This window comes from Corallococcus sp. M7, assembly GCF_054512695.1.
Genome location: NZ_CM137252.1, coordinates 1826927 through 1940093 on the forward strand (window position 1 = coordinate 1826927; position 113167 = coordinate 1940093).

General features: G+C 69.9%; 95 protein-coding genes (2 of these 95 cut by a window edge). 39 read left to right on the top strand and 56 right to left on the bottom strand.

What is annotated here, in order from left to right; all coding sequences use genetic code 11:
- Nucleotides 1-449: the start of a vWA domain-containing protein gene (locus tag ACX114_RS07660; protein WP_459296179.1), read on the bottom strand. It extends 1318 nt beyond the left edge of the window; 449 of the gene's 1767 nt are visible here — the first part of the coding sequence; the start codon lies at nt 447-449; its stop codon lies beyond the left edge, outside the window.
- Nucleotides 450-935: 486 nt separating this feature from the next.
- Between ACX114_RS07660 and ACX114_RS07665 the strand changes: the two genes are divergently transcribed.
- Complete coding sequence (locus ACX114_RS07665) at nt 936-1607, top strand: RNA polymerase sigma factor (RefSeq protein ID WP_459296181.1); 672 nt, start codon at nt 936-938, stop codon at nt 1605-1607.
- Between the two features lie 46 nt (nt 1608-1653).
- The gene (locus ACX114_RS07670) at nt 1654-2844 is read left to right on the top strand and encodes an anti-sigma factor (RefSeq protein WP_459296183.1); all 1191 of its coding nucleotides are present in this window, start codon (nt 1654-1656) and stop codon (nt 2842-2844) included.
- Between the two features lie 56 nt (nt 2845-2900).
- Here the strand turns inward: ACX114_RS07670 and ACX114_RS07675 are convergent, their stop codons facing one another.
- The 4 genes from ACX114_RS07675 to ACX114_RS07690 all read right to left on the bottom strand — a co-directional run bounded on the left by ACX114_RS07675 (nt 2901) and on the right by ACX114_RS07690 (nt 6201).
- Nucleotides 2901-4409, bottom strand: coding sequence for an AraC family transcriptional regulator (locus ACX114_RS07675; RefSeq protein WP_459296185.1), 1509 nt, complete (start codon nt 4407-4409; stop codon nt 2901-2903).
- Between the two features lie 11 nt (nt 4410-4420).
- The gene (locus ACX114_RS07680) at nt 4421-4966 is read right to left on the bottom strand and encodes a zf-HC2 domain-containing protein (protein ID WP_459296187.1); all 546 of its coding nucleotides are present in this window, start codon (nt 4964-4966) and stop codon (nt 4421-4423) included.
- Nucleotides 4963-5601, bottom strand: coding sequence for an RNA polymerase sigma factor (locus ACX114_RS07685; RefSeq protein ID WP_459296189.1), 639 nt, complete (start codon nt 5599-5601; stop codon nt 4963-4965). The genes ACX114_RS07680 and ACX114_RS07685 overlap by 4 nt, the downstream gene beginning before the upstream one ends.
- Before the next feature lie 129 nt (nt 5602-5730).
- Entirely contained in the window at nt 5731-6201 is a 471-nt protein-coding gene (locus ACX114_RS07690; RefSeq protein ID WP_459296191.1) for a PaaI family thioesterase, read from the bottom strand.
- A gap of 141 nt (nt 6202-6342) precedes the next feature.
- Here ACX114_RS07690 and ACX114_RS07695 point away from each other — a divergent pair, with 141 nt between their 5' ends.
- The 5 genes from ACX114_RS07695 (at nt 6343) to ACX114_RS07715 (ending at nt 13139) form a co-directional block, all read left to right on the top strand.
- Nucleotides 6343-8667, top strand: a complete 2325-nt coding sequence (locus ACX114_RS07695) for an ATP-dependent helicase (protein ID WP_459296193.1) — start codon at nt 6343-6345, stop codon at nt 8665-8667.
- 257 nt (nt 8668-8924) lie between these two features.
- Nucleotides 8925-10475, top strand: coding sequence for a DUF1592 domain-containing protein (locus tag ACX114_RS07700; protein ID WP_459296195.1), 1551 nt, complete (start codon nt 8925-8927; stop codon nt 10473-10475).
- On the top strand, nt 10472-11143 hold the full coding sequence (locus ACX114_RS07705) for a DUF1552 domain-containing protein (protein WP_459296197.1): 672 nt from the start codon (nt 10472-10474) through the stop codon (nt 11141-11143). Before ACX114_RS07700 ends, ACX114_RS07705 begins: the two co-directional genes overlap by 4 nt.
- Nucleotides 11035-11898, top strand: a complete 864-nt coding sequence (locus ACX114_RS07710) for a DUF1552 domain-containing protein (protein WP_459296199.1) — start codon at nt 11035-11037, stop codon at nt 11896-11898. The genes ACX114_RS07705 and ACX114_RS07710 overlap by 109 nt, the downstream gene beginning before the upstream one ends.
- A 62-nt stretch (nt 11899-11960) precedes the next feature.
- Nucleotides 11961-13139, top strand: coding sequence for a lytic polysaccharide monooxygenase auxiliary activity family 9 protein (locus ACX114_RS07715; RefSeq protein ID WP_459296201.1), 1179 nt, complete (start codon nt 11961-11963; stop codon nt 13137-13139).
- Nucleotides 13140-13152: 13 nt separating this feature from the next.
- Here the strand turns inward: ACX114_RS07715 and ACX114_RS07720 are convergent, their stop codons facing one another.
- From ACX114_RS07720 to ACX114_RS07745, 6 genes are all read right to left on the bottom strand, one after another.
- A complete protein-coding gene (locus ACX114_RS07720; protein ID WP_459296203.1) occupies nt 13153-15948 on the bottom strand; it encodes a carboxypeptidase regulatory-like domain-containing protein in 2796 nt (931 codons plus the stop codon).
- 204 nt (nt 15949-16152) lie between these two features.
- Nucleotides 16153-19392, bottom strand: a complete 3240-nt coding sequence (locus tag ACX114_RS07725) for a carboxypeptidase regulatory-like domain-containing protein (protein ID WP_459296205.1) — start codon at nt 19390-19392, stop codon at nt 16153-16155.
- Between the two features lie 49 nt (nt 19393-19441).
- Nucleotides 19442-21730 (bottom strand): carboxypeptidase regulatory-like domain-containing protein, encoded by a 2289-nt coding sequence (locus ACX114_RS07730; RefSeq protein ID WP_459296207.1) that lies wholly within the window; start codon nt 21728-21730, stop codon nt 19442-19444.
- 460 nt (nt 21731-22190) lie between these two features.
- Nucleotides 22191-24899, bottom strand: a complete 2709-nt coding sequence (locus ACX114_RS07735; protein ID WP_459296209.1) for a carboxypeptidase regulatory-like domain-containing protein — start codon at nt 24897-24899, stop codon at nt 22191-22193.
- A 24-nt stretch (nt 24900-24923) separates the two neighbouring features.
- On the bottom strand, nt 24924-25310 hold the full coding sequence (locus ACX114_RS07740; RefSeq protein WP_459296211.1) for a hypothetical protein: 387 nt from the start codon (nt 25308-25310) through the stop codon (nt 24924-24926).
- Nucleotides 25307-26134, bottom strand: coding sequence for a TIGR02587 family membrane protein (locus ACX114_RS07745; RefSeq protein WP_459296213.1), 828 nt, complete (start codon nt 26132-26134; stop codon nt 25307-25309). Before ACX114_RS07745 ends, ACX114_RS07740 begins: the two co-directional genes overlap by 4 nt.
- Nucleotides 26135-26297: 163 nt before the next feature.
- Between ACX114_RS07745 and purU the strand changes: the two genes are divergently transcribed.
- Nucleotides 26298-27161: a formyltetrahydrofolate deformylase gene (gene purU, locus ACX114_RS07750; protein WP_459296214.1), complete on the top strand. Its 864-nt coding sequence runs from the start codon at nt 26298-26300 to the stop codon at nt 27159-27161.
- Nucleotide 27162: 1 nt separating this feature from the next.
- On the opposite strand, the gene ACX114_RS07755 is transcribed toward purU, so the two are convergent.
- The 4 genes from ACX114_RS07755 to ACX114_RS07770 are packed head-to-tail and all read right to left on the bottom strand — an operon-like array spanning nt 27163 to nt 30906.
- On the bottom strand, nt 27163-28350 hold the full coding sequence (locus tag ACX114_RS07755; protein WP_459296216.1) for a DUF7305 domain-containing protein: 1188 nt from the start codon (nt 28348-28350) through the stop codon (nt 27163-27165).
- Nucleotides 28351-28391: 41 nt separating this feature from the next.
- The gene (locus ACX114_RS07760; RefSeq protein ID WP_459296218.1) at nt 28392-29192 is read right to left on the bottom strand and encodes a tetratricopeptide repeat protein; all 801 of its coding nucleotides are present in this window, start codon (nt 29190-29192) and stop codon (nt 28392-28394) included.
- Complete coding sequence (locus tag ACX114_RS07765) at nt 29189-29779, bottom strand: RNA polymerase sigma factor (protein ID WP_459296220.1); 591 nt, start codon at nt 29777-29779, stop codon at nt 29189-29191. The genes ACX114_RS07760 and ACX114_RS07765 overlap by 4 nt, the downstream gene beginning before the upstream one ends.
- A gap of 44 nt (nt 29780-29823) precedes the next feature.
- Nucleotides 29824-30906 (bottom strand): hypothetical protein, encoded by a 1083-nt coding sequence (locus ACX114_RS07770; RefSeq protein ID WP_459296222.1) that lies wholly within the window; start codon nt 30904-30906, stop codon nt 29824-29826.
- A 226-nt stretch (nt 30907-31132) separates the two neighbouring features.
- On the opposite strand from ACX114_RS07770, the gene ACX114_RS07775 reads away from it, so the two are divergent.
- The gene (locus ACX114_RS07775; RefSeq protein ID WP_459296224.1) at nt 31133-32395 is read left to right on the top strand and encodes an MFS transporter; all 1263 of its coding nucleotides are present in this window, start codon (nt 31133-31135) and stop codon (nt 32393-32395) included.
- Nucleotides 32396-32398: 3 nt separating this feature from the next.
- Here ACX114_RS07775 and ACX114_RS07780 read toward each other — a convergent pair whose 3' ends face one another.
- Nucleotides 32399-33445, bottom strand: a complete 1047-nt coding sequence (locus tag ACX114_RS07780; protein WP_459296226.1) for an outer membrane protein assembly factor BamB family protein — start codon at nt 33443-33445, stop codon at nt 32399-32401.
- Between the two features lie 101 nt (nt 33446-33546).
- On the opposite strand from ACX114_RS07780, the gene add reads away from it, so the two are divergent.
- Nucleotides 33547-34812 (top strand): adenosine deaminase, encoded by a 1266-nt coding sequence (gene add, locus ACX114_RS07785; RefSeq protein ID WP_459296228.1) that lies wholly within the window; start codon nt 33547-33549, stop codon nt 34810-34812.
- A complete protein-coding gene (locus tag ACX114_RS07790; protein WP_459296230.1) occupies nt 34722-35177 on the top strand; it encodes a hypothetical protein in 456 nt (151 codons plus the stop codon). Before add ends, ACX114_RS07790 begins: the two co-directional genes overlap by 91 nt.
- A gap of 71 nt (nt 35178-35248) precedes the next feature.
- Here the strand turns inward: ACX114_RS07790 and glgC are convergent, their stop codons facing one another.
- Nucleotides 35249-36478, bottom strand: coding sequence for a glucose-1-phosphate adenylyltransferase (gene glgC, locus ACX114_RS07795; protein ID WP_206798883.1), 1230 nt, complete (start codon nt 36476-36478; stop codon nt 35249-35251).
- Between the two features lie 207 nt (nt 36479-36685).
- Between glgC and ACX114_RS07800 the strand changes: the two genes are divergently transcribed.
- Entirely contained in the window at nt 36686-37567 is an 882-nt protein-coding gene (locus ACX114_RS07800) for a diguanylate cyclase (protein WP_459296233.1), read from the top strand.
- A 5-nt stretch (nt 37568-37572) separates the two neighbouring features.
- On the top strand, nt 37573-37749 hold the full coding sequence (locus ACX114_RS07805) for a hypothetical protein (RefSeq protein ID WP_459296235.1): 177 nt from the start codon (nt 37573-37575) through the stop codon (nt 37747-37749).
- Between the two features lie 28 nt (nt 37750-37777).
- Here the strand turns inward: ACX114_RS07805 and ACX114_RS07810 are convergent, their stop codons facing one another.
- The 5 genes from ACX114_RS07810 to ACX114_RS07830 form a co-directional block, all read right to left on the bottom strand.
- Nucleotides 37778-38806 carry an NAD-dependent epimerase/dehydratase family protein gene (locus ACX114_RS07810; protein ID WP_459296237.1) on the bottom strand — a complete coding sequence of 343 codons (1029 nt, stop codon included), beginning with the start codon at nt 38804-38806 and terminating at the stop codon, nt 37778-37780.
- Nucleotides 38803-43212, bottom strand: a complete 4410-nt coding sequence (locus ACX114_RS07815) for an AMP-binding protein (protein ID WP_459296239.1) — start codon at nt 43210-43212, stop codon at nt 38803-38805. Before ACX114_RS07815 ends, ACX114_RS07810 begins: the two co-directional genes overlap by 4 nt.
- 17 nt (nt 43213-43229) lie before the next feature.
- On the bottom strand, nt 43230-44840 hold the full coding sequence (gene larAH / locus ACX114_RS07820; RefSeq protein WP_459296241.1) for an NPN-dependent hydroxyacid isomerase, LarAH14/15/16 family: 1611 nt from the start codon (nt 44838-44840) through the stop codon (nt 43230-43232).
- A gap of 32 nt (nt 44841-44872) precedes the next feature.
- Nucleotides 44873-45538, bottom strand: coding sequence for an HAD family hydrolase (locus ACX114_RS07825; RefSeq protein WP_459300081.1), 666 nt, complete (start codon nt 45536-45538; stop codon nt 44873-44875).
- A 103-nt stretch (nt 45539-45641) separates the two neighbouring features.
- Nucleotides 45642-46634 carry an NAD-dependent epimerase/dehydratase family protein gene (locus ACX114_RS07830; protein ID WP_459296243.1) on the bottom strand — a complete coding sequence of 331 codons (993 nt, stop codon included), beginning with the start codon at nt 46632-46634 and terminating at the stop codon, nt 45642-45644.
- A 380-nt stretch (nt 46635-47014) separates the two neighbouring features.
- On the opposite strand from ACX114_RS07830, the gene ACX114_RS07835 reads away from it, so the two are divergent.
- The 6 genes from ACX114_RS07835 to hemH all read left to right on the top strand — a co-directional run bounded on the left by ACX114_RS07835 (nt 47015) and on the right by hemH (nt 55316).
- Nucleotides 47015-47347, top strand: coding sequence for an SWIB/MDM2 domain-containing protein (locus ACX114_RS07835; RefSeq protein WP_014394388.1), 333 nt, complete (start codon nt 47015-47017; stop codon nt 47345-47347).
- Between the two features lie 187 nt (nt 47348-47534).
- The gene (gene treY / locus ACX114_RS07840; RefSeq protein ID WP_459296246.1) at nt 47535-50642 is read left to right on the top strand and encodes a malto-oligosyltrehalose synthase; all 3108 of its coding nucleotides are present in this window, start codon (nt 47535-47537) and stop codon (nt 50640-50642) included.
- On the top strand, nt 50639-52783 hold the full coding sequence (gene glgX / locus ACX114_RS07845; RefSeq protein WP_459296248.1) for a glycogen debranching protein GlgX: 2145 nt from the start codon (nt 50639-50641) through the stop codon (nt 52781-52783). Before treY ends, glgX begins: the two co-directional genes overlap by 4 nt.
- A 36-nt stretch (nt 52784-52819) precedes the next feature.
- Nucleotides 52820-53797: a TerC family protein gene (locus ACX114_RS07850; protein WP_459296250.1), complete on the top strand. Its 978-nt coding sequence runs from the start codon at nt 52820-52822 to the stop codon at nt 53795-53797.
- Nucleotides 53798-53854: 57 nt separating this feature from the next.
- Complete coding sequence (apaG, locus tag ACX114_RS07855) at nt 53855-54238, top strand: Co2+/Mg2+ efflux protein ApaG (protein ID WP_459296252.1); 384 nt, start codon at nt 53855-53857, stop codon at nt 54236-54238.
- A 10-nt stretch (nt 54239-54248) separates the two neighbouring features.
- Nucleotides 54249-55316 (top strand): ferrochelatase, encoded by a 1068-nt coding sequence (gene hemH, locus ACX114_RS07860; RefSeq protein ID WP_459296254.1) that lies wholly within the window; start codon nt 54249-54251, stop codon nt 55314-55316.
- On the opposite strand, the gene ACX114_RS07865 is transcribed toward hemH, so the two are convergent.
- Together ACX114_RS07865 and ACX114_RS07870 are read right to left on the bottom strand one after the other, a co-directional pair.
- Nucleotides 55291-56388, bottom strand: a complete 1098-nt coding sequence (locus ACX114_RS07865; protein WP_459296256.1) for a hypothetical protein — start codon at nt 56386-56388, stop codon at nt 55291-55293. The genes hemH and ACX114_RS07865 overlap by 26 nt on opposite strands.
- Nucleotides 56389-56482: 94 nt before the next feature.
- Nucleotides 56483-58549, bottom strand: coding sequence for a hypothetical protein (locus ACX114_RS07870; protein WP_459296258.1), 2067 nt, complete (start codon nt 58547-58549; stop codon nt 56483-56485).
- A gap of 374 nt (nt 58550-58923) precedes the next feature.
- Between ACX114_RS07870 and ACX114_RS07875 the strand changes: the two genes are divergently transcribed.
- Nucleotides 58924-59517 (top strand): hypothetical protein, encoded by a 594-nt coding sequence (locus ACX114_RS07875; RefSeq protein WP_459296260.1) that lies wholly within the window; start codon nt 58924-58926, stop codon nt 59515-59517.
- A gap of 23 nt (nt 59518-59540) precedes the next feature.
- On the opposite strand, the gene ACX114_RS07880 is transcribed toward ACX114_RS07875, so the two are convergent.
- The gene (locus ACX114_RS07880) at nt 59541-60506 is read right to left on the bottom strand and encodes an L-threonylcarbamoyladenylate synthase (RefSeq protein ID WP_459296262.1); all 966 of its coding nucleotides are present in this window, start codon (nt 60504-60506) and stop codon (nt 59541-59543) included.
- A gap of 32 nt (nt 60507-60538) precedes the next feature.
- On the opposite strand from ACX114_RS07880, the gene ACX114_RS07885 reads away from it, so the two are divergent.
- The 5 genes from ACX114_RS07885 (at nt 60539) to ACX114_RS07905 (ending at nt 66593) form a co-directional block, all read left to right on the top strand.
- Nucleotides 60539-61954 carry a TIGR01777 family oxidoreductase gene (locus ACX114_RS07885; protein WP_459296264.1) on the top strand — a complete coding sequence of 472 codons (1416 nt, stop codon included), beginning with the start codon at nt 60539-60541 and terminating at the stop codon, nt 61952-61954.
- Between the two features lie 70 nt (nt 61955-62024).
- Nucleotides 62025-62951, top strand: a complete 927-nt coding sequence (locus ACX114_RS07890) for an ABC transporter ATP-binding protein (RefSeq protein WP_459296266.1) — start codon at nt 62025-62027, stop codon at nt 62949-62951.
- A complete protein-coding gene (locus ACX114_RS07895; RefSeq protein WP_459296268.1) occupies nt 62948-63670 on the top strand; it encodes an ABC transporter permease in 723 nt (240 codons plus the stop codon). Before ACX114_RS07890 ends, ACX114_RS07895 begins: the two co-directional genes overlap by 4 nt.
- Nucleotides 63667-65538, top strand: a complete 1872-nt coding sequence (locus ACX114_RS07900) for a Gldg family protein (protein ID WP_459296270.1) — start codon at nt 63667-63669, stop codon at nt 65536-65538. The genes ACX114_RS07895 and ACX114_RS07900 overlap by 4 nt, the downstream gene beginning before the upstream one ends.
- A complete protein-coding gene (locus ACX114_RS07905) occupies nt 65535-66593 on the top strand; it encodes a hypothetical protein (protein WP_459296272.1) in 1059 nt (352 codons plus the stop codon). The genes ACX114_RS07900 and ACX114_RS07905 overlap by 4 nt, the downstream gene beginning before the upstream one ends.
- Nucleotides 66594-66597: 4 nt before the next feature.
- Here the strand turns inward: ACX114_RS07905 and ACX114_RS07910 are convergent, their stop codons facing one another.
- The 3 genes from ACX114_RS07910 to ACX114_RS07920 are packed head-to-tail and all read right to left on the bottom strand — an operon-like array spanning nt 66598 to nt 69449.
- Complete coding sequence (locus ACX114_RS07910) at nt 66598-67356, bottom strand: GvpL/GvpF family gas vesicle protein (protein WP_459296274.1); 759 nt, start codon at nt 67354-67356, stop codon at nt 66598-66600.
- Between the two features lie 30 nt (nt 67357-67386).
- The gene (locus tag ACX114_RS07915) at nt 67387-67797 is read right to left on the bottom strand and encodes a response regulator (RefSeq protein WP_206798857.1); all 411 of its coding nucleotides are present in this window, start codon (nt 67795-67797) and stop codon (nt 67387-67389) included.
- Nucleotides 67794-69449 (bottom strand): PAS domain-containing sensor histidine kinase, encoded by a 1656-nt coding sequence (locus tag ACX114_RS07920; RefSeq protein WP_459300083.1) that lies wholly within the window; start codon nt 69447-69449, stop codon nt 67794-67796. Before ACX114_RS07920 ends, ACX114_RS07915 begins: the two co-directional genes overlap by 4 nt.
- A 910-nt stretch (nt 69450-70359) precedes the next feature.
- Between ACX114_RS07920 and ACX114_RS07925 the strand changes: the two genes are divergently transcribed.
- The 5 genes from ACX114_RS07925 (at nt 70360) to ACX114_RS07945 (ending at nt 74900) form a co-directional block, all read left to right on the top strand.
- A complete protein-coding gene (locus tag ACX114_RS07925) occupies nt 70360-71874 on the top strand; it encodes an FAD-dependent oxidoreductase (protein ID WP_459296276.1) in 1515 nt (504 codons plus the stop codon).
- Nucleotides 71875-71956: 82 nt separating this feature from the next.
- The gene (locus ACX114_RS07930) at nt 71957-72445 is read left to right on the top strand and encodes a hemerythrin domain-containing protein (protein ID WP_459300085.1); all 489 of its coding nucleotides are present in this window, start codon (nt 71957-71959) and stop codon (nt 72443-72445) included.
- A 63-nt stretch (nt 72446-72508) separates the two neighbouring features.
- Nucleotides 72509-73195: a DNA-3-methyladenine glycosylase family protein gene (locus tag ACX114_RS07935; RefSeq protein ID WP_459300087.1), complete on the top strand. Its 687-nt coding sequence runs from the start codon at nt 72509-72511 to the stop codon at nt 73193-73195.
- 83 nt (nt 73196-73278) lie between these two features.
- Nucleotides 73279-74430: a zinc-dependent alcohol dehydrogenase gene (locus ACX114_RS07940; protein ID WP_459296278.1), complete on the top strand. Its 1152-nt coding sequence runs from the start codon at nt 73279-73281 to the stop codon at nt 74428-74430.
- 32 nt (nt 74431-74462) lie between these two features.
- Nucleotides 74463-74900, top strand: a complete 438-nt coding sequence (locus ACX114_RS07945; protein ID WP_459296280.1) for a hypothetical protein — start codon at nt 74463-74465, stop codon at nt 74898-74900.
- Nucleotides 74901-74910: 10 nt separating this feature from the next.
- Here ACX114_RS07945 and ACX114_RS07950 read toward each other — a convergent pair whose 3' ends face one another.
- The 5 genes from ACX114_RS07950 to ACX114_RS07970 all read right to left on the bottom strand — a co-directional run bounded on the left by ACX114_RS07950 (nt 74911) and on the right by ACX114_RS07970 (nt 79347).
- Nucleotides 74911-75270: a GFA family protein gene (locus tag ACX114_RS07950; RefSeq protein ID WP_459296282.1), complete on the bottom strand. Its 360-nt coding sequence runs from the start codon at nt 75268-75270 to the stop codon at nt 74911-74913.
- A 145-nt stretch (nt 75271-75415) separates the two neighbouring features.
- The gene (locus tag ACX114_RS07955) at nt 75416-76168 is read right to left on the bottom strand and encodes a hypothetical protein (protein ID WP_459296284.1); all 753 of its coding nucleotides are present in this window, start codon (nt 76166-76168) and stop codon (nt 75416-75418) included.
- Between the two features lie 167 nt (nt 76169-76335).
- Complete coding sequence (locus ACX114_RS07960; protein ID WP_459296286.1) at nt 76336-77106, bottom strand: hypothetical protein; 771 nt, start codon at nt 77104-77106, stop codon at nt 76336-76338.
- A gap of 157 nt (nt 77107-77263) precedes the next feature.
- A complete protein-coding gene (locus ACX114_RS07965; protein ID WP_459296288.1) occupies nt 77264-78052 on the bottom strand; it encodes a hypothetical protein in 789 nt (262 codons plus the stop codon).
- Between the two features lie 44 nt (nt 78053-78096).
- Nucleotides 78097-79347, bottom strand: a complete 1251-nt coding sequence (locus ACX114_RS07970) for an MFS transporter (protein ID WP_459296290.1) — start codon at nt 79345-79347, stop codon at nt 78097-78099.
- A gap of 82 nt (nt 79348-79429) precedes the next feature.
- Here ACX114_RS07970 and ACX114_RS07975 point away from each other — a divergent pair, with 82 nt between their 5' ends.
- Nucleotides 79430-80122 (top strand): SIMPL domain-containing protein, encoded by a 693-nt coding sequence (locus ACX114_RS07975; RefSeq protein WP_459296292.1) that lies wholly within the window; start codon nt 79430-79432, stop codon nt 80120-80122.
- Between the two features lie 4 nt (nt 80123-80126).
- Here the strand turns inward: ACX114_RS07975 and ACX114_RS07980 are convergent, their stop codons facing one another.
- The 4 genes from ACX114_RS07980 to ACX114_RS07995 form a co-directional block, all read right to left on the bottom strand.
- Nucleotides 80127-81395: a pyridoxal phosphate-dependent aminotransferase gene (locus ACX114_RS07980; protein WP_459296294.1), complete on the bottom strand. Its 1269-nt coding sequence runs from the start codon at nt 81393-81395 to the stop codon at nt 80127-80129.
- Nucleotides 81396-81445: 50 nt separating this feature from the next.
- Nucleotides 81446-81928: a DNA starvation/stationary phase protection protein Dps gene (gene dps / locus ACX114_RS07985; protein ID WP_459296296.1), complete on the bottom strand. Its 483-nt coding sequence runs from the start codon at nt 81926-81928 to the stop codon at nt 81446-81448.
- Between the two features lie 114 nt (nt 81929-82042).
- A complete protein-coding gene (locus tag ACX114_RS07990; protein ID WP_459296298.1) occupies nt 82043-82570 on the bottom strand; it encodes a carboxymuconolactone decarboxylase family protein in 528 nt (175 codons plus the stop codon).
- 6 nt (nt 82571-82576) lie between these two features.
- The gene (locus tag ACX114_RS07995; RefSeq protein ID WP_014394422.1) at nt 82577-83131 is read right to left on the bottom strand and encodes a peroxiredoxin; all 555 of its coding nucleotides are present in this window, start codon (nt 83129-83131) and stop codon (nt 82577-82579) included.
- Between the two features lie 233 nt (nt 83132-83364).
- Between ACX114_RS07995 and ACX114_RS08000 the strand changes: the two genes are divergently transcribed.
- Complete coding sequence (locus ACX114_RS08000) at nt 83365-84957, top strand: sigma 54-interacting transcriptional regulator (RefSeq protein ID WP_459296300.1); 1593 nt, start codon at nt 83365-83367, stop codon at nt 84955-84957.
- Between the two features lie 7 nt (nt 84958-84964).
- Here ACX114_RS08000 and ACX114_RS08005 read toward each other — a convergent pair whose 3' ends face one another.
- The 8 genes from ACX114_RS08005 to ACX114_RS08040 form a co-directional block, all read right to left on the bottom strand.
- Entirely contained in the window at nt 84965-85555 is a 591-nt protein-coding gene (locus ACX114_RS08005) for a hypothetical protein (RefSeq protein ID WP_459296302.1), read from the bottom strand.
- 98 nt (nt 85556-85653) lie between these two features.
- Complete coding sequence (locus tag ACX114_RS08010; RefSeq protein ID WP_459296304.1) at nt 85654-87018, bottom strand: hypothetical protein; 1365 nt, start codon at nt 87016-87018, stop codon at nt 85654-85656.
- Complete coding sequence (locus tag ACX114_RS08015; protein ID WP_459296306.1) at nt 87015-87932, bottom strand: 5-oxoprolinase subunit C family protein; 918 nt, start codon at nt 87930-87932, stop codon at nt 87015-87017. Before ACX114_RS08015 ends, ACX114_RS08010 begins: the two co-directional genes overlap by 4 nt.
- Before the next feature lie 250 nt (nt 87933-88182).
- On the bottom strand, nt 88183-89472 hold the full coding sequence (locus ACX114_RS08020; protein WP_459296308.1) for a LamB/YcsF family protein: 1290 nt from the start codon (nt 89470-89472) through the stop codon (nt 88183-88185).
- Between the two features lie 26 nt (nt 89473-89498).
- On the bottom strand, nt 89499-90191 hold the full coding sequence (locus tag ACX114_RS08025; protein ID WP_459296310.1) for a histidine phosphatase family protein: 693 nt from the start codon (nt 90189-90191) through the stop codon (nt 89499-89501).
- A complete protein-coding gene (locus ACX114_RS08030) occupies nt 90191-91270 on the bottom strand; it encodes a phosphotransferase family protein (RefSeq protein WP_459296312.1) in 1080 nt (359 codons plus the stop codon). The genes ACX114_RS08025 and ACX114_RS08030 overlap by 1 nt, the downstream gene beginning before the upstream one ends.
- 2 nt (nt 91271-91272) lie before the next feature.
- Nucleotides 91273-92511, bottom strand: coding sequence for an acyl-CoA dehydrogenase family protein (locus ACX114_RS08035; RefSeq protein ID WP_459296314.1), 1239 nt, complete (start codon nt 92509-92511; stop codon nt 91273-91275).
- A gap of 87 nt (nt 92512-92598) precedes the next feature.
- Nucleotides 92599-93318 carry a TetR/AcrR family transcriptional regulator gene (locus ACX114_RS08040; RefSeq protein WP_459296316.1) on the bottom strand — a complete coding sequence of 240 codons (720 nt, stop codon included), beginning with the start codon at nt 93316-93318 and terminating at the stop codon, nt 92599-92601.
- A 133-nt stretch (nt 93319-93451) separates the two neighbouring features.
- Between ACX114_RS08040 and ACX114_RS08045 the strand changes: the two genes are divergently transcribed.
- On the top strand, nt 93452-94102 hold the full coding sequence (locus tag ACX114_RS08045; protein WP_459296318.1) for a hypothetical protein: 651 nt from the start codon (nt 93452-93454) through the stop codon (nt 94100-94102).
- A gap of 58 nt (nt 94103-94160) precedes the next feature.
- The gene (locus tag ACX114_RS08050) at nt 94161-95300 is read left to right on the top strand and encodes an aminotransferase class V-fold PLP-dependent enzyme (protein WP_459296320.1); all 1140 of its coding nucleotides are present in this window, start codon (nt 94161-94163) and stop codon (nt 95298-95300) included.
- A gap of 31 nt (nt 95301-95331) precedes the next feature.
- Here the strand turns inward: ACX114_RS08050 and cysK are convergent, their stop codons facing one another.
- Nucleotides 95332-96252, bottom strand: a complete 921-nt coding sequence (gene cysK, locus ACX114_RS08055) for a cysteine synthase A (RefSeq protein WP_459296322.1) — start codon at nt 96250-96252, stop codon at nt 95332-95334.
- Between the two features lie 46 nt (nt 96253-96298).
- A complete protein-coding gene (gene epsC, locus ACX114_RS08060) occupies nt 96299-97144 on the bottom strand; it encodes a serine O-acetyltransferase EpsC (protein WP_459296324.1) in 846 nt (281 codons plus the stop codon).
- 183 nt (nt 97145-97327) lie between these two features.
- On the opposite strand from epsC, the gene ACX114_RS08065 reads away from it, so the two are divergent.
- On the top strand, nt 97328-98176 hold the full coding sequence (locus ACX114_RS08065) for an Fpg/Nei family DNA glycosylase (RefSeq protein ID WP_459296326.1): 849 nt from the start codon (nt 97328-97330) through the stop codon (nt 98174-98176).
- Between the two features lie 38 nt (nt 98177-98214).
- Nucleotides 98215-99858 carry an AMP-binding protein gene (locus ACX114_RS08070; protein ID WP_459296328.1) on the top strand — a complete coding sequence of 548 codons (1644 nt, stop codon included), beginning with the start codon at nt 98215-98217 and terminating at the stop codon, nt 99856-99858.
- Here ACX114_RS08070 and ACX114_RS08075 read toward each other — a convergent pair.
- From ACX114_RS08075 to ACX114_RS08110, 8 genes are all read right to left on the bottom strand, one after another.
- Nucleotides 99845-100264: a TfoX/Sxy family protein gene (locus ACX114_RS08075; RefSeq protein ID WP_459296330.1), complete on the bottom strand. Its 420-nt coding sequence runs from the start codon at nt 100262-100264 to the stop codon at nt 99845-99847. The genes ACX114_RS08070 and ACX114_RS08075 overlap by 14 nt on opposite strands.
- Before the next feature lie 58 nt (nt 100265-100322).
- Nucleotides 100323-100892: an imm11 family protein gene (locus ACX114_RS08080; protein ID WP_459296332.1), complete on the bottom strand. Its 570-nt coding sequence runs from the start codon at nt 100890-100892 to the stop codon at nt 100323-100325.
- 9 nt (nt 100893-100901) lie between these two features.
- On the bottom strand, nt 100902-102239 hold the full coding sequence (locus ACX114_RS08085) for an AHH domain-containing protein (RefSeq protein ID WP_459300089.1): 1338 nt from the start codon (nt 102237-102239) through the stop codon (nt 100902-100904).
- Nucleotides 102239-104467, bottom strand: coding sequence for a S9 family peptidase (locus ACX114_RS08090; RefSeq protein WP_459296334.1), 2229 nt, complete (start codon nt 104465-104467; stop codon nt 102239-102241). The genes ACX114_RS08085 and ACX114_RS08090 overlap by 1 nt, the downstream gene beginning before the upstream one ends.
- Nucleotides 104468-104501: 34 nt before the next feature.
- Nucleotides 104502-105893 (bottom strand): aminotransferase-like domain-containing protein, encoded by a 1392-nt coding sequence (locus ACX114_RS08095; protein ID WP_459296336.1) that lies wholly within the window; start codon nt 105891-105893, stop codon nt 104502-104504.
- Nucleotides 105894-105962: 69 nt separating this feature from the next.
- Entirely contained in the window at nt 105963-106538 is a 576-nt protein-coding gene (locus ACX114_RS08100; protein WP_459296338.1) for an imm11 family protein, read from the bottom strand.
- A gap of 12 nt (nt 106539-106550) precedes the next feature.
- Nucleotides 106551-107882, bottom strand: a complete 1332-nt coding sequence (locus ACX114_RS08105; RefSeq protein ID WP_459296340.1) for an AHH domain-containing protein — start codon at nt 107880-107882, stop codon at nt 106551-106553.
- Nucleotides 107883-107889: 7 nt separating this feature from the next.
- Nucleotides 107890-109206 carry a putative sensor domain DACNV-containing protein gene (locus tag ACX114_RS08110; RefSeq protein WP_120590443.1) on the bottom strand — a complete coding sequence of 439 codons (1317 nt, stop codon included), beginning with the start codon at nt 109204-109206 and terminating at the stop codon, nt 107890-107892.
- A 187-nt stretch (nt 109207-109393) separates the two neighbouring features.
- Between ACX114_RS08110 and ACX114_RS08115 the strand changes: the two genes are divergently transcribed.
- Nucleotides 109394-110767, top strand: a complete 1374-nt coding sequence (locus ACX114_RS08115; RefSeq protein ID WP_459296342.1) for an amidohydrolase family protein — start codon at nt 109394-109396, stop codon at nt 110765-110767.
- A gap of 3 nt (nt 110768-110770) precedes the next feature.
- Here ACX114_RS08115 and ACX114_RS08120 read toward each other — a convergent pair whose 3' ends face one another.
- Entirely contained in the window at nt 110771-111073 is a 303-nt protein-coding gene (locus tag ACX114_RS08120; protein ID WP_459296344.1) for a hypothetical protein, read from the bottom strand.
- Nucleotides 111074-111265: 192 nt separating this feature from the next.
- Between ACX114_RS08120 and ACX114_RS08125 the strand changes: the two genes are divergently transcribed.
- Together ACX114_RS08125 and ACX114_RS08130 are read left to right on the top strand one after the other, a co-directional pair.
- A complete protein-coding gene (locus ACX114_RS08125; protein WP_459296346.1) occupies nt 111266-111739 on the top strand; it encodes a YqaA family protein in 474 nt (157 codons plus the stop codon).
- A gap of 178 nt (nt 111740-111917) precedes the next feature.
- Nucleotides 111918-113167, top strand: partial view of a lamin tail domain-containing protein gene (locus tag ACX114_RS08130; protein ID WP_459296348.1) — the 5' portion only. It continues 472 nt past the right edge of the window; 1250 of the gene's 1722 nt are visible here — the first part of the coding sequence; it begins with the start codon at nt 111918-111920; the stop codon falls past the right edge of the window.

Genomic DNA, 113167 nt, shown 5'->3' on the forward strand with positions numbered 1-113167 from the left:
CGGCGCACGTAGTGCAGCACCATGGCCTCGCCAATGGCGCGGTAGTCGTCGTCGTGGAAGGCGATGGTGCCCTGGCCGTCACGCACGGGCTGGCCCGCGTGCTCCTGCACCAGCATCAGCGCGCAGGTGGCCACCTTCAGGTCGCGCCAGTCCGTCTGCGTCAGCGCGTACGACGCGAAGTGCGCCATCAGCGTCGGGTTGAGGCGGTAGAGCTCCAACAGCTGGCCGTACAGCTTCACCGCGGCGGGCACGAACAGGCCGGGCGCCACCCTGCGGCCGCGCGTCAGGGCCTTCGCCTCCGCGTTGGCGAGGGCCACCCAGGTGCCGTTCACGTCCAGGCCGGGCCGGTGGTGCCACAGGTGGGCGGAGCCACCGAGCACCACGTCGAGCAGGCGCTCGGCCGGTCCTCGCTGCGTCTCCGGAAGGGTCGTCTGGGTGCGAGCGGTCATGGCGGTCGTCCCCCTTTCGGGACAGAGGCATGCCCGGAAGGGCTGCCTGGAGTTGGGAGGGAAAAAGTGAGCGCCCGAGTGAGGAAGCCGGAAGGCTGAATTAACGATTCAGTACCGGACCGCCGGCGGGCCCCCCGCCTTGCGAGCGGAGGGGTGGAGTTGAACCACTGCGTGTAGGGCCTCTTCGGCCGGGCGCTCGAAAGCGATGCGCCCCTGGACGCCCCCCTGGCCGGAATCCTGACGGCGCCATTTCCGGGCCTTTTTCCGGGACCTTACGGGCAGGCTCGTCCCTCTTTGGAGAAGACCCACCGCGTCATGGGCGGCCCTTGAAAAAAGCGCGTCAGGAAATGCCGGGCGCGGGTGTCGAGAGCCCTGTAACCAGTCGGAGGCTGTTCGCGGATGCAACGTGTTAATTTGCCGCGCCACATCCCCGTAACCCAACCTCCCGGGACGAGGACCTCCCGGGACAGCCTCCAGGGTCTTCCGGTGTACGAGCAGCTCACGGATGAGGAATTGTTCGCGGAGGTGACCCGGCGACGCGCCTCGGGCGAGGCCGTCGGGACTCCGCTGGGGGCCTTGTGCGCGCGATGGGCGCGCCCGGCCCGTTACGTCATCGGCAGGATTCAGGGCAGCTACGGACGCGGCTCGCCGGCGGACGCCGACGAGCTCTTCCAGGACGCGGTGGGGAAGTTCCTCGACCGGGACCTGGATCAGTTCCGGGGCGTGTCCGAGCAAATGCCGGGCAGGAGCGCGTCTCCCAAGACGTTCTTCCTGCGCATCGTCAAGCACGTCGCCATCGACTTCTACCGGCGGCACCGGGAGGAGCTCGCGCCCGCGCCGGCGTCGCCCGATGACGTCATGGAAGAGACCCCGTCCGAGGTGGCCCGGGCGGTGGAGGGCGCACGGCGTCGCGAGGAGCGCGCCGAGGCGCAGGAGTTGTACTGGGCCGCCTACGCCAGGCTCCAGCAGGAGCATCCAAAGGAGGCTTCCGCATGGGAGCTCTATCACCACGAGGACGTGGAGGATCACGAGGAATGCGCACGCCGTTTGAACATCAGCGTGGTGAACTCGTACAAGCGCGTCAGCCGCGCCCAGGCATACCTGCGTCTGTACCTGCTGGAGTTGCAGCGGGACGGACTGCCGGAGGAGCCGTCGTGACGTCTCGCGGGAGTCTGATGGCTTCCGCCTCGCCCGGGATGTCGCGATGAAGGGCGACGCGCTGTCCCGCTACCAGGCCCGGTACGCGCGCCTGGGCGCGGGCCCCCTCGCGGTGGGTGAGCTGTTGGAGGTGGTGGGGGATGTGCTGCGGCGCTCGGACCGGCTCGGCACCGACGGGGTGGAAGAGGCCTTGAAGGGCCTGGACCGCCCCGGAGTGGAAGCCTGGCTGGCCCAGCAGAAACCGCAGGCGCTCCAGCCGGTGCTCCTGCGTGCCGCCGAGGAGTCGATGGAGGTGGCGCTGGGCGAGGAGGGTGAGGAAGCGGAGCTGTGGCGCGCGTCCGCGCTGGAAGGACTGGCCGCCCGGGATCGGGCCGCCTCCGCCGCCCGCGCGCTCGTCACCTGGGAGATGTTGAAGGGCCCGTTGGACGGTGACGCGGCCGCTGCTCGCGAGCGCTTTCTCGGGGCGCTGGGCCACCTGGACTCCGCGCTGCGCTCCCGGGCGCGCTGGTTCATCCCGCTCAACACCGAGCGCCGCGCCGAGCGCGACCTGCTGGACCCCGTGGAGCGCCCCGGCGCCTGGTGGTTCTCCGCGAGGGCCGGCTGTGATGACCTGGTGGCGTCCTGGACGGGCCGCCCCATGAAGGATCCGGAGCACCTGAAGGACTGTGCCAGCTGCCGCGCGGACCGCGCGGACACGGCGGTGGTGGACGCCCCCCCGCGCCGCCACCTCACGGACGACGAGCTGTGGCGGCTGGATTCCGGCGAGATGGGCCGCGAGGAGCGCGAGCGCGTGGAGGCCCACACGGCCAGCTGCGGCGAGTGCGCCCAGGCCGTGCTGGCGCTGGAAGAGGGCGACGACGCCATCGACGAGGCGCTGGAGTTGGAAGAGGAAGGCGTGCAGGTCCCGCGCTCGGCGCGTGACTCCCGCGCGGACGTGGCGCGGCGCCCCAGCGCGGCCCGCCTGCCGGAGCACCGCGAGGTGCTGGAGGAGCGGCGCGACTTCCGCGTGGTGCTGGTGCGCGAGCGTCAGCGGGTGCGGCTGCTGGTGCAGCCCCTGGGCACGCGCGCCGTGACGGCCGCCGTGTTCCTGTCGCCCGGGCGTCCGTCGCTCAAGCCGACGCAGGGACCGGAGGGGCTGTCCTTCGACCTGTCCACGGCGGCGGCCACCGGCGCGCACGCGGCCCACCTGACGGTGCAGGCCGGGCAGGAGACGCTGGAGCGCGACTTCGCGTTCTAGGCGTCCCCCAGGGGAAGGAGGGGCTGGGCCCGTCCTTCCCTCGCCCGCCCTGCCTTTTAGCGGGCCTTCGTGGCGGGGCGGTTGCTTCCGGCGGAGTTGTCCGGCTGCCAGGAGCGCACCGGAGGGGCCGGCACCGGCGGCGTGAAGGGCGATGGGTCGCGGCGAAAGGTGTTGGCGAGGAAGGACACCACCAGCTGTGTGAGCGGCGGCCGGGTGGCGAGCGCGACGCCGCACACGTCGATGCGGTCCATCTCGTGCACGCCCTCCATCTGGCGGTAGACGTTGCAGCCCTGCTCCGCGTCGGCCTCCCGGTCGCGCAGCAGCTTCCGCTCGAAGACGCCCCAGCGCATGTACAGGATGTCCGGGCTGAGGCGGATGTCCACGGGGCCGGTGCCCCAGGTGCCCTGGATGCGGGTGGTGGGTCCGCCCGCGTGCACCCGCACCCGCAGCGGGTAGTTGCGGTAGGTGCCGTTCACCTCGATGCCGTGCTCGAAGAGTTCGTCGCCCACGGTGCCCTGCCACTGCTGGCCCTTGCCCTTCTTGAGCGGGTTCTCCGTCTGCACGGTCAGGGCGTCGAACCAGTAGTAGCCCACGCGGCCCAGCCGCTCGCCGCCGCTCCAGACGGGGGATGAGGCGGGAATCTCCTCCAGGCCCTGGGGGCCGGAGGGCAGGGGCTGCGGGCTGGTGAGCAGGTCCGTGGTCTTCACGGACGCGTCCACCGTCTCGAAGCGTACGCCGCCGAGCCACGCCTTGCCGGTGCCGCTCATGATGAGGCCCGCCATGATGGTGGTGGCCTCCTTCGGCACGTCCAGCACCACGTCGTGGCGCTGGCACCCGTGGGTGCCCACCAGGGCACGCGACTGCATGTTGTCGAAGGCGAGCGGATGCTTGGGGTCCGGGCCCTCCACGCGCATCCACAGGCCCGCCCAGCCCTTCACGTCCTGGTGGCGCACGGCCGCGGAGAAGCGCAGGCGCTTGCCCCGGAAGTCCTGCGCGCTGAAGGCCTGCATGAAGGTGCCGAAGCTGTCCGTGGACTGCGTGCGCGAGCGCAGGAAGGCGCTGCGCGTGCCCTCGCATGGAGCGGACTCGTCCACGCCGGCCTCGTAGTGCTGGGGCGCGCTCTCCGTGACGTACCAGCCCTGCGGCAGCTTCGTCCGCGTGGCGTCCGGCGCCGCGGGCATGCCGCCGGATGAGGCAGGCGCCGCCGCGCTTGATTGCTGCGTGGACGCGGCGGTCGTGACGGAAGCCACCTCCGCGCCGGACCCTGGCGAGGGAGCGCCGGTGGCGGGCGCCGGGCCCACCTTTGGCGCCGAGCCATCGAGCATGGCGGTCGCGGCGGTCTTCGCACCTGAGGGGGTCGGGCCCGTCTTCGGCGCAGCGCCATCGGGCATGGTTGTCGCGGCGGTCTTCGCGCCCGGGGGCGTCGGGTTTGCCTTCGGCGCCGTCGCCTCGGACGCGGCTGTCGCGGTGGACGTGAGCGCCGTCGCGACGGGCGGCGTCTGGGCCGCCGCGAGGGGCGCCCAGAGCGCGAGCAGCAGGCCAGGGATGCGGGTTCGGAACGCCATCACGGAAGTCCTCACAGGGCGGCCGGCCGCGAGCTCAGCGCCACCGCGTTCAGCCCGCTGGACGCGTCGTAGCGGGGGACCTCGCCCTGTCCACCGGGGTGATACACGAGCAGCCCGCGCGCGCTCGCGGACTTGAGGCAGTGCTCCTGTGTGGCCAGGTCCGGGCACGCGACCACGATGTCCCGGGGCGCCTCTTCCTCCTCCTGCGTGTCCTTCGCCGCGACGACCGGCGCCTCCACGGGCGTCACGGGCGGGGAGACGGGTTCCTCTCCGGGCCGCAGCAGCAGGAACACGGAGGCCGCCACCGCGACCAGCGCCGCGGCGACGGCGGCCGGGCGGTGCCAGCGCGCGGGGCGCACCACGACGCTTTCGCGCGGCGTGGCGGCGGCGACTTCGTACAACTGCTCCTCCAGCAGGGCCTCCTCCTGGAGCAGCCGCGCGCACGGCTCGCACGTGAGCGTGTGGGCCTCCAGCTCCGCGCAGGCTTCGGGCGGCAGCGCGCCCAGCAGGTATTGCTCCGTGCGGTCGCGGGTGAGGTGGGGCGTGGGCAGGCTCATGGTTGTTCCTCTTCGAGCGCGGTGCGCAGCTTCTTGCGGACCTCGCACAAAATCTGTCGCACGCGCTGGACGGACAGCCCGACGCGGGAGGCGACCTCTGCATGGGGAAGCCCCTGGCCGTCACAGGCCAGGAGGAAGACGTTGCGCGCGCCCGGTGACACCTGCTCCAGCGCGTCCCGGGCGCGGGCGAGCTGCTCCTCCGACACCAGGCGCTTCTCCGCGGACTGCGCGGGGTCCACCGGCTGCTGCCGCTCCGGCAGGTCCTCCACCGTGCCGTCCACGGACTCGCGCCGCGCGCGCCGGGCGTCATCCGCCGCGAGGAAGGCCGCCTGCGCGAGCGCGAGCGCCGGCAGCCGCAGCTCCGTGAGCAGGCCCCGCTGCTGCTGCTGGATGAGGCGCGCCCACGTCTCCTGCGTCAGTTCCTGGGCCCGGTCCACCCGGATGCCCCGCGCGAGCAGCGACACCACCACCCGGCGCTGGTGCCGGGCGATGAGCGCGTCCCACGCGGCCCGCTCCCCGGAGAGCGCGCGCCGGGACAGGGCCTCCTCGTCCGGCGCCGCCGGCCGCGCGGCCCTCTCTGTGTCCTGCCGCGACTGGAGGGTCGTCATCCCCAAGCCCTGTACGGCTGCATCCATGCCGTCTTCCCGTTGCGAGCCGCGCTCGTCCCCCGGAGGCCGTTCCTGCCCCGGGCTTCCAGGGAAACGCACCTCCAGGCGGGACATATCGACGGGAATGGGCAAGAGGGGAGGCGGGGTGGGGGAATGTCAGTTGGTGGCGGGGCTCTCGCCGGAGGCCCACGGCTGGTTGGAGACGCGCACGACGCCCTGGCAGCGGGCGCACACGCGGCCCTCGGCATCGATGATTTTCGCGGAGGCGAAGACGGTGGACGCCCCGCCGTTGTCGATGACGGCCTCCACGTGGAAGCGGTCTCCGGTGACCGGGCGCTCGAAGCTCATGGACAGCTGGACGGTGGCGCAGCGGCGGGTGGTGTCCCGGAGCGCCGGTGTGCAGCCGATGGCGATGTCGAAGAGGGCGGAGAGCACGCCGCCGTTGACGGCGGAGCCGCCCAGGTCGCCCCGGTGGTGCGGCTGCACCTCCGGGAGCTCCACCACCACCTTGCGTCCCTCGGGGAAGGACATCCGGGCGCCGAAGTGGCGCAGGGTGAGGCTCTGGGTAAACAGCTCCGCGTAGCGGTCGAGCTGGGCCTGGGTGGGGCGGGGCGGGGTGTCGGACATGGGCGGTGGGCCTTTTATATCGCACGCTCCTGCCCGTCCCGAGGGCGGACGGCCCGGCGGGCGACAGGGCTGGCGGAAGACCCGGCACCGGCGCGCGAAAGACGTTAGAAGACGGGGTTCTTCCCCCTGGTGGAACCCTCCGTGAACGCCCACGAAACCGCCCTCCTCGAAGACCTCAATCCGCCCCAGGCGGAAGCCGTGCTCCACGGCGACGGCCCCCTGCTCGTGCTGTCGGGCGCCGGCAGTGGCAAGACGCGCGTCATCACCCGCCGTGTGGCCCACCTGGTGAAGGTGCGCCGCGTCTTCCCGTGGCGCATCCTGGCCGTCACCTTCACCAACAAGGCCGCGCGCGAGATGCGCGAGCGCCTCACCCAGTTGCTGGGCGCGCAGGCCAACGACCTGGTGGTGAGCACGTTCCACTCGGCCGCGGCCATGATTCTGCGCCGCGAGGCGGAGGCCGTGGGCCTGACGCGGTCCTTCGTCATCTACGACGACGGCGACCAGCTCAACCTGGTGAAGCGCGCCATGCGCGACACGGGCGTGGAGCCGGTGATGCAGCCGCGCGAAATCCTGCACCGCATCGACCAGGAGAAGAACGCCGCGCGGCTGCCGGAGGACATGCGCGTGGAGCAGGAGGACGTGCGCGGGCAGATCGTCAAGCGCGTCTACGCGGGCTACCAGAAGCTGCTGCGCGCGGCGAACGCGGTGGACTTCGGGGACCTGCTGCTGCTGCTCGTGAAGCTCTTCCGCGACCGGCCGGACGTGCTGGAGCGCTACCGCACGCGCTTCACGCACGTGCTGGTGGACGAGTTCCAGGACACCAACCCCGTGCAGTACGCGTTCCTGCGGCAGATTGCCCCGCCGCCGTCCGCGAACCTGGTGGTGGTGGGCGATGACGACCAGTCCATCTACCGCTGGCGCGGAGCGGACGTGGACAACATCCTCCAGTTCCCCAAGCAGTACCCGGGCGCGAAGGTGGTGAAGCTGGAGCAGAACTACCGCTCCGACCAGAACATCCTCACCGCCGCGCACGAGGTCATCTCCAAGAACCCGCGCCGCATGGCGAAGAAGCTCTGGAGCGAGCGGCCCAAGGGGGAGAACCTGGAGCTGCTCCTGCACCGCGACGAGCGCGCGGAGGCGCAGGAGGTGGCCCGGCGCATCCTGGCCGTCCAGCGCGAGGGCTTCATCAAGTTCTCCAGCATGGCGGTGTTCTACCGGACCAACGCGCAGAGCCGCGTGCTGGAAGAGGCGCTGCGCCTGGCGCGCGTGCCGTACACGCTGGTGAGCGGACGCAGCTTCTACGACCGCGCGGAAGTGCGCGACGCGTCCGCGTACCTGCGGCTGATGGTGAACCCGCGCTCGGACGCGGACCTGTTGCGCGTGCTCAACGTGCCGGCGCGCGGCATCGGTGACACCACCGAGGAGCGGCTGACGGACTTCGCGAACGAGCAGGGCCTGAGCCTCTACGAGGCCCTGGGCGAGCGCCACCGCATCCCCAGCCTCAACGCCACCGCGCAGAAGCGGCTGGGCGGCTTCCACCAGCTGCTCCAGTCGCTGCACGCCTTCTCCCTCACGGCGAAGGACGCGGCGGGCGCGGTGGACCAGATGCTGAAGGAGACGAAGCTCGTGGAGACGCTCGTCGCGGAAGGCAGCGACGAGTCGCTCACCCGGGCGGAGAACCTGAAGGAGCTCCTGGGCGCGGCGCAGGAGTTCGACCTGAAGCGCGCGTCCGACATGGTGGCCTCCGCCCAGGCGGCCGAGGAGCGCGAGGAGGAGGCTCCCGAGGGCGTGGACTCCGCGCCGCTCACCGCGGACATCCCGGCGCTGCAGGCCTTCCTGGAGCAGATCAGCCTGGTGGGCGAAGCGGACGCGGAGGTCAGCGAGGGACGCGTGGCGCTGATGACGCTGCACGCGGCCAAGGGCCTGGAGTTCGACGCCGTGTTCCTCACCGGCCTGGAGGAGGGCGTCTTCCCGCACTCGCGCGCGCTCAAGAGCGACGACCCGGACGGCGGCGAGGAGATGGCCGAGGAACGCCGGCTCTGCTACGTGGGCTTCACCCGCGCGCGCAAGCGGCTCTTCGTGAGCCTGGCGCAGTGCCGCTCCCTCTTCGGCGAGCTCAAGTACAACCCGCCCAGCCGCTTCCTCGCGGACGTGCCGCAGGCGTTGTTCGGCTTCAAGGAGAACGACCTGCCGCCCCCGCCGCGCGCCGCCGCCATGCCGCAGCGCCGCCGCAACTGGGACGACGATGAGACGGGCCCGCGCGTGGACCGCAGCTATTCGCAGGCGTCGTCCGACATGGACGGCGTGGGCGGGGACGTGCGCGGCATGCGCGTGCGCCACGAACAGTTCGGCTCCGGCCGAATCGTCGCCGCGGAAGGGTCCGGCCCCAACGCCAAGGTCACCGTGGAGTTCGGCGGCAACGTGGGCCTCAAGCGCGTCATCGCGCGCTTCCTTATTCCCGGCTGATCCGGTGCCGGCGGCGGTTTCCAGTATTCGTGTGAAACGCCGCCTGGCCGGCCGGTGTACGGATTGACTTCCTGACGTATCCCCAGTGGGATGACCTCCAACGAACGGAGGCGCTTCCCCCCATGGCGCTACGTCAACGACGTTGGACTTCCGCGCTGCTCGCGGGAACCCTGAGTTTCCTGACTGCCTGCGAAGGCCAGATTTCTGACGCGGCGAATCCGCGCAATCCTGGCCCTGGCGGGACGAACAATCCCGGCGTGGAGCAGCCGGCGCGCTCGGTGCGCGTCGCCCGGCTGACGCACGCGCAGTGGCTGAGCACCGTGAAGGACCTGCTCAAGCTGGACGCGGCGCCCACGGCGCTGGCGCAGTCGTTCCGCGCGGATCCGTCCCAGAGCGGCTTCCTCTTCGACAACGACGCCCGCGCGCTGTCGGTGGACGAGGCGCTGTGGGGCGCGTACCAGCGCGCGGCGGCGGACCTGGCCGGGCAGGTGGCCACGGACGCGACGAAGCTGGGCAAGCTGCTGCCTGCGGGGAGCACCACGGATGAGGCTCGCGCGAAGGCGTTCGTGGAGTCCTTCGGCCTGCGCGCCCTGCGCCGCCCGCTGACCGTGGACGAGGTGGAGTCGTACCTCAAGCTGTACCGCGAGGGCCCCAAGGCCTACCCGACGATGGCCGCGTTCCAGGGCGGCCTGCGGCTGGTGCTGGAGGGCTTCCTCCAGTCGCCCCTGTTCCTCTACCGCGTGGAGCGCAGCACGCAGGCGGCGGACGGCAAGGTGCCGCTGGACGCGTTCGAGGTGGCGTCCCGCTTGAGCTACGCGCTCTGGAACTCCATGCCGGACGACGCGCTGTTCGCCGCCGCCCGTGAGGGCCTGCTGGCCAAGCGCGAGGGCGTGGCCACCGAGGCGCGCCGGATGATGGCGGACCCCCGGGCTCGCGGCGTGGTGGACGCCTACCACCAGGCCGTCTTCGACGTGCCCCGCTACGCGAGCATCCGGCCCAACACCACGCGCTTCCCCAACGTCACGACGAAGCTGGCGGAGTCCGCGGCGAAGGAGAACACGCTCTTCGTCCAGGACGTCGTCTTCGGGCGCAAGGGGCGCTTCGCGGACCTGCTCACGTCGCGCGACACCTTCGTCAACGACGAGCTGGCGCGCATCTACGGCCTCACCGGGACGTTCACCTCGGACTTCGTGCCGGTGACGCTGGACGGGGCGCAGCGCCGGGGCGTGCTCACGCAGGTGGGCTTCCTCGCGTCGCACGCGACGTCCATCGACCCGGACCCCATCCACCGTGGCGTGTTCCTGTCGGAGCACCTGCTGTGCCAGAAGATTGGCGCGCCGCCGGCCAACATCCCCGCGCTGCCCGCGCCCAACGGCCGCACCAACCGCGAGGTGGTGACGTCGCACACGGAGGCGCCCGGCACGGTGTGCGCGTCCTGCCACGCGACGCTCATCAACCCGCTGGGCTTCCCCTTCGAGAACTTCGACGCCGTGGGCGGCTACCGCACGACGGACAACGGGCACCCGGTGGATGCCTCGTCGACGCCGGGCATCGGCGGACAGAAGGTGTCGGTGAAGGACGCGCTGGACCTGGCGGACGCGCTCGCGACCACGCAGGCGGTGCATGAGTGCTACGCGCGCCACTGGATTGAGTTCCTGAGCGGACGCCCCGCGGTGGCGGAGGACGACGCGCTGGTGGCGCGGCTGGGCAAGCTGTCGCAGTCCGGTCAGCTGCCCATCGTGGACCTGGTCGTCGAGGTCGTGACGGGCGTGGGCTTCGTGACTCGCCACCCGGAGGAGCTGCCGTGAAACTGAGCCGTCGACGCGTGTTGCAGGGCCTGGGTGGCGTCATGCTGGGGCTGCCGGTGCTGGAGGGGCTGATGCCCCGCAAGGCCCAGGCGGCGGATGCGAACGCGCTGCCCTTCGCCATCTTCCTGCGCCAGGCGGATGGTGTCGCCGCCGCGCAGAGCACCTCTGAATTGGGCAACGAGCCGGAGCGCTTCTGGCCGGAGCCCTTGGGCAACCTCTCCACCACGACGCTCGCGGGCAAGTCGCTGGTGGAATTGGCGGACCACCGCGCGCGCCTGCTGGTGGTGCGCAACGTCAACATGAAGGACTACAACTACGGGGACGGCCACGCCCGTGGGGCGCTGCAGTGCCTCACCGCGCGCGGCCCCGCCGTGGAGGGCGCGGGCGGCGACTCCGAGGCATCCGGCGAGTCGCTGGACCACCGCATCGGCCGTGAGCTGAACCCGCAGAAGCGCGACTCGCTCTACCTCTACGCGGGGCAGGCCGGCGGGTGGCTGGGCGGCCCCTGCATCTCCCACCGGGGCAGCGCTTCACGGCGGCCGCGCTGCACGACCCGTGGGTGGCCTACCAGACCATGGTGGGCGGCCCCGGAGGCCTCTCGCCGGAGGCGCGCGAGCAGTTGCTGGTGCGCCAGAAGAGCCTCAACGACCTGGTGTCGGGCCAGCTGAAGGCGCTCCAGTCGCGGCCGGAGCTGAGCAGTACGGACCGGCAGCGCCTGGACCTGCACCTGTCCAACGTGCGCGACCTGGAGGTGGCGCTGAGCTGCCGCGCCCGCGCGGACGAGGAGCTGCGGCTCCAGCAGCAGGCGCCCGGCTACAACAGCACGGACGGCGACGAGGTGCTGGCCACGGTGCGGCTGCACATGGACATCGCGGTGCTGGCGGTGGCGTGCGGCACCACGCGCTCGGTGGCCATCCAGGTGGGCAACGGCAACGACAGCGCCACGCGCTACCGCGACCCCACGACCGGGCAGTTGATGGAGAACTTCCACTACATCTCCCACCGCCGCGCGTCGCACGACGCGTCGGGCGGCATCATCGCCGGGTCGGACGTGCTGCACTCGCGCGTGGACGCGCAGTTCGCGCAGACCTTCAACTACCTGTTGGACCAGCTGGCGGCGTACACCCTGCCGGACGGCAAGAAGCTGGTCGACCAGGGCGTGTCCGTCTGGTTCAACGACCTGGGCAACGGGCCGGCGCACTCGGCGCGCCACATCCCGTTCATCCTGGCGGGCAGCTGCAACGGCTACCTCAAGCAGGGCGTCGCGGTGACGGCGGCGGGCGGCAACAGCAGCCCCAACCTCAACAAGATGCTCAACACGATTGGTGCCGCGGTGGGCCTGAAGAACGCGGCCGGCGGGCCGCTGGATGACTTCGGCGACCCCACGCTGCCCAAGGGTCTGCTGACGGAGCTGCTGGCCTGAGCGGCCGTTGACCCGATTTGCCCGCGCCTTTCCTCCTTTGTTTTCGAACAGAGGAGGAAGGGATGTTCCCAGCAATCCGCAAGGCCTTCACCGCGTCGCTCGCTTTCGTCTCCCTGCTGTCCGCCGGTCCGGCGGCGGCGCACGGCTCCATGGAAGTGCCGTTGAGCCGCGTCTATGGATGTTTCAAGGAAGGGCCGGAGAGCCCCAAGTCCGCCGCGTGCAAGGCCGCGGTGCAGACCGGTGGGACGCAGGCGCTGTACGACTGGAACGGCGTCCGGCAGGGCGCCGCCAACGGGCGCCACCGCGAAATCATCCCGGACGGCAAGCTGTGCAGCGCCGCCAATGAGAGTCACAAGGGCCTGGACCTGGCGCGCACGGACTGGCCGTCCACGCTGATCACCCCGGACAGCAGCGGCCGCTTCGAGTTCGTCTTCCACGCCACCGCGGTGCACGCCACGGGCTACTTCCAGCTCTTCGTGACGAAGGAGGGCTACAACCCCTCGCTGCCGCTGAAGTGGTCGGACCTGGAGTCGACGCCGTTCTGCAACGTCACCAACGTGTCCGCGGTGAACAACCGCTACCGGCTCAACTGCCCATTCCCGGCGAGCCGCACGGGCTCGCACGTCATCTACGCCATCTGGCAGCGCGCGGACAGCCCGGAGGCCTTCTACGCCTGCACGGACGTGAAGTTCAGCAACACGCCGCCCCCGCCGGTGTCGTGGAAGGAGCTGGGCCAGGTGCAGGCGCGCGAGGACCTGCCCAAGTCGAGCAAGGTGACGTTCCGCCTCTTCGACAGCGCGGGCCGTGACGCCGAGTCGTATCCGCTCACGCTCGACGCGGCCACGCCCGCGGCCACGTGGATGTACCGGCTGGCGCAGCAGGTGAACGCGGGCTCCAGCCGCGTGCAGGTGGGCGTGCTCCAGACGACGGGCAGCGTGACTCCGGTGCAGGACGCGCTGGGCAACCGCGTGTACGCGAAGGAGACGGGCTACTCGTTCCAGGTGGACATCGAGAAGCCCTCCACCGGCGGCGGCAGTGACGGCGGCACCGGCGGGACGGCGCAGTACAAGTACCCGGCGGGCATCGACAGCTACACGGCGGGCACGCTGGTGGAGGGCACGGACGGGCTCGTCTACCGCTGCAAGCCCTTCCCGTACTCCGGCTGGTGCAAGGGCGTGGCGTCCTACTACGCGCCGGGCACGGGCATCGCGTGGCAGGACGCGTGGGAGCGCGCCAACTAGGCCTCGCGCCGCTTCACGGTGGGCTTGCCTCCACCGTGAAGGTCACCTCGCCCCGGGGGGGGATCAGCACCTTCCGGGGCGTGAAGCGGGGCCCTTCGTATGGATCGGCCGCGCGTGCATCCAGCAGGTACTCGCCGGGTTCGACGCCTCGGAGGACGAGGGTGCCCCCGGAGGCAGCGCCCTGATAGCGGGTCATGTGAACAGCGACGCCCACATCCTTCAGCGAGATGAGCGCGGGCAGGGGCGTACCGTTCGTGTCCCGGGCCAGGAGCCGCACCGTCGCGGCGCGGTCCAGGGCCACGGTGAGCGTGTCCATGCGGGCCGTCACCTCCTGCTCGAAGGGACGTGTGTTCCGGCTCCGGAGCGACAGGGTGAAGGGCGGAGGCGGCAGTTGCGACAGGGTGTAGACGCCGTCGCGAAAGGAGACGTCGCGGGGACGCGCCATCGCGCGGGCGATGTCGGAGTCTCCTGGCCGGGTGATGCCCACCCGGAAATACTCCAACTGGGAGAGGGCCTCACCCGTCTCCGCGTCGTGGACCGCGAGCCGCAGCGTCCAGCCGGGGTCGAGCGTCAGCACGCCCAGGTCCAGGTCCACGCCCTCCTTCAGCGTCACGGGGCGCTCCAGCGGCGTGAAGCCGGGGGCCTCCACGGTCAGGACCTCCGGGCCCGTATCGGAGAACGGAAACTCGAAGGCGCCGTCTGGCGACGCGTCGAACTTTTCGAGGGACGCAAGGCCCTTCACCGTGAACGAGGTGACGGCCTTGCCTCCCGGTTCCACGACGCGGCCCCGGATGCGTCCGTCGCGCTCCAGCACGAGTTGGAGGGGCGCTTCGCTGGAGTCCACCCACAGGTTGCCGTGCTCCGTATCGGGCTCGCCGCCCTGGGAGCGCGCGGGGCGGAAGGTGTAGCCCGGCAGCTGGGCCCACAGCGCGTAGCGAGGCGCCACGAGCCCGCGCAGGGTGAAGCGTCCGTCCGGGCCCGTGAGGAGGCCGGAAGGCCCATTGTCGTAGATGTATTGCCAATCGGCTGAAGCGCTCTCGGAGACGTCCGCGGTGATGACGACCTTCGCGAGCGGCTGGCCCTTCCCATCCACCGCGATGCCGGAGCGCTCGCGGCCTGCTTCCATGCGCAGGGACACGTCCTTGTGTTCGCGCGCCTGGAAGGTGATGGGCTGGGACACCGATGCGTTCATCAGGTCTCCCCGGACGACGGCGTCCAGGAGGTATGAGCCCGGGGCAATGCCTTGCAGGTGGAAGCGGCCCTGGTCGTCCGTCAGGGCCTGACGCGGCTCTTCGTAGGGCGCGTCCTCCTGCGCCTCCGTTCCCAACGTCACGGTGGCTCCCCGCAGCGGCAGCCCTTGGGGATCGGTGACGGTGCCAGACACGGAGGCACCCCGGTCCAGCACCACGACGACGTCCCGCGAGGGGATGCGCACCGCGATGGATTGACGCTGGAAGGACGGCTCCTCCACCGACAGCTTTCCTGTCCCCGCGCGCTTCACGTCCAGGATGAAGTGCCCGGTGGCGTCCGAGCGCCGGGCGCCGTCAGCGTCGATGTCGTCTCCGCCGAAGAAGTTGCCCGACAGCGACAGGAGGATGCCCTCGACTGGAGCGCCCGACGTGTCGACGACGCGGCCCTCCACGCTCTGCGCGCGCTTGAGGGTGAAGTCCAGGGGCGCCATGCCCTGCTGGAGCTTCTGGGCATGCTGCTCCACGTCCAGGTGATGGGGCGCGAGGATCCGGAAGGTATGCGGCCCGGGACGCGTGGGTCCCAACTGATAGCGGCCCCCTGCGTCCGTCACGGTGGTCGCCTCGGCGGCGAGGGGGCCGCCGTCCTCGCGGTAGGTCTCCACGCGCGCGTTCGGGATGGGGTGGCCCGCGTCGTCTCGCACCGTGCCCGTGACGAACACGCCGGGTTGGAGCCGCACCTCCAGGTCCTTCTGGGGCGGTGTCACGTTCAGCGTGGCGAACGCGCCTCCGGACTCCGCGGTGAGCTGGTGGAGGACCGCGGGCGCGGTGAAGCGGAAGCGTCCTTCGCCATCGGTCGTGGTGCGTTGGGTGGACGCCGTAGCGGTGTCGCCTTCCAGGTGCACCAGGATGCCCGGCACCGGCGCGCCCTCCGCGGAGAGGACCTGGCCCGTCAGGGCGAGCGCGGGCGCGAGCACCACGGGGTCCATGGCGGTGAGGGATTCGAGCTTCGGCTGGAACCACGGGGAGCGGCCCTCCGCGGTGACGAAGGCGGCGTAGTCACCCTGGGGCAGGGGGCCCGCGATGAAGCGGCCCTCTGCGTCGCTGACCGCGTCGAAGAAGCGCGTGTGCCAGCGGGAGACGAGCGTCACCCGCGCGTCGGGGATGGGCGTCTTCCGGTCCGTGTCCGTGACGGTTCCCTCGAAGAGGTTGCCCTGCTCCAGCGTCAGCGTCACGTCGTTCGAGCCCACCGCCACGCCTCCCTGTGACACCGCGCCCGTGTCGCCCAGGGCCCAGAGCGTGACGAGGCCCTCGGGCAGTCCCTCCAGCACGAAGTGGCCCTCCGCGTCCGTGGCCGCCTCCGCGAACACGAGGGCTTCGCCGTCACGGGTCTCCACGGACTCCCACTGCATGCGCTCGGCGTCGAAGCTGCACGCGTCGCTCTTGAAGGCTGGCGCCCGCGCGTCGTCCTGGCCCGTGGGGGAGGGACAGGGCCGCTCCGACAGCGTGACCCCGGACTCCACGCGGGAGGCGGACACGCGCACGCCCGCGGCCGGGCCGGAGGTTCCCAGCACGCGGCCCGTGATGCGCGCGGTGCCCGCGGGTCGCGGTGCCGTGGTCACCCGTGTCGCCCGGGCCGCTGGCTTCAATGCGGACGACGCCGTGTGCGCGGGCGTGTCCTTCACGGACGACGGCGATTCGGTGTCCCACAGGAGGAAGGCGAGGAGCGCGATGACCGCCAGCGCGCCTCCACCCAGCCAAGGCTTCCATCCCCCAGGTCTGCCATTCCCCATGTGCCGCAGGATAGCGGGACCCTGCGTCGTGCGTCAGCGCGCGAGAGGCATCCACACCGGCTTCACGTCGCGGGACAGCGTGCCTTCGGCGGGCACATCCAGCTCTTCGCGATGGATGCGGTCCTTGTCCCGGTTGCCCGCGATGACGGTGTAGTGGCCCGCGGGAACGCGGCGGAACGTGACGGACGTGCCGGTCCATTCCTCGCCGGGGTGCTGCTGGAGGCTCAGGTGTTCGAAGGCCCTGGCGCTGTCGGGCGCGGGCGCCTGGCCGGACAGCAGGAACGCGGTGTCGACGTCCTCCGGCAGCCGCAGCGTGACGGTGGCGCCGGTGCCCAGGGCGTCGAAGGTGAGGGTGACGTCGCCGCTGGGAGGAATCCGCACGGTGCGGGGCGGGAAGACGGTGTCGCGCGCCCCGTTCTCCATCCAGGCATTCACCGTGTAGAGCCCGGGAGGAATGGCCCGGAGGGTGAATGCTCCGGTGCTGGGATGGCGCTGAAGCGTCAGGCCATCCGAGCGCGTGAAGGTGAGTTGGGCGTCAACGGGTTGGCCCCGAGCGTCGCGGACGTGGCCCTTCACGCGGGCACCGGAATCGAGTGAGAGCGTGATGCTGTCCTCCGCTTCGCCCACCGTCACCCGCGTCGGCAGATGGAGCTGGGTGTCCACCTCGAGCGTGAACGCGGTGGTGGGCAGGTGCTCCAGCAGCAGCGAGCCATCCTTTCGTGGCACCGCTCCGGTGGCGGGCAGGTAGGGCGGTCCGTCCGCGACGCCTTCTCCATGGATCCGATAGCCGGTGGCGATGGTCGCCCACTGCCCGGAGTCACCGCGCACGCGTCCGTTGAAGGGCTCGCCCGTCGCGGCGTCGCGCAGGAGCACCCGCACCGTCCTGCCCTGCGTCAGCGTGAGCGTGCCCAGGTCCAGGTCGTTCTCTCCGTCCGGCGTGACGGTGCGATCCACCGTCGCGAAGCCCCTGGCGCGCACCACGAACCGCTGCGGGCCGGTGGCTTCGTACAGGGGCTGGTCGAAGCGGCCGTCCGGCTTCGTGTACCGGGTGCCGTTCACCTCGAACCCCTCCAGCGTCGCGCCGGCTTCCGCCACGACCTGGCCCCGCACGTGTGGAATGCGCCGCAGCACCAGCCGGACCTGCTCCGTGTCGCCTCGCACCACCACGGTCTTGTCCTCGCCCGGCGTGGTGCCCTGGGACAGGGAGGCGTCGATGACATGCCCCGGATGTCGCGTGCTGAGCACGTAGCGGACCGCGCTCAGCGAGCGCAGGGTGAAGCGGCCTTCGGCATCCGTGCGGACGCCATCGGGGGGCACGCCCATGTTGGAGGGCCCGCCACGGTAGCGGGGCCGATCCGCGTCCAGGAGCTCCGCGCGGACGGCGACACCGGACAGGGGAAGTCCCTGGGGGCTCACGACGACGCCTCGCAAGGTCCGGCCTTCTTCCAACCGCAGCGTGGCGGACGCCGCCGCTCCCGCCTGGACCTCCAGCGGTTGGGAGGCCTGCACGTCCACGGCCCGTTCCTTGACCGTCGCCTCCGCCACGTAGGCTCCGGGGGCCACGCCCTGGAGCGTGACGTGTCCGTGCGCGTTGGTGACCCCGCCATGGTCGGACTCGCCACGCGCGTCTCGCTTCCACAGCTTCACCTGGGCGTTGCGGACCGGCGCGCCCAATGCGCTCACGACGGTGACGGAGACGCTGACGCCCCGGCGCAGCACCAGCCGCGTGTCCCGTGACGGAAGCTCCACGGCGAAGCGCTGAGGAACGAAGGCCGCGTCGTCGACGTCCAGCCACACGGTGCCCGCCTCCGCCGCGTCCAGGACGAATCGTCCGGCTTCGTCCGTTCGAGCGTGGTCCAGGACGACGTCCTGGTCGGGATCCGACTCCGGCTCGGGATGGAGCCGGACCTCGCGGCCCGCGAGCGGTTGGCCTGCCTCATCCTCTACGACGCCCTCCACGGAGACGGCGCGCGGCAGCGTGAAGTCGAGCGTCTCCTGGACGTCGCCAAGCTCCTGGTGCTCGGGCTCCACGTCGACGTGGTGCGCGGCGCGGACCGCCACGAAATGAGGCAGCCGGAAGAGCGGGCCCAGCCGGTAGTGGCCGCGTGCATCCGTGACGGTCTGCCCACGCGGGGATGGTGCGTTCGCATCGTTGAGATCCGCCATGACCCGAGCGCCGGGAATCGGGCGTCCGCTCTCATCGCTGACGGTGCCCTGGAGGACCATGCCGGGCCCGAGCGTGAGGACGATGTCCTCGCGGGGCGCTGTCCTGAGATGGGCCAGCCCGTCATGCGCCGCCGTCTCCGCGAAGAGCTGGCCGGGAACGTCCTCGAAGGAGGGAAAGGAGAAGCGTCCCTGCGCATCCGTGAGGGCGGTGCGCGACTCGGGCGCGGCGCCAGGTGTGTACAGCCGGATGGTGACGCCGGGCGCGGGGGCTCCCTTCTCCGTCACCACCGTGCCCGCGTACCTCGCGGGGCGGTCGAGGATGAAGGTGTCCTCCTCCAGCGGATCCGCGTTCATGCGCAGGTTGGGGCCGCGGCCAGTGGCCGTGACGAGGATGCCGTAGTCGGCCGGAGGCACGGGCCCGATGCGGTAGTGCCCGTTCGCGCCGCTGGTCGCGGGGAAGAAGCGCGTGTGCTCGTGGGAGAAGACGGTGACGCGGGCACCCGCGATGGGCTCGGTTCCTGTCGGCCCGTCCAGGACGACGCCTTCGAAGAAGGAACCCTCTTCGAGCACGAGCACCACGCCCTGCTGGCCTGTCGTCACGTCCGGGCGCATCGCCACGTTCTGGCCGCTGAAGGCCTGGAGCGTGACCGTTCCGTTGGGGAGTCCATCCAGGACGAAGGTGCCGTCCTGCGCGCTGGTGGTCTCCGCGACGGTGGGGGCTTCTCCTTCGCGCTGGTCGACCTGATCCACCAGCTCATCGAAGGCTTCGTTCCAGCACTGCATCAGCCGGAGTGGAGGTGTGTTGTCGGAAGGAGGGCACGAGCGCTCCGACAGCGTGACCTCTGGCTCCACGCGGGACGCGGACACGCGCACGCCCGCGACGGGACCTTGCGCATCGCGCACCACGCCCGTGATGCGCGCGCTTCCATGAGATGGGGTGGAGGAGGGGCTTGCGCTGAAGCCGGTGGGGAACCCGGAGCCGGTGGCCGACTCGCGGGCCTCGGGCCCCGGAGCACGTCCGCGTTCATGCAGGATGAAGAAGCCCAGGAGCAGCAGGCCGGCAAGCACCACGACCGTGAATCCGGCGACCCGATTCCCCCTGCGCATGCGCTGCATCTCCTGAAGTGCGTGGGCGCAGGATATCCGCTTGCCTGATTCAGCGGTTCGGCGCGGGCATCCGCACGGTTACGGTTTCCTGCCGCGCATCCAGGACCACGTCGCTGTCGATCTCGCCCGGCTTCAAGCTGACGGTCATGACGATGGGCTCGAAGGGAAGTCCCTCCACATCCGCGCCCCCCTCCGTGTCGAGGTTTCCATAGAACGAACTGCGCTTTCTCAAGGTGCGCGGACGGGAGTCATTGTCACTCACGCCAATGTAGACACGTGCACCCACCAGGGGAGCATGCGTCGCCGCGTCCAGGATGATGAAGCGAGTCTTCCGGCTGCGATGCATCACCAGTGTTCCCAGGTCGATGTCCCTGCCGAGACTCACGACGAAGTCCCGCTTGAGCTCGATGAAGCCCTTGGCCCTGACTGTGATCTCTCCAGGGCCATAATTCGGGATGGAGACCTCGAAGGCGCCGTCAGGCGCAGTCGCCCCCACCCGGTGGGGCCATTCCCAGACCTCGCTGGGCAGGGGAATTCCCTCTTCGTTCACGACCTGGCCGCGCACGCGGGGGCGTTCCTGCAAGACCAGTTGAACGTCTTCCGCTCCCGCCATGACCACCAGCGCGGCCGGCTCGGATGTCCCGCCCCGGGAGCGAGAGGGCACGAAGGCATGGCTCTCCTTCCATGCGACGAGTTGGTAGGCCGGGCCCACCAGGTGATTGAGGACGAAGTGACCCCCGTGTCCGGAGAGAACACCTTGCTCGCGATCGGCATCACAGCTCAGGGAAGGGGTCGGCCATGCTGGATCCTCCTCCTGAACGAGGCAGGCCTGGATCCGGACACCGGCCAACGGCTGTCCGTCGGTGTCGACCGTCAGCCCCTTCACCGTGCGACCTTCCTCAAAGCGAAGCACCACGGTGGCCTGCGAGTGCGCTTCGAGATCGAGGGGCTGTGACACGGATTGCTCGATGCCAGGGGTTCGGAGCCGGGCCTCCACGACGTGGTGACCTGCCTTCAGCCCCGTCACGGAGAAGCGGCCTTCACCGTCCACTCTGAGGCGGCGGGGGTCTCCGCGCACAGGTGGGGTGTCCCAGAGCAGGACCTCCACGTGGGACAGGGGCGCCCCCTTCGCATCCACGACCTTGCCGGACAGGGATGCTCCTCGGCTGAGGACCACGCGAACTCCCGTCGACGGGAACTCCACAGGCTGCTCCACGGAGGCGAAGTCCTCGGATTCGGCGAGAAGGTAACCCGAGCCCCTGGCCGTGGTGTCCAGGATGAAGTGTCCGGCGTCGTCCGACCGGGCCTCCGTGTCTTCGAAGTCACGGGCCACGATGTCGTCAGGGAGGTTGGCGAGGATCAACCGGATGCCCGGAAGAGGCGTGCCTTGGGTGTCGACAACCCAGCCTTCGACCGAGCCCGTTCGCTGGAGGGCGAAGTTCCACGGTCCCCGATGCGGCGCGCGAAGGTCGACTTCTTCGGACCTGTCGCTGTATCGAGCGAGCCGCAATCTCAAGGACATGTGCGCATGGCGCAGCGGCCCCAGACGGTAGTGCCCTGCTGCATCAGAGCGGGTCTCCAGGGAGGATTGGACCTCCTCCGGCAGGTTTCCTCCCTGGAGGATCACACCCTCCAGGGGATGACCCCGCTCATCGCTCACCGTGCCCTCCATGAACGTCATGGGCTCCATCCGGATCACGGTCTTTGCCGGAGGTCTCACCGGGGCATCGCCGAAGGCGGTCTCATCCCGGGTCCAGGCCCAGACGGTGGACGGATTTCCGGTGACGTCCTCGAAAAGGAACCGGCCCTGCGCATCGCTTTGTGTGGATTGGGAGTCGTCCGTAAGGCCCGCGGAAAAGATGTGGACGGTGACACCGTTCGCGGGCCGTCCCTCCGGGGTGAGCACCAGGCCCTCAAGCTGGACCTGCTTCTGCACCACCAGGGTCACGTCCTCGTTGGTGTCGAGCCAGACCGGGGCGTGGAAGGCCGTCGTCCGCCACCCCTTCGCGCTCACGACCCTCAGGTACTGGCCTGTGGGCAGGGGGCCGATACGGAATCGACCCTGGGGATTCGTGAGCGCGTCGAAGAAGCGGGACTGTGACACAAGGACCGCTGTCACCCGCGCCCCGGCAATGGGAACCCGCGTGTCTTCGTCCACCACCGTACCGGAGAGGAAGATGCCCTCCTCCAGCGTCAGTGCCACGTCTGTGCTGCCCGCTGGCACCTCCGGCTGCATCGCCGTGCCCAGGTCGCCCAGGGCCCAGAGGGTGAAGACGCCGGCGGGCAGTCCCTCCAGGATGAAGGTGCCATCGTCCGCCGTCACCGTCTGCGCGAACACGGGAGCTTCGCCCTCGCGAGCCTCCACGAGCCGCGCGAGTTCGAAACCCCGTTCATGAAAGCAGCACTTCGTCAGCCACGTCTTCCCGGCACAGGAATGCTCACGGGACGGAGGCTCCGAAGGGCAGGCGCGTTGCGACAGGGACTCCGCGTCCACGCGCGAAGCTGACACGCGCACGCCCGCGACGGGACCTTGCGCATCGCGCACCACGCCCGTGATGCGCGCGCTTCCATGAGATGGGATGGAGGAGGGGCCCGCGCTGAAGCCAGTGGGGAACCCGGAGACGGTGGCCGACTCGCGGGCCTCGGGCCCCGGAGCACGTCCGCGTTCGCGCAGGATGAAGAAGCCCAAGAGCAGCAGGCCGGCAATCACCACGACCGTGAATCCGGCGACCCGGTTCCCCCTGCGCATGCGCTGCATCTCCTGAAGTGCGTGGGCGCAGGATAGCGGTTCGGCTGCGTCAGCGTTTCGGTTCGGGGAGCAGCACCGTGACGGCCTCCTGGACCGCATCCAGGGACACCGTTCGTTCTTCCTGCTCCGGCGCCCCCTCCACCCTGACGAAGAAGGTGGTGGCCTGGAAGAGCAGCCCCTCCAGCTCCACGCTCCCCTCCGCGTCGAGGGGAGCGAGATGGAAGAGAAGATCCGAGATGCTGACGAACGACTCATTCCACTCCGGAGTGATCCTGACGCGGATGCCAGCCAGCGGCGCGCGTGTCGCTTCATTCAAGACAATGAAGCGCACCGTGCGGCTCCGGGTCATCCGCAGCGTGCCCAGGTCGATATCCCCTTCAGGCTTCACGACGAACTTCCGCTTGAGATTGAAGAAGCCCTTCGCCCTCACCGTGAGCGTCCTGGAGCCATCTTCTGGCAGCGGGAGATTGAACGTCCCGTCCGGCACCGGCACCCAGTCACCCTGTTCCCGGACCTCGCAGGACAGCGGAGCCCCGTCATCGCTCACGACCTGCCCTCGCAGGCGGGGCCTTTGCTCCAGAACCAACCGGACGTCTCCCTGTCCCGGCGTGACCCGCAGGGCGGCGGTGTCAGGCGTTCCTCCCCGCGAACGCGACGGCGCGAAGGCATGACCCTCCTTCCAGGCGATGAGCTGGTAGGCCGGGGCTGTCAGGTGCTTGAAGACGAAGCGGCCATCCGGTCCGGAGAGGACGCCGCTCTCTCCCGTGACGGTGCAGTCGGGGGCCTGGGCCTGCCACGCGGGGATGTCTTCCAGTGGGAGGCAGGCCTGGACGCGCACGCCGGGCATCGGCCGTCCATCGCCGCCAACCGTCATCCCCTGCAGCGTGCGTCCCTCCTCGAAGCGCACGGCCACGGTGGCCTTCATCCGCTCCTCCAGGTCCACGGGCTGCGACACGGTGTGCTCGATGCCGGGTGTGCGCAGCCGGGCCTCCAGGACGTAGTGCCCTGCCTCCAGCCCTTCCAGGACGAAGGCGCCCTGTGCGTCCACGGGGGTGTCGTAGGGGTCTCCACTCAGTGGCTCGGTGCTCCAGAGCCGCACGTCCACGTTGGACAGGGGACGCCCGGCCGCATCCATGACCGTTCCGGAGATGGATGCGCCGCGGCTCATCACCACCCGGACCCCGGTCGATGGGACCTCCACGGGAAGCCGCTCGACGCGGAACCCCCGGGCCACGACGATGAGCTCGCTGGGACCTGGGTTCGAGCTGTCCACGGTGAAGTGGCCTGTCGCGTCCGACTCGGCGGCCGGCTCCATGAGGTCGCCCAGGTCCCGGACGCGTCCCGGGGTGTCGCGGGGCATGTCGAGCTTCAGCTGAGCCCCCGCCAGCGGCAGGCCTTGCGGGTCGACCACCTGGCCTTCGAGCAGCATGGCCCGCATGAGCGTGAAGTCCCACGGGCCCGGGTGGTCCGCGCCCAGGCGGATCCTCTCTCTCCAGTCGAGGTAGTGCTCCCGCTGCAACCGGAGGTCGACCAGGCGATCCATCAGGGGCCCCAGCCGATAGCGGCCTGCCTCATCCGTCAGCGCCTCTGGCTCCGGCTGATCACCCAACTGGTGGCCCTTCGCGCGCAGGCGCACGCCCGCGAGCGGCCTGTGCTGCCCGTCCCTCACGGTCCCTTCCATGAACCCGAAGCGCATCATCCGGAGGACCACCTTCCCGGGAGGTACTCCCGAGGCCTGTGCATAGGCGGTGTCCTCCGGGGTCCGGGTCCAGAGACTGTGCGGGATGGCGGGGACCTCCTCGAAGACGAACCGGCCCTGGTCATCGCTCCGGGTGGTGGTGGCGGTGGTGGCTCCCTCCTCGTCGGAGGGCTCCAGGTGGACATCCAGGCCGCTCGCGGGAAGGCCCTCGGGCGTCAGCACCACGCCTTCGAGGCGGTGCTGCCGTTGAAGCACCAGCGTCACGTCCACGTCCGCATCGAGCCAGATGTCCTCGCGGAAGGCCTTCGCCCCGCACCCCTGCGCGCTCGCGACCCGCAGGTAGCGGCCCGGGGGCAGGGGGCCGACGCGGAAGCGTCCCCGGGCGTCCGCGAGCGCATCGAAGAAGCGGAACCCGGCGTCGTGGATCAGGGTCACCCGCGCGCCGGGAAGGGGGGCCCGCGTGAGCGCCTCGACCACGGTGCCGGAGAAGAAGACGCCGTCCTCCAGCGTCAGCATCACGTCGTCCGTGCCGGCCGGGATGTCCGGCTGCACGGCCGCGCCCGTGTCACCCAGCGCCCAGAGGGTGACCGCGCCGGTGGGCAGGCCCTCGAGCACGAACGTCCCGTCGTCCGCCGTCACCGTCTGGGCGAGCACGGGCGCTTCACCCTCGCGTGCATCCACCAGGCGCGCGTATTCGGACGCCATCTCCTGGAAGCAGCAGTCCCCCTGTCGCATCCGCTGTGGGGAGTGGTCATGGCCTGGGGCCGCCCGCGGACACGGGCGCTCCGACAGCGTGTCCGCATCCACGCGAGACGCGGACACCTGCACGCCCGCGACGGGACCGCGCGCATCGCGCACGACGCCGGTGATGCGCAGCGAGCCTTGCGCGGGCATGGCCAGCGGTTGAGTGAAGCGCGTTCCCGAGTGGCCAGGACGTGCGTCGCGGATGCGTCCGTTCGAGGCAGGGGCGGGACCTGCTGGCTCCCGGAGGGACACCACGGCCACGCCCAACCCGAGGATGAGCACGGCGGCCCACCACCACGTCTTCCCAGCGCGCATGCGCCGCCAGGATACCAGCGGGCGTCAGGGCGTGGCGAAGCCCACCGCGTGCGCCTCCACGCCTTCCGGGGCCGGCTCCTGCCGGAACGCCACCCAGGCCTCGCGCTGGGAGTGGCGCGGCACGTACGCCAGCACGAACTCCACTTCTTCCTTGGGCTCGCGGCCGCCTCGCAGCGCCACGCGCACGTGGACCTCCTCCGCCGCCGTGTCGCCATGGTTCGTCACCATGACGGGCACCCGCCACTCCTTCGCGTTCGCGGCGGCCACCGGCGTGCCCACCTTCACCGTCAGGTCCGGCGGGCCGCTGCCCGTCGTCCAGGCGTCCACCGCCAGGTAGCCCATGACCAGCGCCACGAGCACGCAGCTCGACACGAAGACGACGCCCTCCAGCCAGTTCCATTTCGTCTTCATGATTGGATGAGCAATCTCCCCGCGGAAGCGCCGAGCGTCGACGCCAGTCCCAGCACCACCACCTGTGCCACGCTGACGCTCAGGCCATTGCCGGTGAACCGGCCGAAGAACCACAGCACCAGCGCGCTCGACAGCAGCGCGATGGCGTACGTGACGAACGTGCCCGCGAGCACGTCCCGGCGCATCCGGCGGCGCGTGAAGCGGTGCGCGCGGGTGAAGTCGCTCTGGAAGAGGACGAGCCCGCCGAGCAGCAGCGACAGCACCGAGATCCCCAGCAGGCACCAGGGCTGCGTCTCCACGGCGATCATCACGATCTCCTCCGTGGGCGCCACGTTGGCCGCGAACAGCACCGCGCCGCAGAACGAGATGACCAGTTGGCCGGGGACGTGGTCCGCGGACTCCAGCCGCTTCTTGTCCTCTTCTTCGTTCTCCTCGCGGTGCTGGCCGCCCAGCTGCGCGGTGCCCACGGACACGCCGATGGCCACCGTGCCGGCCTCCACCACCACCATGCCCACCGCCTCCTGCAGCGACGTGCCCCGGCCGATGCGGCCGATGAGCACGAGCACGGCCGTGGAGACGAGCAGCCCCAGCCCCAGCTCCTCCAGCGAGTCCGTGAAGACTTCGAACCAGTCCACGTCCCGGCGGAAGCCGCCGTAGCGGTTGTACCCGAGCAGCAGCACGTAGGTGGCCACCAGGTAGCCCAGCACGCTGCCCGGATGGGACGTGAAGCCCGCCCACCACACCTCCATCGTGTAGAGCAGCGGCAGGCTGAAGAGCAGGCCCCCCGCGATGCCCCGGCCGTATTCGCGCAGGGAGTCCGGCACCGGTCGGCGTTTGGGGGACGCGTTGGCTGAAGGACTGTCGGCCATCTCAGGCCAGAGTCTAGGTTCGCTTCCTGGAGAGGGAAGTGTCCCGCGCATGGCACCGGACACTCCGCCGCGTCCGGGGACGAGCCTTCAACCCGCGGGGCTATAATCGCCGCCGTCCATGACCGAGCGTCCCGCCCAATACATCCTCACGCTGTCGTGCCCGGATCAGCGCGGCATCGTCCACGCCGTCTCCGGCTGGCTCGCGGAGCACGGCTGCAACATCCTCGACAGCGCCCAGTACGGCGACCCGCAGACGCGGCTGTTCTTCATGCGCGTGCACTTCGCGGATGAAGAGGGGAAGGCGCAGCCCCCGGCGCTGCGCGAGGCCTTCGGGGCGCTCGCGGGGCGCTTCTCCATGGAGTGGCATCTGCACGACGCGTCGGAGAAGCCTCGCGTGTTGCTGATGGTCTCGAAGATTGGCCACTGCCTGAACGACCTGCTGTATCGCTACCGCAGCGGCATCCTGCCGGTGGAAATCCCCGCCATCGTGTCCAACCACCGGGACTTCTACCAACTGGCCGCGTCCCACGACATTCCGTTCCACCACCTGCCGGTGACGCCGGAGAACAAGGACCGGCAGGAGGCGCGCCTGCTGGAGCTGGTGCGCGAGCAGCGCGTGGACCTGGTGGTGCTCGCCCGGTACATGCAGATCCTCTCCGCGGGGACGTGCGATTCGCTGCGCGGGCGGCTCATCAACATCCACCACTCGTTCCTGCCCAGCTTCAAGGGCGCACGGCCGTACCAGCAGGCCTACGACCGGGGCGTGAAGCTGATTGGCGCGACGGCCCACTTCGTCACGGGCGACCTGGACGAGGGACCCATCATCGAGCAGGACGTGGAGCGCGTGGACCACACGCTGTCGCCGGAGGCGCTGACGGCCATCGGGCGCGACGTGGAGAGCGTGGTGCTGGGCCGCGCGGTGACGTGGTTCGTGCAGCACCGCATCCTGCTCAACGGCCACAAGACCGTCGTGTTCCGCTGAGCTATCCGGCGGGGCACGCGGCGCCCGCGCCGAGCACGTCCGCGTCGTGATGCACCTGCACCGCGCCGGACGCCTCCAGGTGGCGTACGAAGAGCGAGCCAAAAACTTCCGCGTTGCCGCTCAGGTTGAGCTGGGCCTGGGGCGCGTAGAGGTTGCCGGCGAGCGTGCTGCCCGCGGAGATGTCCAAAGCCTGCGAGCCCGCCACGTAGACGCGCACCCGCGAGGGCAGGGCGGCGGAGCCCAGCGTGAGGTTGCCGGACACGATGAAGCCCCCCGAGAGGAAGAGGTCCAGCTCACCGGGAGGCTGCACGTCCACGGTGAGCGCCTCCACCAGGTCCACGCCGCCGGGGATGAACAGCGCGGTGCGGCCCCGGATGCGCAGCGTGGCGTGGCCCGGCCCCGCGATGCGCGTGAGCAGGAAGCGGCCACAAGGCAGCTCCAGCACGCGCTCACCGGTGACATCCGTCAGCGTCGCCGGATCCAGGCCGATGGCCGCGTTGTCGTTGTCCACGGTGTGATGCGCGATGAGCGCGGCCGGGTCGAAGCGGGAACCCTCGTCGCAGTCGCAGGGGATGACCGGGGGCACGGGCTCACGGCGCAGCTCCGACGCCTGGGCCGGGCCCGGGGAGAACTCCGGAGGCACGGTGAGCACGCCGCCCACGGTGAGCGCGGCGAGCCCCACGTCCCCGTTCACCCGAGCGTCACCGGCCACGGTGGCGGAGGTGCCAGGGCCGGAGAGGGGGCCGTTGCTGTCCAGGCCGCCGCCCACCGTGAGAGGGCTGCTGAGCTGGACGCCGCCAACCTGGAGCAGGCCGCCCACCGAGACGCGGTCGTTCGCGGACAGGACTCCATTCACGCCCACGTCGCCGCCCGTGCCGCCGGGAGCGTAGGGCCCCGCGGAGCTTCGGAACGCATCCACGGTGAAGGGGGCGCTGAGGGACAGTCCCTCGCAGGAACACGCCGCGCGGCGGAACAGCGTCTGCGCCAACTGGCCACTGCACACCTGTGGTCCCGAGGCTGGGTTCCCCAGCAGGAGTGGAGGTCCACTGTCCGCGCAGTGCGCCGCCCATTCATCCGGAACGCCGGTCCCCGCGTCGGGCGATCGCAGCGTGGCCACCGGATCATCCACCGTGCACGCGGCACCCAGCAGCGCGCTCCAGGCCACGAACCCTGCGATGCGGAGCCTCATGGGCCTGTGCCCTTTGCGTGCCCGCCACGTAGGGCCGTGGCTCATGGCGGTGACAGTTCCCGGAGCCGCGCGCGCGACGCCGCGCTCAGTGGCGAGTCCGGATGCAGCGTGAGGAACTCACCCAGCGCCCGGGCCTCCGCCGCCGTGTCGCCCAGGGCGCGGTGGGCTTCCGCCACGCCGTGGCGCGCCTCCGGATCCAGCACGCCACCGGGTTGCAGCCGCACCGCGTCCTGGTACTGGCGCAGGGCGCCTCGCGCGTCACCCAGGTGCTCCAGCCGCAGCGACCCCGACGCCACGCGCGCGACGTACGCCGCCAGCGACGACGGCTCCGCGCGGATGACGCGCAGGTAGAGCCCTTCCGCGTCCTTCCACTTCCCCTCGGACCGGAGCGCGTTGGCCTGCCGCAGCAGGTCCTCCGGCTTCGACGATTCCTTCACCGTGATGCTCGGACGCAGCGGCCTTGGATGCTCGATGACGAAGGGCTCGGGCGGCGCGGGCGGGGGCAGGGGCACCGGCTCCAGCGTGGCCACCTGCGTCGGCTCCGGCACGGCCGGCGTCAGCACCTGCGGGGGCGGCTGCGCGGGTTTCGCGTAGCGCCACACGGCGGCGGCCGCGGCCCCGGTGAAGACGAGCGCCGCGCCCGCCATCAACCACACGGGAGGCCGCCTGCGTCTTCGCGGCGGCTCCGGCGCTTGCTGGAGCGCCGCGTCCAATGCCGCCTGGACGAGCGCGCCCGAACGCTGCCGGGACAGCCGCCGCGCGGGCCCACTGCCGTTGTCCAGGGGCCGCAGCAGGTCGTCCAGCGGCTCACCGTCACCGTCGTTGGGGGGGCGGGGGCTCATGACGACTCCCCCTCGGGTGCCTCGCCATCCGAGGCCAGCGCGCGCAGGGCGGTGCGTCCCAGGCGCAGCCGGCTGCGCACGGTCTCGAAGGGGACGCCCAGCTCTGTCGAAATCTCCTGCACGCTCAATTCCAGGACGTGGTGCAGCACCAGCGCGTGCCGCTGCTCCGTCGACAACCGGTCCAGTAACGTCACCAGGTGACGGCGGTACAGATATTCGTCCGCCGGCGCTTCGTCGGACGGCACCGCCAACAACTCCACCGGGTCCTCACTGTAGCGGGCCTCGCGCCCACGTGAACGCTTGAGCCACGCGAACGTGGTGCGCACCACCACCCGGTCCACCCAGCCGTGGAAACGCCCGTCGCCGCGATAGGTGGGCAGGCCCCGCACCAGCGCGATGAGCGACTCCTGGGCGATGTCCTCCACGTCCGAGTCCCCCCGCACCAGGTAGCGCACCAGGTTGCGCACGCGCGGCAGCAACTCCAGGAGCAGGGATTCGGTCGCGTCGCGCTGTCCCCGCATGGCCGCCATCAGCCGGGCGTCCTCGCCACGGGGCGCGACGGTCGCATGTGAGCCCGAGCTCCTCATGCCCACCAAGGAGAGGGGACGCCGCCAGATCGGGTCATCGGTGCTCACGGAAAAATCACCATCCCCACTCCCAGTCGGGGACGCACGGACGCACCGTCCTCCCGGAGCACGAAGGCGCCATCCACCGCGTACCCCAGCCGGGGCCGTCCCAGGAGCACCTCTCCCGACAGCGCCGCCTCCAGCGCCAACGCCGGCCCCAACCGCCACGCCACGCGCACCGCCGGCCCCACGACGAAGGCCGCGAGCATCCGGGACGGCGTGGGCTCCACCTCCGAGGCCCGGGCCTCCGTGCGCCGCCAGAAGCCCGCGACCCCGGCCCCCAGGCCCACTGTGCCCTCCCACGCGCCCGCCTTCACGAAGGGCACGTCCGCCCACACCAGCGCGGAGCCCTGCGTGAGGCGGATGTCCGCGTACGCGTCCTGAAGGTGCACCGGCAGCGCCGCCAGCACCTGCGCGCGAAGGCGCAGCACCCGGCCCGCCCATCCCGCCCCCACGGACAGCCCCTGCTGTCCCCCGGAGTGATACCCGTCCAGCGCCGCGTGCACGCCCACCTGGACGAAGGCCCCGTCCGCCGGAGCCACCGGAGCCTCAATCACCGGATCCGGCGCGGCGGGGGGAGGCGGCGCCACCACCACCGGAGGCGGGGGCGGGGGCGCGACCACTTCACCCAGCGGTTCACCCGCGTCCACCGCGCGCAGCGCCGAGCGCACCGCCAACGCCAGCGCCTCCGCGCCCACGGACCACGTCAGCGTCTCCGGCGCCCCTTCCACCCGCGCGCTCCGCACGAACAGGTGGCCCGTGCGCGGAGCCGCCACGGACACCCGCAGCTCCGCGCCAGCGCGCGTGAACCACAACACCGCGCGAGCGTCCTTCCGTGACGCCAGCCGCTCCGCCTCGCGCCACGCGCCATCGGAACTCGAGCCCATGGACGGACCTGACTCCGCCTCCAGCACCACCGGCAGGTCGCTGCTCTGCCCACGCACCCGCTCCAGCAGTGCGCGGTCTTCCGGCGTGGCCACGCGCACCACCGCCCGCCACGGCTCGGCCGCCCACGCGGGGCTCCACAGGCCCAGCACCAGGGCCAGCACCACCACGCGCTGCCTCGCCACGGCCTCCAACACGGACATGCAGTAAAACCTACCTTCCCGGAAATTCTTCGGGAAGCACCTCGCCGTGTGGATTGCCTGTCACGCAGGGGAGGGGACGGCGGGAGGGCGGAGGCACAGCGCGCCCGTCCTCCCGGACGCAGCGGATGGGCAGACTCGGAGGATGTCTGTGTTTGGCGGGGCGGCAGGTGCTGGAGGCACGGAGTCCTCCTTCCCGCCCGGGCCAGAAGCGGTAGTGTCGCGCGTCATGAACCGCCTCCGGGAACTGCGCTCGGTCCTGAACCTCACCGTCCTCGTGGCGGGCCTGGGCTACTTCGTGGACCTCTTCGACATCACGCTCTTCGGCGTGGTGCGCGTCGCGTCGCTGAAGGACCTGGGCCTCACGGACCCTTCGGACATCTTCCAGAAGGGCCTGGTCATCTACAACGCGCAGATGGCGGGGATGATGGTGGGCGGCCTCTTCTGGGGCCTGCTCGGGGACAAGCGGGGCCGGTTGTCCGTGATGTTCGGCTCCATCCTCCTGTACTCGGCGGCGAACCTGCTCAACCCCTTCGTCTGGGACGTGAACAGCTACGCCGCGTGCCGCTTCCTCGGAGGCCTGGGCCTGGCGGGCGAACTGGGCGCGGCCATCACGCTGGTCGCCGAGTCCCTGCCCAAGGAGAAGCGCGGCCTGGGCACCACCGTCGTCGCCACGCTGGGCATGCTGGGCATCGTCGTCGCGGCGCTCGTCGGGCAGCACCTGCACTGGAAGGCGGCCTACGTCACGGGCGGCGTGCTGGGCCTCCTGCTCCTCTTCGCGCGCTTCAAGGTGTCCGAGTCCGCCCTCTTCACCGAGAAGGCCGGCCCCTCGAAGGGGAACCCGCTCCTGCTCCTCACGGGCGGACGCTTCTCCAAGTACCTGGGCTGCATCCTCGTGGGCGTGCCCATCTACTTCACCACCGGCATCCTCTTCGTCTTCGCCCCGGAGCTGACGGCGGGCCTCCACGTGCAGGGCACGGTGACCGCCGGCGACGCCATCCTCTTTGGCAGCGTGGGCCTGACGCTGGGAGACCTGTCGTCCGGCTTGCTGAGCCAGTGGCTCCAGAGCCGCAAGCGCGCCGTGGGCTTCAGCCTGTGCGCCTGGTTCGCGCTGGTGCTCGTGTACGGGCTCATGCCGGGCCTCACCCCGACGCTCATCTACGCGCTGACCTTCCTCATTGGCCTGACCGTGGGCTACTGGGCGGTGCTCATCACCATGGCGGCCGAGCAGTTCGGCACCAACATCCGCGCCACCGTGGCCACGTCCGTGCCCAACTTCGTGCGCGGCTCCGCGGTGATCGCCGCCACCGCCTTCGGCCAGCTCAAGGGCTCCCTGGGCGTGGCGCACGCGGCGCTGGCCGTGGGCGCGGTGTGCTTCGTCCTGGCCCTCGTCGCCCTGTCTCGGCTGGCGGAGACCTTCCACCGCGACCTGGACTACGTGGAGTCCGCGAACCCCGCGAACGCGGACGCGCCCACCAGCTCCGGAGCCTGAAGCTCAGTGGGGCGGCGGCACCCGCAGGCGCCACGCCAGCACGCGGCCGTCCAACCCCAGCACGAACACCAGCGGCCCGCGCACCACCGGCCGCGTGCGCAGCGGCGTGTCCGCCCGCACCGTGAACGCGGGCGTCCAGCCCGGCGCCTTGAGCGCGACCAGCCGCCCCTCGTGGCCGGACGTGGGCACCAGCAGCAGGTCCTCCAGCCCCACCTGCACCCGGCCCACCAGCGGCGAGGGCAGCGCCACCCGCGCCACCTCCCGGCCCTCCGCGGTGGACAGCCCCACCAGCGAGGACGGGCCCGCGCCCACCCACAGCGCGCCCAGCGCCCGCGCGGGCGGCCCCGTCACCCCGTCCGCGAAGCGCTGCTCCCAGCGCGTGCCGCCATCCTTCACCGACAGCGCCAGCACCTGGCCCGGCCGCGTGGCCACGAACACCGTGTCGCGCTCCGAATCCAGCCCCACCACGTCCGTCACCGGCCGCGACCAGCGGGCCTCACCGCTCCGGGCGTCCAGCGCCCAGAGGCCGGAGCCCAGCGGCACCACCAGCACGTCCCCCACCAGCACCGGCGCCGCCCGGAGCCCCGGAGCCACGGATAGCTGTGGCTCCAAGGACTCCACCGGCGCGGACGCCTTGGGCGCCGGCCGCTTCCAGCGCTCCTGCCCGGAGTCCACCGCCAGGGCGCGCACCGCGCCGTCCGGCGCCACCAGGAAGACGGTGTGTCCCGCGTCGTCCGCCACGGGCGGGGTCAGCACGGGCGGCTCGCCTCCCAGGCGCCAGCGCTCCTTGCCGTCCGTCAGCGACAGACAGGCCACCTCGCCCACCACCGTCCCCACGACGACGCTCTCTCCGGCCAGGGCGGGGGCCACCGCCACCTCCCGGCCCAGTCGGGCGGTCCACACCGGCCGGCCCTCCCGGTCCAGGCGCACCACCTTGCCCGCCTCGTTGCCCAGGAGCACCCCGTCCTGGAGGGCCGTGAGCCCCGTTCGCGAGGACGCATCACTGGAGTACCGGAAGGCCGGTTCCACCGGCGAGCGCTGGCACGCCATGACAGCCAGCGTCAACGTCAGGCAGGTCACCAGGGGCAGGCGTGGACAGGCGGCGGACGGCATGGTTTGGGGGAGGATGACGCAAGCGAGGAACTTCGACCATGCCCACGATTCGTGACGACGAAACCCCCAACGCCACCGGCATCCCTTCATCCGCCCGGCGTACGGACATCACCCCGCCCCCCACGCTGGCGGTGACGGAGGAGCTGCTCCACGCGCTCCCCAAGACGGACCTGCACTGCCACCTGGACGGGTCCATGCGCCTGAAGACCATCCTGGAGCTGGCCGAGCAGCAGAAGATCAAGCTCATGGCCGACACCGAGGACGGCCTGGCCAAGGCCATCCACATGGGCCAGGTGTGCAAGAGCCTGGAGGAGTACCTCGTCGCGTTCGACGTGACGCTCTCCGTCCTCCAGACCGCGGAGTCCCTCTACCGCGCCGCCTACGAGCTGGCGGTGGACGCCGCCGCGGAGAACGTGCGCTGGCTGGAGGTGCGCTACTCGCCCGCGCTGCACCTGCAGAAGGGCCTGAAGATGACCACCGTCATCGACTCCGTGCTGGAGGGCCTGCGCGCCGCCAAGAAGGAGACGGGCATCAAGTGCGCCGTCATCGTCTGCGGCATCCGCCACATCAACCCGCAGACGTCCATGCGCCTGGCGGAGCTGTCCGTGGCGTACAAGAACCGCGGCGTCGTGGGCTTCGACCTGGCGGGCGCGGAGGCCAGCTTCCCCGCCAAGGACCACCTGGACGCCTTCCGCCTCATCCTCAAGAACAACGTCAACTGCACCGCGCACGCCGGTGAGGCCTACGGCCCGGAGTCCATCTCCCAGGCCATCCACTCGCTGGGCGCGCACCGCATCGGCCACGGCACCCGGCTGCGCGAGGACGGGGACCTGCTCAACTACGTCAACGACCACCGCATCCCCATGGAGGTCTGCCCGTCCTCCAACGTCCAGACGGGCGCGGTGTCCTCGCTGGAGTCCCACCCGCTCAAGTTCTACTTCGACTACGGCCTGCGGGTGACCATCAACACGGACAACCGCCTCATCACCGACACCACCGTGACGAAGGAGCTGTGGCTGGCCCACCGCAACCTGGGCCTGTCGCTGGAGGACCTCACCACCGTCATCGTGTCCGGCTTCAAGAGCGCCTTCCTCCCGTTCCGGGAGAAGCAGGACATGCTGCGGCAGGTGAACCAGGAGATCGCCACCACGCTCGCCGCCTTCGAGAAGCGCCCCGTCGCGGCCATGCGTCAGCCGGCCTCGAGCCTCCCGCCATGGACGAGACCCACGACATTCCCCCAGCGCCGGACTTCAACCCCTCGCGCGCGAAGGCCGCCCAGGACCTGTCCGTCCCCGCCATCCTGATGCTGGTGCTGGCGGGCCTCAGCTTCCTGTACTCGCTGGTGAGCATGTTGACGCCCGTGGACACGGAGAGGCTGGCCAGCTTCTTCGACAACCCGGACATGCCCCAGCAGTGGAAGGACGCCGTCATGTGGATGCTGACGCCGCTGGGCCGTGTCGTGACCACCGTGCCCGGGCTGGTGTTCAACGCGCTGGTGGCCTTCGGCGCCTGGAAGATGAAGAACCTCCAGAGCTACGGCTGGTCCATGGCGGCCGCCATCCTCTGCTGCATCCCGTGCTGCGGCCCGTGCTCCTGCCTGTCGCTCGTGCCGGGCATCTGGTCGCTCATCGTGCTCAACCGGCCGGACGTGAAGGCCGCGTTCCGCTGAAGCGAAAAAGAAAGCGGGCGCCCCGGAGCATTCCGGGAGCGCCCGCGGCTTGAAGGCACCTGGCGAAACGGTCAGGTGACCTTCATCCCCTTGGGGATGACGACGACGCCGCCGGACGTGACGTGGAAGCGGCGCTTGTCCTCCACCGGGTCGTAGCCAATGGTCATCCCGGGCGGGATCTCCACGTTCTTGTCGATGATGGCCCGCTTGATGCGGCAGCGCCGGCCGATGGTGACGTTCTCGAAGAGGATGGAGTCCTCCACCTCCGAATAGGAGTTCACCCGCACCTTCGGCGACAGCACGGAGCGGTGCACGTGGCCGCCGGAGATGATGCAGCCCTCCGCGATCAACGAATCCGTGGCGGTGCCCACGCGCTTGCTCTCCCGGTCCGCGAAGACGAACTTCGCCGGCGGGAAGTTGTTGGGCTGCGTGTGGATGGGCCAGCGGTCGTTGTAGAGGTTGAACGTCGGGTCCACCTCCACCAGGTCCATGTTGGACTGGTAGTACACGTCGATGTTCCCCACGTCCCGCCAGTAGCCGCGCTCCTTCTCCTCCTGGCCGGCCACCGTGTTCTGGGCGAAGTCGTACACGTACACGGGCTCGTGCTTGTAGAGCTCGCTGATGATGGACTTGCCGAAGTCGTGCGCGCTCTTCTCGTCCGCCGCGTCGCGCACCACCTCCTTCACCAGCGTGTCCGTGGTGAAGAGGTAGTTGCCCATGGAGGCCAGGCACATCTTCGGGTTGCCCGGCATGGGCGGCGGGTCCTTGGGCTTCTCCAGGAACTGGAGCATCCGCCCGTCCGGCCCCACGTCGATGATGCCGAACTCGCGCCCCTGCTCGATGGGGACGGGAATGGCCGCCACCGTGCACGCGGCCTTCCGCTCGATGTGGAAGTCCAGCATCTTGCGCGTGTCCATCCGGTACACGTGGTCCGCGCCGAAGACGAAGATGTGGTCCGGCTCCTCGTCCGTGATGATGTTGAGGTTCTGGTAGATGGCGTCCGCGCTGCCCTTGTACCAGTCCACGCCGGTGCGCATCTGCGCGGGCACCGCCTCCACGTAGTGACCCAGGAACGCCGTCATGCGCCACGCGCGAGACAGGTGGTTGTTGAGCGAGTCGCTCTTGTACTGGGTCAGCACCTTCATCCGGTACACGCCGGAGTTGGCGAAGTTGGAGAGGACGAAGTCGATGATGCGGTAGCGCCCACCGAACGGAACCGCGGGCTTCGCGCGCTCACGGGTCAGGGGCTCCAGGCGCGTGCCCGCGCCCCCCGCCAGAATCATGGCCAGCAGCTTTGACATAGGTGCCGGCCACGTTAGCCCCCGGCTGGTGGCCCACAATGGCCGTGCGGCCCCCGCGAGCCCTTCCGTTGAGTGCCCAACCGGGCGGGGCGGATGGGCGGAATGCGACCCTTCGGTTTCGCGCCATGTAGGAGGAGGGGCGCAACCCCGTGCGTCCTCTTGGCTTGCGTGGCTTCCCCGGACCTTGCGTGCTAGCGTGGCCAGGCGATGTCTGGCGACCAAACGCGAGTCACCAAGATCTCCAGCCTCACCCCGGGACCCGAGCGCGGCACTGAGTGCTGCCTCGTGCAGATCCACGGCCCTGAGCTGGGCAAGAAGTACGTCCTGGAAGAGACCGAGTTCACCATCGGTCGCGACCAGCACAACCACATCGTGGTGGACCTGGACAACGTGTCCCGCCGCCACGCGCGCATCTGGACCCGTCAGGGCAAGACGTTCGTGGAGGACCTCCAGTCCACGAACGGCACCTACCTGAACGACCGGGAAGTGCTCCAGGCGCAGCCCTTGCGCAGCGGAGACCTGGTGAAGGTGGGCGGCTCCATCTTCAAGTTCCTCGATGGCGACAACATCGAGACCCAGTACCACGAGACCATCTACACGCTGACCATCGCGGACGGTCTCACCGGCATCAACAACAAGCGCTACTTCCTGGAGTACCTGGAGCGGGAGATGGGCCGCTCGCACCGGTACCAGCGCACGCTGTCGTTGATGATGTTCGACATCGACCACTTCAAGCAGATCAACGACGTGCACGGCCACCTGGCCGGCGACTACGTGCTGCGTGAGATGGCCCAGTCCATCAAACGGCTGGTGCGCCGCGAGCAGTGCTTCGCGCGCTACGGCGGCGAGGAGTTCGCCATCGTCATGCCGGAGGACGGACCGGACAAGGCGCGCCTGTTCGCGGAGAAGATCCGCAAGCTGGTGGAGGACAAGCGCTTCATGTTCGAGGACAAGGACATCCCCGTCACCATCTCCATTGGCGTGGCGGAGGTGGCCTCGGAGATGTCGGAGCCGTCCCAGTTCATCAAGGTGGCGGACGCGAACCTCTACAAGGCCAAGAAGTCCGGCCGTAACCGCGTGGTGGGCTGAGGGCCATGGCGGGCGAAAGCGGCGGCCCGTCCTTCCTGGTCCGGCTCGTCCTCGTCCTGCTGGGCGTGGCCTTCCTGGGCGCCGCCTGGGTGTGGCACCAGAAGGACAAGGACCCGAACGCCGCCCGGCTCGTGGAGCGCGTGAGCGGCGGCCGGGTGCACGGCGGCGCGGCGAATCCTTGAGGACCCGCCGCGCGGCCTCACTTCCACGTCAGGTGCCTTCGCGCGACTCGGCCAGCCGGCCGCGGGTGCCGGGCAGGTTCCCGGGCGGCATCTTCCCGTAGATGTACTGCACGGTGTCGAGCAGCGTCTCGTGGACGTCGCGCGCCTTGAAGCCCAGCTCGCGCTCGGCCTTGGCGGGCTCCAGATAGAAGAAGTGCTCGCCAATCTCGACCTCCTGCGGGTCGAGCTTGGACACGGTGCCGCGCAGCTTCGCGAACTGCTCCAGCAGCTTGCCGCCCCAGATGTTCACCTCGCGCGGCAGCTTCATGCGCGGGGCGGGCACGCCGGTGAGGCGCTGGAGCCGGTCGAAGAAGTCCGGCATGGCCATGTTCACGCCCATCAGGTGGCGGCCGTAGACCTCGCCCCGGGTGAGCGCCTGCGCGAAGGCCTCCGCCGCGTCGCGCGCGTCCACGAAGGAGATGCCGCCGCCGGGCATGGACGGAATCTCCCGGTTGAGGAACTTCACCACCGTCCAGGTGGAGGACAGGCGGTCATCCCCGGGCCCCATCAGCAGGCTGGGGTTGAGCACCACCAGCGGGATGGAGTGCTTGCGGCAGTACTCCAGCGCCAGCTTCTCTTCGTAGATTTTGGACAGGTAGTAGGGCCAGTTGGCCACGGTGGTGATGGGGTAGTCATCCTCCTCCGTGCCCACGCGGTCCTCCTTCGACACCGCGATGGTGCCGGAGGTGGAGCCCAGGATGACGCGCTTGATGCCCGCTTCGCGCACGTCGCGCAAAAGCTCGCGCGTGCAGTCCACGTGCAGCTCGTACATCCGCCGCGCGTCCTTGCTCTGGAAGGAGACGAGCCCCGCCAGGTGGTAGACGGCGTCCACGCCCTCCAGCGCGCGGCGCACGGCGTCCCGGTCCTTCAGGTCGCCCTGTTGCACTTCCGTCTTCGCGAACGCGGGGCCTGACGGCTTTGAGCGCGCGATGAGGCGCACGTCGTGGCCCGCGGCCACCAGCTTGGGCACCAGGTGCGTGCCCAAAAATCCCGTGCCTCCGGTGACGAGCAGCTTCACGCGTCCTTCCCTTCCGGCAGGGCCCGGGCGGGCGGGGTGAAGTCCCGGTCCGCGCCCACCTGCTCCAGGTCCAGCACCTTGCCCGCCCTCAGCGCGCGCACCGCCTCCTCCGCGATGTGCGTCACGTAGCGGTAGCCCTCCGAGCGCGCCATGCCCTGCGCCCGGGCCTTCAGCGACGCGTACTCCAGCGCCGGACCCACGTGGACCTCCAGCTCCTTCGTCTTCGGGAACATGGAGCCCTTGGGCAGCGCTTCGTACGCGCCGTGGATGTACAGCGGCAGCACGTCCACCCCGTAGGTGAGCGACAGGTAGCCCAGCGTCGGCTTGAACTCCATCAGCTCGCCCGTCTTGGAGCGCGTGCCCTCCGGGAAGATGAGGACGTTGAAGCCCTGCCGGAGCGCCTCGCCCGCCACCCGCAGCGACTCACGCAGGCTGCCCTGCCGGTCGATGGGGATGAGGTTGGTGAAGTTCTCGAACCACGCGCGTTTGAGCGGCGTGTCGAAGAAGTAGTCGCGCGCGGCCAGCGACACCAGCCGCTCGCCCTGGTCACCCAGCACCACGCGCACCAGGCCCGCGTCCAGGTGGCTGGCGTGGTTGGCGATGACGAGGAAGTTGCGGTTCTGCGGGATGAACGTCTTGCCCGTCACCTTCACGTCGAAGACGCCGCCGTAGAGCACCTTCTGCCCGAAGGACAGGAGCTGCCGGCCCAGCGCGGACACCGACTCCGGCACCGGAATCTCGGCTTCTTCCGCGCGCTCGGCTTCCTTCTTGATGTCGCGCGCCCGCGTCTCCGCCGAAGGCCGGCGTCCGGAGGCCACCACCAGCTTGCGCAGGTCCTCCACCGTCTGCACCTGCGTCAGGTCTTCAATGGCGGGCAGCGGCACGCCCGCGCCCTCCAGCGCCACGGACATCTCCGTGAGCATCAGCGAGTCGAAGCCCAGGTCGCCAATGAGCTGCGCGTCCGGCCGCACGTCCGACGCCGGGCGGTGGCAGACCTCCGCGATGAGCGGGTAGAGCCAGTCCGACACGCCGCCCGTGGTGGGCGCCGCCTGCGCCTTCTCCTTCACGCGGCCCGCGCTGGCCGCCACGCGGTCCAGCCGCTGGAGCTCCTCCACCACGCGCTTGCGCTTCACCTTGCGGGTGGACGTGCGCGGCAGTTCGCCGTCCCAGAAGCGCAGCACCTTCACGCGCCGGTAGAAGGGCATGCCCGCGCTCACCTTGCGGAAGTGCTCCTCCAACTCGTGGCGGACCTCTTCACGCGGGCGGTCCTTGAAGTCCGGCACGCACAGGCACGCCACCTTCTCGCCGCCGGCTTCGTCCGGCAGGCCGACGATGGACAGCTCCTTGATGTGCGCGTGCTCCTGGTACAGCTCCTCCAGCTCGTCCGGGTAGACGTTCTTGCCGTTGGCGTCGACGATGACGTCCTTGGCGCGGCCCATGAGGTACAGGCGGCCCTCGTCGTCCATGCGGCCCAGGTCGCCGGTGTGCAGCCAGCCGTCCTTCACCACGGCCTCGGTGGCCTCGCGGTCCCCGAAGTAGCCCGCCATCACGTTCGGGCCCTTGGCCAGCACCTCGCCAATGCCGTCGTTGTCCGGGTTCAGGACCTTGAACTCGATGCCCGGCAGCGCCTTGCCCACCGTGCCCTTGATGCGCTTGTTGGTGGCCTCGGACACCGCCAGCACCGGCGCGGCCTCCGTGAGGCCGTAGCCCTCGCGCATGGTGAAGCCCAGCTCGTGGAAGGCCTGGTGCACCTCCTCCGACAGCGCGGAGCCGCCGGACACCAGCACCTTCACCCGGCCGCCGAACTTGCGGTGCACCGGCCAGAACAGCAGCTTGCCCAGGTTGAGCGAGCTGCGGTTGCGCAGCTCCCCGTTGGCCGCCATCAGCGCCTTGAGCGCCTGCTCCACCAGCGGCGGCTGCGCGGCCATCTCCTGCGTGATTTTCCGGTGCAAGAGCTGCCAGAGCGCGGGCACGCCAATCATCGCCGTCACGCGGCCCGTCTCGAAGACGTCGCCCAGCCGGTCCGACGTGAGCTCGTCGATGTACGTGATCTCCGCGCCGCGCATGAACGGCGTGAGGAAGCCGGCGGAGAACTCGAAGGTGTGGTGCAGGGGCAGCACGGACAGCACGCCGTCGCCCACGCCCACGTCGAACGCGCCCGCCAGCTTCGCCACCAGCGCCGCGAAGTTGCGGTGGGTGAGCATCACGCCCTTGGGCGTGCCGGTGGTGCCGGAGGTGAAGATGACGCTCGCCACGTCGTCCGCGGCGGCGGACTTCTTCACCGGGCCAATGCGGTCCGGGTACGCCGGGTCACCCGTCATGGCCTCCGCGAGGCTCGCCACGCCCACGCCCTCACCCAGCGCCGCGAAGAGGCCGGGGAAGTCCTCCGCGGCCTGCTCGGACACGAGGCACTGCTTCGCGGCCGCGCGCTTCGCGATGTTGACCACCTCCGCTTCGGTGAGCGAGGGGTCCACCGGCACGGCGGTGCCGCCGGCGCGCAGGATGCCGAAGTAGCTGATGGCCCACTCCGGCCGGTTCTCCGACACCAGCAGGACGCGGTCGCCGCGCTTGATGCCCTGGGCCATGAGGTAGCTGCCCACTCGGGCCGCGTAGCGGTGCACCTCCCCGAAGGTGAAGCGCTCCTCCTTCTCCCCCGCAGCCATGCGGAACGCCACCCGGTGGCGGTACGCGTGCACGGTGGCCTCGAACAGCTCCAGCAGGTCGCGGTGCGCGGGGATGGCGGTGCGCTTCTCGCGCTCCTCGTCCAGGCCTGGGAACACCCACTTCTCCAGGCCGGGCAGGTGCGTGCCCAGGAAGTACTCGCGCCAGTCGATGCGGTCCGGCGCCCAGTCGATCTTCGCGCGGTCCGCCGGCACCATGCGCTCGTAGACGGAGCGCGTGTTGTCGCAGCGGAAGACGTAGCGGTTCTCCCAGAGGAAGGGGAGGAACAGGTCGATGAGGCCGCCCAGGCTGCCCGCCTGGGACTCCACCTCGTCCAGCGCGATGCGGGCCTTGTCCATCATCGCCTGCACGCGGGGCGCGCCCCACGCGGGCCGGACCTCTTCCATGGCCTTCTTCAGGAACTTCGCGCCCTTCGCCAGCATGGGCGCGCTGAGCAGCTGGAACTCCTGCTTGCTCACCGGCTGCGGCTCGATGCGCGAGCGCAGCGAGTTGACCAGGGAGTTGCCCGTCTCGCGGTTGCGGTAGTAGCGGCGGCGGTACAGGCCCACCAGCTCCACGGAGCGGCTGGCGAGGAACGGGTTCACGTCACCGGACGCCAGGTTGTAGACGCGGCGCTCCTCCACCTGCATCGCGTGCGCGGTGATGCCCAGCGTGGCGCCGGCCACCTGGTCCACCGGGATGATGTCCAGGATGGCGTGGTCACCCGCGGGGATGCCGCGCTGGCCCTTGATGCCCGCGTACGCCAGCGGCGCGGAGGTGGTGAAGCCCTCGTTCCAGCCGGGGAAGGGGAAGTGCGCCGCGCTCTCCACGATGGAGGGCCGCACGATGGAGTAGCGAAGCCCCGGCGTACTGGCCATCACCTGTTCGCCCAGGTGCTTGGCGTACGTGTACGTGTTGGGCCAGCCCCAGTGCTGCGCGCGCTCCATGCCCGCGCGGACCAGCTCGCCGGACAGCCACAGCTTGCGCTCGCGGCCCACGGCCAGGCGCAGCGTCTTCTCGTCGGTGGCGTCGCGGCCTTCCTCCTCCAGGCGGTCCAGCGCCTTCTGCCGGAAGAGGGAGGTGAGCGCCTTGTCATCCGCCTGTTCGCGCAGGCGGGCGACGATCTTCTCCGCGTCCTGAAGCTCCTGCTCCAGGCTGAAGTCGCGCCCGTCCATCTCCTCGTGCTTGGGGAAGTAGCCCAGCACCGGCTCGTCCTCGAAGACGAGCCCGCTGCGGTTGCCCACCACGAACGCGGTGGACATGTGGATGAGCGGCACGGACCAGCGCAGCGCCAGCGCCACCGCGTTCTTCACGCCGTGGGTGTTGACGTTGAGGCCCACCTCCAGCGACGGGTTGAAGGAGACCAGGCCCGCGCAGTTGACGATGGCGTGCACCTGCCCGGTGAGCGCCGCGACCTGCGCCTCCTCCAGGCCCACCAGGGGGTCGGTGATGTCGCCATCCAGGATGGTGCACTTCTGCTGGATGAACGCCATGGCGCCTTCGTCGCCCAGGCGGTCGCGCAGCGGCTGGAAGGGCTCGCTGGGCGCCACCTTGTCGAAGAAGCGGCGCTCCGCGGACGCGGCGCTGCCCTTGCGCACGATGACGTAGACCCGGTCCAGCACGTCGCCGTAGTGGGCCAGCAACATCGACAGCGTCACCTTGCCCACGAAGCCGGTGGTGCCGACGAAGACGATGCGCTTGCCGGTGAAGACCTGGGTGACGTCCAGCGGGGGAAGCGTGGCCATGTCCGTGTGCGACCCTTTCACTTCACGTCCACCATCACCGTGGGCGCGATGCGCAGCAGGCTGATGGACGCCGAGCGCCCCATGAAGCCGCGCGCTTCTTCAATCGCCTCGGAGAGGGTGTCGGTGCGGTCCCAGCCGAGCAGGGCCGGGACGTGGTTGTTCTCCGCGCCCGCGACGATGACCTTGCCTACGTGCTGGCGGCCATTCTCGCCCCAGTACCACATGTAGAAGGGGTGCACGCCGTGGTAGGCGTTGCCCTTGCGGTACAGGTGCACGTAGCTGGGGTTCTCCGCGAACTCCTTCTCGTACTTGTGCTCCAGCTTCATGGAGTCCCGCGTCTCCGGCAGCAGCCGGTGGAAGAACTCGATGTAGCTGGGGTGCTGCACGGGGTCGAACTCGTCGTAGGCCGGGTGCAGGAGGATGAGCACGCCCCCCTTCTTCACCAGCGGCACGCCCCGGTTGAGGTTGTAGAAGTAGCCCAGCCCCATCACCTGCACGAGCAGCGGGTTGAGGATGGAGTTGACGCTGTAGGGGCTGACGAACGGGATGGGGAAGATGACGATGTCGCTCTGCCCCTCCACCGGCACCACGTACTGCTTCCAGCTCTGCTCCAGCGTCTTGGCGTGCGTGGGCTCCGTGGTCCCCGCGAACACGCCCGTCACGTCATAGGGCGCGGGGATGGCGTTGAGCACCTTGCGCGCCGCCGCGCGGGGCAGCTTGGACAGCGTGAAGCGCAGGGCCTGGAACTTCAGCCGGTCCGCCTCCGTGTAGTCCTCTTCCTTCTTCGCCAGGAAGTCCGTGGGCGCGCCGAACATGCGGTTGTTCAGCGTGGTCTCGATGTGGAAGACCTTCAGCGTCTTGTCGATGACCGTGCCGATGCGCGAGTTCTTCGTGTAGAGCGCGCTCGCCTTCGGCTCCATGTAGGAGTCCGACTCGCGGATGGTCTTCGGGTTGTGGTGGTGCCGCAGCGACGCGTAGTTCGTCACCCCCGTGCCCATGGACTTGTGCCCGCCGTTCATGGGCACGAAGTTGATGTTCACGTAGACGATGAGGTCGCTCTCCGCGACGCGGCGGTTCACCGCCACCACTTCATTGTGGCTGGTGCGCTCCAGCTCCGTGATGCCGTCCGGGTCTTCCGCGTCGTGGTTGTAGTAGCGGTCCGGGTAGTAGGCGTCGAAGATCTTCTCGCCCACCATGCGCTTCATCTCGCCTTCGGTCATCCGGCGGTGCAGCGCGTTGGCGATGACCAGGTGCACGTCATCCACGCCACTGTCCGCGCACAGCTCCAGCACCACCTCCAGGATGGACTGGCGCACGTCCGGGGTGACCATGGGCGGCAGCGGGACGCTGATGTCGTCGATGACGCACGTCAGCCGCATGCCGGGCTTGAGCAGCGCGTGCAGCGGGTCCATGCCCTCCGGGTGGTTGATGGCCCAGCGGATGGCGGCCTTCACGTTGGGCACGCCCTCCAGCGGGGGGCGGGGGAAGATGACCCGGGTGCCCACGGGCAGGTCTTCCTGGAGGAAGCCCTCACCGTAGAAGAGCGCCCGCGGGGGGCTGCCCTTCTCCGTGATGACCACCTGGCTTTCCTCGTCGTACAGCTTCTGGAGCGTCTTGAGCGGGCGCATGGATGAAGGGGGGCGGCGAAAGGGGTGGGGGACTACTTCAGGTCCAGGATGGGCCAGTTGTACGCGCGCGCGAGCGAGCGCAGCCGCAGGTCCGGGTTCACCGCGGTGGGCCGTCCCACCACGGCGAGCATGGCGTAGTCGGAGGCGCTGTCCGAGTAGCCATGGCACTGGTTGAGGGCCAGGCCCTCGCGCTCGCAGTAGGCGCGGATGGCGTTGGCCTTGTTGGCGCCTTCGATGATGGGCGGAATCACCTTGCCGGTGGCCTTGCCGCCCACGAACTGCATCTTGTTGGCGATGACGTCATCGCAGCCCAGGTGCCGGGCCAGCGGGCGCATGGTGAAGTCCAGCGCTCCGGTGACGAGCACGATGCGGCAGCCGGCACGACGCGCCTCGTCGATGAGGTCCTGTGTCTGCTCGTACAAGGCGGGCTTGAGGACGTCCTCGAACATGTCCTCCGCGATGGTGACGAGCCGGTCCTCGCTGAGGCCCGAGTAGTACCGGTAGAAGAACTCGTTGAAGGCCTTGCGGTTGACGGCATCCAGGATGCCGAACACCGGCAACCCCAGGGCGGTGCTCAGGGTGCGGCCCGCGATGCCCCGGAGCGAGCCCCGGTTCATCGCGTAATAGGCATAGACGTGGACGATGTTCGTCCGGACCAGCGTCCCGTCGACGTCGAAGAAGGCTGCTTTGGCGGGCACTTTGGGGGGCATGGGCGGTCGGGCTTCCTCCCATCCTGGAGGGGGTGTGGTCAACGAAAGCGGAAGGGCCGGGGTGGGGGGCCGGCCCTTTGGGCGCATGGGTCTATAACCAGCCCTGCGCGCGATACCATTCACCACTGCGAGTGATGGACTCCGCCAGCCCACGGCGCGGCCGGAAGCCCAGCAGGCGCTCGGCCTTGGCCCCGGAGCAGGTCCAGGCCGGGGCCAGCAGCTGCCGCGCCAGCTTCCGGTTCAGGGGGAGCTTGCGGCCGGTCAGCCGGGTCACCCCGTCCGCCGCGGTGGCCAGGGCGGTCAGCACCGCCGGGGACAGCCGCCAGGTGCGCGTCTGGAAGCCCAGGGCCTTCGCCCCCAGGTCCTGCATCTCCTCCAGGGTGAGCCGCTCCGGGCCCGCGCAGAAGAACGCCTCCCCCAGGGCCTCCGGCTTCTCCGCCAGGACGAGCAGCAGGTCCACCACGTCCTCCACGTCCACCAGGGACAGGGGGCGGGGGCCTCCGGACAGCTCCAGCCGGATGCCCTTCTTCCCCAGCTTGAAGAAGGTCAGGTTTTCCCGGTCTCCGGGCCCCAGGATGCGGGGCGGGCGGATCACCGTCACCGGCAGCCGGTCCTGGAAGGAGAACGCGATGCGCTCACCCTCCGCCTTGCTCTCGCCGTACCACTCATGCGGATGGAAGGCGTCCTCCTCCACATGGGGGCGCTCCGGGGTGGAGGGGCCGTGGGAGGCCAGGGAGCCGCACATCACCAGGCGGGGCCGGGGCTGGGGCAGGGCGGCCATGGCCTCGCAGATGAGGCGGGTGCCCTCCGCGTTGACGCGCATGAACTCGTCGCGCAGCGCGGCGCGGCGGATGCCGGCCAGGTGGAAGACGACGTCCACGCCCTTCACCGCGTTGGCCAGCGAGGCGGGGTCCGTCACGTCGCCCACCACCCGTGTCCAGGGGTGGCCTTCCAGGGCCTTTTCCAGCTCGCGGGTGTCCGTGGTGGGGCGCAACAGGCATGAAACCCGGTCGCCGCGCGCGGCCAGCGCGCGAGCGAGCCAGGTCCCCAAAAAGCCACCGGCACCAGTGATGAGGGCATTCATGGGCGCTGTTTCATCCGAAAAGCCACATCCCGTCCACCGTCGAAACGGGCAGGGTCCTCCCCGAGGGGCAGGAGGCTCCGGATGCCGAATTTCCGCCTCCGGACGCGTCGTGAGGCACAATCCCCGAGGGAAAACGGCCTCCGGAGCCGGTTTCTGGCGCTCCGGACGCGTCGCGAGGTTTCCATTCCCGAGGGAAGAATGCGCTGCGGGGCCGAGTTCTAGCCTCCGAATCCATTGCTCCGAGGGGGCCCAGAGGGAAAAAGCGCGCGATGGACGCTGTTTTTCGCTCTAGGCCGTGCTACTACGCGCCATCGGCTCTAGCTTGAAGATGCAAGCACGCCGTGCAACGTCCCCTTCGGAGGGGAGGAGACACAAGACGAATGGCCGCCAAGAAAGCCGCTGCGAAGAAGTCTGCCCCTGCTGCCGCGAAGAAGGCCCCTGCCGCCAAGAAGGCCGCGGGCCGTAAGCCCAACGCTGCGTTCATGAAGGAGATGACGCCCTCCGCTGAGCTGGCGGCGATCGTCGGTTCCAAGGCGCTGCCCCGCACCGCGGTGGTCAGCAAGATCTGGGACTACATCAAGAAGAACAACCTCCAGGACGCGAAGAACAAGCGCCAGATCAACGCCGACGACAAGCTCAAGCCCATCTTCGGCGGCAAGAAGAACGTCACCATGTTCGAGATGACCGCGCTGGTGAACAAGCACCTGAGCTGAACGGTGCAGGGCCCGTCGGGGCCGTCGCCGGTCGCCCGAAGGACCCTGGGGGCTCGTCACGCATCGCGCGGGACGGGCCCTCCGCTTTTTCCCCCTCTGCCAGCCGCTCGCCCGGAGCGTTGAAAAGGGGGCTAAGGCGCATCTGCCCGCTGGCGGACGCGCCGCGTCGGGCCTACCTCTGGGGCCCATGTTCCACGACGGTCTTGAGGCAGGGGAGCGCTCCGCGCGGCAGGCGGACGCGGATGGCACGCACACGACGGTGGAGGCCCAGGCGGACGACCTGTTCAGCCAGGTCCAACGCGAGCTGCAATCGCGCCGCGTCACGCCGCTGTCCACCTACCGGATGCAGCTGCACCAGGGCTTCACCTTCCAGCAGGCGAAGGCGCTGGTGCCGTACCTGGCGAAGCTGGGCGTGAGCGACTTCTACGCGTCGCCCTACCTCAAGGCCACGCCCGGCAGCACCCACGGCTACGACTGCGTGGACCACCAACGGCTCAACCCGGAGGTGGGCACGGCCGAGGACCACGCGGCCCTCTGTGACGCCCTGCGCGAGCACGGCCTGGGGCAGGTGCTGGACGTGGTGCCCAACCACATGGGCATCGAGCGGGACAACCGCCTGTGGCTGGACGTGCTGGAGAACGGCCCGTCGTCCGTCTACGCCAAGTTCTTCGACGTGGACTGGCAGCCGGTGAAGGACGAGCTGGCGGACAAGGTGCTGCTGCCCATCCTGGGGGACCAGTACGGCATCGTGCTGGAGCGCGGCGAGCTGAAGCTGTCCTACGACTCCGGCGCCTTCTATCTGCACTACTACGACCACCGGCTGCCGGTGGCGCCGCGCCAGTACGCCACCATTCTCAAGCACGGCCTGGAGCGGCTGGAGAAGCAGTTGGGCGCGGAGTCGCCGCACCTGGTGGAGCTGCTCTCCATCCTGACGGCCCTGGACCACCTGCCGCCGCGCACGGAGGTGAGCACGGCGAAGGTGATTGAGCGGCACCGGGAGAAGGAGGTCATCAAGCGGCGGCTGGGCGCGGTGGTGGCGGACAGCGCGGAGCTGGCGGCGTACGTGGAGGAGAACCTCCGGGTGTTCAACGGCACGCCCGGCAACGTGCGCTCCTTCGACCTGCTGGACACGCTCCTGCAGAACTGCAGCTACCGGCTGGCGCACTGGCGCGTGGCGGGCGAGGAGATCAACTACCGCCGCTTCTTCGACATCAACGGCCTGGCCGCCATCCGCGTGGAGGACCCGGACGTCTTCCTGGAAGCCCACCAGCGCATCTTCGAGTGGCTGCGCGAGGGGCGCGTCACGGGCCTGCGAATCGACCACCCGGACGGCCTCTTCGACCCCACCGCCTACTTCCTGGACCTCCAGGAGCGCTTCTTCGTGGAGCGGGCGCGGGCGCGCTTCGACGCCGGGAAGAAGGAGGGGGATGACGCGCGGTGGCCGGAGGTGGAGGCGCTCTTGCGCGCGAAGTGGCGGCGCGAGGTGATGGACACGCCGGACAGCCCGCTGCGCAAGGCGCTCTTCGTGGCGGTGGAGAAGATTCAGGGGGGCCGCGAGCGCATCCCGGAGTCGTGGGCGGTGCACGGCACCACCGGCTACCGCTTCGCCAACGCGGTGAGCGGCCTGTTCGTGCACCCGGCCGCGGAGGCGCACCTGACGGAGACGTACGAGCGCTTCGCGGGCGGCACGCAGGACTTCGCGGAGCTCGTGTACCAGAAGAAGCTGCTCATCATGCGCGTGAGCATGGCCAGCGAAATCAACGTGTTGGCGCACGAGCTCAACCGCATCTCGGAGATGAACCGCCGCACGCGCGACTTCACGCTCAACAGCCTGCGGCGCGCGCTGGTGGAGTTCATCGCGCTGTTCCCCGTCTACCGCACCTACGTGGACGGCTGGCGCGCGGAGCTGGACGTGCGCGACGTGCAGTACATCGAGTGGACCATCCAGCGCGCCAAGGAGCGCAACACCACCACCAACGCCTCCATCTTCGACTTCCTGCGCGACATCCTCCTGGGCCGCTACCCGGAGCACGTGGGGGACGACGAGAAGGCCGTCATGCTGCGCTTCGCCATGAAGCTCCAGCAGGTGACGGGGCCCGTCATGGCCAAGGGCCTGGAGGACACCGTCTTCTACATCTACAACCGGCTGGTGAGCCTCAACGAGGTGGGCGGCGAGCCGGAGCACTTCGGCATGCGCGCCACCACCTTCCACCTGCGCAACCAGGAGCGCGCGGAGCGCTGGCCGGCGAGCATGCTCACCTCCAGCACCCACGACACCAAGCGCAGCGAGGACGTGCGCGCGCGCATCAACGTGCTCACGGAGCTGCCGGAGGCGTGGCGGGAGAAGGTGCGCGCCTGGGCGGACCTCACCCGGCCCTTCGTCAGCCACCTGCCCACGGGGCCCGCGCCGTCTTCCAACGACGTCTACCTCTTCTTCCAGACGGTGGTGGGCGCGTGGCCCATGGGCGAGAGCGTGCCCCAGGCCGAGCTCCAGGAGTTCCACCGCCGCGTGCGCGAGTACATGGGCAAGGCCATCAAGGAGGCCAAGGTCCGCACGTCGTGGACCAACCCGGACGGCGCCTACGACGACGCGGTGGCTCGGTTCGTGGACGCGTGCTTCGACCCCGCGAAGGGCCAGGCCTTCCTGGACGACGTGAAGGCCTTCAAGCGCCGCATCGAGCGCGCGGGCCAGCACAACGCGCTGGGGCAATTGCTCCTGAAGCTGGCCTCGCCCGGCGTGGCGGACACGTACCAGGGCTGCGAGCTGTGGGACCTGTCGCTGGTGGATCCGGACAACCGCCGGCCGGTGGACTACGCCCTGCGCGAGCGGCTGCTCACGGCGCTGGACGACGCGGCGGCGAAGGACCGGCCCGCCCTGTGCGCCCGGCTGACCCGGGACATGGACGACGGGCAGGCGAAGCTCTTCGTCCTGGCGGAGTCGCTGCGGCTGCGCCAGAAGTACGCGGACCTCTTCCGCACGGGCGGCTACGAGGCGCTGGAGCTGTCCGGGCCGCGCTCGCCCGCGGCGGTCGGCTTCGCGCGCACGCACGGTGACAGCGTGCTGATTGCCTGCGCGCCGCGTTACACCCTGGAGGCGCTGGAGTCCGGGGGGCTGGCGCAGGCGTATGACGGTACGTTCCTGAACCTTCCGGAGGCATATGCGGGCATGATGTTCCGCAATGTCTTCACCGGGAACACCGTCCGTCCCCAGCAGGGGCCGGGAGGCGTGGGGCTGGCCCTGGGGCCGCTCCTCGCGGAGTTCCCGGTGGTGCTGCTGGAGAGGAGCACTGGATGAGAAGGGCCGAGGTGCTTCCAGGGAAGCCGTTTCCCCTGGGCGCCACGTACGACGGGAACGGCGTGAACTTCGCCGTGTTCAGCGAGCACGCGAAGAAGGTGGAGGTCTGTCTCTTCGACCCCACCGACCCCAAGAAGGAGACGCGCCGCTTCCCGTTGCTGGAGACCACGAACCACGTCTGGCACGGCTACATGCCGGGCGTGCACGCCGGCTGTCTGTACGGCCTGCGGGTTCACGGTCCGTATGAGCCGAAGAAGGGCCTGCGCTTCAACCCGCACAAGCTCCTGGTGGACCCCTACGCCCGCGCGCTGCACGGGCAGGTGGACCACAAGGCGCCCATCCACGGGTACGTGCACGGGGGCAAGGAGGAGGACCTCGTCATGGACACGCAGGACGACGCCTGGGGCGTGCCCAAGGCGGTCATCCTGTCGGACGGGTTCGACTGGGAGGGCGACAAGCGGCCGGAGATCCCCTGGCACAAGACGGTCCTCTACGAGCTGCACGTCAAGGGCTTCACGAAGCTGCACCCGCGCATTCCAGAGCACCTGCGCGGCACGTACGCGGGCCTGGCGCACCCGGCCAGCATCGAACACCTGAAGAAGGTGGGCGTGACGAGCGTGGAGTTGCTCCCCATCCACGCCTTCGTGGACGAGCCGTTCCTCACCCAGAAGGGGCGCTCCAACTACTGGGGCTACAACACGCTGGGCTTCTTCGCTCCGGACGCGCGCTACTGCGCGTCGGGCTCGCTGGGCGAGCAGGTGGCGGAGTTCAAGGGGATGGTGAAGCTGCTGCACCGCGCGGGCATCGAGGTCATCCTCGACGTGGTCTACAACCACACCTGCGAGGGCAACCACCTGGGGCCCACGCTGTCCTTCAAGGGGCTGGATGCCGGCGCGTACTACCGGCTCAGTGAGAAGGACCCGCGCTACTTCATGGACTTCACCGGGTGCGGCAACTCGTGGAACGCCACGCACCCGTACGCGCTGAAGCTCATCGCGGACAGCCTGCGCTACTGGGTCGAAGTCATGCACGTGGACGGCTTCCGCTTCGACCTGGCGACGACGCTGGGAAGAGACAGGCACGGCTACGACACCCGCGCGGCCTTCTTCCAGATCCTCCACCAGGACCCCGTGCTGAGCCGCGTGAAGCTCATCGCGGAGCCGTGGGACGTGGGGGACTACGGCTACCAGGTGGGCAACTTCCCGGTGCTGTGGAGCGAGTGGAACGGCAAGTACCGCGACACCATGCGCCGCTACTGGAAGGGCGACGACCGGCAGGCGGCGGAGATCGGCTCGCGCCTCACCGGCAGCTCGGACCTGTATGCGCTGTCCGGCCGCAAGCCCACGGCGAGCGTGAACTTCGTCACCGCGCATGACGGCTTCACGCTGCACGACCTGGTCACGTACAGCCAGAAGCACAACGAGGCCAACGGCGAGGAGAACCGCGACGGCGCCAATGACAACCACGCCTGGAACTGCGGCGTGGAGGGGGAGACGAACGACCCCAAGGTGAACGCGCTGCGCGAGCAGCAGAAGCGCAACTTCCTGGCGTCCCTGTTCCTGTCGCAGGGCGTGCCCATGCTGGTGGCGGGCGACGAGATGGGCCGCACGCAGAAGGGCAACAACAACGCCTACTGCCAGGACAACGAGCTGTCGTGGGTGAACTGGGAGCTCAACGAGAAGCAGCGCCAGCTCCTGGACTTCACCTCCCGCATCATCAAGCTGCGCCGCGAGCAGCCGGTGCTCTCCAAGCGCCGCTTCTTCCGCGGGGCCCACATCTGGGACAGCGAGCTGAAGGACCTGGCGTGGTTCCGCCCGGACGGCAAGGAGATGAAGCGCGACGACTGGGAGAAGCCCTACGTGCGCTCCCTGGCCTTCCTGCTGGGCGGGGACGCCATCGCCACGCCGGACGACGAGGGCCACCGCATCGTGGGGGACACGTTGCTGGTGCTGCTCAACGCGCACCACGAGCCCATCACCTTCATGCTGCCCGCCCTGGAGTGGGGCGCGGACTGGGAGCTGGTGGTGGACACCGCCGCCTCCGGGGAATCCCTGCGCACGCACACCCCGGCGGGCGGCAAGGTGCAGGCGGTGGGACGTTCCCTGGTCGTCTTGAGGCGCCCGGCGACGGAATGGGAGTAGCCGCCGGGGCCGTCCCGGAGTAGGCAGCGGGGCGTGATGACCCACACGCTCTGGCCCTGGGTGGCCTTCAACGTCTTCGTCCTGGCGATGCTCGCCATGGACCTGGGGCTGTTCCACCGCAAGGAGCACGCGGTGTCGCCGAAGGAGGCGACGCTGTGGACGCTGGTGTGGGTGAGCATCAGCCTCGCGTTCTGCGGAGGCGTCTGGCACTACGGCGGCAAGGGGCCCGCGCTGGAGTGGCTGACGGCGTACGTCGTGGAGTACGCGCTGTCGGTCGACAACCTCTTCGTCTTCCTGATGGTGTTCGGCTACTTCCGGGTGCCGCCGCAGCACCAGCACCGGGTGCTCTTCTGGGGCATCCTGGGCGCGTTCGTGATGCGCGCGCTGCTCATCGTCGCGGGCACGGCGCTGGTGGCCCGCTTCGAGTGGCTCATCTTCCTGTTCGGCGCGTTCCTCGTCTACACGGCCTCCAAGATGCTCTGGGCCAAGGAGGACGAGGACGTGGACCCGGAGGCGGGCTTCATCGTCAAGATGTCCCGGCGCCTCTTGCCGGTGGCGCGTCAGGGCGAGGGCAGCCGCTTCTTCGTCCACGAGGATGGCCGGCGCAAGGTGACGCCGCTGTTCATCGTGCTGATGGTGGTGGAGGCCACGGACCTGCTCTTCGCCATGGACTCCATCCCGGCGGTGCTGGGCATCAGCAAGGACCCGTTCATCATCTATACGTCCAACGTCTGCGCCATCCTGGGCCTGCGCTCGCTCTTCTTCGTCGTCTCCAGCCTGATGGAGAAGTTCCACCTGCTGAAGGTCGCGCTGGGCGTCATCCTGGCCTTCGTGGGCGTGAAGATGCTCATCGAGCACTGGTTCAAGATTCCCATCGGCATCTCGCTGGCGGTGATTGCCGGCTGCCTGCTGGTGGCCATCGTGGCGTCGCTGGTGTTCCCCAAGCCCCCGGAGGCGGCGGGCTCCACCCCGGTGGCGGAAGGGGACAAGGCCCGGGAGCAGGAGCACGGCTGAGGTAGGGCCCCTGCGTTTCCCTTGCATCGGGCGGGAGTCGCTGCCAAGTCTCCCGCCATGTCCACCGCCACCACCGACGGCATCCGCGTCACCGTGGAGCCGACCTTCTGGCCGGAGCGCAGCACCCCTGAGTCCGGGCAGTTCGCCTTCATGTACAAGGTGGTGCTCTTCAACGAAGGCACCGTCCCCGCGCAGCTGCGGTCGCGGCATTGGATCATCACCGACGCCCAGGGCCACATCGACGAGGTGAAGGGCGAGGGCGTGGTCGGCCGCCAGCCGCACCTCAAGCCCGGCGAGCGGTTCGAGTACACGAGCTGGGCGATGCTGAAGACGCCCTTCGGCACCATGCGCGGCAGCTACGAGATGGAGCGTCCGGACGGCACGCGCTTCGAGGCGCGCATCGCCGAGTTCGCGCTCACGTTGCCGCACGCGCTGCACTGAGACCTCGCGCATGCCTGTGCCGACCACGAAGCGGGGGCTGCTGCTCGTCAACCTGGGGACGCCGGACGCGCCCGAGTCCGGGCCGGTGCGCCAGTACCTGCGCGAGTTCCTCAACGACCCGCGCGTCATCGACATCCACCCGGTGGGGCGCTGGTTCCTCCTGAACCTCTTCATCCTCCCGTTCCGCCCCGCGAAGAGCGCGGAGGCATACCGCAAGGTGTGGATGAAGGAGGGCTCGCCGCTGCTCGTGTACAGCCGCGCGCTGGAGGCGCGGGTGCGGGAGCAGCTGGGGGACGACTACGAGGTCGAGCTGGCCATGCGCTACGGCAACCCGTCGCTGCCGGACGCCATCGCGCGGCTGAAGGCGAAGGGCGTGTCGGAGTTCACGGTGCTGCCGCTGTATCCGCACGAAGCCGCGTCGTCGTCCGCGTCGTCGCTGGCGCGCACCTATGAGGTGCTGGCGGAGGGCTGGGACGTCCCCAACGTGCGCGCGGTGCCGGCGTTCTGGGATGACGCGGGCTTCCTGGACGCGTTCGCGGCGGTGGCGCGGCCGGTGATCGCCGACACGCGCGCGGACCACGTGCTGTTCAGCTTCCACGGGCTGCCGGAGCGCCACATGCGCAAGAGCGACCCGACAGGGCAGCACTGCCTGTCGTCTGCGGGGTGCTGTGACGCCATCACGCCAGCGAACCGGCACTGCTACCGGGCGCAGTGCTTCGCGACGGCGCGGATGCTGGCGCAGCGGCTGGCGCTTCCGGAGGGCGGGTACACGGTGTCCTTCCAGTCGCGGCTGGGGCGCACGCCGTGGGTGAAGCCCTACACGGACCTGGTGCTGCCGGAGCTGGCGGCGAAGGGCGTGAAGCGGCTGGCGGTGATGTGCCCGGCCTTCGTGGCGGACTGCCTGGAGACGCTGGAGGAGATTGGCCTCCGCGCGAAGGAGCAGTTCGTGGAGGCGGGCGGCGAGTCGCTGACGCTGGTGCCGTCCCTCAACGCCCACCCGGAGTGGGTGGACGCCGTGGTGCGGATGGTGCGCGCTTCGGACGGCCCGGCCGCTACGGCGCGGGCGGAGTCGCGGTAGGCGCGGTCGGCGTCTCCTGCGCTGCCGGAGCCTGGGGCGCCTGCGGGGCCGCGCCGACGGGCGTGATGCGGGCCTGGTAGGTGCCCACGGGCAGGTTCACGGCGGGCTGCGCGGGGCCGTTGAGGGCGGTGGACAGGGTGCCCTCCCAGGAGCGCCACTGGCCGGCCTTCACCAGGAACTCGCCCTTGCCGGTGACCTTCACGGTGGCGCCCAGCTCGGTGCCTTCCGGCTGCGCGGCGGGGGCGGGGGGCGCGTCGTCCAGCTCGTTGGGGACCTCGATGGCGGCGTTCTCGGGGCCCGCCTGCTTCGCGCCCTTCTCCTTCTTGGGGAGGGCGGGGCGCGGGGGGCTGAGGGTGCCGCCGAACTGCTCCACGATGTCGTACTCGAGCGTGGCCACCTGCTCGCCGTTGTCGCCCGGGGTGACGGAGACGAGCTTCACGCGGTTGTGGCGCTCGCCGCCGGGGGCGCGGCGGAAGAGGGTGCCCAGGGCGTCCGGCGTGGTGAGCTCGGTGCCCAGGGACCACGTCTCACCGGGGCGCACGGGGTCGCGCGGCAGCTCCAGCACCAGCGTGGCCAGGTTGCGCGCGGGGCCCTGGAGCCCGTCGATGATGAAGCCGCGGTCGCTGAAGGTGGCGTCCTCGCCCACGCCGGCGTTGGGCGTCACGCGCAGCTGGCGCTCACCGGATTTGTCCAGCACGAGCACGTACATGTACTCGGTGGGGATGGGGGCCTTGGTGGCGGCCTTGGGCGCCTCGTCGGCGGGAGCGGCCTTGGCGCCCTTCTTCTTGTCGGCCTTGGCGGCCTTGGGCGCGGGGGCGGACTCGGGGACGGCCGCGTTGCGGTCCAGCGCCAGGTTGAGCCGGAAGGAGATGGGCGCGTCCTGGACGAGCTTCCAGCGCAGGACGACGGCGTCCTTGGGGACGGCGGGCGCGGCGGGAGCGGGAGCGGCCTCCTCGGGCTCGGGCGCGGTGGCCCCCGGCGGGCGCGGGATGGGCTCCAGCTTGCCCGGAGCCTCCTGCTTGCAGGCGGTGAACGCGAGGGCGACGAGCAGACCGGACAGACTTCGCTTCACGGGGACACTCCTGGTGACCGTCGCGGGATAGCGGAGCGGACGGCGGTTGTAAAAGGGAGAACGGGCTTTGACGCGGCCCGCCGAAGTTGGGGGCTCATGGTTGGGCCAGCGTGCAGGCGCGCAGGCCGTCCGGCGGGGTGGGCGGCGGCTCACCGGCGATGGACGCGAGGCGTGCGAGCACGCTCGGACCGGGCAGTGCGCCTCCGCAGGCAGTGGGACAGGTCGCCACGTGTTCGTCGAAGCGCGTGCACCAGGCCTCGATGGGGGTGGGTAGGACCGTGGAGGGCGCCCCAGGGGTGAGCGGCCGGGGGCCTGGAGGGGGCGGGCCTAGGCCCTTGGATTGGGTTTCCAGGCAGGCCAGGGTGTCGCGGGCTTCCGCCAGGCAAGCCTGTGCAGCGGGGGCGGGGATGCTGGTGGCGTCGTTCCACGCGGCGAAGCCCGCGGCGGCCGCGGCCTGGATGCGGGAGTCCCGGGCGCGCAGGGCGTCGGATAGCAGCAGCTGCTTCTGGACGGGGTTCAGGCTCTTCTCCGAGACGTTCCTGACGCGGGCCGCGGAGGGCGCGCCCTTCAGGGCCTCGGTCATCACGAGCAGCAGGGCCGCATCGGTCAGCGTGATGCGCGGACTGCGCCGCGAACCCAACAGCAGGTCGAGGACGGCCTCGCGTCCGCCCAGCCTGTTCACGTGGGACGGGGAGAGCAGCTTCGTCACGATGGCGGGCGTGGCGGTCATTCCGTCGAGCAGGCCGATGTCGCGCTCCATCACCCAGTCGAACAACGCCTCGGCGCGTGCGGGGAGATACAGGCTCAATTCATCGCGCAGCATGTGGAGGTGCGCCGGGGGCAGCGGATCGAGCACGCGCATGAGCTCCGTGGAGGGCAGCCTCCGGAGGTGGCGGGACAGGATGGGGATGGCTTCGCCCGGGCAGCGCGCCTCCGCGTTGGCGAGGGCGTGCAGCCGCTCCGCGGTCATGGCCAGGTCGGTGACGTGGACCAGCTCGAAGCAGGGAGTGCCTTCGCTCCAGCGTTTGAACGCCGCCGGGCTGGCGCTGCCTTCCTCCCGAATCTCGAGGACGATGTCCCGCAGCGGGAAGAGGGCGGGATGCTCCCGGCGGACCTGGTCGAACCACGCGTTCTCCAATGGGGTGAAGGAGCCCTCCTGCAATGTCTGGAGACTCGGCCATTCGCCCTTGCGCAGGCGTAAGAGCGCGTCGACCCGTTGGGCGGGAAGGTCCGCTGCCTGCGATAGGAAGTCGCGCTGCACGGCGGTGGGTTGGTCCCACAGCCATCGGGCCAGTGGCTCCGCGCGACCTTCCAGGATGCCGAGCCGCTCTGGCAGGCGGATGTTCTGGGCCCGGGACATCAAAGCCAGACACTGTGGACCCGGACAGGCGCCCCCCTGGAGCAGACGGGGGAGGGCCACGCGAAGGCCTTCCGGATGGCAGTAGGGCACGAGGACCGCGTCCCGCAGTTGCTGCTGACGTGAGAGGCGGTCTACGAGCTGGGCGCGTTGCTGGGGCGTGGCGGTGACGCCGCAGAGGAGCATGGCGGGCGTGGGCGGGCTCAAGGGATACAGCTCGCGCGCGGTGGGATGCGCGGCGTACTCCATTCGCGCGACGCCCACGCCTTCACGCGTGAGGTCCACCAGTTGGGTGAGGGCCTCCGTGCACGGATGCTCCGGAGCGTAGGGCCCGCCCAGGCAATCGAACTCCCTGCCGATGGCGTGATAGCGGAAGAGCGGGTCGGCTGTCTTTGCCCAAGCCTCACAGTCCACGGGCGCCGCGCGGGTGTTGGAGCCCGCGTGGGTGATGACACCATCGCGGCCGTCCAGCAGGAAGCGCAGATCCCGTGTGTTGGGAGTGACGCCCCGGGCTTCGAGCGTGAACGCCGCGTCCGTACCGCTACCGGCCTCCCGGACGGTGAAGATGAACTGGCAGCCGCCGACGGAGTGGGACTCCGGCGCGGGAGGCCGGGTGCCGTCGGAGCAGGGCAGGGGAAGGAAGCCGACGACCGCGGGGCGGTCGTAGCGGTCCTTCTCCCCGAAGAAGGCCTGTTCGGCGGTGTGGAGCGCGGAGAGTCCGCACACGGCTTCGGCGGAGGGGGCCGGAGGCGTGGCGGATGCCATGGCCAGGACGACCCATAACCACCCCGTGGCGATGCCCATGCGGCTGGTCCCCTCTCCGGACATAGAGCCTGGGCGACCCGGGCTGCTGGCCGCAAGCCCCGTCCCCCAATAGGGATGCCGCTCACCCGGCATTTTGCGGCGTCGTATAGTCCTTTTATTCAGGGCGACTGGATGCCAGCGGGCCCCAAGTGGAGCAGCGGAACGCTGGCGTACGCCCATGGAGTGAGCTCGTATTGGGGGTCGCCGTGAAATTCGGTGCTGTGGTTTTGGGAGTGGCAGTGATTGGCTTGACGGGGTGTGCTTCACGTAGCAAGGGGCCCACGCCACAAGCGCGTCGCGAAGCCATGCAGGAGTGGGCCAAGCAAGGCTCGGAGTACCGAAGCACAGAGGGATTTCAGGATGCGCGATGGGGAATGACGTCCAAAGAGGTGGCCGCCCTCTTTCCTGAGGCGATGCCCATTGGCGACGGTGCCCTCTTCGTGAGAACGACCATCGCCAACCTGCCTGCAACTGTGGTGCTTGGCTTTTTGGACGATCGGTTTGTTGCTGTTGATGTCGCTTTTGGCGGTGTGGGTGATTTGCGTGAAAGCCATGCTCTGATGCGCGATCTGCTCACGCGAAAGTATGGGCAGCCAGTTCGTGTTCGAGATACTGCCGAGGAAGCTCTTCTTCGTGCGGGTAGGTATCGAACCGTGACTGAAGTTGCCGTTGCTCTTGGGCAACCTGGTATCTCCAAGAGTGGATGGCCTGAAGAGTCGCCAGGTAAGGTGCAAGTTGAAGTGCGTGTCGAAGGGCCGAACGAGGCGTTACTTGGCGCGGCGCGAGCGGCTCAAACGGACTTCAAACTGTTGAATCAATGGAGGACGGTCGAGAGTCGCGTGAAGCTCTTGAGCTCCAAGTCACCAGAAGGTAACTCAATTTTCATTGAGTATCAGAGCGTCCGGTATTCGGCTGAAATAGCGAAGGCACGTGAGCTGGAACGTCAGAAGATGATGAAAGACCTCTGACCGATATCTCGAACGATTGACGCTTAGCCTTCCCGGGGAGCCGCCGCGCGGGACAGGCGGTCTCGCACGGCGATGCCCAGGCCGCTCGCGGCGGGCAGACAGGCCACGAGTACGTCGTGGCCCTGTTCGTCGGCTTCCCTGAGCCGCGCGTAGAGGACGCGCGCTGCCTGCGCCGGTTCTACGGGCACGTCGAAGCGCTGCACATCTCCAGGCAATGACAGTGACGCGGGGCCCAGCACTCCGACGCGCAATCCCTGTGCTCGCAGTGCTTCCACCCGCTGCACTGCTTCATGCGGCTCCGCGAGCACCACGCCCGCCCGGGGCGCGTAGTGCGACTCCAGTGAACCGGACACGCGCACCGTGGTCGACGTGCGCACCGGCACCGCACGCCCCAGGACTCTCTCGATGTCCTCTGTCGCCAGACCTCCGGGCCTGAGGATCGCGGGGGCTCCGGAGGACAGGTCCACGATGGTTGATTCCACGCCCACCGTGGACGGGCCTCCGTCCAGCACCAGGTCCACGTCGCTGCCCAGGTCCCGCTGCACGTGCTCCGCGGTCGTCGGGCTTACTCGTCCGAAGCGGTTGGCGCTCGGTGCGGCCACGCCTCCTCCCAGCCGTTCGAGCACCTCCATCGCCACGGAGTGGCCGGGAACTCGCAACGCCACCGTGTCCTGGCCTCCTGTCACCGCGTCCGTGGCCTTCGACGTGCGCCTCAGCACCAGCGTCAGCGGACCCGGCCAGAACGCCCTGGCCAGTGCCTTCGCTTCGTCCGGTACCTCACGGACCCACTCCGGCAGGTACTCCTCATCCGGGATGTGGACGATGAGCGGGTGGTTCGCCGGGCGGCCCTTGATGGCGAAGACGCGGCGCACGGCCAGCTCGTCCTCGGCGTTGGCCGCGAGGCCGTAGACCGTCTCTGTTGGCAGGGCGATGACACCGCCGCGTCGCAGCAATTCGACTGCACGGTCGAGGAGGTCGGGAGTAAGCATGCTCGGGTCGCACTGTCTCCCCTGGAGAAACCATGGGCAAGCCACACGTTTTCGAAGCGCACAGCCAGATGCCGGTCCCCGCCGCCGACCTCTTCTCCTGGCACACCCGCGAGGGGGCTTTCGAACGCCTGTCGCCTCCCTGGGAGACCGCGGAGGTCGTGGACCGCTCCGGTGACGGCATCCGCCCCGGCGCCCGCGTCGTCGTGAAGCTCCACCTGGGCCCCATCCCCCAGACCATGGTCGCCGAGCACACCGCCTACGTGGAGGGCTCCTCCTTCCAGGACACCCAGCGTGAAGGCCCGTTCGCGAAGTGGATCCATGACCACCGCATGAACCCCTCGGGCCCCCAGGCCTCCATCCTGGATGACCACATCCAGTACGAGCTGCCCGTGGGCGCGCTCGGGGACACCTTCGGCGGGGGCTACGCGCGCAAGCGCCTGGAGCGCATGTTCGCGTACCGCCACTCGCTCACCCGCGCGGACCTGCGCCGCCATGCGCAGTTCGCATCCCAGGGCCCGCTCACCGTGGCCATCGGCGGCGCGTCCGGCATGCTGGGCTCCGCGCTGGCGTCGTTCCTCACCACCGGCGGCCACCGCGTGAAGCGGCTGGTGCGCGGCCGGGCGAACGCGGCGCGCGGAGACATCTCCTGGGCGCCCGACAAGGGCACCGTCGACGCCGCGGACCTGGAGGACGTGGACGCCGTGGTGCACCTGTCCGGCGCCAACGTGGGCGAGGGCCGGTGGACCGACGAGCGCAAGCAGGAGATCCTCAAGAGCCGCACCGAGAGCACCCGCCTGCTGTGTGAAACGCTGGCCCGTGCCACCCGCAAGCCGCGCGTGCTCATCTGCGCCTCCGCCGTCGGCTACTACGGCAGCCGTGGCGAGGAGGAGGTGACCGAAACGTCCTCCTCCGGTGACGGCTTCCTCGCGGACGTCACGCGCCAGTGGGAGGCCTCCACCAAACCCGCCGAGGACGCGGGCATCCGCGTGGTGCACCTGCGCATCGGCGTGGTGCTGGACGCTCGCGGTGGGGCGCTCGCGAAGCTGGCGCTCGCGACCCAGGCGGGGGGCGGCGGGCCCGTGGGCACTGGACGCCAGTGGCTGAGCTGGGTGTCCCTGGAGGACGTGCTGGGCCTCATCCAGTTCGCCATCTTCACGCCTTCCATCCAGGGGGCCCTCAACGCCGTGTCTCCGAACGCGGTGCGACAGGGCGAGCTGGCGAAGGTGCTGGGCAAGGTGCTCCATCGTCCGGCGGTGTTCCCGCTGCCCGCCGCCGTGGTGAAGACCGTGTTCGGGCAGATGGGCGAGGAGACCCTCCTGTCCAGCACCCACGCCCTGCCCACGGTGGCGCAGGCGAAAGGCTTCTCCTTCCTCCTGCCCGGCCTGGAGGAGGCGCTGCGCTTCACGCTGGGCCGGACCACCGACGGCGCGGAATACCGCCACGGGTGAGCCCCACGCTTGACACTCCTCGGGAGGGGCGACAGAAGTGCGCCGCTTCCCCTCGCGTCGAGGAGTCCTGATGATCCAGGTCGAAGGGCTGACGAAGTTCTACGGCGAGCACGCGGCCATCCGGGACCTGGCCTTCACCATCGGCCAGGGCGAGGTCATCGGCTTCCTGGGCCTCAATGGCGCCGGCAAGTCGACCACGCTCAAGATTCTCGGGTGCGTGCTGCTGCCCACCTCGGGCCGCGTCGTCATCGACGGGCACGACGTGGTGAGCCAGTCCCATGAGGTGCGCCAGCGCATCGGCTACCTGCCGGACGTGCCCCCCGTCTACGAGGAGATGACGGTGGGCGAATACCTCGCCTACGTCGCCCGGCTGCGCGACGTGCCCGCGAAGGCCACCGCGTCCCACGTCGGTGAGGCCGAGGAGAAGACCGGCCTGCGCGACGTGCACGGCGAGGTCATCTCCACGTTGAGCCACGGTTACCGTCAGCGCGTGGGCCTGGCGCAGGCGCTGGTGCACAAGCCCGCGCTGCTCATCCTCGATGAGCCGACCAGCGGCCTGGATCCACTTCAAATCGTGGAGATGCGCGACGTCATCCGGGGCCTCAAGGGCGCGCACACGGTGCTCGTGTCCAGCCACATCCTCCCGGAGATTTCCCAGACGTGTGACCGGCTGCTCATCATCCACAAGGGCACGCTGCTGGCGCAGGGCAGTGAAGAGGAGCTGTCGCGGAGCCTGGGAGGTCCGTCCATCGTGCTGGAGGTGCGGGGCGACCGGGCACGCGCGCTCGAAGCGCTCCAGGGTTTCGGCGCGGTAGAGGTGCAGGAAGGGGCGGGCGGCGTGCTGGCCCTGAAGGTCGCGGCGGCGCCGGATTTGCGGCCCCAGGTGGCGCGGGCGGTGGTGGGCGCGGGCCTGGAGTTGCTGCGCCTGGACGCGAACGAGGGACAGCTGGAGGCGCTGTTCCTGCGCCTGACGCACCGGCAGGAGGTGAAGGCGTGAAGGCGCTCCTGATTGCGCGCCGCGAGCTGGCCGGCTACCTGCGCACGCTCAGCGGCTACGTCATCCTGGCCATCATCCTCGCGGTGAACGGGCTGTTCTTCAACGCGTACGCCCTGGGCGGCGCGAGCAAGCGCTCCGCGGAGGTGTTGTCCGGCTTCTTCTACTACTCCAGCGGCTTCACCATCGTGGCGGCCATCCTGGTGTCCATGCGGCTGCTCGCGGAGGAGCGCCAGACGGGCACGCTGCCGTTGTTGTACGCGTCGCCGGTGCGGGACCGGGACATCGTGCTGGGCAAGTTCCTGGCGGGGCTCGCGTTCCTGGCGCTGTACCTGCTGCTCACGCTCTACATGCCGCTGCTGGTGCTGGTGAATGGCAAGGTGTCCTTCGGGCACGTGGCGGCGGGCTACCTGGGATTGCTGCTCTTGGGCAGCGCGTCGCTGGCGGTGGGCACGTTCGGGTCGGCGCTCGCGAAGAACCAGCTGCTCGCGGCCATCTTCTCCGCGGTGATGCTGGTGGCGCTCATCCTGTGCTGGCTCTTGGCGCGCATCACCGAGCAGCCGCTGTCCGACGTCTTCAGCGCCATGTCGCTGTGGAACCAGCACTTCCCCCCGTTCCAGACGGGGCTCATCCACGTGCGGGACGTCGTCTACTACCTGGTGGTCACCTACGTGGCGCTGTTCGCGGCCACGCGGGTGCTGGAAGCGCGGAGGTGGCGATGAGCTCGCCAGCTTCTTTCGGGACGGGGCTCGCCGCGACGGGGGCGTTCGTCGCGGGGCTCGTGGCCGTGTTCCTCGCGGAGCGCGTGCTGGGCGTGGGCTCTGGCCGTGTGGCGCTGGCGGCGCTGGGCACCGCGGTGGTCGTGGCCGCGACGGCGTGGCGCGCGGTGCGGATGATCTCCGCGCCCGCGGACCGGCGCGCGCTGGAGCGGTGGGTGCTCACGCTGTACGTCGTGGGGCTGGCCGCGCTGGTGCTCTACTTCGTGAAGGGGGACGTGGGGACGGCGCTCCTCGGTGAGCCGCTGTCGCGTTCGTCGCCCCGGTTGGCGGTGGTGCTGGCGGTGCTGTTCCCGGCGCTGCTGTTGTGCGCGCTCGTGCCGCTGGCGATGGTGGAGGCCGCGCTCATGGCGATGGCCCGGGCGCCGGTGCCGGAGACGGGCCGGGTGAAGAGCGCGCTGTTCTCCGGTCTGGGCATGGCGTTCGTCATCGTCTTCGCGTTCGCGGCGACCTACGTGGCGACGCAAGCGGACCCGACCTGGGACCTGTCGTACTTCCGGACCGCGAAGCCGGGCGAAGCGACGCGCAAGCTGGTGCGCGGCCTCAACGAGCCTCTCCAGGTGACGCTCTTCTTCCCGCCCGCCAACGAGGTGGGTGAGGCGGTGCGGCAGTACTTCCGCGACCTGGAGCCGGAGAGTCCGCAGCTGGGCGTGGAGTCGCTGGACCAGGCGGTGGAGCCCGCGCGCGGCAAGGCCCTGGGCGTCAGCAACAACGGCTCCGTGGTGCTGGCGCGGGGGGACCGCAAGGAGATCCTCACGCTGGGATTGGATCCGGAGCGGGCGCGCGGACAGCTCCAGCGGCTGGACGCGGAGGTGCAGCGGCGGCTGCTGGCGGTGGCGAAGCCCCGTCGCGTCGTCTACCTCACGGGAGGCCATGGGGAGCGCGCCGACACGCGGCCGGTGCAGGGTGAGGCGGCGCGGCCGTCGATTGCGCAGTTCAAGGAGCTGTTGCGCGCGCAGAACGTGGACGTGCGCACGCTCACGGTGGCGGAGGGGCTGGGTTCGGCGGTGCCGGGCGACGCGGCGATGGTGGCGGTGATTGGGCCCACGCGTGAGCTGCTTCCGGAGGAGGCCACCGCGCTGCGCGAGTACTGGGAGCGGGGAGGGCGGTTGTGGATCGCGCTGGAGCCGGATGGCGCGGCGCTGGAGCCGTTGCTTCAGCCAATGGGGCTCAAGTCGCTGCGCGTGCCACTGGCGAATGACCGGGTCTACTTCCGCACCACGCGTCAGCAGAGCGACCGGGGCAACCTGGGCACGGCGAGCTTCTCCTCGCACCCGTCGGTGACGTCGCTGTCCGCGCTGGGCTCGCAGGGCGCGGTGGCGTTCCTGGGCGCGACGGCGTTGGAGACGCTGACGCCGCCCGTGCCCGGCGTGCTGCTGGACACGAGCGTGCGCGCGCACGGAGAGACGTTCGCGGACCGCAATGGCGACTTCGAGCCGGAGCCGGGCGAGGTCACGAAGGCGTGGCCGCTGGTGGTGGCGGTGGAGCGGCCCGCCCCGGAGGGCAAGCCCGCCCCGCGCGCGGTGGTGATGGCGGACGCGGACGCGCTGGGAGACGGCATCCTGGGCAACGTCGGCAATGCGTATCTCGCGGTGGACACGCTGCGCTGGCTCTCCGGCGAGGAGGCGCTCTCCGGCGTGACGACGAGCGAGGAGGACGTGCCGTTGCAGCACACGCGCTCGCAGGATGTCGTGTGGTTCTACGCGACCGTCTTCGGGATGCCGGTGGCGGTGCTGGCGGTGGGCTTCTTCGTGACGCGGCGGCGCGGACGGCGTGCGCCCCGGAGCACCGCGGTGGCGGGAGGTGCGCGATGAAGGCGCGCGACGTGGCGGTGCAGGGCGTGCTGGCGGGCGTGGCGCTCGTGGCCGCGTTCCTCGTGTGGCAGCGCGAGCCTTCGCGTGCGCCGGGGGAGGTGACGGTGGAGGACGCGCAGGCGAGCGCGCTCGACCGCATCCGGTACGACGAGGAGACGCGCTTCGTGGAGCTGTTCCGCGACCCGCGGGACCGCGACACCATCTGGGTCCGCCTGGGCAACAAGCCCGCGAAGCCGGGGGCCCAATCTGGAGCGATGGATGGGGGAGTGTCTGGAACGGATGCGGGTTCCATCGTCACAGCGGGCATCGACGCGGGAACACCTTCGAGCCCCGCGCCCGTGCCTCCGCCCCGCGAGCTCCGCGGCAACGACGTGGCGCTGAAGCTGTTCTCCCGCTTCGCTCCGCTGCGCGCGCAGCGGGACCTGGGCGTCCTGGACGACAAGAAGCTGGCCGAAATCGGCCTCGCGAAGACGGAGCGTGGCCTGACGCTCACGCTGGACGGGACGCCCAGGACGTTCCGTCTCGCCACGCCTGCTTCGGGCTGGGGCTCCCCCTACCTCCAGCGCACATCCGACGGGCACGTCTTCCTCCTCGGCCCCGGCCTTCTGCCGGACCTGGAGGCCGCGGCCAGCCGGCTCGTGGACCGGCGCCTGCACACCTTCGACGCGGACGGCTTCGACCACCTCGTCATCTCCACCGGCACCGCGTCCCGCACCTTCGTCGCCAGCGGCAAACCGCCGGGCGCCGTGCAGCTGTCGCCCGTGGATGCCCCCGGCACTCCGGACGACTTCGCCCGCAACTGGCATGACCGCCTGTGGCGCCTCACGCCCGTGGAGCTGCTGGGCCGGGGCGAAGCCCCTCCGGGCCCGGCCCCCACGCCCGCCTTCCGCGTGGAGTACCAGCGCGGCGGCAAGGCCGTGGGCGAGCTCTCCATGGCGAAGACGCCGGACGGCTCGTGGTACGCGCGCACGGAGTTCACCCCCGGCTGGGTGCGCATGGGCGGCGGCCTGGAGCTCCTGGCCGAGGACGCCGCGAAGCTCACCGCTCCGCGCTAGAGGCTCACGGCGCGGTGGGCGCCGGCTCTACGTCCAGCCTCACGTCCACGAAGCTGTAGGCCGGCCACGGCCCCGTGAACCGGAACGTGTACGCGTCCAGCCGCGCCACCAGCGACTGCACCCGCGCCTCGAACGCGGCCACCCGCGTGCGGTCCACCAGCCAGGCCGCGTTGAGCATCATCCGCTCACCCAGTGGCGGCGCTTCGTGCGTCGCTTCCGCCAGCGGCCGCAGGCCCGCCCTCAGCCCGTCCAGGTCCTTCCGGGTGCACTCGTGCAGCGCCGCCTCCAGCCGCGCCTCGTGGTCCTCCTCGAACTCGGAGGGGCCGCGCGCCAGCTCCGGCCGCGCCTCCTGCAACCTGCGCGTCAGCGCGTCGCCGTGGCAGTACACTTTCAGCCCCAACTCCACCCGGCCCTCCAGCTCGGACAGCGCCCGGCTCAGCGGCGCGCGCGCCACGCGCAACAACTCCCGCAAGCGCTCCTCCGAGGGCAGCACCGTCCCGAAGGCCACCGGCACCAGCGTGTGCTCGCGCACCACGGCCTCCGTGACCCGCTGGTGCATCAGGAGGTTCGCCCGCGTGGGCACCACCCTCGGGCCCGCCACCTCGGACACCAGCGCCGCGAGGCCTCCCTCGCGCACCAGGTGCACCGGGGCATCACCCAACCCCACGAGCTCCGGCACCCCTCCGCCGTCCTCGCGCACGATGCCGTAGAGGTAATGCGCTCGTCCCTCTCGCGAGGACTCCGCCTGGGTCTTCGTCGTCATGACGTGCCCCCCTCCATCCGGGTGCGGCTCTCAGCGCGTGGATGCCGCCTCGCGGCGGGCAATCATCTTCTTCACCTGGTCCACCAGCGCGTCCGGCAGGCACGGTTTGGTGACGTACGCGTCACATCCGGCCTCGTTCGCGTCTTCCGAGTGGCCCTTCAGCGCATGCCCCGTGAGCGCCACCACCGGGATGCTCTTCGTGCGCGCGTCACCCTTCAGCCTCCGCGTCGCCTCCCAGCCGTCCATCACCGGCAGCGACAGGTCCATCAGGATGACGTCCGGCGACAGCTCGAAGGCCTTGTCCAACGCCTCCTGGCCGTTCTTCGCCTCCGCCACGCGGAAGCCGGAGAACTCCAGGTACTCCGCGTACATCTCCCGGGCATCCTGGTAGTCGTCCACCACCAGCACGAGCGGCTTTGTCTTTTCCGGGGTGTTCGTCATGTCCGTCTCGCACGTCTTGGAAAGTGCAGGGTGAAGGTCGAACCCTGGCCCGGCGCACTCTGGAGGGAGACGCGTCCCCCCAGCATCGCCGCCAGGCGACGGCAGATGGACAGGCCCAGGCCCGTTCCCCCATAGGCACGCGTGGGCGAGCTGTCCACCTGCTGGAAGTCCTCGAAGATCTTCTCCTGGTTCGACACGTCGATTCCGATGCCTGTGTCCTTGACCGAGATGGCCACGGTGCCCGTCGCGTTCTGATACTCCGCCGCCACGTGCACGCCGCCCTCGTGCGTGAACTTCAGCGCGTTGGACAACAGGTTGAGGACGATCTGCTTCACCTTCTGTCGGTCGCTCCACACCCCGGGGAGCCCCTCGTCCAGGCGCGTGTCCACCGTCAGCTTGCTGCGCGCGATGATGGGGTCCATCTCCGCCATCACCTCCTGGAGCAGCTCCGGGATGCCGAAGTCCGACAGGTGCAGCGGCATCCGCCCGGCCTCGATGCGGGTGATGTCCAATATCTCGTTGATGACCTCCAACAGGTGCCGCCCGTTGGAGTCGATGCGCGTGAGGTTCCTGCGCTGCGGCGGCGTCATCTCCCCGGACACGCCCTGCAGGAGCATGTTCGTGTAGCCGAGGATGGCGTTCAGCGGCGTGCGGAACTCATGTGACATGTTGGCCAGGAACTGCGACTTGGCCGCGCTCGCCTGCTCCAACTGGATGGCCTGCCGGCGCAGCTTCTCGTTCTGCTCCGCCAGCTCCGCGGTGGCGGACTGCACGCGGGCCTCCAACTCACTGGAGACCTCCTTCACGCGCTCCAACAGCCGCGCCCGCTCCAGCACCTCCGTGCGGTCGTGGAACACGGTGACGATGCCCGTCAGTTCGCCCCCGTCGCCCAGCACCTTGTTGGCCATGGCCTCCATGGGCACGGGCGCGCCGGTGGCCGGGTCGTCCAGCGTCAGCTGGCTCTTCCAGCGCGACACGCCCGCGTTCACCGGCCCCAGCAGGTTCGCAAGGAAGGACGCGAAGAGGGCGTCGTTGGCGCGCACCCGGCGCAGGGTGGCCTCGCCCGCCGCGCCCTGCTCCTGGGGCCACGCGAAGAGGCGCTCGGCCGGGTCGTTCATCATCACCATGCCGCCCGTGGGGTCGGTCAGGATGATGGGGTCCGCCACCGAGTCCAGCACCCGGTCCAGGCGGTGGCGCTCGCTCCGGGCCTCGCGCTCGGTGGCGCGCAGCTGCCGGTAGCTCTCTCCCAGCGCCTGCGTGGCGCGGCCCAGGTCCGTCAGGTTGCGCAGCACGCTCACCACCACGGACGGCCCGTCCGGCGCCAGCACCGGCGTGGTGGCCAGCTCGAAGAGCAGGTCCATGCCCTCCAGCGGGTCCACCAGCGACACCTCGCGCCGGTGCACGGACGTGCCGCCCTGCGCGAGCGTCTCCCGGAACAGGCGCTGGTTGAGCTCCACGGCGCGCGTGCGGCCGGGGCTCGCGTCCGGGCCCGCCGCCAGCAGGCCCTCCGCGCGGGCGTTGGCGAAGAGCAGCGTGCCCTCCGTGTCCGTGAGCAGCACCGGGTCCGACACCGCGTTGATGACCCGGCGCAAGAGCCGGTCCGGCTCCGGACGGCGCGGCGCCCGCGCATCCGAGGCCAGCTGCCGGGCCATGGCCGGCCCCGCGCACGACGCCACCCACGCCACGTCCTCCGGCACGGCCGGGCCGGGCAGCCCCACCACCAGCAGCGCGGCGGCAGGCGCTCCGGAGCGGCCCACCGGCACCGCGAGGAACCCGCCCGGCATCGCCGCGCCCTCCACCGCGTCCGCCGCCAGCCACCGCGCCCCGGGCCGGTTCCGGAAGCCGGCGAGCGGCGAGCCCGGCGCGTCCCACGCCCGGGCCAGCGCGGCCTGCTGCGCTCCCGTCAGCCCCTCGCTGGCCAGGCACACGGACGCACCCGCGCCATCCCCCGGACCGATGCAGGCGGTGGGCGCGCCATGTCTGCGCGCGAGCCACTCCACGACCGCTCGCGCACAGGCAACGGCGGACTCGCAGGCGAGCAGGTGCTCGGCGAGCACGAGGCGCGCCCCGGGATCGGCTTCGGCGGGGGGCAGCGGGGCTGGGGACGCCACGACCTTACGCTCCGGGTGAAGAGGGACGCGGGGAACCGCCGCGTTCCGGCGAGTCTGCGGTGCGGACCTCCGAGAATGCCACCACGATGCGCGTTTGGCCCTCCAAAGAAGAGGTGCGGCCCAGGACCTCCAGGGCCGACGCCTCGAAGCGCAACCCCCTGTCCAACAGGCGGTCCAGCACGTCCACCAGGCTGGCCCCACCCGCCACGCGTTCCACCGGCATGTTGGCGCATGCTCCTTCAAGTCCGCCCGGCGCGGACCTTCGGGTCCAAGGGCCGTTCTAACGCGCTGGCGCCGTCGCACCCCAGCCCCGTTCACGCCCGGCCCCTGACTGACCAACACCCGGGGCGAAGCTCTGTTGGGTCGCGTACACCCGACGCTGGGCAGCCGGGCGGGCGGGGCTCGGCAGGCGTGGCTTATGCCCTGGGAAGCGCATTCCTAGCCTTCCGTCATGAACGACGAGCGCCAGCACAAATCCCTCTGGACGGTGACGACGCCCCCCCGCGACTTCCCCTCCCTGCGGGGCGACCTGGAAGTGGATGTGGCCATCATCGGCGGGGGCATCGCGGGGCTGACGGCCGCCTGGCTGCTCAAGCGTGCCGGCAAGAAGGTGGCCGTGCTGGAGATGCACCGCGTCCTCTCCGGCCAGACGGGACAGACGACCGCGCACCTCACGGAGCTCCTGGACACGCCCTACACCACGCTCCTGAAGGACTTCGGTGAGAAGGGCGCGCACCTGGCCGCGTCGTCCAGCCGGGCCGCCATTGAACAGATCGCGTCCCTGGTGGAGACGCTCGCCATCGACTGTGGCTTCACCCGCGTGCCGGGCTACCGCTACGCGGAGTCGGAAAGCGAGCTGCGCGAGCTGCTCCATGAAGTCTCCGCCGCGAAACAGGTGGGGCTGCTCGCGACCTTCACCAAGGAGGTGCCGCTGCCCTTCCCGGTGAAGGGCGCGCTGCGCGTGGAGGATCAAGCGCTGTTCCACCCGCGCCAGTACCTGCTCGCGCTGGCGGACCGCATCCCCGGCGACGGCTGCCACCTCTTCGAGAACACCCAGGCCGTGGACATCTATGACGGCACGCCCTGCCGCGTCGTCACGGCGAATGGCACCGTGACGGCACGGGCGGTGGTGGAGGCCACCACCACGCCGCTCAACCGCGTGGCCATGCACACCAAGCTCTACCCGTACCGCACCTACGCGGTGGCGGCGCCGCTGGACGGGCCGCTGGAGGCCGGCCAGTACTACGACAGCCGCGACCCCTATCACTACATCCGCACGCAGAAGGTGGACGGGGTGCCCTACGTCATCGTGGGCGGCGAGGACCACAAGGTCGGCAGCGAGGAGGACACCGAGTCGTGCTTCGCCGCGCTGGAGTCGTACACGCGCGACCGCTTCCCCGTGAAGCGCATCACCCACCGCTGGTCCGGCCAGGTCATCGAGCCCGCGGATGGCCTGCCCTATATCGGCCGCAACGTGGGCAGCCGCCACGTGTACGTGGCCACGGGCTTCTCCGGCACGGGCATGACGTTCGGCACGCTCGCGGGCATGGTGGTGTCGGACCTCATCCTCGGCAACGAGAACCCCTACGCCGCGCTGTACGACGCGGGCCGCGTGAAGCCCAAGGCGGGTGCCAAGGACTTCATCCAGGAGAACGCGGAGGTGGCCTTCCGCTTCGTCGCGGACCGGCTGGCCAAGCCGGACGGACACCACCTGGCGGACGTGGCGCCGGGCGAGGGAAAGATCCTGGAGGTAGAGGGCCGCAAGGTGGCCGTGTACCGCGAGGAGGACGGCACGCCGCACGCCGTGTCCCCGGTGTGCACGCACCTGGGCTGCCATGTGCACTGGAACAACGCGGAGCGCTCCTGGGACTGCCCCTGCCACGGCGGCCGCTTCAGCCCCACCGGCCGCGTGCTCAACGGCCCCGCCGTGAAGGATCTGCCGTCCCGCAAGCTACCGGTGAAGTGAGAAGTGTGTGTGGGTGGGCTTCCCTTCGGGCGAGCCCACCCCCATCTATCTGCACATCCACTTCATTCATGGGGGCACGGGAATGAACGCGCTGGAATTGCTCAAGCAGCAGCACGAAGAGGTCTCCAAGCTGTTCAAGAAGTACGAGAAGCTGGCGGACCACGCGGACGAGGAGCGGCAGGAGCTGTTCGAGCAGATCGCCGACCGGCTGGGCGCGCACGCGAAGATTGAAGAGCTGTACTTCTACCCGGCGATGAAGAAGGACGAGACGGAGGACGACCTGCGCGAGGCCGTGGAGGAGCACCTCTCCGTCAAGCGCCTCATCGCGGACCTGCTGGACATGGATTCGTCCGACGAGGAGTTCGACGCGAAGATGAAGGTCCTCCAGGAGCAGGTGGAGCACCACGTCGAGGAGGAGGAGAAGGACCTCTTCAAGGAGGCGCGCAAGGTCCTCAGCAAGGATCAGCTCGACGACCTGGGCATCCAGTTGGAGGAGGAATACGACTCCCTGATGGAGGGCGAGCCGCGCAACGACGTGCCTGAAGAGACGGGGCACGCCGCGCCCATCTAGCGCGCCGCGTCCGAAGGCAAGACAGGGGTTGCGCGTGGCATGGGGCCGGGCAGCATGCGGTCCATGCCGCGCGCTCCTGTTTCCGCCCCTGTGTTGCTGCCGGATGCCTTCACACCCGCCGCGCGCCGCGCCCTCGTGCGCGCGGACCCCGTGCTGGGCACGCTCTTCAAGAAGATTGGCGCGTTCCGCTTCACGCGGACGCCGCTGCACAGCCCCTTCGAGGCGCTGGCGCACTCCATCGTCTACCAGCAGCTGCACGGCCGCGCGGCGGCGACCATCTTCGGCCGCGTCTGCGAGCGGGTGGGGCAGGGCAAGGGCTTCACGCCGGAGAAGCTGCTCGCGCTGCCGGACGCCACGCTCCGCGAGGCCGGGCTGTCCGCGAACAAGCTGCTGGCCATCCAGGACCTGGCGCGCAAGACGGTGGACGGCACGGTGCCGCCGCTCGCGCGCGTACGCCGCATGTCCGACGCGGACCTCATCGAGCACCTCACGCAGGTGCGCGGCATTGGCCAGTGGACCGTGGAGATGCTGCTCATCTTCCGCCTGGGCCGGCCGGACATCCTCCCCGTGGATGACTACGGCGTGCGCAAGGGCTTCATGGTGCTCCACAACCTGAAGGAGCAGCCCAAGCCCAAGGCGCTGCTCGCGTACGGCGAGCGCTGGCGTCCCTTCCGCAGCGTGGTGAGCTGGTACCTGTGGCGCGCGGCGGAGGCGCCCGTGGGCACCTTCGCACCGCCGGAGGGCGGCTAGCCGAACAGGGGCCGGGAGCGCACCGTCCCTTGCCTTGGCGCGCGGGCGTCCTCACCCGTAAGGGAACGGAGGAATCACCGCCCATGCGTGCACTCACGTACCAAGGCCCCTACCGGGTCCAGGTGGAGCAGAAGCCCGACCCCCGCATCGAGCATCCGCAGGACGTGGTCCTCAAGGTCACCCGCGCCGCCATCTGCGGTTCGGACCTGCACCTGTTGCACGGCTTGGTGCCGGACACGCGCGTGGGCTGCACCTTCGGCCACGAGTTCACCGGCGTGGTGGAGGAGGTGGGCCAGGAGGTGTCGCAACTGAAGAAGGGCGACCGCGTGGTGGTGCCCTTCAACATCTCCTGCGGCACCTGCTTCTACTGCCAGCGCGGCCTCACCGGGAACTGCGAGAACAGCAACCCCGGCAGCGACGTGGCCTCCGGCGTCTACGGCTACTCGCACACCACGGGCGGCTTCGACGGCGGGCAGGCGGAGTACGTGCGCGTGCCCTTCGCGGACGTGGGGCCCATGAAGATTCCGGACGACATGGATGACGAGTCCGTCCTCTTCCTCTCCGACATCCTGCCCACCGGCTACCAGGCCGCGGAGATGGGTGAGATCAAGGGCGGGGAGACGGTGGTCGTCTTCGGCGCGGGCCCGGTGGGCCTCTTCGCGATGAAGTCCGCGTGGCTGATGGGCGCGGGCCGCGTGGTGGCGGTGGACCACGTGCCGTACCGCCTGGAGTTCGCGCGCAGGTTCGCCAACGTGGAGACGGTGAACTTCAAGGAGGTGGGCGACATCGTCCTGCACCTGAAGGAGATGTTCGAGGGCCGCGGCCCGGACGTCTGCATCGACGCGGTGGGCATGGAGGCCGAAGGCTCCCGCGCGCACCGCGTGCTGGGCCTGGGGCTGAAGCTGGAGGCCGGCGCGCCCACCGTCATCGAGTGGTGCATCAACACCGTGCGCAAGGGCGGCAACGTCTCCATCATCGGCGTGTACGGACCGCCGTGGAACTTCGTGCCCATCGGCACCGCGATGAACAAGGGCCTGACCCTGCGCATGAACCAGGCGAACACGCGCCGGTACATGCCGCACCTGCTGGAGCACATCCAGCAGGGCCGCATCGACGCGAAGGGCATCATCACCCACCGCTTCCCGCTGGAGCAGGCGCCGGACGCCTATCACCTGTTCGCGCAGAAGCGGGACGGCTGCGTGAAGTGCGTCCTGATGCCGCACGGCCACGCGTGACCCACACCACTCGCCACCACAGGAGGCACGTCATGCCCCAGAAGACGACGCGGAAACCGAGCCGCGCGAAGAACGGCCACGCGAAGGCAAAGGCGAAGGCGCCGCTGGCCGTGGACCAGGACCCCGCCAACCGCCCGGGCGTCCCCATGGAGACGGCGCCGAAGCCGCTGGCGGGGGCGCGCGTGCCCATCGCGCACCAGCACGCGGAGGTGCCGGTGTTCAAGCACGCCGGCCGCAAGGAGATGCCGCCGGTGTTCGGCACCGCCCAGCCTCCGAAGGGGCTGAGCGGCCTCTTGCGAAAGGCGGCCTACGCGAAGCCGGACCACAAGCCCGGCCACTGGATGCTGCTGCTGTTGGCGGACCGGGTGGACGTCTGGGAGCACCGGCTCAGGAGGTCCCTTCCGTGGGCCGGCCCTTCCGCGGCGGCCCTCCTCGCAGGGGGCTTGATCTGGCGCGTCCGCCGGGCTTGATGCGCGGGCTCTACGCGTCCCGGCCGTTGTACTGGAAGGGCGTGAGCGTGGAGAGGTCCACGCCGTCCACGCAGCGCAGGTTGATGGCGAACATGGCCTTGCCGTCCGGGACCTTGCCGGTGGAGTAGGACTGCACGCCGCAGGTGGGGCAGTGCAGGTGGTTGATGACCTTCTTGTTGAACTGGTAGGTCGTCACCTTGTCCGCGCCGGAGAGGGACTTGAACTGCTCCGGCGGGACGAACGTGAGCACCGCGCCAAGCTTGTGGCAGATGGAACAGTTGCAGCTCACCACCTGCGTCAGGTCCGTGGTCGCCTCGTAGCGAACCTGGCCACAGTGGCAACCGCCGGTATACGTCTTCATCTCCGCCATGGTGCTTCCTCCGGTTGCAACGTGATGCCCGGGCCGGAAGCGCGCTTCCGCCCACCCGGTGCGTGTGACGCGCATCAATGAACGGAGGCGGTGGGGACCGCAAGCGCCCTGGTGTATGGCCGGGCGCTTGCGGCGATGCGTCACATCAGTCCGCGTACGTCGTCACGGACATCATCCGCACGAAGCGGCGGTCCGAGCTCACCGCGGCGATGGCGAAGCCCTGCGTGTAGCCCGGCGCGCCGCACCCGCGGCAGCTCCAGCCCGTCCGGTAGAGCCGGTTGCTGTTGCGGGAAATCTGCGTGATGTAGGCCACCGCGCCCTCCACCTCGTCCACGTTGTAGCTGTAGGCGCTGAGCTGCCCGATGAGCTCCCGCACGGTGATGGGCTCGAAGATGCTGGCCTGCGGACCGAAGGCGTTGCTGAACGCCTCGCCCAGCGTCTGCTGGTTGGCGATGCCCTGGCCGTTGGGGATGTAGCCCTCGTAGATGCGCGCGGAGGCGAACGAGCCGGTGGCGCCGAACAGCACCGCGGGCGTCTGGGCCACGGGGTACAGGTTCAGCGGGTAGCCCGTGAGGAGCGTGTCGTTCACCTCGTAGAAGTCCGCGAAGTACTTCGCCGCGGTGCCCGTCATGGACTGCTGGAAGGTCGTGTCGCCAAGGCGGGTGGTGAGATAGGCGCGCTCGGCGGTGTCCACGCCATAGCCGATGTCGTTGAGGAACGCGTCCAGCGCGTTGCGGATCTCCGAGCGCTGGATGGTCGTGCCGCCGGGGCTGGTGGTGCTCTTCGCGGCGGTGATGGCCGCCTCGAAGGCGGGGATGCTGGTGGTGGAGTCAGCGAACGCCGGAGCGGAGAACAGCATCAGGGCGCCCACCAGCGACTTCATCGACAGGGTCTTCATGGAGAACCTCTTCATTCAAGGGGGAGTACCGCGAGCAGCGCGCTGGCGAGTACCACGCTCCCCTGACACGGCCCGAGTGAGGTTCCCAGGACATGCGAGGCCCGTGACACGCCCATGATGGAGCGTGTCACGGGCCTGAAAACTTTCACGACGGCGGTGTTTCAGGCTCAGTCAGAGGCGGTCATCACGTTGACCATCCGCACGAAGCGGCGGTCCGTGCTCACCGCCGCGACGACGTAGCCGGCCGTGTAGCCCGGCGCGCCGCAGCCCCGGCAGCTCCAGCCGGTGTAGTAGAGGCGGTTGCTGTTGCGGGAGATCGCCGTGATGTACGCCACGGCGCCTTCCACCTCATCCACCGTCGGCGTGCCGGACACGGTGTGCCCGCTCAGGAGCGTGATGAGCTCCTTCACGGTGATGGGCTGGAAGGGGCCGGCCTGCGGACCGAAGCTGCTGAACGCGTCCATCAGGACGGCCTGGTTGGCCACCACGCCCTGGCTGTTGGGGATGAAGCCCTCGCGGATGGTGGAGGAATAGGCCAGCGGACCGGTGGCGCCGTACAGCGACGCGGGCGTCTGGGCCACGGGGTTCAGGGCCCACTGGGCATACGGGGTGGTGGCGTCGTTCAGCTCATAGAAGTCCGCGAAGTACTTCGCCGCGGTGCCCGTCAGCGACTGCTGGAACGGCGTGTCGTTGAGGCGGGTGGTGAGGTAGGTGCGCTCGGCGCTGTCCACGCCCCAGGTGGCGCCGGTGTCATTGAGGAACGAGTCCAGCGCGGTCCGGATCTCCGAGCGCAGGATGGTCGCGCCGCCAGGGCTGGTGGTGCTCTTCGCGGCGGTGATGCTCGCCTCGAAGGCGGGGATGCTGGTGGTGGAGTCAGCGAACGCCGGAGCGGAGAACAGCATCAGGCCACCCAGCAGCGACATCGACAGGGTCTTCATGCGGAACCTCTTCATCGTCATCAAGGGGGGAGAACCGCGAACGACGCGTTGGCCAGTACCACGCCCCCCTGACGCGTTCCGCGTGAGGTTCCTGTGACACGCGCGCCCGTGACACGCCCGTGAAAGAGCGTGTCGCGAGGCTGGAATCTTTCACGACTCAGTCGTTCCCGAAGTCCGCCGTCCACACGGAGACCATGCGCACGAAGCGGCGGTCCGTGCTCACCGCGGCGATGACGTAGCCCCGCGTGTTCCACGGCGAGAAGCTGCACCGGCGGCAGGTCCAGTCCGCGGCGTACAGCCGGTTGCTGTTGCGCGAGATCTGCGTGATGTACGCGACAGCGCCCTCCACCTCATCCACGGTGGCGGTGCTGCCCTTGATGGAGAGGGTGCTCAGCCGCTCGATGAGCTCCTTCACGGTGATGGGCTGGAAGGGGCCGACGGGCGGCTCGAAGTAGGTGCTGAACGCGGTGGCCAGCGTGGACTGGTTGGCGATGCCCTGGCCGTTGGGGATGTAGCCCTCCCGGATGTCCGCGTTGGACGCCAACGGGCCGGTGGCGCCGAACAGCGACGCGGCGGTGCCGGACACCGAGCCCTGGTACAGCGGGTAGCTCGTGAAGGTCGCGTCGTTCAGCTCGTAGAAGTCCGCGAAGTACTTCGCCGCGGTGCCCGTCAGCGACTGCTGGAAGGGCGTGTCGTTGAGGCGCGTGGTGAGGTAGGCGCGCTCGGTGCTGTCCACGCCCTGAGGCCCGGTGTCGTAGATGAACGCCTCCAGCGCGGTCCGGAGCTCCGAGCGGACGATGGTCGTGCCGCCAGGGCTCGAGGGGCCCTGCGCCGTGGAGATGCTCGCCTCGAAGGCGGGGATGCTGGTGGTGGAGTCAGCGAACGCCGCCGGAGCGGAGAACAGGGCCAGACCGCTCAGGAGCGACGTCATCGACAGGGTCTTCATGGGGACCTCTCCCTTCGTGGAGTGTGTCCCGCGCTTTTACTCCTTCACGATGCGGGCTGCGGTGCCGCGGACGTGGACGCGTTGCGGCGCAGGGGCGCGAGCAGCGCGAGGAACGCGGCGGACAGCGCGGCGCCCAGCAGGAACATGTTCCCGTAGCCCAGGTTGCCGTACTTGGGATCCGCGAGCAGTCCCGCCAGCGGCCCCGCCGGGGCCTTGCCCGCGACCTCCACGCTGGCCAGCAGCGTGTAGTGCGTGGCGCCGATTCTCCGGTCCGTGCGCGACATCATGAACGCGAACATCACGGTGGTGAGCGCGCCGCCGAAGAACTCCTCGGTGAGCGTGACGCCCAGCACGCCCGCGTCGCTGACGCCCGCTTGCGTGAGCAGCCACCGCCCCAGGAGCGGCAACAGGCGCAAGCTGCCGGTGAGGGCCACCGCGCGCAAGAGCGGCAGGCGCGCGGCGAGGAATCCTCCGCACGTGGAGCCCAGCAGCGACGCGGCGGTGCCCCATGTGCCCACCCACAGTCCGATGCGCGCCGGCGTGTAGCCCGCGTCCACGAGGAACGGCTTGTAGAGGACGTCGGACATCGTCTCGCCCAGCTTGTACGTACCGATGAAGAGCAGCAGCCACCCGGTGCCCGGCACGGTGAGCGCGGACCTGATGCGGGCCCAGAGCGCGGGCCAGTCCAGCTTCGGGGACTCGTGGCCTTCGGGCTCGCGCGGGGGCGGCTCGCGCACGAAGAGGATGATGGTGAAGACGGTCAGGCACAGCGCCGACATGACGAGGAACAGCCCGGACCAGCCGATGCTCGCGCTGGCCCACACCAGCAGCCCGCCGCCGGTGAGCATGCCCAGCTTGTAGCCCACCACCTGCGCGGTGTTGCCCAGGCCCAGCTCCTCCGGACGCAAGAGGTCCACCGCGAAGCCGTCCACCGCGATGTCCTGCGTCGCGGCGAAGAGGTTCATCACGAAGATGAGGCCCAAGAGCAGCGGCAGCGAGTCCCGCCCCGCCGCGAAGGCCGCCCCCGCGCACGCGAGCGCCAGGCCCGCCTGCATGGGCAAGATCCACGAACGCCTGCGTCCCACGCGCGCGGAGCCGTAGCGGTCCACCAGCGGCGCCCACAGCGCCTTGAGCATCCACGGCAAGGACAGCGCGCCCGCGAACCCCAGCGCGGCCAGCGACACGCCGCGCGTGCGCAGGTAGACGGGCAGCGCCGTCACCTGGAAGCCGAAGGGCAGCCCCTGCACGAAGTACAGCGCGCACAACAGCCACAGCCGGGACGGGATGCGTCGCATGGTCGTGGCCGGAGCATAGGCATGCCCTCAGTCCTGAGTCGTGGGCCTATACTCGCCGTTCCAGTCCCACCCAGGGAGATGCATGCCGGAGCGAGCCGCAACCGAGTCGGGGATCATCGTCGTGGAGCTGTCCGCCGAGCACGAGCTGGAGGCGGACCACGTGGACGCGGTGGTGGAGGTGAAGGCGTCCTCGTTCTTCACCGGCAACGCGGCCTTCGCCAACGCGAAGGAGGTGGCCGCGCTGGTGCGCCTCATGGAGGACCTGGGCGTGCCGTCCACGGGCTTCACCCTCCAGTCGGTGCAGGCGGAGACCCAGGAGGGGCTGCTCACGCGCTCCTCGTCCGCGCTCTACACGGTGCGCATCCGCCTGGTGGACATGGCCCGGGTGGGGGACGTGCTCGCCGCGCTGTCCGGCCTGAAGCAGGCGACGCTGCGCGAGCTGCGCTGGGGCTACACGCACGAACCGGAGGCCCGGCAGGACTGGCTGGAGGCGCTGGCCCGCGAGTCGGTGAAGAAGGCGCGCCGCGTGGCGGCCGGGCTGGGCGTGACGGTGGCCGGGCTGCACCGCTTCTCCGAGCGCACCTGGGAGTCGCAGGCCTTCGGCGCGAGGGGCGGCGGCTACGGCGGCGGGAGCGAGGACGTGATGCCCATGGCCCCGTCCGGCAGCTACAGCTTGAAGCAGCCGCGCACGGCCTCGCTGGGCTTCCCCGTGTCCCACCGCAAGAGGGTGCACGTGATGGCCACCGCGGAGTTCCACACGTCGCCCACCCCGTGATTCCTCAGGAGGCGGGCGTGTGCTGGAGCACGAGCGCCTCCAGCCGCTGGAGCGCCTTGTCCAGCGTCTCCCACGACGGGCCGAAGGACAGGCGCACGTAGTTGCGGAAGCGCGACGCCCGCGCGCGGCGCTTGCCGGGGTTCACGTCGAAGAACTCACCGGGCACGGTGATGACCTGGTGCTCCAGCGCGGCGCGGAAGAAGGCCATGCCGTCGTTGAGCGGCGCGGGCAGCCCGGACAGGTTGCCCCAGACGTAGAACGTCCCGTCCGGCGCGCGGTCCGTGCGGATGCCCAGCCGCTCCAGCCGCGAGTGGAACCTGTCCCGCTTCTCCCGGAAGGTGTTGTGGATGGCGCGCGTCTCCGCCACCACCGTGTCCTCCTGGAGCAGCGGAATCGCCGCGCGCTGCAGGGGCCGGCTGCCGCCGCCGTCCAGGAAGCTGCCCGCGCTGGAGACTGTGTCGATGACCTGCTTGGGCCCCACCGTCCACGTCATGCGCCAGCCCGGGTAGCGCCAGTTCTTGGTGAGCCCGTCGAAGAGGATGACCGGGTCGCGGTTCACGTCCTCCACGTACCGCGCGGCGCTCTCCACCGGCAGCACGCCCGGGCGGCCCGTCCAGATGTAGTGCGAATAGAACTCGTCGATGAGCAGCGAGCACTCCAGCTCGCGCGCCACGCCCACCCACCGCGCCAGCTCCTCGCCCTGCACCAGCTTGCCGGTGGGGTTGCACGGGTTGGAGAAGAGCAGCGCGGACAGCCCGCGGCCCTGAATCTCCCGGCGCAGGTCGTCGTGCGTGAAGGCGTAGCCGCGCTCGCCCTCCAGCAGGATGGGGATGGCGGTGAACGCCTTGAAGACGTCCAGCAGCTCTTCGTACGCGGTGTAGTCCGGCAGGAAGTGGCCCAGGTTCACCTGGCCCAGGCTCGCCGCGGCGCGGGTGAGGGCCGCGCGGCCGCCGCCGGACAGGCAGACGTTCTCCGCCTTGTACTGGGAGGGCATCCCCTTGCGGTAGAGCCGGTTGTAGAGCCCCGCGATGGCCTCCCGCACCTCCCAGAGGCCCGCGACGGGTGCGTACTCCTGGTCCGCCATGTCCACCGTCACCGAGTGCACGCGCGACGGGGCACCGGGCAGGTCGCCCGTCTCCGGCTGACCCTGGCCCAGGTTGCACCAGTCCGGGTCGCCGGGACGGTAGCCGCGGCGCGTGGCCTCGGCGGTGACGAAGATGACGCCCGTGCGGGGCACGGTGCGAAACGCATGCAGGGGGACGCTGTCGCTCACGCTTCCTACGCTAGCGCGCCCCCTGCCGCGGTGCAGCTTTCAGCCAACCCCTAGCCTTCGAGGGAGGCCCGGAGGAACCAGGCGTGCTTCTCGAACTCGGTGATGATGCCGGTGAAGAGGTCCACCGTGTCCGTGTCCTTGTGGCCCTCCACCGCCGCGCGGCTCTCCCGCAGGCCGTTGAGGTACACCTCGATGCGCTCGGCCAGCAGCTTCACGTGCTCCAGGTCGCGCGAGGTCTCCTGCGGGTACTCCGGCAGGCGGCTGTTCTTGCCCACGTGGCGGCTGGTGCCGTACGCGCGCCCGCCCAGTGTCACCGCGCGCTCCGCGATGGAGTCGTTGTGGTTGGCCAGGCTCACCGCGAAGGTCTCGAACAGCGGGTGCAGCGCGGCGAACTGCGGGCCCTTGATGTTCCAGTGGGCGACCTTGATCTGCGAGTGCAGGTCCAACCCGTCCGCGAGCCGCTCGTTGAGGGTGGCGGAGATGGCGGTGCGGGCCTGCTCGGAGAGGGGGCTCGGGCTCTTGTAGAGGGCCATGACGAACACGTTCCTTTCGGGTGAAGGGTGGGACGTCGGAATGGAAAAGACAGCGCCCCCCGGTGTCTTCCACCGGAGGGCGCCCGTCACAGCTTGGAGATAACGACGAGGGGACTAGGACTCCAGTCCAACCGCCGCCGCGTGGATGACGCTCGCGATGCGGACCGCATCGTGCACGTGGTCCTCGCTCAGGCCGCCTTCCAGCACGACCTTCTCATGCGACTGGATGCACATCTCGCAGCCGTTGATGGCGCTGACCGCGAGGCAGACCAGCTCGAAGTCCACCTTGTTGGTCAGCACCTGGGCCAGCCGGTTCATCCGCAGCCCGGCCCGCTTGGTCGCGTACGACTCCTTCCCGACCATGTGACGGAATCGGTAGAAGACGTTGTTCATCGCCATCAGCGAGGCCGCCGCGCGGGCATCCTCGATGACCGGCGTGGCCTTGTCGCCCAGTGCCTGCTTCGCCTCGTTGAGCATGGCCTCCTTCAGCCGCTCGTTCCGGGCGGCGAAGGCGCATGCCACGGCCGTTCCCCAGCGCTGCTCGGGGGTGAGGGACGTGCTCTCCAGGACCGCGGAGAGGTTGAGGCGGGTGTCCTTGTGGGCGTCCGCGAGCTCACTGCGGACGACTTCGAGCGAAGCCATGAGTGCTTACCCCGCCTTCTGCAGCTTGGAGGTGAGGGTCTCCTCACCCTTCTGCCAGTTGCACGGGCACAGCTCGTCGGTCTGGAGCGCGTCCAGCGTGCGGACGGTCTCCTTGACGTTGCGGCCCACGGACAGGTCGTTCACGGACACGTGGCGGATGATGCCCTCGGGGTCCGCGATGAACGTGGCGCGCAGGGCCACGCCCTCCTCCTTGTGCAGGATGCCCAGCGCGCTGGACAGCTCGCGCTTGATGTCCGCCAGCATGGGGAAGGGCAGGTTCTTCAGGTCCGGGTGGTGCGTGCGCCACGCGTGGTGCACGAACTCGCTGTCGGTGGACAGACCCAGCACCTGCGCGTCACGGTCCTGGAAGTCCTTGTTGTGCTTGCCGAACTCCGCGATCTCCGTCGGGCAGATGAACGTGAAGTCCTTCGGCCACGCGAACAGGACCGTCCACTTGCCCTTGTACGTGTCGTTGGAGATGTCCTGGAACTCCTTGTTCTTCTCCAGGCTCACGGTGCCCTTCAGCTTGAAGTTCGGAAGCTTGTCGCCAACGGTCAGCATGGGATTCGACTCCTTGGGGATGGGGGGCGGACCACCGTGGTCCACCCCAGAGGTTATGAGTTGCTACGGGGTAAAGCAGCCACCGTGCCAATGCTTCAACTGCTGTGATTCCAGAGGGTTACAGCTCCCCCTGCTGCTTGCACCGGCGGGGCGGTGACGCCGGGTCGGTGCATAACGAAATCCCGGTGCCTTTCGCCACTGCAATTTCGGTGGGCCGCTATTATCGGTAACACATGCCGGATGAACTGATGGGGCGCCACCCGGAAGTGACGCAGGATGCTCGGGAGCTGGTCGAGCTGGCAACCACCGAAGAGGGGGTGGGGGAGCTGCTCCGTCGGGGATTGGACTGGGTGTCCCGCGTGGTGCCCTTCGACCTGGCCACGCTGTTCCTCCTCAAGGAGGGGCGGCTGGAGGCGGTGGCGGCGCGTGGCCCGCTCGCGAACCAGGCCGTGCGCAAGCACTCCCTGCAACTGGCGGACTTCCCGTCCCTGAAGCAGGCGCTGGAGACGCGGCGCGCGCGGGCCTTCACGGAGGAGGACCACTCGCACGGGGACGGCGACCCGTTCGACGGGGTGTTGGACCTGCCCGCGGGCCACTCGTGCATGGTGGTGCCGCTGTGCGCGGGGGAGCGCTGCTACGGCGTGCTGACGCTGGACCGCGCGCAGTGTGAGACGTACGCGCAGCCGGTGGTGGACCTGGTGGAGGTCTACGGCCAGATGCTGGCGACCGCGCTCCAGGGCGCCGAGCAGCGCGCGACGGCGGAGCGGCTGCACCGCCAGGACCATGAGCACGCGAAGCTCCTGGAGTCGCAGCTGGGCGGGGACTCCGAAGGCATCCTGGAGACTTCGTTGAGCCCGGTGATGCGCGACCTGTCCCGCCGCGCGCGGCAGGTGGCGGAGACGGACACTCCAGTGCTCATTACGGGAGAGACGGGGACGGGCAAGGAGCGGCTGGCGCGGGCCATCCACCGCTGGAGCGCGCGGGCGGATCAGCCCTTCGTGTCGCTCAACTGCGCGGCCATTCCGGCGGGCCTGTTGGAGAGCGAGCTGTTCGGCCACGTGAAGGGGGCCTTCACCGGCGCGAACCGCGACCGGGCGGGCCGCTTCCAGATGGCGCACGGGGGCACGCTGCTGCTGGATGAGATTGGCGAGCTGCCGGTGGAGCTGCAGGCGAAGCTGTTGCGCGCGCTCCAGGAGAAGGCCTTCGAGCCGGTAGGCAGCGACAAGACGGTGCGGGCGGACGTGCGCATCCTCGCGGCGACGCACGTGGACCTGCACCAGGCCATCGCGCAGAAGCGCTTCCGCGAGGACCTCTTCTATCGCTTGAGTGTCTTCCCCTTGAGGCTGCCGCCCCTGCGCGAGCGGCGCGAGGACCTGCCGCAGCTCACCGTGTTCCTCCTGGAGGAGCAGGCGAAGCGCACGGGCCGGCGGGGGATGCGGGTGTCGGCGTCAGGGCTCGCGCGGCTGGCGTCCTACGACTGGCCGGGCAACCTGCGCGAGCTGGCGAACGCGCTGGAGCGCGCCACCATCCTCACGCGGGGCCAGGAGCTGACGGCGCAGTCCTTTGATCTGCCGACCGGCGAGCGCGCGCGGGAGGTGTCGGCGGAGGAGACCCCGGCGCCGCTGCCCGCGGGGGCGAAGGTGCCCACGCTGGCGGCGGTGCAGCGTGAGCACATCCTTCGGGTGCTCACGCTCACCCGGGGCCGCGTCTACGGTGAAGGCGGCGCGGCGGCGCTCTTGGGGCTCAAGCCGTCCACGCTGCAGAGCCGGATGAAGAAGCTGGGCATCGAGCGGCTGGAGGGCTTCACCGCCGCCGAGGACGCGTGACGCTGGCTCAGTGCCAGCCGCTGTCCTCGCGGGCCTCGCGGCGGTCCTCGCGGGTCTCCTGACGGTTCTGCGCCGTCTCCGTGCGGGCCAGCTGGACCAGGTCGGCGATGAGCATGCGCTTGCGCGAGAGGCTTCCGCTGTCCATCCGGCCGTAGAGGTTGTTGAGCTCCTGGGAGATGGAGCGCGTCTTCTGCAGGGTGCGGGACTCCTGGCGGGCGTCGCGCACGTCGTCGCGGTGGTCCTTGCGGTCGTCGTAGCGGTTGCCGTCGTGGCGCACCTCGCGGGCGCTGGAGCGCGCCTCCTGCTTGTCCTGGGACAGCTCGCGGCGGGTCTCGTTCAGCTCGGAGGCCACGTAGCGGCGCACGTCCTCTTCCACCTGGAGCAGGTCGCGGCGCGCCGAGCGGCCACGGGCGGAGTCGTACCGGGAGAGCAGCGACTCCACCGCACGCAGGTCGTAATGATCATCCCGGGTCTCGCGCGCGTCCTGCCGCAGCTCCTGGCGGTCACGGGCCTGCTCGTGGTTGTTGCCGCGGGGACCGCCTGCGTGAGCCAGGACCGGGAGGGACAGCGCCATCGTTGCCAGCAGCCACTTCGACATGGGGGGCTCCATCAAGTGCGTCGGATGTCCTGATGGACGCAGCCTGCCGCTGCGAATTCAACGGCGGCGAACATTCCCCCCACGGGTGGGAGCGGGGCCTACGACACCGCGGGTGCGGCCGGGCGCGGCTTGGAGGGCGCCACGGGATAGTGGGCCTCCTTGCCGAAGGGCTGGTCGAAGAGGTGCGGATCCGCCTGGCGCGAGCGGAAGAGGTCCACGATGTAGTTCATCCGCTGGTCCAGCTTGCTCCAGTCCTTCGCGGCGGTGCCGGTGAGGCTGTCGGGCGTCTTGTCCAGCCGGCCCAGCAGCTCCTTCAGCTTCGGATCCTCGAGGGTGCGCAGGTGCGGCGGGAAGAGCGTGGACTCCATGCCGGCGGGGGGCGGCAGATCATTGCCCAGCTTCAGCGCGCCGCCGGGCACCGCGAGCTTCATCATGTGCTCGGTGGCGATGCCCCGGAACACGCCGGCCAGCTTGTCCACCAGCGGGTTCACGACGAGGTCCACCGCGCCCGTCTTGATGGCGGCCTTGGCGGCGAGGTTGGCGGGGAAGGGCAGGGCGTTGGCGCCCGCCTCGATGCTCTGCTTGAGGATGTTGGCGAAGACCTCCTTCACCGGGGCGTTGAGCGCCTTCTCCACGAAGCCCTGGAGCTGGGTCTGCTCGTGCAGGCCCACGGTGTCGTTGGCCCGGAGCATCATCTCGGCCTTCTTGTTCGGGTCCTTCTCGAACATGGCCTGCGCGTAGGTGCCGAAGGCCTCCTTGAGCAGCGGCTTGTCCGAGGGGAAGCCGTCCAGGTACTGCTGGAGCTTCGCGGGGTCCAGCTGGGTGTCACCCTGGAAGGTCTCCACGAAGCGGGCGAACTCGTGGCCCACCTCGCGGAAGACGAACTGGTTGCCGTCGCCAATGGCCTTGCTGACGTTGTTGAGCGCGTCCGCGCCGGCCTTGGCGATGTCGCCGGTGGGCAGGGCGGGCAGGCCCAGCTTGCGCATGAGGTCGTCCACCTTGGACATGGCCTCGCCCACGGCGCCGCCGCCCTTGAGGACGTCCACGAAGGCCTTGGGCATGTCCTCCTGGCGGATGCTCACGCCGGCCTGCTTCGAGGCCCAGGTGGCGAAGGTGGACCAGTTGGCGTTCTCCTTGCCCAGGAGCGTGCCCATGGCGTCGGACAGGTCGTGGTAGCCCTGGGTGATGGCCAGGTTGCGCGCGACAGGGTCCTCCATGGCGGCGATGTTCGCCACGTCCGCGGCGGTGGGGTAGCTGCCCGGCGTGGGGCGCGGACCGCCCTGCTGCGGGGCCGCGGCGGGGGTGGACAGGGCCACCGGGACCTTCCTGGCCTTGGACGACTCGAAGAGGGAGGCGCCCTGGTTTGCTCCAGGCTTCACCTCGTTGCGGGGGCGCGGCGGGAGGGCCGGCTCCGGCGGGCGGGGCGTGGTCGTGGGGCGCGGGCCAATCTTCGGAGGAGTCATGCCCCCAGTATCGGCCGGACCGGGTCCGAAGTTGCCCCGGTGGTCCGGGCGGGGTGGATCCTCCAGGCGTCACGAGCGACCTCCAGGGTCACGGCTTCGAAGCGCACCGGAGCGCCCGGACGGCGTGCCCCCAGCCGGCCCCAGTCCGCGCGGATGACGGCGGCGATGAGGGGGTAGCCCCCGGTGGTGGGGTGGTCCGGGCCCATCACGATGGGCGTGCCGGAGAGGGTGACCTGGATGGCGCCGCGCACCATGGGGCGGCAGGTGCCCCCGCCCTCGTCGCCGTGGGGCACGGGTGGTCCGTCCAGCCGCTGGCCCACGCGGTCGCTGGAGGGCGACACGGTGAAGGTGCTGCCCAGCAGCAGCTCCACGGCCGCGTCGCTGAAGGAGGACGCGTCCGGGCCCAGGAGCACGCGCAGCGGGGCGTCGGGGTCCAGGGCCTCCGTGAGACGTGACAGGTCGGCTGGGGAAAGGTCGGCGCTGGCAGGGCCCAGGGGGAGCCTGTCGCCGGTGCGAAGGGGACGGCCTTCCCAGCCACCCAGGCGGGCCACCCACAGCGTGCCCTGGCCTCCCAGGACTTCAGGCACTGCGAGCGCGCCATCCACGGCCACGTAGCGCACGGCGTACCGGGTGGGCGCGGGCACGGTGAGCGTGGCGCCGTCCGCGAGGAGGCTGGGGGCTTCGCCATCCACGGACACGCGCACGTCGCGGCCCCGGGCGCGCAGCTCCATCCGGCCGAAGGCTTCCAGCGCGGCAGCGCCGGGAGCATTGCCCACCGCGCGGTTCGCCGCGACGAGCAGCTCTGGCACCCACGCGCCGCCGGGCGGCACGCCGTGATGCATGACGCCGGGTCGGCCACCGTCCTGCACGGTGACAGGGGCGCCCAGGCCGACGATTTCGATGCAGGCGCTCATGCCTCTTCACCTCGCGCGGTCATGCCCGGGCCCTCGGACATGGATGCTGTCCCCGTGGATGAGAAGGCGAGAGGCGTTGAATGCTCCCCGGCCGCGGCACACCGCACGAACCTGTCCGACAGTCGGACAAGTTTCGAAGCCCGCGGACTCGGCTGGGTATCCGCCGTGGTTGAGGGGGCTCCCTGCTGCCGTACCGTGGAAAGCTGTCCGACAGTCGGACAGGTTTGGGGGCGCGTCGGGCGGAGCGCTGTCATGTCTCCACCCGCTCGAAGCGCACGCGGGCTCCCAACTGGAGTTCCGTGCCGCGCTGGGGGTCGAAGGCGGTGAAGTCCAGCGCGGTGCCCACGAGGTTCCATCCTCCTGGCGATGCGAACGGATACACGCCCGTGCGTTTGCCGGCGATGCCCACCGCGAGCGCTGGCACCCGCGTGCGCGGCACCGGCAGCCGGGGACACGCGATGCTCGGATCCACGTCCCCCAGGTACGCGAAGCCCGGCAGGAAGCCCACGCAGCGCACCCGGTACTCGCGCGCCGTATGGCGCCGCACCACTTCTTCCACTGACAGCCCCGCGTGCTCGGCCACCTTCGCCAGGTCTTCGCCGTCGTAGCGCACGCGGATGCGGATGAGCGGCTGCTCCACGGGGGTGACCGGTGCCACGCGCAGCCGCGTCAGCACGAGCGCCGGGGACTCAGGCGGTGTCTCCGGATCGAAGTACACGCAGGCGTGGGACTCGGTGATGACCGCGTCCCGCACGCCCGGCAGCGCGGACAGGGCTTCGCGCGCCAGGCCCCGGTCCACCGACTCCGGCAGCACCAGCCGCAGGGCGCTGTCTCCCAGCGGCTCCGGAGGCTGCTCCAGCGCGTCCAGCATCGCGCGCACCTCGCGGGCCAGCACCACCGCGCCCGGCGTGTCGCCGTGCACGCACAGCGTGTCCACCGTGCCGCCCGTGGCCAAACGCACCGTGTTCTCTCGCGCCTGCCCCACGTCCGTCAGCACCGCGCCCGGCTGGCCGCGCGGAATCAACGACCCGTCCGGCAACGTGCCCCGGTCCGCGAAGCCCTCGCGCGCATACCCCAGCCCCGCCGCCCGCGCCGCATCCCTCAAGGCGCCAGCGCCAGGGCCCACGATCGTGACGTCCGTCCCCAGGGCCTGCACCACGCCATCCACCACCGCGCGCGCAAGCTCCGGGGATTTGTTGGCCGCGTGGTACAGCGCCCCATGCGGCTTCGCATGCCGCACCGGCACGCCGCGCTCGTGGGCCAGCGCGGCCAACTGTCCGCACTGCTCCGCCACCTGCGCGCGCAGCACCTCTGGCGCCACGTCCAGCGCCTTGCGCCCGAAGTTGTCGCGGTCCGCGTAGGACGGGTGCGCGCCCGCCAGCGTGCCGTGGCGCTCGCACAGCTCCAGCGCCCGCCGCATGGACTCCGCATCCCCCGCGTGCCCCCCGCAGGCGATGTTCGCCAGGTGGGCGAGCGCGTAGAGCTGTTCGTCCTCCCCGGGCAGCTCCCCCAGGTCGATATTGAGCAGGCACCGCGTCATGGGCTCACGCTACGCGAGCCCCCACTTCAGCGGTAGGTGATGAGCGCGCGGTGTTCGCCCTCGAAGTGCCCGTGCTCGTTGAGGGTGGACAGATACCTGCCCCGCTCGCTGTAGATGACCTTCGTGATTCCACAGTTCGCCAGCGTCCAGTTCGTCCGGAACGCGTGCTCGTCCGGGATGCCCAGCAGGTCCTGGCTGATGGCCGTGATGGGGCCGCCGGAAGTGAACACCAGCGCCGTCCTGGAGGGCCCCAGCGAGGCCACGAGCGTCGCCAGCGCCTCCAGGCAACGCGCCTTGAACGCGCTCCAGGATTCTTTGTACTCGCCGTCGTGTCCGCCCGCGACCCAGCGCCCCACGGCCTGGGTGAACAGGTCCTGGTACGCGCGGCGCGGGTCCTTCGTCGCGGCCAGCTCCTCGCGCAGCACGGCGAAGTCCGCGTAGCGCGGCGTGTGCCGGTGCACGACCTCCTCGTGGTCGAACTCGTTGAACCCTGGCGTCCGCACGGGCTCCACCTGCTGGCCCAGCGCCTGGAGGCACGCGTCCGCCGTCTCACGGTGGCGCAGCATGGTGCCCGTCACCACGGCGTCCACCTTGGGCAGCCGCGTGCGCAGCGCTTCACCCAGGACGCGCGCCTGCTGCACGCCCACGTCCGACAGCTTGTCGTAGTCCTTCGCGCCGAAGGACGCCTGGCCGTGGCGGATGAGGTAGAGCGCGCCCATCAGCCGCCCGCCTTCTTGATGAGCTGCCGGCAGCGGTAGGCCAGGTAGTTGACGATGAGCCAGTAGTTCTTGAACGCCGGGTTGCGCGTCTGCTTGTGGTGGTAGCGGTAGTAGATCTGCTGCGCGATGACCGCGAGCCGGAACACGCCGTAGACCTCGTAGAAGGTCCAGTTGTCGGGCTTCAGGCCGGTGCGCTCCAGGTAGTACGCCACCACCTCCTCGCGCGTGAGCATGCCGGGCAGGTCCGTGGGCTGACGGCGCGTCATGCGCAGGAAGGCGTCGTCATCCGCCTGGACCCAGTAGGCCAGCGTGTTGCCCAGGTCCATCAGCGGGTCGCCCAGCGTGGCCATCTCCCAGTCCAGCACCCCGATGACCTGCGTGGGGTCCTCCGGCTTGAGCACCACGTTGTCGAAGCGCCAGTCGTTGTGGATGACGCACGTCTTGATGTCCGGCGGGACGTGCGCGGCCAGCCACTCGCGCGTGCGCTTCATGCGGGGCACGTTCCAGGTGCGTGCCTTCTCGTAGCGGTCGGACCAGCCGGAAATCTGCCGCTGCGGATAGCCCGGCCCCTTGCCCAGCGACTGGAGCCCCACCGCCTGCGCGTCCACGCCGTGCAGCGCGATGAGCTGATCCACCACGTTGAGGCACAACTGGCGCGTGCGGGCCTTGTCCAGGTCCAGCCCCTTGGGCAGGTGCTTGCGCGGGATGAGGCCGGGGATGCGCTCCATCACGTAGAACTCCGCGCCCAGCACGGCCGGGTCCTGGCACAGCCCCACCATGGTGGGCACCACCGGGTACACGGGCTTGAGCGCCTGCTGCACCGTGTATTCGCGCGACATGTCGTGCGCGGACTTCGCCTTGGTGCCCGCGGGCGGCCTGCGCAGGATGAGGTCGCGGTTCTCGTACTTGAGCCGGTAGGTCCAGTTGGAGGCGCCGCCCGTGTACTGCGTCACCTCCGGCGTGCCCTGGAGCAAGGGCACCTGGGCCTTCAGCCACGCGTCCACCGCGGGCACGTCCAGCGCCTCGCCGGAGCGCACCGCCTTGCCCTCGTCCAGGGGGATGGAGACCGGAGCCGTCATGTTCAACCTCCCTTGCTGAAGCCGCGCTTCGCGAGCTCGATGCGGGTGATGACGCCCTTGTGCACTTCGTCCGGGCCGTCCGCGATGCGCAGGCTGCGCGCCTGGGCGAAGAAGCCCGCGAGCGGCGTGTCGCGCGACACGCCCGCGCCGCCGTGCAACTGGATGGCGTCGTCCACCACCTTCTGGAGCACGTTGGGCGCCACGACCTTGATGGCCGAGATCTCCGTCATCGCGCCCAGCGCGCCCACGTCGTCCAGCTTCCACGCCGCGTACAGCGTGAGCAGGCGCGCCTGGTCGATGGCGATGCGCGCCTCCGCCACGCGCTCGCGGTTGCCGCCCAGGTTGATGAGCGGCTTGCCGAACGCTGTGCGGCCCATGCCCCGGTCGATCATCAGCTCCAGCGCCCGCTCCGCCGCGCCAATGCATCGCATGCAGTGGTGGATGCGGCCCGGGCCCAGGCGGCCCTGCGCGATCTCGAAGCCCATGCCCGGCCCGGAGATGAGCGCGGACACCGGCAGCCGCACGTTGTTGAAGTGCACCTCGCCGTGGCCGTGCGGGGCGTCATGGTCGCCGTACACGGGCAGCATGCGGATGATTTCGACGCCCGGCGCGTCCATGGGCACCAGCACCATGGAGTGCTGGTGGTGGCGGTCCGCGCCCGCCTGCGACGTGCGGCCCATGAAGATGGCCACCTTCGCGTTGGGGTGGCCCAGCCCGCTGGACCACCACTTCTTGCCGTTGAGGACCACGTGCTCGCCGTCCACCTCGGCGGTGGCCTGCATGTTGGTGGCGTCCGACGACGCGGCGTCCGGCTCCGTCATGCAGAACACCGAGCGGATGTCGCCCGCGAGCAGCGGCTTCAGCCACTGCTCCTGCTGCTCCGGGGAGCCGTAGCGCCAGAGCACCTCCATGTTGCCGGTGTCCGGGGCGCTGCAATTGAAGACTTCCGGCGCCATGAAGCTGCGGCCCATCTGCTCCGCGAGCGGCGCGTACTCCAGCGTGCTCAGCCCCGCGCCCAGCTTCGCGTCCGGGAGGAACAGGTTCCACAGCCCCTCGGCCTTCGCGCGGGCCTTGAGCTCCACCATCACCGGCGGCACCTTCCACTGGCGCCAATCCCCGCCGGCCTCCATCGCGTGCAGGGCCTGGAGGTATTCGGCCTCCACCGGCTCGATGTGGTCAGCCATGAAGCGCTTCACGCGCTCCAGGTATTCGGTCGTCCTGGCGGAAGGCTGGAAGTCCATGCGAGGCATCCTGCGCCCCGCCGGGTTGGCGATGCCACTGAATGTTGAATGTCTGTTCTGGGGCTGGCGCTGGCCAGGCCGCTGGCTTCAGCGGCGACGGGGGACCGGCGTCTTGCGCGCGCGTGACGAACGCGTTCCGCGACGGCCCTGGGCCTTCGGCTTGCGAGCGGGCGAGCAGGGCGGGGCGGGCTGCTCGATGCTCGCGAGCATGATCCGCCGCAACAGCGCGTACACGGGCAGCGGGTCGAAGCTCTTGTCCAACTGGTGGTGCAGCGCGAGCCCGTCCACGCACGCCTTGATGATGACCGCGTAGTGCAGGTCCTCGGCGGTGGGGGCCGAGTCATGGCCCGTGCGCACGTGCGCCACGGTGCGGGCGATCTCCTCGTCGCCCTGGCCCAGAAGCTGCGCCACGGCGGGCGTCAGCTCCCGGTTGCGCAGGCCCAGCGCGAACAGCTCGTAACGCAACCGGCACGTCCCCGGCGCGTCCGTGGCCAGCTTCTCGCCCCAGGCGAAGGCCGTCTCGGCCAGCTCCTCCGCGGGCGTCTGCGCGCGCAGCCGCTCCAGCTCCGACAGGTACTGCCGGCTCGCCTCCTGGGTGACGGCCAGCAGCAGCGCGTCCTTGCTGCCGAAGTAGTAGTGCACCAGGCCCTGGTTCACCCCGGCCTCGCGCGCCACCTCCTTCACCGTGGCGGCGTCGTAGCCGCGCTCCCCCAACACGCGCTGGCCGGCGGCGATGAGGCGCGCCCGGGCGTCAGGCTCCGGAGCAGCGGGGGGAGGCGGCGTCTTGCCACGGCGGGGGGATGGCATCCCAGACCCATAGGGCACCGCCTCCCACCCCCGCAAGGCCGGCGTCCGCTCGTCGCCTTGACATCCCGCGTTGTCGGTCTTAGTTAGTCGTGTGACTAAGTTAGTCGTCCGGCTAAACCGAGGGAGACGGGCCATGCGAGTCGAGTCCAAGCGGTCGATGCAGTGGGTGAAGGCGGTGGCGGTGGGTGCGGCGTTGGTGTCGGTGCCGGCGATGGCCCAGGACATGACGTCCTCGTCCACGGGGCAGGAGCAGCAGCGGCGCGGGGCGTTCCTGCTGGAGCTGCAGCCGCCGGCGCTGGACGGCTCGCTGTACGGCATCCGGGCGGAGGTCGCGCCGTCGAGGGACTCGCGGCTGGCGTTCGGCATCCTGGGGCGCGCGGGCGGGTGGAACCGGTCGCTGGGGGCGAAGGCGCGCTTCAGCGGCGTGGGCGGCAGCGACGTGAAGCTCAACTTCGGCGTGGGCGTGGACAGCCGCTACACGCTGGCCTTCCTGGCGGACGGCACGGTGCGTCCGTTCGTGGGGATGACGCTGGGCCTGGAGGAGTTCGTCGCGCGCCCGGACGGCGCGGCGATGCCGGACCGCAAGGACTACACGACGACGGCCTTCCTGGAGCCGACGCTGGGCGTGATGTGGCGGCCGGGCTCCGGGCGCGTGGGCCTGTCGGCGCGGGCCGGCCCGGGCTTCACCTTCACGGACGTGCGCGAGCTCCAGGTGGGCAACAACAACCTGGGCCTGCGCACGGTGTACCCCACGGCGTCGCTGGGCCTGCTGGTCGTCCTGTAGTCGACGGGGGCCGCGGAGCGTGCCGTGAGCGGTGGAGAGGTGGCTACACTCGCCACCCATGAGCCGCTCGTTCGATTCCTACCGCGCCGAGTTCCCCGTCCTGAAGGAACAGCTCTACCTCAACCACGCCGGGGTCGCGCCCACCAGCACGCGCGCCGCCGCCGCGGTGAAGGCCTGGGTGGACGACGTGGTGAATCACGGCGTCCTCCACGAGCGCGGCTGGGAGGCCCAGAGCGAGAAGGTGCGAGGGCTCGCCGCGCGCATCATCGGAGCCTCTCCGGAAGAAGTGGCCTTCGTGCGCAACACCAGCCACGGCCTGGGGCTGGTGGCTGAAGGGCTGGACTGGCGACCCGGAGACGAGGTCGCCGTCGCCACGAGCCTGGAGTACCCGTCCAACGTCTACCCGTGGCTGCACTTGAAGAGCCGGGGCGTGGAGGTCCGCGAGATTCCCACGCCGGAGGGTGGTGTGACGCCGGAGGCCGTGGCGTCCGTGCTCACCCCGCGCACGCGGCTGGTGGCGGTGTCGTCGGTGCAGTTCGCCACCGGCCACCGCACGGACCTGGATGCGCTCGGCGCACTGTGTGAGCGCTCCGGCGTGCTCCTGTGCGTGGACGGCATCCAGAGCGTGGGCTGCATCCCGGTGGACGTGAAGAAGAGCCGCGTGCACTTCCTCAGCGCGGACAGCCACAAGTGGATGCTGGGCATCTCCGGCATCGGCTTCCTGTACGTGGCGAAGGACGTGCTGCCGCGCGTGCGGCCCGCGCTGGTGGGCTGGCGCAGCACCACCGACGCGTGGAACTTCAACCGCTCGCACTTCGAGCTGCGCCCGGACGCGGCGAAGTTCGAGGAGGGCAGCGCCGCGTACCCCGGCATCTACGCGATGGGCGCCGCGCTGGAGCTGCTCCTGGAGGTGGGGACGGACGCCATCGGCGCGCGCATTGGCGAGCTGCTGGCCCGGCTGGACTCAGGCTTGCGCGACCTGGGCTGCGACGTGGGCCCCGAGCCGAAGGACCGCGCGGGCATCCTCACCTTCCTGCCGCCGGGCGCGAACGTCCATGCGCTCAGCGCGTACCTGTCGGGGCAGAAGGTGTCCCACTCCGTCCGGCGCGGGCGCATCCGCCTGTCGCCGCACTTCTACAACACGCACGAGGAGATGGACCGGCTGGTGGAGCTGGTCCGCGCGTACCGGCCCGGGTGAGCTCCCCCCGGACCGGCGTGCACGACGACTGCTACTGCGCGGGGAAGAGGTTCTCCACGGAGAGGTAGCGCTCGCCGGTGTCGTAGCAGAAGGCGAGCACGCGGCTGCCGTCCGGGATCTCCGCCAGCTTCTGGTTCACCGCGGACAGCGAGGCGCCGGAGGACACGCCCACGAAGATGCCCTCCTCGCGCGCGGCGCGGCGGGCGAACTCGAAAGCGTCCTTCTCATCCACCTGGATGGTGCCGTCGATGCTCTGCACGTGCAGGTTCTTCGGGATGAAGCCCGCGCCGATGCCCTGGATGGGATGCGGGCCCGGCTGGCCGCCGCTGATGACGGGGGACTTCACCGGCTCCACCGCGAACACCTTCAGCTTGGGCCACTTCGCCTTGAGGACCTCCGCGCACGCGGTGATGTGGCCGCCGGTGCCCACGCCCGTGATGAGGTAGTCCAGCCCCTCCGGGAAGTCGTTGAGGATCTCCTGCGCGGTGGTGCGCTTGTGGATCTCGATGTTGGACTCGTTCTCGAACTGCTGCGGCATCCACGCGTTGGGCGTCTGCGCGACCAGCTCCTGGGCGCGGGCGATGGCGCCCTTCATGCCCTTGGCGCGCTCCGTCAGGTCGAACTGGGCGCCGTAGGCGGCGAGCACGCGGCGGCGCTCGATGCTCATGGACTCCGGCATCACCAGGATGAGCTTGTAGCCCTTCACCGCGGCCACCATGGCCAGGCCGATGCCGGTGTTGCCGCTCGTCGGCTCGATGATGACGCTGCCCTCCTTGAGGAGGCCCTTCTTCTCCGCGTCTTCAATCATCGCCAGGCCGATGCGGTCCTTGATGCTGCCGCCCGGGTTGGCGCGCTCCAGCTTCAGGTGCACCGTCACGCGCGACGGGTACAGCCGGTTGATGCGCACGTGCGGCGTATTGCCAATGGTCTGCAGGATGTTGTCGACCTTCATGGCGTCTCCTGTGAATGGGGAACGGGCACTGCGTGAGGGAAAAGACTCAAATCTGGTAGTCGAGGACGTCCAGGCCCTCGTCGCCGTGGCGCGCGCGCACCTCGCTGCGGCGGGTGACGACGGACTGGGCGGGCACGCTCTGCGTGAGCCACGCGTTGCCGGCGATGATGCTGCCCTTGCCCACCACCGTGCCGCCCCCGAGGATGGTGGCGTTCGCGTACACCACGACGTCGTCCTCGATGGTGGGGTGGCGCTTGCGGTCCGCCAGCGCCTTCTCCACCATCAGCGCGCCCAGCGTGACGCCCTGGTAGAGCTTCACGTTGTCGCCAATCACCGTCGTCTCGCCGATGACCAGGCCCGTGCCGTGGTCGATGACGAACTTGCGGCCGATGGTGGCGCCCGGGTGGATGTCCACGCCGGTGCGCTGGTGGGCGTACTCGGTGAGCAGGCGCGGCAGCAGGGGGAAGTTCAGCCGGTGCAGCGCGTTCGCCACGCGGTAGATGGCGATGGCGTAGAAGCCCGGGTAGGTGAGGACGACCTCGTCCACGCTGCGCGCGGCGGGGTCCGCTTCGAAGATGGCGCGCGCGTCCTGCTGGAGCCACTCATAGAGGTCCGGCAGCTTCGCCATGAAGCGCGAGGACATGCCCGCGTCGGTGACGGGGTAGTGCGGCGCGAGCAGCGACTGGATGCGCTGGAGGCTCGCCTCCACCGCGGTGACGTCCCGGCGCACGGCGGCGGCGTTGCACTCCAGCCGCTCCGCGAAGTGGGGGAAGAGTAACCCCAGCACCTGCGAGACGAACTCCGGCGCGGCCTTGCGCACGTCCGGGGGGAAGCAATGGCGCTGGCGCGCCTCCAGCAGGGTGGCAACCAATCGGGCGTTCGGATCGTCCATGGGGCGTTGCGTCAGGATAGCGTGCCGTGCCGGCGTTTTCCTTGTTTCCGGCGTCCCGGAGCGTAACGGCCGGGGTCCGGACGTGGATGCCCTCGGAGGGAAAACGTCGCGGATGCCCGGTCGTCCAGGGGCCGGGACGTGGTGCTCCCCGGCATGGGTGGGGCGCGGGGATTACCCAGGGGGATGCCAGAAGGTCACAGCATCCACCGGGTCGCCCGGGTCCACCGCCGCTGGTTGATGGGGCGGCGTTTCACGGCCGATTCACCGCAGGGCCGGAGCGAGGTGGCGCACGGGCTGTCCGGGCGGGCGTTGCTGAACGTGGATGCGCACGGCAAGCACCTGTTCCACACGTTCGAGGGGGACGTGCGGCTGCACATCCACCTGGGGCTCTTCGGGCGCATCCGTCACTTCCGGGCGGAGGCGCCTGAGCCCTCCACGGCATGCCGGCTGCGGCTGGCCTCGGACGGGGCGACGCTGCACCTGTCGGGGCCGTCCGCGTGCGAGCTGCTGTCACTGGAGGAGGAGGCCGCGTTGCGCGCGAGGCTGGGCGAGGATCCGCTGCGCGTGGATGCGTCAGCGGACCGGGCGTATGCGCTGCTGACGCGGGGACGCATGCCGCTGGCGCAGGCGCTGCTGGACCAGGGGCGCATCGCGGGCGTGGGGAACATCGTGCGGGCGGAGGCGCTGTTCGTCGCGCGATTGCCGCCGCTGATGCCCGCGTGCGAGCTGGAGCGGGACGCGTTCGACCGGTTGTGGGGCGTGATGCGGGCGCTGCTCCAGGACGGTGCTCGCGACGGGCTCATCGTGACGCCGGGGGCGCCGCCGCTTCCCTCTCCAGGCCGCAAGCGGGCGGAGCGCTTCTGCGTGTACAGCCGCGCGGGCCTGCCGTGTCCGCGCTGCGGCGGGAAGGTGACGGGGCAGGTGCTTGCGGCACGCACCCTCTACTTCTGCGCCGCGTGCCAGGGTGTGGACCGCGCGCGGCGTTCACGCCGTGGATACGAGCGGACAGCCGGAGGCCCTGCTCCCCGCTGACGCTTGCCGACCCGGTGGCACCTGGGGACGATGAGGGCATGACGACCGCCCTGTCCTATGCCCATGGCACCAGCACCACCCCGCTGCTGGGGGAGACCATCGGTCAGAACCTGCGCCGCACCGTCGAGAAGTACGGCGACCGCGAGGCGCTGGTGGTGGCCTCGCAGAGCTACCGGGTCACCTGGCGGCAGTTCTGGGACGCGACCACGGCGGTGGCCAAGGGCCTGCTGGCGCTGGGCATCCAGAAGGGGGACCGGGTGGGGCTCTGGTCCCCCAACCGCTTCGAGTGGACCGTGTCGCAGTACGCGCTCGCGCGCACGGGCGCCATCCTGGTCAACCTGAACCCCGCCTACCGCACGTCGGAGCTGGAGTACGCGCTCAACCAGGCGGGGGTGAGCGTGCTGCTCCTGGCGAAGGGCTTCCGGCAGACGGACTACACGCGGATGCTGGCGGAGGTGCGGCCCCGGTGCGCGGGCCTGCGCGAGGCGCTGGTGCTGGACTCGGACTGGGACCGGCTGGTGAAGGGCGGCGCGGGCATTGGCGACGACGTGCTGGAGGCGCGGGAGCTGTCGCTCCAGTTCGATGACCCCATCAACATCCAGTACACGTCCGGCACCACGGGCTTCCCGAAGGGCGCGACGCTGTCGCACCACAACGTGCTCAACAACGGCTTCTTCGTGGGCGAGGTGCTGCGCTACGGGCCGGAGGACCGCGTGTGCATCCCGGTGCCGTTCTACCACTGCTTCGGCATGGTGATGGGCAACCTGGCCTGCACGTCGCATGGCTCGGCCATGGTGATTCCGGGCGAGGCGTTCGACCCGCTGGCGGTGCTCCAGACGGTGCAGGCCGAGCGCTGCACGTCGCTCTATGGCGTGCCCACGATGTTCATCGCGGAGCTGGACCACCCGCGCTTTGGCGAGTTCGACCTGCGCAGCTTGCGCACCGGCATCATGGCGGGCTCGCCGTGTCCGGTGGAGGTGATGAAGCAGGTGCAGTCGCGGATGCACATGGAGGAGGTCACCATCTGCTACGGCATGACGGAGACGTCGCCCGTGTCCACGCAGAACCCGCTGGACGACACGCTGGAGAAGCGCGTGGCGACGGTGGGGCGCGTGCATCCGCACCTGGAGGTGAAGGTGGTGGATCCGGACTCGGGCGCGGTGGTGCCGCTGGGGCAGCCGGGGGAGCTGTGCACGCGCGGCTACAGCGTGATGCTCGGGTACTGGGACAACGCGGAGGCCACGGCGGCGGCCATCGACCGGGCGGGGTGGATGCACACCGGTGACCTGGCGACCATGGACGGGGAGGGCTACGTCAAGATTGTCGGCCGCATCAAGGACATGATCATCCGGGGCGGTGAGAACGTGTACCCGCGCGAGGTGGAGGAGTTCCTCCACACGCACCCGGAGATCTCCGAGGCGCAGGTCATCGGCGTGCCCAGCGTGAAGTACGGCGAGGAGGTGATGGCGTGGGTGCGCTTGAAGTCCGGCGCATTGCTGACGCCGGAGACGCTGACGGCCTTCTGCACCGGCCGCATCTCCACGTTCAAGATTCCCCGCCACTGGAAGTTCGTGGACAGCTTCCCGATGACCGTCACCGGCAAGGTGCAGAAGTTCCGCATGCGCGAGGTCTCCATCGCCGAGCTGGGGCTCGGCGACGTGGCCAGCATCAAGACCGCCTGACGGGCTTCTTCTTCGCGGCGGCCTTCTTCACGGCAGGGACCTTCTTGGCCGCGGGCTTCTTCTTCGCGGCCTTCTTCATCGCGGCGCGGTTGGCGGCGTCCACGGCGCGGCGGGCCCAGGGCAGCATCCGGCGGCCGTCGTCCTCGGCGTCCGCGGGCGGCGTCCAGTAGCTCATGGGCAGTTCCTTGCCCCGGCTCTGGTAGATGAAGGGCCGGCAGCCCTCGGCCTCGAAGTCGGGGCGGGTGACCTCGTCCGTCTTCAGGTAGAGCTGGCCCTGGATGATGAGGCCGAACATCCGGCCACCGAAGTACAGGCCCCAGCCCCCGAACATCGAGCGGGCCTGCACCGGACCGAGCGGCTTCAGCAGTTCGACCGTGTACTCCATGAAGCTGTCCGAGCGGGGCATGGGCGAAGTCCTCCGGACGGAGGACTCTAGCGAGCCGGAGGCAAGACGGGCATCGTCATCAAACCTCCGTGAAGTACATGCCGGTGGCGCCGGTGCGCTCCAGTGCCGTCTTCAGGTCTTCGGAGACGATGAGCGAGGCGTTCCAGCCCCAGGGCCGGAAGATCTTCGCGTCACCCACCTTCGACTTGTCGATGCGCAGGATGTCCACGGAGCGGTACTCACCGATTCGCCAGGGCTGACCGTGCCGAGGCTCCCAGAACCGGACTCCTTCCGATGCCTGCTCGTCGATGCAGCGAATGACCCGGGGGGTGACGAGGATGACGTATTGGTCCGGGTGTTTGGGAATAGTGACGGGGACAAGCTGCACGTCGTCGTTAGCGCTTTCGGCCAGGAGCGTGGCGAGCTTGACGTGAATGACCGGGACCAAGCTCAAGCCCGCCATGGAGAAGTCACGAGGCTTTCCAGGCTCCATGATGGGAATTCGAAGTGGCCCTGTTACTTTGACAGGCTTGTCTGTCCTGAGTCGCCAAGCGTCCTCAATCTCCACTCCGTTCTTGTCGGCCGGATCATCCAGATACCAGTACCCCTCTTCGGGGTCGCCATGCAGCTCGAAGAAACGATTGGACATGGTAGGGGCTCAACGTCCAGGGCGAGTGGTGAGCAGCTTGTTCAGTACGGTGCCTGGAGACCTGGCTTCTTCAGCAAGCTCTTTGAGCGTGCTGGTCAGTGCATCGCGACACTGGGCGACAGTTCTGCATTGCTCGGTGGCATCCCGGAGACGCCTCATCACACGTCGATGATACTCGGCGGGATGTGGACCCCGGTGGCCTGGGACTTCGACGATGTTCTCCGGGTCCTTCAGCTCCATCCCAGCCTTCTTGAAAAGCTTCCGGAAGACTGGGGTCCATGGTCCTCCATTTCTTGAGGATTTCTCATTACGGATGGTGGCCAGGTGGTGGCGCTGGGGCTTGCCGGGCCGCGAGGACATGGCCACCGCGTTGGGCGCCAGCGCGATGGTGAAACCGTCGGCCGCCATGGCCACGGAGCGCACGCCTCCGAGCGACACGAACTGGAGGCCCGCCTGCGTCTCCACCGCGACCGCCGCTTGCGCGGAGCCGGGGAGCGTAGGGGCTTTCATCGCAAGCCCTGCGGTGTTTCCAATCGCCGCCGTGGCCAGCATCACGAAGACGCGCGCGGCGTTCCTCCCCATCACCGCTCCGTAGGCTTCGCCCGCGTCGCGCACCTGGACGAAGGTGGTGGCCCCGTCCACGTGGCGCACCAGCGTCACCCAGCCGTCCAGGAGGGTCCACACGGTGTCCACGCCCAGGTAGGCAATCGCCGTGGCGGTGATGAGTGCGGCGAGGCCCTTGGACACGGGCTCCGGCATGGCCCACAGCAGCAGGTACATCGTCACGGCGGAGGTCATCGTGGCCATGACGGCCTGGGGGCTCGCCATGCCCGCCAGGGCTTCAGCCGTCTCGTTCCAGACGGAGTCCATCGCGATGGCCATCGCCAGGGCATAGCGGCCGTCGCTGCCCAACAGGGGGCCTTCCTCCAGCAAGCGCAGGCAGTCTCCGGACTGCTTTCGCTTCTTCGCGCACCACTGCCGGTAGCCGCGCGTCAGGTCGTCCGATGCGTCGAGAAGCCGCAGCTCTCGCGCCTCCTCCTCGCCCAGTGGGATGATCTGCCGGGTCCGCTCACGGAAGCCGAAGAGACCGCTGCGCTCCGGTAGGCCGAACAGCTCGCGGGCTTGCCGCAGGGGATGGGCGAAGGGCCGCACGTCCCTGGCGAGCGTCTTCACCGCTGCCTTGAACTCGTCCTCCTCCAGACGGGCCTCGGAGGGGGACGCATCTTCCTCCTCCCGGGGCGTGACGACAACGCTGTCGCCGCCATCGACCTCCAGGCGCACGACCCGCGTCGTCGCGCAGCCCGACAGGAGCAATCCCAGCAGCAGCACCCAGCCCAGCCGCTTCATCACCGGGGCTCTCCCAGTTCCCGCAGGAAGAACCGGCGCACGTCGTCCCGGTAGTACCTGCCTTCGGGGCCGTGGCCTTCTCCGGGCATGATCAGCAGGTCGAAGTGCTTGTTCGCGCGCACCAGCGCCTGGACCATCCGCATCGTCGTGGACAGCGATGCGTTCACGTCGCTGGTCCCGTGCATCAGCTTGAGCGCTCCCTGGAGCTTGTCCGCCAGGGCTTCGTTGGAGCCCGCCGCGTAGCCCTCTGGGTTGTCTGACAGCAGGCCCATGTTCGGCTCGTTGATGATGGCCTCTTCCGTCAGGGCTCCCGGTGCTCCCGCATAGCCTGCCTTGAAGAAGGCCGGCGCCGTCAGCATGCCTCGCAGCGCGAAGTAGCCACCCCAGGAGTGGCCGTGGATGCCCACCCGCTCCAGGTCCATGTAGGGCCGGCTGGCTGCCGCCTGCTTCAGCGCCTCGACGTGGTCTGGAATCTCCGTCTGGCCCACGCGGCCGTAGTTCACGTCCTGGAAGGCCTTGCCCCGCCCTGGCGTGCCTCGCGCGTCCAGCACCATCACGATGAACCCGAGCTGCGCCAGCGAGTGCGCGATGATCGATTCATACGGGCCCACGTAGCTCCAGGGCACCACCGTCGTGAACGGCCCCGCGTAGATGACGTCGATGACCGCGTAGCGCTTCTTCGGATCGAAGTCCCACGGCTTGTACAGCGCGCCGTACAGGGGCGTGACGCCGTCCGTGGCCTTGACCGTGATGCCTTCCGGCGGCGTGTAGTGCAGCTCCGCCAGGGCGCTCGTGTCTGACTTCGCGTAGCGGAAGGAGGGGCGGCCCTCCGTGGACACCACGTCCCAGACTCGCGGCTGCTCCCGCGTGGAGTGTCCATCCACGAGGTAGCCCGTGGAGGGGGACAGCAAGGGCCGGTGGAGCCCGGGCTCGGGCGTCAGCCGCTTCAGCGCCCCGCCCGCGATGCGTGCCCGGTATACCGACCGGTCATAGGGGGCCCCGGGCTCGGCGGAGGCGGTGACGAAGAAGGCGTCCGACTTCGGCGTGACGCCCACCACCGCGTGGACCGGGAACGCGCCCCGGGTGAGCTGGCGCACGAGCTTGCCGGAATAGTCATACAGGTAGACGTGACGCCAGCCATCGCGCTCGGACATCCAGAGGAAGTGCTGGTTGTCCGGCAGCGGCTTCACCTGCTGGGACCAGCCGCCCACCGAGAACTCCAGTGCCGCGACGAAGGTCTCCTTGCGCTCCTCCCGCAGCACGCGGCGGCGCTTGCCCGTCGATGGCTCCACCGCCACCAGGTCCAGTCGCTTGCCGTCCCGAGACAACTGGAGCACCAGCGCCTCGCTGCCGTCGGGGCGCCAGCCCGCGAACCAGTCATAGCTCTCCACCGCGTCACCGGGCGCGGGCGCTACCTGCCCCGTCTCCACCGAGACGAAGTGCAGCTCCGAGCGCATCAGCGGCGTGCCCGTCTTGGAGTAGGGCACCCACGTCACCTTCTCCAGCGGGGTGCTGTAGTCGACCAGCGGGAGCCGGTGCATGCCCCGCATGTCGTCGTGCCAGACCGCGAGGAACCGGCCCTGGGGAGACCATGCCTCTTCGGGCAGCCGCCAGGGCGAGTCCTCCGTGCCGGTGCGCTCCATCCGGGTCGCGCCCTTGGCGTCCATCACGGCGAAGCCCGTGTCCCGCTGCACCGCGACCGTCTTTCCGTCCGGCGACAGGCTGTTGCCGGGCACGAGCGACAGCGCGGCTGGATGCGTGGGTTCGAGCGCCACGAGCCGCTTGTCGGTGAGACCCAGGGAGAAGGCCTGGCCCTGGACGGTGAAGACGATTCCCTTCGCATCGGCGGTGAACGTGAAGGGCATGACGGCGGGCAACGTCATCGGCTTGCCGAACCGCTCCGTGAGCTGGGACCGCAGCGACTCCGAGTCCAGCAGGGGCTGCTGGGTGCGCTTCCGTGCATCCACCAGGACCCACGTGTCCCGGTAGGGCTCCACCCTGGACCAGTACACGAACCGGTCGCCTTCCGGCAGCCACCGGGGTGGCGTCAGGGTGTCGCGGATGCGGTCCGGCCAGCGGAGCGAGACTTCCGAGAAATCGAGCCGCGCCTGGAGGGCGTCCCCGGCCTCCGCTCCCAGTGCCCGCCAGGGGATGGCGAGTCCCGCGAGAAGGAGCGCAAGGCGCGCACGCGACAGGAGTCCACCACGGAGGGGCAGGGAAGGCGTCATGGGCACTCTCTTGGGAAGGAGGTGAAGGGAAACGTCAGGCCAGGCGTCGCGGTGCCGGGGACGTGGCGCCGAGCAGCTCGGCCAGCGTCTTCAATCCCCGCTCCAACTCGTCCCGGGAGCCGGCCGCGGCCAGCGACACCCGCAGCGCGTTGGGGGCCTGGCCCGGCCGGGCCGCGAACAGGTGCGCGGGGCCGAGCAGCACGTCGCGTGCGGCGGCGGCTTCCACCAGCTCCGTGGCGCGGCGCTGCTCGGGGATGGGCATCCACAGGAAATACGCGCTGGGGTGCGCGACATAGGGGTGGCCCTTCAGCACCTTCGCCGCCAGGGTCTGCCGGGCCGTGGCTTCGGCGCGCCGCGCGTCGCGCAGGGACTCGGCGGTTCCATCCGTTAGCCACTGCGTGGCCAGCTCATTCAGCAGGGGAGACCCCGACCAGACCGTCGCCGAGGCCGCGTGCTCAAGCGTCAGCAAGGACGGAGCTGGCGTCCGGATGTAGCCGACGCGCAGCGCGGGGAGCACCGCTTTGGACAGGCTGCCCAGGTAATAGGTCCGCTCGGGCGCCAGCGCGGCCAGGGGGGCGGGCGCCTTCGTCACGAGCGGGGCCAGCGCGCCGTTCTCGATGACGGTGATGTCGAACTTCCGGCAGACCTCCACGAGTGCCTGCCGCCGCTTCAAGGGCATGACGACCGTGGTCGGGTTGTGGTTCGTGGGTGTGCAGTAGAGCACCCGCGCCTTGCTCCTCCGGCAGGCCTCCGCGAGCGCTTCGGGCACGAGCCCCTCCGCGTCGAACGCCACCGGATGCGTGGGCAGCCGGAGCCACTCCGCGGCGGCGAGGACTCCGGGGTAGGTGACATCCTCCACCAGCAGGCCGTCCGGGTTCGCGAGCAGGGACAACACCATCAACGTCGCATGCTGGGCCCCACTGCTCACGACGACGTTCTCGTGTGTGGCTGGAACGCCCGCGAGTTCCAGCCAGCGGGCCCCCGCCGCCCGCTGGGCCTCCGTGCCCGCATGGGCCTGATAGCCACTGAGCGAGCCCAGGTCCGCGCGTTCACTCAGCCGCTGGAGCGCGGCGGCGAACGCAAGGTGTCCCATATCGCCAGGGACGATGGGCACCGCCGTGGGCCCCAGGTCGATGCGCGTCCGGTCGAGCTGGGGCGTGTAGCGGTCACCGTCCCGCAGGTTCCGCACGAACGTCCCATTGCCCACCTGGCTCCAGATGAGTCCCCGCCGCTCCGCCTCTGCATAGGCTCGGGTCACCGTCCCCAGCGACGTCCCCAATGTGCTCGCGAGCTCCCGGTGAGTGGGAAGCCGGTCCCCCGCGCGAAGCCGACCCGCGCTGATGTCCGCCGCGAGCGCATCAACGAGCGCCCCGTACAGGGGGCCCTCGGAACGTTTCAGGCGCGGCTTCCAGTTGGAGCGGGACATGAATCGGATTGTACCATGACAATCCGAGGCCTGTACCAGGACCCTGGCGGGCTCCCACTGGAAGAAGCTCTACACTTCCGTGAACCGCATGCCGGTGGCGCCGGTGCGTTCAAGGGCCGTCTTGAGGTTCTCGGAGACAATCAGGGCGATGGACCAACCCCAGGTGCGGAAGACCTTGGCTTGGCCCACCTTCGATGCGTCGATGCGCATTCCCGCGACGGAGTAGTACTGGCCTGCCTTCTCGGGCTGCTTGTGCTTGATGGGGTCCCAGTACTCCACTTCCCGGGACGCCTTGTCGTCGATGCAGCGGAGCAAGTGGGTGGCCACGAGGATGTTGAACTGATCGGGATGGCCAGGGATGTCCACCGCGAAGAGCTGGACGTCATCAGGCGCAAGCTCCGCGAACACGGTGGCCAGCTTCACGTGGAGGATGGGCGTACTGCCGATGCCTGCTTCGGAGTAGTCCAACGGCCTTCCAGGCTCGTCGATGGGAAACCGGAGGAGGCCAGGAGCCTGAATGGGCTTCCCCGCGCTGAACATCCACGGGTTCTCGACCTCCACGGACTTTTCATCGACGGGATCACCCAGATACCAGCGTCCCGGCGCATAGACGTCTTCTGACAATCTGAAGTAGCGGGCGGTCATTGGTCGTGTGGGTCAGCGGTCCCGAGTCAGCAGTCGATTGAGTTCCGTGCCATGAGTTCTAGCCTGCTCGCCAAGAATCTTGAGGGCATCGGTCAGGGCTTCGCGGCACGCCTCTACGCTCCGACAGTTGGAGGTCACCTGCCTTAACCTGTCATAGACGAGTTGATGGTACTCGGCGGGATGGGGGCCCCGGTGGCCTGGGACTTCGACGATGTTCTCCGGGTCCTTCAGCTCCATTCCGGCCTTCTTGAAGATGCGCCGGAAGAGCGGAGTCCAGGGGCCGCCATACTTCGCGGACTTCTCATTGCGGATGGTGGCCAGGTGGTGGCGCTGGGGCTTGCCGGGCCGCGAGGACATGGCCACCGCGTTGGGCGCCAGCGCGATGGTGAAACCGTCGGCCGCCATGGCCACCGAGCGCACACCTCCGAGCGACACGAACTGGAGGCCCGCCTGCGTCTCCACCGCGACCGCCGCTTGCGCGGAGCCGGGCAGGGTGGGTGCCTTCATCGCGAGTCCCGCCGTGTTGCCAATCGCCGCCGTGGCCAGCATCACGAAGACGCGCGCGGCGTTCCTCCCCATCACCGCTCCGTAGGCTTCGCCCGCGTCGCGCACCTGGACGAAGGTGGTGGCCCCGTCCACGTGGCGCACCAGCGTCACCCAGCCATCCAGGAGGGTCCACACGGTGTCCACGCCCAGGTAGGCAATCGCCGTGGCGGTGATGAGCGCGGCGAGGCCCTTGGACACGGGCTCCGGCATGGCCCACAGCAGCAGGTACATCGTCACGGCGGACGTCATCGTGGCCATGACGGCCTGGGGACTTGTCATGCCCTCCAGGGCTTCGGCCGTCTCGTTCCAGACGGAGTCCATCGCGATGGCCATCGCCAGCGCATAGCGGCCGTCGCTGCCCAGCAGGGGGCCTTCCTCCAGCAAGTGCAGGCAGTCTCCGGACTGCTTTCGCTTCTTTGCGCACCACTGCTGGTAGCCGCGCGTCAGGTCGTCCGATGCGTCGAGAAGCCGCAGCTCTCGCGCCTCCTCCTCGCCCAGCGGGATGATCTGCCGGGTCCGCTCCCGGAAGCCGAAGAGGCCACTGCGCTCCGGCAGGCCGAACAGCTCGCGGGCTTGCCGCAGCGGATGGGCGAAGGGCCGCACGTCTCTGGCGAGCGTCTTCACCGCTGCCTTGAACTCGTCCTCTTCCAGCCGAGCCTCGGAGGGAGACGCGTCTTCCTCCTCACGGGGCGTGACGACAACGCTGTCGCCACCATCGACCTCCAGGCGCACGACCCGCGTCGTCGTGCAGCCTGACAGGAACAATCCCAGCAGCAGCACCCAGCCCAGCCGCTTCATTCCGGCCTCAGTCCTCCGTCAGCAGGAGGCTCCAGAGCAGCACCTTCTTCTTGCCGGGCGGCCGGTGCAGGCAGCGGAGCGGGCCGTCCTGGGAGGCCACGAACACGATGGCTCCGGAGTGCTGGTTGGCGAAGACGGCCGCGGCGCGGTGGCGCGAGCCGTGCTGATGGATGGGGTAGTGCGGGCCGGGACGTCCCTGGAGCGTTCGCGCTTCGAAGACCTGCGGCGGGCCGCTGCGCGGGAGCGCGATCTGATACCCCGCGCAGAGCACCTCCAGCTCCGGCCCCAGCACCAGCGCGTTGTCCACCGCCGTGAACTGCCCGATGCTCTCCACCAGCGCCTGGAAGTCGCTCTCCGTCGCCTTGTCGTCGTGCTCGGCGGCGGCCTTCTTCAACTCCGGATCCTCTTCCTCCTCCGCCGCCTTGCCGGCCTCCGCCTGCCAGGCGCCGTTGATGAGGTCCGCGCGTGCCTGCACGAAGCGCTGCAACCGCTGACGCAACAGCGAGCCCTGCTCCGGCGGCAGGACGTACTTGCCTCGCGCCCGGAAGCGCTCCACGTCGTGCTGCTTGGGCAGGAACGCGATCAGCCCTCCGTGGTGCAGGCCCGCCATCCTCCGGATGAGCCCCTGCACCGCGTTGGACACGTACCACTCGCGGTTGCCGCCCATCAGCGGCTGCACCTTGGGCAGCGACTCCACCAGCGTGGAGCACATCTCCATCAGCGCCGCGCGCACCGCGCTGTCCTCGTGGAAGAGCAGGTCGTGCAACGCCACCCGCCGGCCCGGTGGCACCGGCGCGCCCTGCTCGTAGCGGAAGACCTCGCGCCCCTGCGTGCTCACCACCAGGTGGCCCGGCTCCGGCGCGTGGAGGATGAAGACGTCCTCCTCGCCCTCGGCGTGGAACTCCGTGTACTCCACCCGGCGTGCCAGCCCCTGGATGCGCAGCTTGCCCTCGCGCGGCCCCACCACCACCGCCGTGCGCGGCAGGTTCGCCGCGGGCGCCAGCTTCACCAGCGCCTCCACGCTGAAGTCGGTGATGCTCGACTTGGCCTCCAGGGGCAGCGTCTCCCACGCCTGCCGCTTGCCCTTCTGTCCGCCGATGTAGACCGTCTCGCGCACCGCCTGCAGGCCCTGCAACCCCTGCGCGTGATAGGCGATGCGCACGCGCGTGGCCTCGCCCTCCTCGCGGCCCAGGCTCGCGAAGAACACCGTGTCCGCCAGCACGACCAGCAGCTTCAGCGTCGGCTCGGCGAGCGGCGTCTTGGCGAACTGCCGGAGCCACCCGCGCAGGGCTTCTCCGGGATATTGCAGGCCGGGTTCATCCATCGGGCGGGCAGCATAATCACGGCGCCGTGTTTCCCGGTGGAAGTCGCACGCGCGCCGCGATGCGGCGTTGGGTTCCCACCGTGCGCCCGGCCTGTAGCACCGACGCCACGACAGTCACGGCCACGAAGGGTTGTCGTCACCCGGACGCGCTCCTAGGGTTTCCCTCTTCCCCCTGGAGACCGCCCTGATGCGCTCGCGTTCCCTGACCGCCGCCCTGCTCGCCCTCGCGCTGCCGCTGTCCGCCAGCGCGGCGCCCGCCGCCTCGCGCACCGTCGTCTTCCAGGGCGGCACCGTGCTGGATGGCTCCGGGGGCCGGCCGCTGGAGGCGGCCGCAGTGATGGTGCGCGACGGGAAGATTGTTTCCGTGGGGCCCGCCAGCAACGTCAAGGTGCCCAAGGGCGCGGAGGTCATCGACTTCAAGGGCCAGACGCTCCTGCCCGGCCTCATCTCCGACCACAGCCACGTGGGCCAGACGTCCGGCACCACCACGGGCTCCCAGAACTACACGCGGGAGAACGTGGAGAAGCAGCTGCGCCAGTTCGCCGCCTACGGCGTCACCACCGTGACGGCGCTCGGGATGAACCGGCCACTGTTCAACGAGCTGCGCAAGGAGGCCCACGCGGACGGCTTCACCGGCGCGGACCTCTTCGGCGCGGGGCAGGGCATCGGCGTGCCGGAGGGCGGGCCTCCCCAGTCGATGACGAACAGCGCGCCCGACCAGCTCTTCCGCCCCACCACGGCGGAGGAGGCCCGCGCCGCCGTGCGCACGCTGGCGAAGAACCGCGTGGACCTGGTGAAGGTCTGGGTGGACACGTTCCTGGGCAAGCTCCCGAAGATGAAGCCGGACATCTACAAGGCCGTCATCGACGAGTCCCACAAGCAGGGCCTGCGCGTCGCCGCCCACATCCATGACCTGGAGGACGCGAAGGCCGTGGTGGACGCGGGCGTGGACATCATCGCCCACGGCGTCCGCGACCAGCCCGTGGACGCGGCCTTCATCCAGGCCATGAAGAAGCGCGGCGTCTGGTACGTGCCCACCTTGGAACTGGACGAGGCCACCGTCGTCTACGCGGACCAGCCCCTGCTCGTGGACGACCCCGTCCTCCAGCCCGCGCTGTCCCCGGAGCTGCGCGCGCAGTTCAACGACGCCGCGTGGCGCAAGAAGACCCTGGAGGACCCCAAGGCCCAGGAGGCGCGCCACGCGCTCTCCACCAACCAGGCCAACCTGAAGGCGCTGTACGACGCGGGCGTGAAGGTGGGCTTCGGCACGGACTCCGGCGCCACCCCGCTGCGCATCCCCGGCTACGCGGAGCACCGCGAGCTGAAGCTGATGGTCGGCGCGGGCCTCACGCCGGGACAGGCCCTGGCCGCCGCCACCGGGAACGCGGCGGACCTGCTCAAGCTCAAGGACCGGGGCCGCATCCAGCCCGGCCTGCGCGCCGACTTCTTCCTCGTGGAGGGCGACCCGTCCACCGACATCTCCACCGTGGACCGCGTCACCGGCGTGTGGCGCCAGGGCCGCAAGGTGGCGGGGAAGCTCACCGCGCCACCCGCACCCTGAGCCTCACTCCTCGATGGGCGGCTGGAGCGTGCCGAAGTGCTCCAGCCCCTGGTCCAGCGCCGAGCGCACCGCGTGCAGCAGTGCACCGTCCGACAGCCGCCGCACCAGGACGATGCCGGTCGCCACGTAGGACGGCGCGCCGCCCAACCGTGCCTCCAGCGCCTCCAGGGTGAGCACGGTGAGCACGAAGGTGCGCCCGTCGCGCAGCCGCACCACCAGGTTCCGGGAGCCCTCGAAGTGCAGCGCCGGGGGCTCCGCCACCAGCAGGGAGGCGATGCGCTCGTCCTCCGTGTCGATGGACCGCATGCCTGAGCGTTCGCGCGTCGAGCGTCGCATGGCGGGGACGATGGTGACCCCCACCCGCGCCTACAACCCCTGCCCCGGGGCAGGCCGCGTCGCCGGACAGCCTCCGGCCCCGGGGGCCAGGATGGCGGGCAAGGGAGCGCTGACGCCGCACAAGACGAACGCCCCGTGCGGGTGTATGGCCCCAGGCCTCCCATGCCCGCCGAGCCTTCCACCCTGTCCACCTGGGGCCTTCCCGGGATGTTCTTCGTCGCCATGCTGGCGGGCTCCGTGGTGCCGGTGCCCTCCGAGGCGATGCTCGCCGCCCTCATCTACAACGGCACACCGCCGCTGATGGCCACCGTCGTCGCCACCGTGGGCAACGTGCTGGGCGCGCTGACGCTCTACATCCTGGGCCAGTGGGTGTCGCGCGGCGGAGGCGGGGCCGTGGGCCGCTGGGTGGCGCGCCGCCGGGAGAAGGAAGGCCCGCGCATGCAGCGCGTGGAGGCGAACCTGCGCACCTGGGGTGCGCCCGCTTTGCTGATGTCGTGGCTGCCCATCCTGGGGGACGCGTTCGTGCTCGCGGGCGGCTTCGTGGGCGTGCGCCCCTTGCCCTTCGTCGTCTTCGTCACCCTGGGTAAAGGTCTGCGCTACGCCTTCGTCGCGCTGTCCACCACGGCCGCGATGTAACAATGTGTAACATTGCGCGTCCCTGACGGGGGGGATGCGCCGCTCGCGCAACGTTTCAAGGAATGTGACGGATAAACGGCGGTGGCGTCGTGTACGCGGAATACTGCGTCCGCGGCGCTGCCGTGACGTCCATGAACCTCTACGGCTCCTGGGTTTGCCGGGAGCAGGATGAAACATCGTGAGCCTGAAACAAGACCTCTTCCGGCGGCCCGCCGCCTCCTGGCGTACGTGGTCCTTCACGCTGGTGTGCGCGGCGCTCAGCGCGTGCGGTGGTTCGGTGGACGCGGATGCGGAGGAGACGGCGCCGGAGCTCGTCGCGCGTGAGGACTCGCTGGCGAACGTGCGGCTGCGCCTGATGGCGGCCAACCTGAGCAGCGGCACGGGGCAGGACTACAACCCGGGCCACGGCATCCGCATCTTCCAGGGCACGGACGCGGACGTCGTGATGATTCAAGAGTTCAGCTACCTGTCGGACTCCGCGGCGGACATCCGCACCTTCGTGGACACGGCGTTCGGCACGGGCTTCTCCTACTACCGCGAGTCCGGCGCGCAGATTCCGAACGGCATCATCAGCCGCTACCCCATCATCGCCTCCGGCGAGTGGGACGACACGCAGGTGTCCAACCGCGACTTCGCGTGGGCGCGCATCGACATCCCGGGCCCCAAGGACCTGTGGGCCATCAGCGTGCACCTGCTGACGACCAGCTCGAGCGTCCGCAACACGGAGGCGTCCAACCTGGTGAAGTTCATCAACGCCAACGTGCCCGCCAGCGACTATCTGGTGATTGGCGGTGACTTCAACACCGGCAGCCGCAGCGAGTCGACCTTCAGCACCTTCTCCAGCGTGGTGTCCACGGCGTCGCCGTACCCGGCGGACAAGAACGGCAACACCAACACCAACGCGGGCCGCAACTCGCCGTACGACCACGTGCTGGTGGACAACGACCTGCGCGCCTACCAGACGTCGGTCGTGATGGGCTCCAGCACCTTCGCCAACGGCCTGGTGGTGGACACGCGCGTGTACTCGCCCCTGTCCGACATCTCCCCGGCGCTGTCGGGTGACAGCGGCGCGTCCGGCATGCAGCACATGGGCGTCATCAAGGACTTCCTCATCCCGGGGGACGGCACGACGGCCTCCACCGTGACGGTGCTGTCGCCCAATGGCGGTGAGAGCTGGACGGCCGGCTCGGCGCGCACCATCACCTGGAGCTCCTCCGGGGTCTCCAACGTGAAGGTGGAGTACTCGCTGAACGGCTCCACCTGGACCACCCTCACGTCCAGCACGGGCGCGTCCGGAGGCAGCGTGGCGTGGACGGTGCCCTCCAGCGCCACCACCAACGCGTGGGTGCGGGTGAGCGACGCGAGCAACGCCACCGTCACCGACCTGTCCAACGCGGCCTTCACCATCACCACGGGCGGCACCAACGG

What these genes read in the sequence shown, in the direction of transcription:
- ACX114_RS08100 (WP_459296338.1), bottom strand. Translation starts at nt 106,538, where the DNA reads ATGACCGCCCGCTACTTCAGATTGTCAGAAGACGTCTATGCGCCGGGA.
- ACX114_RS07910 (WP_459296274.1), bottom strand. Translation starts at nt 67,356, where the DNA reads ATGACGACGAAGACCCAGGCGGAGTCCTCGCGAGAGGGACGAGCGCAT.
- ACX114_RS07950 (WP_459296282.1), bottom strand. Translation starts at nt 75,270, where the DNA reads ATGGCGGAGATGAAGACGTATACCGGCGGTTGCCACTGTGGCCAGGTT.
- ACX114_RS07675 (WP_459296185.1), bottom strand. Translation starts at nt 4,409, where the DNA reads ATGGCGTTCCGAACCCGCATCCCTGGCCTGCTGCTCGCGCTCTGGGCG.
- ACX114_RS07940 (WP_459296278.1), top strand. Translation starts at nt 73,279, where the DNA reads ATGCGTGCACTCACGTACCAAGGCCCCTACCGGGTCCAGGTGGAGCAG.
- apaG (WP_459296252.1), top strand. Translation starts at nt 53,855, where the DNA reads ATGTCCACCGCCACCACCGACGGCATCCGCGTCACCGTGGAGCCGACC.
- ACX114_RS07990 (WP_459296298.1), bottom strand. Translation starts at nt 82,570, where the DNA reads ATGGCTTCGCTCGAAGTCGTCCGCAGTGAGCTCGCGGACGCCCACAAG.
- ACX114_RS07905 (WP_459296272.1), top strand. Translation starts at nt 65,535, where the DNA reads ATGAAGGCGCGCGACGTGGCGGTGCAGGGCGTGCTGGCGGGCGTGGCG.
- ACX114_RS07850 (WP_459296250.1), top strand. Translation starts at nt 52,820, where the DNA reads ATGACCCACACGCTCTGGCCCTGGGTGGCCTTCAACGTCTTCGTCCTG.
- ACX114_RS08020 (WP_459296308.1), bottom strand. Translation starts at nt 89,472, where the DNA reads ATGACGCGGTGCCTGCTCAATATCGACCTGGGGGAGCTGCCCGGGGAG.
- ACX114_RS08050 (WP_459296320.1), top strand. Translation starts at nt 94,161, where the DNA reads ATGAGCCGCTCGTTCGATTCCTACCGCGCCGAGTTCCCCGTCCTGAAG.
- ACX114_RS08115 (WP_459296342.1), top strand. Translation starts at nt 109,394, where the DNA reads ATGCGCTCGCGTTCCCTGACCGCCGCCCTGCTCGCCCTCGCGCTGCCG.
- ACX114_RS07930 (WP_459300085.1), top strand. Translation starts at nt 71,957, where the DNA reads ATGAACGCGCTGGAATTGCTCAAGCAGCAGCACGAAGAGGTCTCCAAG.
- ACX114_RS07975 (WP_459296292.1), top strand. Translation starts at nt 79,430, where the DNA reads ATGCCGGAGCGAGCCGCAACCGAGTCGGGGATCATCGTCGTGGAGCTG.
- ACX114_RS08080 (WP_459296332.1), bottom strand. Translation starts at nt 100,892, where the DNA reads ATGTCCAATCGTTTCTTCGAGCTGCATGGCGACCCCGAAGAGGGGTAC.
- ACX114_RS07770 (WP_459296222.1), bottom strand. Translation starts at nt 30,906, where the DNA reads ATGTCCGTGTTGGAGGCCGTGGCGAGGCAGCGCGTGGTGGTGCTGGCC.
- ACX114_RS07685 (WP_459296189.1), bottom strand. Translation starts at nt 5,601, where the DNA reads ATGGATGCAGCCGTACAGGGCTTGGGGATGACGACCCTCCAGTCGCGG.
- ACX114_RS07830 (WP_459296243.1), bottom strand. Translation starts at nt 46,634, where the DNA reads ATGAATGCCCTCATCACTGGTGCCGGTGGCTTTTTGGGGACCTGGCTC.
- ACX114_RS07805 (WP_459296235.1), top strand. Translation starts at nt 37,573, where the DNA reads ATGGCGGGCGAAAGCGGCGGCCCGTCCTTCCTGGTCCGGCTCGTCCTC.
- ACX114_RS08040 (WP_459296316.1), bottom strand. Translation starts at nt 93,318, where the DNA reads ATGCCATCCCCCCGCCGTGGCAAGACGCCGCCTCCCCCCGCTGCTCCG.
- ACX114_RS08045 (WP_459296318.1), top strand. Translation starts at nt 93,452, where the DNA reads ATGCGAGTCGAGTCCAAGCGGTCGATGCAGTGGGTGAAGGCGGTGGCG.
- ACX114_RS07870 (WP_459296258.1), bottom strand. Translation starts at nt 58,549, where the DNA reads ATGGGCATCGCCACGGGGTGGTTATGGGTCGTCCTGGCCATGGCATCC.
- ACX114_RS07815 (WP_459296239.1), bottom strand. Translation starts at nt 43,212, where the DNA reads ATGGCCACGCTTCCCCCGCTGGACGTCACCCAGGTCTTCACCGGCAAG.
- ACX114_RS08000 (WP_459296300.1), top strand. Translation starts at nt 83,365, where the DNA reads ATGCCGGATGAACTGATGGGGCGCCACCCGGAAGTGACGCAGGATGCT.
- ACX114_RS07885 (WP_459296264.1), top strand. Translation starts at nt 60,539, where the DNA reads ATGGGCAAGCCACACGTTTTCGAAGCGCACAGCCAGATGCCGGTCCCC.
- ACX114_RS08085 (WP_459300089.1), bottom strand. Translation starts at nt 102,239, where the DNA reads ATGAAGCGGCTGGGCTGGGTGCTGCTGCTGGGATTGCTCCTGTCGGGC.
- ACX114_RS07965 (WP_459296288.1), bottom strand. Translation starts at nt 78,052, where the DNA reads ATGAAGACCCTGTCGATGACGTCGCTCCTGAGCGGTCTGGCCCTGTTC.
- ACX114_RS07835 (WP_014394388.1), top strand. Translation starts at nt 47,015, where the DNA reads ATGGCCGCCAAGAAAGCCGCTGCGAAGAAGTCTGCCCCTGCTGCCGCG.
- glgX (WP_459296248.1), top strand. Translation starts at nt 50,639, where the DNA reads ATGAGAAGGGCCGAGGTGCTTCCAGGGAAGCCGTTTCCCCTGGGCGCC.
- ACX114_RS08070 (WP_459296328.1), top strand. Translation starts at nt 98,215, where the DNA reads ATGACGACCGCCCTGTCCTATGCCCATGGCACCAGCACCACCCCGCTG.
- ACX114_RS07670 (WP_459296183.1), top strand. Translation starts at nt 1,654, where the DNA reads ATGAAGGGCGACGCGCTGTCCCGCTACCAGGCCCGGTACGCGCGCCTG.
- ACX114_RS07735 (WP_459296209.1), bottom strand. Translation starts at nt 24,899, where the DNA reads ATGCGCGCTGGGAAGACGTGGTGGTGGGCCGCCGTGCTCATCCTCGGG.
- ACX114_RS08005 (WP_459296302.1), bottom strand. Translation starts at nt 85,555, where the DNA reads ATGTCGAAGTGGCTGCTGGCAACGATGGCGCTGTCCCTCCCGGTCCTG.
- ACX114_RS08095 (WP_459296336.1), bottom strand. Translation starts at nt 105,893, where the DNA reads ATGTCCCGCTCCAACTGGAAGCCGCGCCTGAAACGTTCCGAGGGCCCC.
- ACX114_RS08030 (WP_459296312.1), bottom strand. Translation starts at nt 91,270, where the DNA reads ATGACGGCTCCGGTCTCCATCCCCCTGGACGAGGGCAAGGCGGTGCGC.
- ACX114_RS07880 (WP_459296262.1), bottom strand. Translation starts at nt 60,506, where the DNA reads ATGCTTACTCCCGACCTCCTCGACCGTGCAGTCGAATTGCTGCGACGC.
- ACX114_RS07790 (WP_459296230.1), top strand. Translation starts at nt 34,722, where the DNA reads ATGGACGAGACCCACGACATTCCCCCAGCGCCGGACTTCAACCCCTCG.
- epsC (WP_459296324.1), bottom strand. Translation starts at nt 97,144, where the DNA reads ATGGACGATCCGAACGCCCGATTGGTTGCCACCCTGCTGGAGGCGCGC.
- ACX114_RS07915 (WP_206798857.1), bottom strand. Translation starts at nt 67,797, where the DNA reads ATGACGAACACCCCGGAAAAGACAAAGCCGCTCGTGCTGGTGGTGGAC.
- ACX114_RS07780 (WP_459296226.1), bottom strand. Translation starts at nt 33,445, where the DNA reads ATGGCGTGCCAGCGCTCGCCGGTGGAACCGGCCTTCCGGTACTCCAGT.
- ACX114_RS07920 (WP_459300083.1), bottom strand. Translation starts at nt 69,449, where the DNA reads ATGGCCCGGCAGCTGGCCTCGGATGCGCGGGCGCCGCGCCGTCCGGAG.
- ACX114_RS07935 (WP_459300087.1), top strand. Translation starts at nt 72,509, where the DNA reads ATGCCGCGCGCTCCTGTTTCCGCCCCTGTGTTGCTGCCGGATGCCTTC.
- ACX114_RS07690 (WP_459296191.1), bottom strand. Translation starts at nt 6,201, where the DNA reads ATGTCCGACACCCCGCCCCGCCCCACCCAGGCCCAGCTCGACCGCTAC.
- ACX114_RS08025 (WP_459296310.1), bottom strand. Translation starts at nt 90,191, where the DNA reads ATGGGCGCGCTCTACCTCATCCGCCACGGCCAGGCGTCCTTCGGCGCG.
- ACX114_RS07960 (WP_459296286.1), bottom strand. Translation starts at nt 77,106, where the DNA reads ATGAAGACCCTGTCGATGTCGCTGCTGGGTGGCCTGATGCTGTTCTCC.
- ACX114_RS08120 (WP_459296344.1), bottom strand. Translation starts at nt 111,073, where the DNA reads ATGCGGTCCATCGACACGGAGGACGAGCGCATCGCCTCCCTGCTGGTG.
- ACX114_RS08125 (WP_459296346.1), top strand. Translation starts at nt 111,266, where the DNA reads ATGCCCGCCGAGCCTTCCACCCTGTCCACCTGGGGCCTTCCCGGGATG.
- ACX114_RS07740 (WP_459296211.1), bottom strand. Translation starts at nt 25,310, where the DNA reads ATGAAGACGAAATGGAACTGGCTGGAGGGCGTCGTCTTCGTGTCGAGC.
- ACX114_RS07775 (WP_459296224.1), top strand. Translation starts at nt 31,133, where the DNA reads ATGAACCGCCTCCGGGAACTGCGCTCGGTCCTGAACCTCACCGTCCTC.
- hemH (WP_459296254.1), top strand. Translation starts at nt 54,249, where the DNA reads ATGCCTGTGCCGACCACGAAGCGGGGGCTGCTGCTCGTCAACCTGGGG.
- cysK (WP_459296322.1), bottom strand. Translation starts at nt 96,252, where the DNA reads ATGAAGGTCGACAACATCCTGCAGACCATTGGCAATACGCCGCACGTG.
- ACX114_RS07715 (WP_459296201.1), top strand. Translation starts at nt 11,961, where the DNA reads ATGTTCCCAGCAATCCGCAAGGCCTTCACCGCGTCGCTCGCTTTCGTC.
- ACX114_RS07760 (WP_459296218.1), bottom strand. Translation starts at nt 29,192, where the DNA reads ATGAGCCCCCGCCCCCCCAACGACGGTGACGGTGAGCCGCTGGACGAC.
- ACX114_RS08035 (WP_459296314.1), bottom strand. Translation starts at nt 92,511, where the DNA reads ATGGACTTCCAGCCTTCCGCCAGGACGACCGAATACCTGGAGCGCGTG.
- ACX114_RS08090 (WP_459296334.1), bottom strand. Translation starts at nt 104,467, where the DNA reads ATGACGCCTTCCCTGCCCCTCCGTGGTGGACTCCTGTCGCGTGCGCGC.
- ACX114_RS07725 (WP_459296205.1), bottom strand. Translation starts at nt 19,392, where the DNA reads ATGCGCAGGGGGAATCGGGTCGCCGGATTCACGGTCGTGGTGCTTGCC.
- purU (WP_459296214.1), top strand. Translation starts at nt 26,298, where the DNA reads ATGACCGAGCGTCCCGCCCAATACATCCTCACGCTGTCGTGCCCGGAT.
- ACX114_RS07995 (WP_014394422.1), bottom strand. Translation starts at nt 83,131, where the DNA reads ATGCTGACCGTTGGCGACAAGCTTCCGAACTTCAAGCTGAAGGGCACC.
- ACX114_RS08010 (WP_459296304.1), bottom strand. Translation starts at nt 87,018, where the DNA reads ATGACTCCTCCGAAGATTGGCCCGCGCCCCACGACCACGCCCCGCCCG.
- add (WP_459296228.1), top strand. Translation starts at nt 33,547, where the DNA reads ATGCCCACGATTCGTGACGACGAAACCCCCAACGCCACCGGCATCCCT.
- larAH (WP_459296241.1), bottom strand. Translation starts at nt 44,840, where the DNA reads ATGCGCCCGCTCAAGACGCTCCAGAAGCTGTACGACGAGGAAAGCCAG.
- ACX114_RS08015 (WP_459296306.1), bottom strand. Translation starts at nt 87,932, where the DNA reads ATGAGCGCCTGCATCGAAATCGTCGGCCTGGGCGCCCCTGTCACCGTG.
- treY (WP_459296246.1), top strand. Translation starts at nt 47,535, where the DNA reads ATGTTCCACGACGGTCTTGAGGCAGGGGAGCGCTCCGCGCGGCAGGCG.
- ACX114_RS07890 (WP_459296266.1), top strand. Translation starts at nt 62,025, where the DNA reads ATGATCCAGGTCGAAGGGCTGACGAAGTTCTACGGCGAGCACGCGGCC.
- ACX114_RS07765 (WP_459296220.1), bottom strand. Translation starts at nt 29,779, where the DNA reads ATGAGGAGCTCGGGCTCACATGCGACCGTCGCGCCCCGTGGCGAGGAC.
- dps (WP_459296296.1), bottom strand. Translation starts at nt 81,928, where the DNA reads ATGGCCCTCTACAAGAGCCCGAGCCCCCTCTCCGAGCAGGCCCGCACC.
- ACX114_RS07875 (WP_459296260.1), top strand. Translation starts at nt 58,924, where the DNA reads ATGACGTCCAAAGAGGTGGCCGCCCTCTTTCCTGAGGCGATGCCCATT.
- ACX114_RS07680 (WP_459296187.1), bottom strand. Translation starts at nt 4,966, where the DNA reads ATGAGCCTGCCCACGCCCCACCTCACCCGCGACCGCACGGAGCAATAC.
- ACX114_RS08105 (WP_459296340.1), bottom strand. Translation starts at nt 107,882, where the DNA reads ATGAAGCGGCTGGGCTGGGTGCTGCTGCTGGGATTGTTCCTGTCAGGC.
- ACX114_RS07970 (WP_459296290.1), bottom strand. Translation starts at nt 79,347, where the DNA reads ATGCGACGCATCCCGTCCCGGCTGTGGCTGTTGTGCGCGCTGTACTTC.
- glgC (WP_206798883.1), bottom strand. Translation starts at nt 36,478, where the DNA reads ATGTCAAAGCTGCTGGCCATGATTCTGGCGGGGGGCGCGGGCACGCGC.
- ACX114_RS07755 (WP_459296216.1), bottom strand. Translation starts at nt 28,350, where the DNA reads ATGAGGCTCCGCATCGCAGGGTTCGTGGCCTGGAGCGCGCTGCTGGGT.
- ACX114_RS08075 (WP_459296330.1), bottom strand. Translation starts at nt 100,264, where the DNA reads ATGCCCCGCTCGGACAGCTTCATGGAGTACACGGTCGAACTGCTGAAG.
- ACX114_RS07900 (WP_459296270.1), top strand. Translation starts at nt 63,667, where the DNA reads ATGAGCTCGCCAGCTTCTTTCGGGACGGGGCTCGCCGCGACGGGGGCG.
- ACX114_RS08065 (WP_459296326.1), top strand. Translation starts at nt 97,328, where the DNA reads ATGCCAGAAGGTCACAGCATCCACCGGGTCGCCCGGGTCCACCGCCGC.
- ACX114_RS07800 (WP_459296233.1), top strand. Translation starts at nt 36,686, where the DNA reads ATGTCTGGCGACCAAACGCGAGTCACCAAGATCTCCAGCCTCACCCCG.
- ACX114_RS07925 (WP_459296276.1), top strand. Translation starts at nt 70,360, where the DNA reads ATGAACGACGAGCGCCAGCACAAATCCCTCTGGACGGTGACGACGCCC.
- ACX114_RS08110 (WP_120590443.1), bottom strand. Translation starts at nt 109,206, where the DNA reads ATGGATGAACCCGGCCTGCAATATCCCGGAGAAGCCCTGCGCGGGTGG.
- ACX114_RS07955 (WP_459296284.1), bottom strand. Translation starts at nt 76,168, where the DNA reads ATGAAGACCCTGTCGATGAAGTCGCTGGTGGGCGCCCTGATGCTGTTC.
- ACX114_RS07945 (WP_459296280.1), top strand. Translation starts at nt 74,463, where the DNA reads ATGCCCCAGAAGACGACGCGGAAACCGAGCCGCGCGAAGAACGGCCAC.